At 56.4% G+C, this 112,382-nt stretch carries 112 protein-coding genes, 2 tRNA genes, 1 pseudogene and 1 riboswitch (2 of these 116 running past the window's edge); of the genes and pseudogenes, 70 read left to right on the top strand and 45 right to left on the bottom strand.

All coding sequences use genetic code 11. The annotated features are described in order from the left end of the window. Positions 1-780, bottom strand: the 5' portion of a protein-coding gene (locus IM267_RS05390; protein WP_107535081.1) for a magnesium transporter. 222 nt of this gene lie to the left of the window's left edge; only the first 780 of its 1,002 coding nucleotides appear in the window; the start codon lies at positions 778-780; its stop codon lies beyond the left edge, outside the window. A gap of 60 nt (positions 781-840) precedes the next feature. Beyond that, positions 841-1,010, bottom strand: a riboswitch (M-box (ykoK) riboswitch). A gap of 158 nt (positions 1,011-1,168) precedes the next feature. Between IM267_RS05390 and IM267_RS05385 the strand changes: the two genes are divergently transcribed. Continuing rightward, positions 1,169-1,669: a DedA family protein gene (locus IM267_RS05385; protein WP_193032958.1), complete on the top strand. Its 501-nt coding sequence runs from the start codon at positions 1,169-1,171 to the stop codon at positions 1,667-1,669. Between the two features lie 92 nt (positions 1,670-1,761). Next, positions 1,762-3,003, top strand: coding sequence for a bifunctional glucose-1-phosphatase/inositol phosphatase (agp, locus tag IM267_RS05380; protein WP_193032957.1), 1,242 nt, complete (start codon positions 1,762-1,764; stop codon positions 3,001-3,003). 32 nt (positions 3,004-3,035) lie between these two features. On the opposite strand, the gene IM267_RS05375 is transcribed toward agp, so the two are convergent. Together IM267_RS05375 and wrbA are read right to left on the bottom strand one after the other, a co-directional pair. After that, entirely contained in the window at positions 3,036-3,263 is a 228-nt protein-coding gene (locus IM267_RS05375; protein WP_028012649.1) for a YccJ family protein, read from the bottom strand. An 18-nt stretch (positions 3,264-3,281) separates the two neighbouring features. After that, on the bottom strand, positions 3,282-3,878 hold the full coding sequence (wrbA, locus tag IM267_RS05370) for an NAD(P)H:quinone oxidoreductase (RefSeq protein ID WP_006809323.1): 597 nt from the start codon (positions 3,876-3,878) through the stop codon (positions 3,282-3,284). 391 nt (positions 3,879-4,269) lie between these two features. Between wrbA and IM267_RS05365 the strand changes: the two genes are divergently transcribed. Then, positions 4,270-4,440 carry a general stress protein gene (locus tag IM267_RS05365; protein ID WP_001273664.1) on the top strand — a complete coding sequence of 57 codons (171 nt, stop codon included), beginning with the start codon at positions 4,270-4,272 and terminating at the stop codon, positions 4,438-4,440. A 116-nt stretch (positions 4,441-4,556) separates the two neighbouring features. Next, on the top strand, positions 4,557-5,477 hold the full coding sequence (locus IM267_RS05360) for a DMT family transporter (protein WP_063866317.1): 921 nt from the start codon (positions 4,557-4,559) through the stop codon (positions 5,475-5,477). A gap of 102 nt (positions 5,478-5,579) precedes the next feature. Here IM267_RS05360 and rutG read toward each other — a convergent pair whose 3' ends face one another. The 7 genes from rutG to rutA are packed head-to-tail and all read right to left on the bottom strand — an operon-like array spanning position 5,580 to position 11,007. Next, a complete protein-coding gene (gene rutG / locus IM267_RS05355) occupies positions 5,580-6,896 on the bottom strand; it encodes a pyrimidine utilization transport protein G (RefSeq protein ID WP_193032956.1) in 1,317 nt (438 codons plus the stop codon). Between the two features lie 20 nt (positions 6,897-6,916). Next, positions 6,917-7,411 carry an NADH-dependent FMN reductase RutF gene (gene rutF, locus IM267_RS05350; protein WP_102749649.1) on the bottom strand — a complete coding sequence of 165 codons (495 nt, stop codon included), beginning with the start codon at positions 7,409-7,411 and terminating at the stop codon, positions 6,917-6,919. A gap of 9 nt (positions 7,412-7,420) precedes the next feature. Beyond that, a complete protein-coding gene (locus tag IM267_RS05345) occupies positions 7,421-8,011 on the bottom strand; it encodes a malonic semialdehyde reductase (protein WP_063449118.1) in 591 nt (196 codons plus the stop codon). A gap of 9 nt (positions 8,012-8,020) precedes the next feature. Continuing rightward, positions 8,021-8,821, bottom strand: a complete 801-nt coding sequence (gene rutD, locus IM267_RS05340; protein ID WP_193032955.1) for a pyrimidine utilization protein D — start codon at positions 8,819-8,821, stop codon at positions 8,021-8,023. 7 nt (positions 8,822-8,828) lie between these two features. Next, complete coding sequence (gene rutC, locus IM267_RS05335) at positions 8,829-9,215, bottom strand: pyrimidine utilization protein C (protein ID WP_063449116.1); 387 nt, start codon at positions 9,213-9,215, stop codon at positions 8,829-8,831. Positions 9,216-9,226: 11 nt separating this feature from the next. Continuing rightward, positions 9,227-9,916 carry a pyrimidine utilization protein B gene (rutB, locus tag IM267_RS05330; protein ID WP_102749652.1) on the bottom strand — a complete coding sequence of 230 codons (690 nt, stop codon included), beginning with the start codon at positions 9,914-9,916 and terminating at the stop codon, positions 9,227-9,229. Continuing rightward, positions 9,916-11,007 (bottom strand): pyrimidine utilization protein A, encoded by a 1,092-nt coding sequence (gene rutA / locus IM267_RS05325; RefSeq protein WP_193032954.1) that lies wholly within the window; start codon positions 11,005-11,007, stop codon positions 9,916-9,918. Before rutA ends, rutB begins: the two co-directional genes overlap by 1 nt. Before the next feature lie 245 nt (positions 11,008-11,252). Here rutA and rutR point away from each other — a divergent pair, with 245 nt between their 5' ends. Continuing rightward, positions 11,253-11,891: an HTH-type transcriptional regulator RutR gene (rutR, locus tag IM267_RS05320; RefSeq protein WP_193032953.1), complete on the top strand. Its 639-nt coding sequence runs from the start codon at positions 11,253-11,255 to the stop codon at positions 11,889-11,891. On the opposite strand, the gene IM267_RS05315 is transcribed toward rutR, so the two are convergent. Both IM267_RS05315 and putA read right to left on the bottom strand, forming a co-directional pair. Next, positions 11,888-12,283: a lysozyme inhibitor LprI family protein gene (locus tag IM267_RS05315; RefSeq protein ID WP_063866323.1), complete on the bottom strand. Its 396-nt coding sequence runs from the start codon at positions 12,281-12,283 to the stop codon at positions 11,888-11,890. The genes rutR and IM267_RS05315 overlap by 4 nt on opposite strands. A 99-nt stretch (positions 12,284-12,382) precedes the next feature. Beyond that, complete coding sequence (putA, locus tag IM267_RS05310) at positions 12,383-16,345, bottom strand: trifunctional transcriptional regulator/proline dehydrogenase/L-glutamate gamma-semialdehyde dehydrogenase (RefSeq protein WP_193032952.1); 3,963 nt, start codon at positions 16,343-16,345, stop codon at positions 12,383-12,385. 422 nt (positions 16,346-16,767) lie between these two features. On the opposite strand from putA, the gene putP reads away from it, so the two are divergent. Both putP and IM267_RS05300 read left to right on the top strand, forming a co-directional pair. After that, positions 16,768-18,276 (top strand): sodium/proline symporter PutP, encoded by a 1,509-nt coding sequence (gene putP, locus IM267_RS05305; RefSeq protein WP_063866325.1) that lies wholly within the window; start codon positions 16,768-16,770, stop codon positions 18,274-18,276. A gap of 70 nt (positions 18,277-18,346) precedes the next feature. Continuing rightward, on the top strand, positions 18,347-18,766 hold the full coding sequence (locus tag IM267_RS05300; protein ID WP_193032951.1) for a DUF3574 domain-containing protein: 420 nt from the start codon (positions 18,347-18,349) through the stop codon (positions 18,764-18,766). A gap of 70 nt (positions 18,767-18,836) precedes the next feature. Here IM267_RS05300 and IM267_RS05295 read toward each other — a convergent pair whose 3' ends face one another. Beyond that, complete coding sequence (locus IM267_RS05295) at positions 18,837-20,021, bottom strand: NupC/NupG family nucleoside CNT transporter (RefSeq protein ID WP_063866327.1); 1,185 nt, start codon at positions 20,019-20,021, stop codon at positions 18,837-18,839. Positions 20,022-20,272: 251 nt separating this feature from the next. Here IM267_RS05295 and efeU point away from each other — a divergent pair, with 251 nt between their 5' ends. From efeU to IM267_RS05270, 5 genes are all read left to right on the top strand, one after another. Further along, positions 20,273-21,106 carry an iron uptake transporter permease EfeU gene (efeU, locus tag IM267_RS05290; protein WP_063866328.1) on the top strand — a complete coding sequence of 278 codons (834 nt, stop codon included), beginning with the start codon at positions 20,273-20,275 and terminating at the stop codon, positions 21,104-21,106. A gap of 40 nt (positions 21,107-21,146) precedes the next feature. Beyond that, a complete protein-coding gene (gene efeO, locus IM267_RS05285) occupies positions 21,147-22,274 on the top strand; it encodes an iron uptake system protein EfeO (protein WP_193032950.1) in 1,128 nt (375 codons plus the stop codon). 5 nt (positions 22,275-22,279) lie between these two features. After that, positions 22,280-23,563, top strand: a complete 1,284-nt coding sequence (gene efeB, locus IM267_RS05280) for an iron uptake transporter deferrochelatase/peroxidase subunit (protein WP_193032949.1) — start codon at positions 22,280-22,282, stop codon at positions 23,561-23,563. A gap of 499 nt (positions 23,564-24,062) precedes the next feature. Next, the gene (phoH, locus tag IM267_RS05275) at positions 24,063-24,854 is read left to right on the top strand and encodes a phosphate starvation-inducible protein PhoH (RefSeq protein ID WP_172807014.1); all 792 of its coding nucleotides are present in this window, start codon (positions 24,063-24,065) and stop codon (positions 24,852-24,854) included. A 416-nt stretch (positions 24,855-25,270) separates the two neighbouring features. Beyond that, entirely contained in the window at positions 25,271-26,776 is a 1,506-nt protein-coding gene (locus IM267_RS05270; protein ID WP_193032948.1) for a sodium:alanine symporter family protein, read from the top strand. A 210-nt stretch (positions 26,777-26,986) separates the two neighbouring features. On the opposite strand, the gene IM267_RS05265 is transcribed toward IM267_RS05270, so the two are convergent. From IM267_RS05265 to IM267_RS05255, 3 genes are all read right to left on the bottom strand, one after another. After that, a tRNA-Ser gene (locus tag IM267_RS05265) sits at positions 26,987-27,074 on the bottom strand. A gap of 137 nt (positions 27,075-27,211) precedes the next feature. Continuing rightward, positions 27,212-27,889, bottom strand: a complete 678-nt coding sequence (locus IM267_RS05260; protein ID WP_193032947.1) for an isochorismatase family protein — start codon at positions 27,887-27,889, stop codon at positions 27,212-27,214. Between the two features lie 20 nt (positions 27,890-27,909). Further along, a complete protein-coding gene (locus IM267_RS05255) occupies positions 27,910-28,770 on the bottom strand; it encodes a pirin family protein (RefSeq protein ID WP_193032946.1) in 861 nt (286 codons plus the stop codon). Positions 28,771-28,879: 109 nt separating this feature from the next. On the opposite strand from IM267_RS05255, the gene IM267_RS05250 reads away from it, so the two are divergent. Next, the gene (locus IM267_RS05250; RefSeq protein WP_131637200.1) at positions 28,880-29,785 is read left to right on the top strand and encodes a LysR family transcriptional regulator; all 906 of its coding nucleotides are present in this window, start codon (positions 28,880-28,882) and stop codon (positions 29,783-29,785) included. Positions 29,786-29,915: 130 nt separating this feature from the next. Here IM267_RS05250 and IM267_RS05245 read toward each other — a convergent pair. Continuing rightward, a tRNA-Ser gene (locus tag IM267_RS05245) sits at positions 29,916-30,003 on the bottom strand. Between the two features lie 232 nt (positions 30,004-30,235). Here IM267_RS05245 and ghrA point away from each other — a divergent pair. The 7 genes and pseudogenes from ghrA to ymdB all read left to right on the top strand — a co-directional run bounded on the left by ghrA (position 30,236) and on the right by ymdB (position 34,481). Next, complete coding sequence (gene ghrA, locus IM267_RS05240) at positions 30,236-31,174, top strand: glyoxylate/hydroxypyruvate reductase GhrA (RefSeq protein ID WP_193032945.1); 939 nt, start codon at positions 30,236-30,238, stop codon at positions 31,172-31,174. An 84-nt stretch (positions 31,175-31,258) separates the two neighbouring features. Further along, on the top strand, positions 31,259-31,996 hold the full coding sequence (locus tag IM267_RS05235) for a phosphatase (RefSeq protein WP_063866337.1): 738 nt from the start codon (positions 31,259-31,261) through the stop codon (positions 31,994-31,996). A gap of 19 nt (positions 31,997-32,015) precedes the next feature. Beyond that, complete coding sequence (locus IM267_RS05230; protein ID WP_063449098.1) at positions 32,016-32,570, top strand: molecular chaperone; 555 nt, start codon at positions 32,016-32,018, stop codon at positions 32,568-32,570. Between the two features lie 96 nt (positions 32,571-32,666). Then, complete coding sequence (locus tag IM267_RS05225; RefSeq protein WP_193032944.1) at positions 32,667-33,149, top strand: DUF1097 domain-containing protein; 483 nt, start codon at positions 32,667-32,669, stop codon at positions 33,147-33,149. Positions 33,150-33,218: 69 nt separating this feature from the next. Further along, positions 33,219-33,383 (top strand): annotated as a pseudogene (locus tag IM267_RS05220) (curli assembly protein CsgC); the annotation flags it as partial. A gap of 160 nt (positions 33,384-33,543) precedes the next feature. After that, the gene (locus IM267_RS05215; RefSeq protein WP_107535097.1) at positions 33,544-33,864 is read left to right on the top strand and encodes a type 1 fimbrial protein; all 321 of its coding nucleotides are present in this window, start codon (positions 33,544-33,546) and stop codon (positions 33,862-33,864) included. An 80-nt stretch (positions 33,865-33,944) separates the two neighbouring features. Next, positions 33,945-34,481 (top strand): O-acetyl-ADP-ribose deacetylase, encoded by a 537-nt coding sequence (gene ymdB, locus IM267_RS05210; RefSeq protein WP_193032943.1) that lies wholly within the window; start codon positions 33,945-33,947, stop codon positions 34,479-34,481. 41 nt (positions 34,482-34,522) lie between these two features. Here ymdB and mdoC read toward each other — a convergent pair whose 3' ends face one another. After that, positions 34,523-35,662, bottom strand: a complete 1,140-nt coding sequence (gene mdoC, locus IM267_RS05205) for a glucans biosynthesis protein MdoC (protein ID WP_193032942.1) — start codon at positions 35,660-35,662, stop codon at positions 34,523-34,525. 255 nt (positions 35,663-35,917) lie between these two features. Between mdoC and mdoG the strand changes: the two genes are divergently transcribed. From mdoG to IM267_RS05190, 3 genes are all read left to right on the top strand, one after another. Then, entirely contained in the window at positions 35,918-37,471 is a 1,554-nt protein-coding gene (gene mdoG, locus IM267_RS05200; RefSeq protein WP_063866342.1) for a glucans biosynthesis protein MdoG, read from the top strand. Then, a complete protein-coding gene (gene mdoH / locus IM267_RS05195; protein ID WP_063449092.1) occupies positions 37,464-39,992 on the top strand; it encodes a glucans biosynthesis glucosyltransferase MdoH in 2,529 nt (842 codons plus the stop codon). Before mdoG ends, mdoH begins: the two co-directional genes overlap by 8 nt. An 84-nt stretch (positions 39,993-40,076) precedes the next feature. Next, entirely contained in the window at positions 40,077-40,304 is a 228-nt protein-coding gene (locus IM267_RS05190; protein WP_063449091.1) for a YceK/YidQ family lipoprotein, read from the top strand. A 7-nt stretch (positions 40,305-40,311) separates the two neighbouring features. Here the strand turns inward: IM267_RS05190 and IM267_RS05185 are convergent, their stop codons facing one another. The 3 genes from IM267_RS05185 to IM267_RS05175 all read right to left on the bottom strand — a co-directional run bounded on the left by IM267_RS05185 (position 40,312) and on the right by IM267_RS05175 (position 43,068). Next, positions 40,312-40,686: a MysB family protein gene (locus IM267_RS05185; RefSeq protein WP_107535100.1), complete on the bottom strand. Its 375-nt coding sequence runs from the start codon at positions 40,684-40,686 to the stop codon at positions 40,312-40,314. Between the two features lie 79 nt (positions 40,687-40,765). After that, entirely contained in the window at positions 40,766-42,001 is a 1,236-nt protein-coding gene (gene mdtG, locus IM267_RS05180) for a multidrug efflux MFS transporter MdtG (protein ID WP_064910749.1), read from the bottom strand. A 140-nt stretch (positions 42,002-42,141) separates the two neighbouring features. After that, a complete protein-coding gene (locus tag IM267_RS05175) occupies positions 42,142-43,068 on the bottom strand; it encodes a Kdo(2)-lipid IV(A) acyltransferase (RefSeq protein ID WP_193032941.1) in 927 nt (308 codons plus the stop codon). Positions 43,069-43,286: 218 nt separating this feature from the next. Between IM267_RS05175 and IM267_RS05170 the strand changes: the two genes are divergently transcribed. Then, positions 43,287-44,336, top strand: a complete 1,050-nt coding sequence (locus IM267_RS05170; protein ID WP_063866346.1) for a rhodanese-related sulfurtransferase — start codon at positions 43,287-43,289, stop codon at positions 44,334-44,336. Between the two features lie 39 nt (positions 44,337-44,375). On the opposite strand, the gene IM267_RS05165 is transcribed toward IM267_RS05170, so the two are convergent. The 9 genes from IM267_RS05165 to mdtH form a co-directional block, all read right to left on the bottom strand. Next, positions 44,376-44,954 (bottom strand): YceI family protein, encoded by a 579-nt coding sequence (locus tag IM267_RS05165; protein ID WP_063449087.1) that lies wholly within the window; start codon positions 44,952-44,954, stop codon positions 44,376-44,378. A gap of 1 nt (position 44,955) precedes the next feature. Next, complete coding sequence (locus tag IM267_RS05160; protein WP_193032940.1) at positions 44,956-45,522, bottom strand: cytochrome b; 567 nt, start codon at positions 45,520-45,522, stop codon at positions 44,956-44,958. 226 nt (positions 45,523-45,748) lie between these two features. After that, on the bottom strand, positions 45,749-45,862 hold the full coding sequence (locus IM267_RS05155) for a YceO family protein (protein WP_063449457.1): 114 nt from the start codon (positions 45,860-45,862) through the stop codon (positions 45,749-45,751). A 53-nt stretch (positions 45,863-45,915) separates the two neighbouring features. Next, positions 45,916-47,031 (bottom strand): N-methyl-L-tryptophan oxidase, encoded by a 1,116-nt coding sequence (gene solA / locus IM267_RS05150; protein WP_193032939.1) that lies wholly within the window; start codon positions 47,029-47,031, stop codon positions 45,916-45,918. A 112-nt stretch (positions 47,032-47,143) separates the two neighbouring features. Further along, positions 47,144-47,398 carry a biofilm formation regulator BssS gene (gene bssS, locus IM267_RS05145; protein ID WP_015570838.1) on the bottom strand — a complete coding sequence of 85 codons (255 nt, stop codon included), beginning with the start codon at positions 47,396-47,398 and terminating at the stop codon, positions 47,144-47,146. Between the two features lie 274 nt (positions 47,399-47,672). After that, on the bottom strand, positions 47,673-47,918 hold the full coding sequence (dinI, locus tag IM267_RS05140) for a DNA damage-inducible protein I (RefSeq protein ID WP_063866349.1): 246 nt from the start codon (positions 47,916-47,918) through the stop codon (positions 47,673-47,675). Positions 47,919-47,992: 74 nt separating this feature from the next. After that, the gene (pyrC, locus tag IM267_RS05135) at positions 47,993-49,039 is read right to left on the bottom strand and encodes a dihydroorotase (RefSeq protein WP_107535106.1); all 1,047 of its coding nucleotides are present in this window, start codon (positions 49,037-49,039) and stop codon (positions 47,993-47,995) included. Between the two features lie 128 nt (positions 49,040-49,167). Beyond that, positions 49,168-49,728, bottom strand: a complete 561-nt coding sequence (locus IM267_RS05130) for a lipoprotein (protein ID WP_063866351.1) — start codon at positions 49,726-49,728, stop codon at positions 49,168-49,170. 121 nt (positions 49,729-49,849) lie between these two features. Continuing rightward, positions 49,850-51,058, bottom strand: coding sequence for a multidrug efflux MFS transporter MdtH (mdtH, locus tag IM267_RS05125; RefSeq protein WP_003858008.1), 1,209 nt, complete (start codon positions 51,056-51,058; stop codon positions 49,850-49,852). Between the two features lie 236 nt (positions 51,059-51,294). On the opposite strand from mdtH, the gene rimJ reads away from it, so the two are divergent. The 4 genes from rimJ (at position 51,295) to murJ (ending at position 55,130) form a co-directional block, all read left to right on the top strand. Next, positions 51,295-51,879 carry a ribosomal protein S5-alanine N-acetyltransferase gene (gene rimJ / locus IM267_RS05120; RefSeq protein ID WP_003858007.1) on the top strand — a complete coding sequence of 195 codons (585 nt, stop codon included), beginning with the start codon at positions 51,295-51,297 and terminating at the stop codon, positions 51,877-51,879. 9 nt (positions 51,880-51,888) lie between these two features. Further along, positions 51,889-52,539, top strand: a complete 651-nt coding sequence (locus tag IM267_RS05115) for a YceH family protein (RefSeq protein ID WP_193032938.1) — start codon at positions 51,889-51,891, stop codon at positions 52,537-52,539. Positions 52,540-52,541: 2 nt separating this feature from the next. Continuing rightward, on the top strand, positions 52,542-53,465 hold the full coding sequence (locus IM267_RS05110; RefSeq protein WP_193032937.1) for a Gfo/Idh/MocA family protein: 924 nt from the start codon (positions 52,542-52,544) through the stop codon (positions 53,463-53,465). Between the two features lie 129 nt (positions 53,466-53,594). Then, positions 53,595-55,130 carry a murein biosynthesis integral membrane protein MurJ gene (gene murJ, locus IM267_RS05105; RefSeq protein WP_063449079.1) on the top strand — a complete coding sequence of 512 codons (1,536 nt, stop codon included), beginning with the start codon at positions 53,595-53,597 and terminating at the stop codon, positions 55,128-55,130. A 58-nt stretch (positions 55,131-55,188) separates the two neighbouring features. Here the strand turns inward: murJ and flgN are convergent, their stop codons facing one another. From flgN to flgA, 3 genes are all read right to left on the bottom strand, one after another. Continuing rightward, a complete protein-coding gene (gene flgN / locus IM267_RS05100; RefSeq protein ID WP_112791708.1) occupies positions 55,189-55,614 on the bottom strand; it encodes a flagella biosynthesis chaperone FlgN in 426 nt (141 codons plus the stop codon). Positions 55,615-55,618: 4 nt separating this feature from the next. Continuing rightward, the gene (gene flgM, locus IM267_RS05095; RefSeq protein ID WP_063449077.1) at positions 55,619-55,912 is read right to left on the bottom strand and encodes a flagellar biosynthesis anti-sigma factor FlgM; all 294 of its coding nucleotides are present in this window, start codon (positions 55,910-55,912) and stop codon (positions 55,619-55,621) included. Positions 55,913-56,005: 93 nt separating this feature from the next. After that, positions 56,006-56,665: a flagellar basal body P-ring formation chaperone FlgA gene (gene flgA / locus IM267_RS05090; protein ID WP_063449076.1), complete on the bottom strand. Its 660-nt coding sequence runs from the start codon at positions 56,663-56,665 to the stop codon at positions 56,006-56,008. Between the two features lie 157 nt (positions 56,666-56,822). Here flgA and flgB point away from each other — a divergent pair, with 157 nt between their 5' ends. The 11 genes from flgB to flgL all read left to right on the top strand — a co-directional run bounded on the left by flgB (position 56,823) and on the right by flgL (position 66,722). Further along, positions 56,823-57,239 (top strand): flagellar basal body rod protein FlgB, encoded by a 417-nt coding sequence (gene flgB, locus IM267_RS05085; protein WP_006809266.1) that lies wholly within the window; start codon positions 56,823-56,825, stop codon positions 57,237-57,239. Between the two features lie 3 nt (positions 57,240-57,242). Continuing rightward, positions 57,243-57,647: a flagellar basal body rod protein FlgC gene (flgC, locus tag IM267_RS05080; RefSeq protein WP_003857997.1), complete on the top strand. Its 405-nt coding sequence runs from the start codon at positions 57,243-57,245 to the stop codon at positions 57,645-57,647. An 11-nt stretch (positions 57,648-57,658) separates the two neighbouring features. Then, positions 57,659-58,369 carry a flagellar hook assembly protein FlgD gene (flgD, locus tag IM267_RS05075; protein WP_193032936.1) on the top strand — a complete coding sequence of 237 codons (711 nt, stop codon included), beginning with the start codon at positions 57,659-57,661 and terminating at the stop codon, positions 58,367-58,369. Positions 58,370-58,395: 26 nt separating this feature from the next. Beyond that, a complete protein-coding gene (gene flgE, locus IM267_RS05070; RefSeq protein WP_107535112.1) occupies positions 58,396-59,646 on the top strand; it encodes a flagellar hook protein FlgE in 1,251 nt (416 codons plus the stop codon). A gap of 20 nt (positions 59,647-59,666) precedes the next feature. Next, positions 59,667-60,422, top strand: coding sequence for a flagellar basal body rod protein FlgF (locus IM267_RS05065; RefSeq protein ID WP_063449073.1), 756 nt, complete (start codon positions 59,667-59,669; stop codon positions 60,420-60,422). An 11-nt stretch (positions 60,423-60,433) separates the two neighbouring features. After that, the gene (flgG, locus tag IM267_RS05060) at positions 60,434-61,216 is read left to right on the top strand and encodes a flagellar basal-body rod protein FlgG (protein ID WP_000625853.1); all 783 of its coding nucleotides are present in this window, start codon (positions 60,434-60,436) and stop codon (positions 61,214-61,216) included. A gap of 57 nt (positions 61,217-61,273) precedes the next feature. Next, positions 61,274-61,972: a flagellar basal body L-ring protein FlgH gene (gene flgH, locus IM267_RS05055; protein ID WP_003857987.1), complete on the top strand. Its 699-nt coding sequence runs from the start codon at positions 61,274-61,276 to the stop codon at positions 61,970-61,972. A 12-nt stretch (positions 61,973-61,984) separates the two neighbouring features. After that, positions 61,985-63,082, top strand: a complete 1,098-nt coding sequence (locus IM267_RS05050) for a flagellar basal body P-ring protein FlgI (RefSeq protein ID WP_193032935.1) — start codon at positions 61,985-61,987, stop codon at positions 63,080-63,082. Further along, entirely contained in the window at positions 63,083-64,036 is a 954-nt protein-coding gene (gene flgJ, locus IM267_RS05045; RefSeq protein WP_193032934.1) for a flagellar assembly peptidoglycan hydrolase FlgJ, read from the top strand. Positions 64,037-64,111: 75 nt separating this feature from the next. After that, on the top strand, positions 64,112-65,752 hold the full coding sequence (gene flgK / locus IM267_RS05040; protein ID WP_193032933.1) for a flagellar hook-associated protein FlgK: 1,641 nt from the start codon (positions 64,112-64,114) through the stop codon (positions 65,750-65,752). Positions 65,753-65,768: 16 nt separating this feature from the next. Then, positions 65,769-66,722 (top strand): flagellar hook-associated protein FlgL, encoded by a 954-nt coding sequence (flgL, locus tag IM267_RS05035; RefSeq protein ID WP_063866359.1) that lies wholly within the window; start codon positions 65,769-65,771, stop codon positions 66,720-66,722. 76 nt (positions 66,723-66,798) lie between these two features. On the opposite strand, the gene IM267_RS05030 is transcribed toward flgL, so the two are convergent. Then, entirely contained in the window at positions 66,799-68,016 is a 1,218-nt protein-coding gene (locus IM267_RS05030; RefSeq protein ID WP_193032932.1) for an MFS transporter, read from the bottom strand. Positions 68,017-68,125: 109 nt separating this feature from the next. On the opposite strand from IM267_RS05030, the gene IM267_RS05025 reads away from it, so the two are divergent. Continuing rightward, positions 68,126-69,064 carry a LysR family transcriptional regulator gene (locus IM267_RS05025; RefSeq protein WP_193032931.1) on the top strand — a complete coding sequence of 313 codons (939 nt, stop codon included), beginning with the start codon at positions 68,126-68,128 and terminating at the stop codon, positions 69,062-69,064. A gap of 41 nt (positions 69,065-69,105) precedes the next feature. On the opposite strand, the gene rne is transcribed toward IM267_RS05025, so the two are convergent. Continuing rightward, entirely contained in the window at positions 69,106-72,237 is a 3,132-nt protein-coding gene (gene rne, locus IM267_RS05020) for a ribonuclease E (protein WP_193032930.1), read from the bottom strand. Between the two features lie 570 nt (positions 72,238-72,807). Between rne and rluC the strand changes: the two genes are divergently transcribed. Continuing rightward, positions 72,808-73,755 (top strand): 23S rRNA pseudouridine(955/2504/2580) synthase RluC, encoded by a 948-nt coding sequence (rluC, locus tag IM267_RS05015; protein WP_193032929.1) that lies wholly within the window; start codon positions 72,808-72,810, stop codon positions 73,753-73,755. Positions 73,756-73,850: 95 nt separating this feature from the next. On the opposite strand, the gene IM267_RS05010 is transcribed toward rluC, so the two are convergent. Beyond that, positions 73,851-74,435, bottom strand: a complete 585-nt coding sequence (locus tag IM267_RS05010) for a nucleoside triphosphate pyrophosphatase (protein ID WP_193032928.1) — start codon at positions 74,433-74,435, stop codon at positions 73,851-73,853. A gap of 140 nt (positions 74,436-74,575) precedes the next feature. On the opposite strand from IM267_RS05010, the gene yceD reads away from it, so the two are divergent. From yceD to ptsG, 14 genes are all read left to right on the top strand, one after another. After that, positions 74,576-75,097, top strand: a complete 522-nt coding sequence (yceD, locus tag IM267_RS05005) for a 23S rRNA accumulation protein YceD (RefSeq protein WP_003857966.1) — start codon at positions 74,576-74,578, stop codon at positions 75,095-75,097. A gap of 16 nt (positions 75,098-75,113) precedes the next feature. Then, on the top strand, positions 75,114-75,287 hold the full coding sequence (gene rpmF / locus IM267_RS05000) for a 50S ribosomal protein L32 (protein ID WP_003857964.1): 174 nt from the start codon (positions 75,114-75,116) through the stop codon (positions 75,285-75,287). An 81-nt stretch (positions 75,288-75,368) separates the two neighbouring features. Further along, entirely contained in the window at positions 75,369-76,403 is a 1,035-nt protein-coding gene (gene plsX, locus IM267_RS04995) for a phosphate acyltransferase PlsX (RefSeq protein WP_203464446.1), read from the top strand. A 6-nt stretch (positions 76,404-76,409) separates the two neighbouring features. Next, on the top strand, positions 76,410-77,363 hold the full coding sequence (locus tag IM267_RS04990; RefSeq protein WP_063866364.1) for a beta-ketoacyl-ACP synthase III: 954 nt from the start codon (positions 76,410-76,412) through the stop codon (positions 77,361-77,363). A 15-nt stretch (positions 77,364-77,378) separates the two neighbouring features. Further along, on the top strand, positions 77,379-78,308 hold the full coding sequence (gene fabD / locus IM267_RS04985; protein ID WP_193032927.1) for an ACP S-malonyltransferase: 930 nt from the start codon (positions 77,379-77,381) through the stop codon (positions 78,306-78,308). A 12-nt stretch (positions 78,309-78,320) separates the two neighbouring features. After that, complete coding sequence (fabG, locus tag IM267_RS04980; protein WP_023335278.1) at positions 78,321-79,055, top strand: 3-oxoacyl-ACP reductase FabG; 735 nt, start codon at positions 78,321-78,323, stop codon at positions 79,053-79,055. A 154-nt stretch (positions 79,056-79,209) separates the two neighbouring features. After that, positions 79,210-79,446, top strand: coding sequence for an acyl carrier protein (gene acpP, locus IM267_RS04975; RefSeq protein WP_003857954.1), 237 nt, complete (start codon positions 79,210-79,212; stop codon positions 79,444-79,446). A gap of 91 nt (positions 79,447-79,537) precedes the next feature. Next, complete coding sequence (gene fabF, locus IM267_RS04970; RefSeq protein ID WP_063866366.1) at positions 79,538-80,779, top strand: beta-ketoacyl-ACP synthase II; 1,242 nt, start codon at positions 79,538-79,540, stop codon at positions 80,777-80,779. Positions 80,780-80,899: 120 nt separating this feature from the next. Beyond that, on the top strand, positions 80,900-81,709 hold the full coding sequence (gene pabC / locus IM267_RS04965) for an aminodeoxychorismate lyase (protein ID WP_112791718.1): 810 nt from the start codon (positions 80,900-80,902) through the stop codon (positions 81,707-81,709). Positions 81,710-81,711: 2 nt separating this feature from the next. After that, entirely contained in the window at positions 81,712-82,734 is a 1,023-nt protein-coding gene (yceG, locus tag IM267_RS04960) for a cell division protein YceG (RefSeq protein WP_102749687.1), read from the top strand. Next, positions 82,724-83,365 (top strand): dTMP kinase, encoded by a 642-nt coding sequence (gene tmk, locus IM267_RS04955; protein WP_193032926.1) that lies wholly within the window; start codon positions 82,724-82,726, stop codon positions 83,363-83,365. The genes yceG and tmk overlap by 11 nt, the downstream gene beginning before the upstream one ends. Further along, positions 83,362-84,366 carry a DNA polymerase III subunit delta' gene (gene holB / locus IM267_RS04950; protein ID WP_063866370.1) on the top strand — a complete coding sequence of 335 codons (1,005 nt, stop codon included), beginning with the start codon at positions 83,362-83,364 and terminating at the stop codon, positions 84,364-84,366. The genes tmk and holB overlap by 4 nt, the downstream gene beginning before the upstream one ends. 10 nt (positions 84,367-84,376) lie before the next feature. Then, positions 84,377-85,171 carry a metal-dependent hydrolase gene (locus IM267_RS04945; RefSeq protein ID WP_063449058.1) on the top strand — a complete coding sequence of 265 codons (795 nt, stop codon included), beginning with the start codon at positions 84,377-84,379 and terminating at the stop codon, positions 85,169-85,171. A gap of 297 nt (positions 85,172-85,468) precedes the next feature. Next, on the top strand, positions 85,469-86,902 hold the full coding sequence (ptsG, locus tag IM267_RS04940; protein WP_003857942.1) for a PTS glucose transporter subunit IIBC: 1,434 nt from the start codon (positions 85,469-85,471) through the stop codon (positions 86,900-86,902). 126 nt (positions 86,903-87,028) lie between these two features. On the opposite strand, the gene fhuE is transcribed toward ptsG, so the two are convergent. Next, a complete protein-coding gene (gene fhuE / locus IM267_RS04935) occupies positions 87,029-89,215 on the bottom strand; it encodes a ferric-rhodotorulic acid/ferric-coprogen receptor FhuE (protein ID WP_193032975.1) in 2,187 nt (728 codons plus the stop codon). Positions 89,216-89,568: 353 nt separating this feature from the next. Between fhuE and hinT the strand changes: the two genes are divergently transcribed. The 8 genes from hinT to IM267_RS04895 all read left to right on the top strand — a co-directional run bounded on the left by hinT (position 89,569) and on the right by IM267_RS04895 (position 95,653). Then, entirely contained in the window at positions 89,569-89,928 is a 360-nt protein-coding gene (hinT, locus tag IM267_RS04930; protein WP_193032925.1) for a purine nucleoside phosphoramidase, read from the top strand. A gap of 1 nt (position 89,929) precedes the next feature. Beyond that, the gene (locus IM267_RS04925; protein ID WP_148385660.1) at positions 89,930-90,304 is read left to right on the top strand and encodes a YcfL family protein; all 375 of its coding nucleotides are present in this window, start codon (positions 89,930-89,932) and stop codon (positions 90,302-90,304) included. Positions 90,305-90,317: 13 nt separating this feature from the next. Further along, the gene (gene lpoB, locus IM267_RS04920) at positions 90,318-90,962 is read left to right on the top strand and encodes a penicillin-binding protein activator LpoB (protein WP_102749776.1); all 645 of its coding nucleotides are present in this window, start codon (positions 90,318-90,320) and stop codon (positions 90,960-90,962) included. Next, positions 90,943-91,767, top strand: a complete 825-nt coding sequence (gene thiK, locus IM267_RS04915) for a thiamine kinase (protein WP_193032924.1) — start codon at positions 90,943-90,945, stop codon at positions 91,765-91,767. Before lpoB ends, thiK begins: the two co-directional genes overlap by 20 nt. Before the next feature lie 11 nt (positions 91,768-91,778). Beyond that, positions 91,779-92,804 (top strand): beta-N-acetylhexosaminidase, encoded by a 1,026-nt coding sequence (gene nagZ, locus IM267_RS04910; RefSeq protein ID WP_193032923.1) that lies wholly within the window; start codon positions 91,779-91,781, stop codon positions 92,802-92,804. Positions 92,805-92,835: 31 nt separating this feature from the next. Next, positions 92,836-93,378 carry an alpha/beta hydrolase YcfP gene (gene ycfP / locus IM267_RS04905; protein ID WP_032624474.1) on the top strand — a complete coding sequence of 181 codons (543 nt, stop codon included), beginning with the start codon at positions 92,836-92,838 and terminating at the stop codon, positions 93,376-93,378. A gap of 236 nt (positions 93,379-93,614) precedes the next feature. After that, complete coding sequence (locus IM267_RS04900) at positions 93,615-94,919, top strand: NAD(P)/FAD-dependent oxidoreductase (RefSeq protein ID WP_193032922.1); 1,305 nt, start codon at positions 93,615-93,617, stop codon at positions 94,917-94,919. Positions 94,920-95,113: 194 nt separating this feature from the next. Then, positions 95,114-95,653 carry a glycine zipper 2TM domain-containing protein gene (locus IM267_RS04895; RefSeq protein WP_074160888.1) on the top strand — a complete coding sequence of 180 codons (540 nt, stop codon included), beginning with the start codon at positions 95,114-95,116 and terminating at the stop codon, positions 95,651-95,653. A gap of 60 nt (positions 95,654-95,713) precedes the next feature. On the opposite strand, the gene IM267_RS04890 is transcribed toward IM267_RS04895, so the two are convergent. Beyond that, on the bottom strand, positions 95,714-96,349 hold the full coding sequence (locus IM267_RS04890; RefSeq protein ID WP_063449050.1) for a TetR/AcrR family transcriptional regulator: 636 nt from the start codon (positions 96,347-96,349) through the stop codon (positions 95,714-95,716). Between the two features lie 244 nt (positions 96,350-96,593). Between IM267_RS04890 and bhsA the strand changes: the two genes are divergently transcribed. Beyond that, entirely contained in the window at positions 96,594-96,851 is a 258-nt protein-coding gene (bhsA, locus tag IM267_RS04885; protein WP_006809234.1) for a multiple stress resistance protein BhsA, read from the top strand. Positions 96,852-96,928: 77 nt separating this feature from the next. On the opposite strand, the gene IM267_RS04880 is transcribed toward bhsA, so the two are convergent. The 3 genes from IM267_RS04880 to IM267_RS04870 form a co-directional block, all read right to left on the bottom strand. After that, complete coding sequence (locus IM267_RS04880; protein ID WP_063866379.1) at positions 96,929-97,894, bottom strand: L,D-transpeptidase family protein; 966 nt, start codon at positions 97,892-97,894, stop codon at positions 96,929-96,931. A gap of 145 nt (positions 97,895-98,039) precedes the next feature. Beyond that, positions 98,040-101,486, bottom strand: a complete 3,447-nt coding sequence (mfd, locus tag IM267_RS04875) for a transcription-repair coupling factor (protein WP_102749694.1) — start codon at positions 101,484-101,486, stop codon at positions 98,040-98,042. 145 nt (positions 101,487-101,631) lie between these two features. Beyond that, positions 101,632-102,705: an acyltransferase family protein gene (locus tag IM267_RS04870; RefSeq protein ID WP_193032921.1), complete on the bottom strand. Its 1,074-nt coding sequence runs from the start codon at positions 102,703-102,705 to the stop codon at positions 101,632-101,634. A 256-nt stretch (positions 102,706-102,961) separates the two neighbouring features. Between IM267_RS04870 and lolC the strand changes: the two genes are divergently transcribed. Genes lolC through cobB form a run of 5 tightly spaced genes read left to right on the top strand, consistent with a single transcriptional unit; the run spans position 102,962 to position 107,901 of the window. After that, complete coding sequence (gene lolC, locus IM267_RS04865; protein WP_063449046.1) at positions 102,962-104,161, top strand: lipoprotein-releasing ABC transporter permease subunit LolC; 1,200 nt, start codon at positions 102,962-102,964, stop codon at positions 104,159-104,161. Beyond that, entirely contained in the window at positions 104,154-104,855 is a 702-nt protein-coding gene (gene lolD, locus IM267_RS04860) for a lipoprotein-releasing ABC transporter ATP-binding protein LolD (protein WP_032624471.1), read from the top strand. The genes lolC and lolD overlap by 8 nt, the downstream gene beginning before the upstream one ends. Then, a complete protein-coding gene (gene lolE / locus IM267_RS04855) occupies positions 104,855-106,099 on the top strand; it encodes a lipoprotein-releasing ABC transporter permease subunit LolE (protein ID WP_063449045.1) in 1,245 nt (414 codons plus the stop codon). Before lolD ends, lolE begins: the two co-directional genes overlap by 1 nt. A gap of 54 nt (positions 106,100-106,153) precedes the next feature. Further along, positions 106,154-107,065 (top strand): N-acetylglucosamine kinase, encoded by a 912-nt coding sequence (nagK, locus tag IM267_RS04850; protein WP_193032920.1) that lies wholly within the window; start codon positions 106,154-106,156, stop codon positions 107,063-107,065. Between the two features lie 14 nt (positions 107,066-107,079). Beyond that, entirely contained in the window at positions 107,080-107,901 is an 822-nt protein-coding gene (cobB, locus tag IM267_RS04845) for a Sir2 family NAD+-dependent deacetylase (RefSeq protein WP_063449043.1), read from the top strand. Between the two features lie 34 nt (positions 107,902-107,935). On the opposite strand, the gene potD is transcribed toward cobB, so the two are convergent. Genes potD through potA form a run of 4 tightly spaced genes read right to left on the bottom strand, consistent with a single transcriptional unit; the run spans position 107,936 to position 111,744 of the window. Continuing rightward, the gene (gene potD, locus IM267_RS04840) at positions 107,936-108,970 is read right to left on the bottom strand and encodes a spermidine/putrescine ABC transporter substrate-binding protein PotD (protein ID WP_193032919.1); all 1,035 of its coding nucleotides are present in this window, start codon (positions 108,968-108,970) and stop codon (positions 107,936-107,938) included. Continuing rightward, positions 108,967-109,758 carry a spermidine/putrescine ABC transporter permease PotC gene (gene potC, locus IM267_RS04835; RefSeq protein ID WP_015570805.1) on the bottom strand — a complete coding sequence of 264 codons (792 nt, stop codon included), beginning with the start codon at positions 109,756-109,758 and terminating at the stop codon, positions 108,967-108,969. Before potC ends, potD begins: the two co-directional genes overlap by 4 nt. Beyond that, entirely contained in the window at positions 109,755-110,612 is an 858-nt protein-coding gene (gene potB / locus IM267_RS04830) for a spermidine/putrescine ABC transporter permease PotB (RefSeq protein WP_063449041.1), read from the bottom strand. Before potB ends, potC begins: the two co-directional genes overlap by 4 nt. Beyond that, positions 110,596-111,744: a spermidine/putrescine ABC transporter ATP-binding protein PotA gene (gene potA / locus IM267_RS04825; protein WP_193032974.1), complete on the bottom strand. Its 1,149-nt coding sequence runs from the start codon at positions 111,742-111,744 to the stop codon at positions 110,596-110,598. Before potA ends, potB begins: the two co-directional genes overlap by 17 nt. Before the next feature lie 237 nt (positions 111,745-111,981). On the opposite strand from potA, the gene pepT reads away from it, so the two are divergent. Then, positions 111,982-112,382, top strand: partial view of a peptidase T gene (pepT, locus tag IM267_RS04820; RefSeq protein WP_063866386.1) — the beginning only. It continues 823 nt past the right edge of the window; the window shows 401 of its 1,224 coding nt (coding positions 1-401); the start codon lies at positions 111,982-111,984; its stop codon lies off the right edge, out of view.

Here is a 112,382-nt window from a genome sequence, read left to right as displayed (position 1 = left end):
GGCGCGAACGCAGCCCGCCAGACCCAGCGTGGCGGCAATCATCAACGACGTGCTCATCTCTTTGCGCAGTACGCGGCCCACATCGCGAAGGTGGACCTCACCCAGCGCCATGGCGCGCACCAGCGTGGAGGTGATCTGCGTTCCGCTGTTCCCGCCCGTGCCAATCAGCAGCGGAATAAAGAACGCCAGCGCAATGGCAGACTCCAGCGCCTCTTCAAAATGCTGGATCACCGAGCTGGTATATGCTTCCGCAACAAACAGCAGCAGCAGCCAGACGGAGCGCTTCTTCCACAGGCTGAAGGCGCTGGTTTCCAGGTAGGGTTTTTCCAGCGGCAGGGTCGCTCCCTGAAGCTGCGCATCTTCGGTGACGTCATCTTCCAGCAGGTGAGCGATTTCGCGCTCGGTGAGGCAGCCCACCAGCTTGCCGTGGGTGAGCACCGGCACGACATCCGCACCCGCGTGCGCCAGCACCCCGGCGACATCCGCCCGCTCATCTTCCGGTTTGAGCTGGATAAAATCCGATATCATCAGTCGCTTAACCGGCTGCACGGTATCTGTGGCCTGCAATAATTTGCGAACGGCAATCAAACCCGCGAGGCGACCGTTATCCTCGATAAAAATATGTGAAGGAATATCATCGTCTTTTAATTTTTCGAAAAACTGCTCGCGTGCCAGAGCCACGCATAATGAAATATCGATAACAATAAAATCGGTATTCATATATTGCGCGATGGCGCTGTCATTAAAAGCCGGGTTTTGGTTGTGAATAGCGTAAGACATAGTAAATTCCCTTTGAATAATAAAATCTCTCAGGGGCGAGCAAGACAGGGCATGTCGGAAAGGAGATCCCCACGTCCTGGGTTCAGCACTGTACACCGTATCCCGTAAGGGAAGTTATACTGACAAAGCCTTGATTCGACAGTGCCTGTTTTACCCTGTGCCGGTTCTCTCGAACCCACCAGAGCGATAACGTGTATTTGTACAGGAGCCTCGCCATAACGAGATCGTTGTAAAACGTGAGGGATAATACGCTTATTTAAAACCGCTGCTGAGGAATTTTAATAATGTTTAAGAACGGTTTAAATGAATAGTATTAAACGCATGTTGAGGTTTTATTTAACTGTTTTCTTTTTAAATGGAGAATTCATTTGTTACCGGAGAGAGTGAAATGGCATGGCTGGACACGCTGCTGGATCATTTTACGCATTATCCGACGCATCTGTTCGCGCTGCTCGTTGTTATGGCGTTGAGTAAATCGACGGTGCTGGTCTCCTCGGTGCTGCCGCCCGCATCGGTCATGCTGATGGCGGGGATCGCCGTCAGCCAGTCGAGTCTGCATCCCGGCATGACGTGGCTGGCGGTGGTGATGGGCGCTACGGCAGGTTCGGTGCTGAATTACCATATCGGCCAGCTAATGGGGCATACCCGGCTGGTGTCACGCCTCACCGCAAAACATGCCGATAAGTTTCTGCGGGTACAGCATCAGCTGCAAAAGAACGGCGTAGTCGCGCTGTTCACGTCGCGTTTCCTGGCGGTACTGCGCTATATCGTGCCGCTGGCGGCCGGCATGCTCAGGATGAGCGCGATGAAGGTTTACGTCGTTAGCCTGCTGTCAGCCTGCGCATGGGCGGCGCTGTACGTCGGCATCGTCACCGGCATCAGCGTCTGAACGTATTCATCAGTTTGAGAAATGCTTCCCGAAAAAACGGTCACCAGTCTGTCACACTCAGCGTAACGATAAAAACGCATGAGGAAAAAGGGATGAGAAAAGCACTACTCGCTGTCGCCGTGGCAGGAACGCTTTCAGTGACGTTTGGGGCGCAGGCACAGGACGCGCCGGAAGGTTATCAGTTACAACAGGTGCTCATCATGAGCCGCCATAACCTGCGCGCGCCGCTCGCCAATAACGGCAGCGTGCTGGAGCAGTCCACGCCGAAGCAGTGGCCGGAATGGGACGTACCCGGTGGACAGCTGACCACCAAAGGCGGCGTGCTGGAAGTGTATATGGGCCACTATATGCGCGAGTGGCTGGCAGAGCAGGGGATGGTGAAGACGGGAGAGTGCCCGCCAGCGGATACCGTCTATGCCTACGCAAATAGCCTTCAGCGCACCGTGGCGACCGCGCAGTTCTTTATCACCGGGGCGTTCCCGGGGTGCGACGTTCCTGTGCATCATCAGGATAAAATGGGCACCATGGACCCCACCTTCAATCCGGTCATTACCGATAACTCCCCTGAGTTTCGTGAGAAAGCGCTGAAGGCGATGGAGACGGAACGGCAGAAAATGCAGCTGGATGAAAGCTACAGGCTGCTGGAACAGCTGACAAACTACAGCGACTCGCCGTCCTGCAAGGAGAAAAACGTCTGCTCCCTGACGAAGGCAAAAGATACGTTCAGCGCCGACTATGAAAAAGAGCCGGGCGTATCGGGGCCGCTGAAGGTGGGTAACTCACTGGTGGATGCCTTCACCCTGCAATATTACGAAGGCTTCCCGGCCGATCGGGTAGCCTGGGGAGAGATCAAAACCGATCAGCAGTGGCGGGTGCTGTCGAAGCTGAAAAACGGCTATCAGGATTCGCTGTTTACCTCGACGGAGGTGGCGCAAAACGTGGCGAAACCGCTGGTGAAGTACATTGATAAAACGCTGGTGACCGAACAGGCAAACGCGCCCAGAATCACCCTGCTGGTGGGACATGACTCCAACATCGCCTCGCTGCTGACCGCGCTGGACTTCAGGCCGTATCAGCTGCACGACCAGCAGGAACGCACCCCGATTGGCGGCAAAATTGTTTTCCAGCGCTGGCATGACAAAAACAGCAACCAGGAGCTGATGAAAATTGAGTATGTCTACCAGAGTTCAGCCCAGTTGCGGAACGCCAGCGTACTGTCGCTGCAATCCCCTGCTCAGCGCGTAACGCTGGAGCTGAAAGGGTGTCCGGTTGACGGAAACGGCTTCTGTCCGATTGATAAATTCAATGCGGTGATGAATAACGCGGCGAAATAGAAGAGACCCCCCGCGCGAGCGGGGGGAAACGTTCAGACGTTTTTACGTTCGATGGTTTGCTCGCCCCAGAACAGCGAGTCTTTGTCGGTTTTTTCGAAGGCGCGAATAAGCACCTCATCGTTGCCTTCTTCCCAAATCTGCTCGGCCAGCTTTTCGTCATAATTGGCGACTTCAAAGATGGCTTCGGCAATCTCCGGAGAGGTATTGCGTAAACTTGCCCATTCGCCCACGTGATGAGCTTTGGATTCTTGCGTTGGCATACTTGTCCTCCTGTTGGGTTAGCCGTTCAGTTTTTTGGCAAGACCCGCGACGTATTCACCCTGGTAGCGGGCGATTGAAAGTTCTTCATTGCTTGGCTGACGTGAACCATCCCCACCGGCAATCGTTGTTGCGCCATAGGGCGTACCCCCACGGACCTGGGAGACATCAAACAGTTCCTGCGCGCCGTAGCCAATCGGCACAATGACCATCCCATGATGCGCAAGCGTTGTCCAGGTGGAAGTGATCGTCTGCTCCTGGCCGCCGCCCGTGCCGGTAGAGCTGAACACGCTGGCCAGCTTGCCGTACAGCGCGCCGGAGGCCCATAGCCCGCCAGTCTGGTCGAGGAAGGTGCGCATCTGGCCCGACATATTGCCGAAGCGGGTTGGGGTGCCGAAGATAATGGCATCATAGTCCGCGAGTTCCTGCGGGGTGGCCACCGGCGCATTTTGTGTTTTCCCGCCGGCTTTGGCGAAGGCTTCCGCCTGCATGGTTTCCGGTACGCGTTTAACCACGACCTCAACGCCGTCTACTCTGTTAGCGCCTTCTGCTACAGCGTGAGCCATGGTTTCAATGTGTCCATACATGGAATAATAGAGCACCAGAACTTTTGCCATTTTGCATCACTCCTCGTTGGTTTTTCTGACAGCGGATCGCTGCGTTACTTTAAAGATATGACATCACGGCCAGACTGCAAAAATGAACGGCATTTATTTGATATATAACAATATCTTCTGGATACGTGCTTTGTAGCAAAATGAAACAACTTTCGCAGCGCGGATTTTTCAAAATATAAGAACGGCTTATGAATAACCCGCGCAATATTTCATACGAAAGGCTGAGATCATGTTGCAGAATATTACCTCTCGCTTGCCGGATAGCCGCATTACACTAAGCTTAACTTCACGCGGCACAGATAAAGGCACTGCCCTTGAGCCGCGAGGTGAAAGAATCCTCTTTTACTGAATGCAATATGATGTCTAATGTTTCACACTCTGGAGGTTAGAGATGGCAAACCATCGTGGTGGTTCAGGTAATTTCGCTGAAGACCGTGAAAGAGCATCAGAAGCAGGTCGTAAAGGTGGCCAGTCCAGCGGGGGCAACTTCAAAAATGACCCTCAGCGCGCATCAGAGGCTGGTAAAAAAGGGGGTAAAAATAGCCACGGCAGCAACAAGTAGTACGCCGGGTTAACTCTCTGCCGCCGGGTTTCCCGGCGGTTTTTTTATGTCTGTCACATTGAACTGTCGCCAAAGGCATCGCACACTACAGGATTGAATCTTCGTGCTGGTGTCTCATGTCCGTTTCCCGTTTTACCTTCTCCATAAAGCCTCAGGAAGCCATCCTGATCCTGATCACCATGTTCTGGGGTGGAACCTTTCTCGCCGTTCAGTACGCGGTCACGCTCAGCGATCCCTTTTTCTTCGTTGGGCTGCGCTTTGCAACGGCGGCCATTGCCGTGGCGCTTATTTCGCTGAAAACCCTGCGCGGGTTGACCCTGCGGGAGCTTAAAGCCGGCGTGGCCATTGGCGTGGCAATTGCCATGGGCTACAGCCTGCAAACATGGGGACTACAGTCTATCTCCAGCAGCAAATCCGCCTTCATCACTGCCATGTACGTGCCGCTGGTGCCGCTATTGCAGTGGCTGTGCCTCGGCAGGATCCCGGGCCTGATGTCGTGCATCGGCATCGTGCTGGCGTTCATCGGTCTGATTTTATTAGCCGGGCCGGAAAATAATCTGCTGGCGCTGGGGCCGGGGGAGATCATCACCCTGGTGGGGGCCGTTGCCATTGCGGCAGAAATTATTCTGATTAGCGCCTGGGCAGGAAAAGTGGACGTCAAGCGTGTGACCGTTGTGCAGCTTGCCACCGCGTCGCTGGTGGCGTTCGCGACAATGGTACCGGCGGGGGAGTCTGTCCCGCCGATGTCCACCGGGCTGATCGTGGTGGCGCTGGGACTGGGCATTTTCAGCGCCATTATTCAGGTCACCATGAACTGGGCGCAGCGCAGCGTGTCGCCGACGCGGGCGACGGTGATTTACACCGGTGAACCGGTGTGGGCGGGGATATTCGGGCGTATTGCCGGGGAGCGTCTGCCGCTGCTGGCGCTGTTGGGCGCGGCGTTTATTATCGCCGGGGTGCTGGTGAGCGAGTTGAAGTTAAAAAAACGACGTAAGGCGACTGCCGGATTGAGCGCTGAACAAGGGGCAGATAGCTAACAATGCGCATTCTGCCCGTTTAGCCCGGCGGCGCTTCGCTTGCACGGGCCTACAATTGGCATGTAGGCCGGATAAGCGTAGCGTCACCCGGCTATTTCAGGTTCAGGGGGTGATGGCTTCCGCTTGCGGTACATCCCTTTTCCGGCGGCAAAGCAGGGCGTTGAGCAGGATCGCGCCGAACGTCGCCGTGCCAATCCCGCCAACCGTAAATCCGCCCAGCGTCAGGGCGAAATCCCCCGCACCCAGCACCAGCGTCACCGCCACCATGATCAGGTTACCGTTCTGGCTCAGGTCAACATGGTTCTGCACCCAGATGCGAGCTCCCGCGACGGCAATCAGACCAAAGACCACAATCGAGGCGCCGCCAATGACGGGGGCCGGAATGGTGTGGATCAGCGCGCCGAATTTCGGTGAGAAGCCGAGCAGCATCGCCATGACCGCTGCCGCCACGAAGACCAGCGTGGAGTAGACTTTGGTCACGGCCATGACGCCGATGTTTTCCGCGTAGGTCGTGACGCCGCTGCCGCCGACCGAGCCGGAGAGCATGGTCGCCAGACCGTCGCCCACAAACGCCCGTCCCATATACGGGTCCATATTGCGCCCGGTCATTCCCGCTACGGCTTTCAGGTGACCCAGGTTTTCAGCCACCAGAATCACCGCGACAGGCGCGATGAGCATCATCGCCTGAGCGTTAAAGGTGGGGGAGGTCAGCTGCGGCATGCCGAACCAGGCGGCCTGATGAATCAACGTGAAATCGACCGGCTTGCCAAAACCGAACGCGTTCGTCAGCAGCGCGTAGATCAGACAGGCGGCAATCAGCCCGACCAGGATCAGCAGCCGCTGGATCATCCCGCGCGTAAAGACCGCCACCACGCCGATGCACAGCACCGTCATCACCGCCATCCAGCTTTCAAACGGCGAGCCGGAAACGCTCTTAACTGCTATCGGCGCCAGGTTCAGGCCAATCGCCATCACCACCGCCCCGGTGACGACGGGGGGCATCATCCGCTCGATCCAGCGCGTGCCGACTTTCATTACCACCAGACCGATCAGGGTGTAGACCAGCCCGCAGGCGATAATGCCGCCGAGGGCCACGCTCAGGTTGGGGTTAATACCCTGGCCGTTAAACCCGGTCGCAGCAATAACCACCCCCACGAAGGCGGCGCTGGAGCCCAGATAGCTGGGCACGCGCCCGCCGGTGACAAAAAAGAACAGCAGGGTACCGATACCCGACATCAAAATGGCGAGGTTAGGATCCAGCCCCATCAGCATGGGCATCAGCACCGTCGCGCCAAACATCGCGACCGCATGCTGTACGCCCATCACCATCGTCTGCCCGAGCGGGAGCCTTTCATCCGGCGCGACCACGCCTGCGTCTGTGGAGGTCGATTTCAACTGCCAGTGGGGAAGTCCGAACATGATCTGTCTCCTCATACGGGTTAACAGGCGGGTCGCATAAGCGCGTGGTAGCCGCGGTCGAACCACACCAGCCCTTGCGGCGCAGGGTGGCGAACAATGGACACAATGTCGCAGAACAGAATGTCGTGGGTGCCGACGCTGACCACCTGACTGATGCGGCAGTCGAACGAGGCCAGCGCCGCCTCCAGACGCGGGCAGCCCGTCTCACCCGTCTCCCATTGCGCGGCGGCAAAGCGTTCCTCCATCGGGGTTTTGCCGCCAAAAAGAGTGGATAACGGCTCCTGCCCGGCGCTGAGCGTATTTACGCACAGGGTGCGGTTTTCGCTAAACGTCGGCCAGACGGACGCGCCGCGGTTGAGGCAAACCAGCAGCGTCGGCGGTGAATCGGTCACGCTGCATACCGCGCTGGCGGTAAAGCCCGCCATTCCCGCCGGGCCGTCGGTGGTGATGATATTGACCGCCGCACCGACGCAGGCCATGGCGTCGCGGAACGTTTGTTGGTCGGGTGTCGTCATGATGGCTCCTTACGCCAGCCCGCAGGCATCTTCGAAGGTCAGACGCGGTAAGCGTCCATAGACTTTGCTCATATCGCCGTAGCCAATGTTGATCAGCAGGTTGCTTTTCAGCAGCGTGCCGGTGAAAAAAGCATCGTCGACCTTTTGCCGGTCAAAGCCGGACATCGGCCCGGTGTCCAGCCCCAGCGCGCGGCAGGCGAAAATCAGGTAGGCGGCCTGCATTGCGCTGTTGCGAAAGGCCGTTTCTTCGGCGTGTGCGGGGCTGGAGGTAAACCAACGCTTTGCATCGGCGTGCGGAAACAGTTCGGGCAGGCGCTCATAGAATTCGCTATCCCAGGCGACAATCGCCGTGACCGGGGCAGTGAGCGTTTTTTCCAGGTTGCCGCTGGAGAGCGCCGGGCGCAGCTTCGCTTTTCCCTCAGCGCTTCGCACAAAGACAATGCGCGCCGGTGAGCAGTTAGCAGACGTTGGGCCCCATTTCATCAGGTCATATATCTCGCGCAGCGTCTCGTCGCTGACCGGTATATCCAGCCAGCCGTTATGGGTGCGTGCGCCGGTAAACAGCGTTTCCAGCGCGGCGGGCGTAATGGCTTCGCTCATTAAAACTCCTTACAAAGCGGGTTCAGGGCTGTGCAGCAGGCTGGCAAGCCCGTTCAGCAGCAGGGTGTTGAAGGTGTCCGGCTCGGTCACGTTGCAGGCATGCCCGCCCTGGCGCATAACCGTTTTACGGGCGTGCGGAAGGGCGGCGTGCAGTTCAGCGGAGCAGACGGACGGCACCAGCAGATCGTCGGTGGAACAGATAATCTGCACGGGGCAGCGAACGCGTGCAGCGTGGCGGCTAAAATCGGCCTGTTTCAGCGCATGCAGCCGGCGCAGCAGGTTGGCTTTGCCCTGAAAATGGGCCAGCGCCAGCGCTTCTTCAGCCTCCAGGCGCGGGGCGCGGGCGGCCATCCAGTCTGCCGGGTAGAGGAACAGCGGCTGCGCCTCGACCCACGCCTGCGCGCCACCCGCATGCAGCAGGCGTTCGCGGACGTCAAAACAGCGGCGGGTATGGGCATTGAGGGTCAGCCAGCCGTTGACGCAGACCAGCGCGGTAAGGGCATCGGGCTTATCGATGGCCAGCCGCAGGCCCACCAGCGCCCCCAGCGCGTGGCCCACCACGCAGTAACGGGCGAACCCGGCCCCGGTTAACGCCAGCGCAAGCTCGTCGGCCATCTGCGCCAGGGTACAGTCTTCCGGCAGGGTATCCGGGTTATTTCCCGTGCCCCGCTGGTCATAGCACACCACCTGATACTCTTGCTCCAGCACGGCGAGCTGGGGCAGCCAGTAGCTCCCGCTGCCGCCGAGCCCGGCAATCAGCACCACCACGGGCGCGCCCTCGAAGGGGGGCGGTGAAATGGACAGTTTCATGGCCGCCTCACTGTGCAATGTGCGCCACGGTGGCGATTTCAACCAGCGCGTCCGGCTTCACCAGCCCGCACTGAATGCAAAACCGCGCCGGTTTATCCCCGGGGAAAAACTCCGCGTAGATTTCGTTAATCGCGGCGTAGTTTTTCCAGTCGGTGATAAAGATGCTGTTGAAGGTCACGTCCTCCATGGTGCCACCCGCCGTTTCGATCACGGTTTTGATCGTCTCCAGCACGTGGCGGGTTTGCGCCTTTGGGTCGTTGATAAACACCACGTTGTTGTCTTTATCAAACGGCAGCGTGCCTGAGACATACACCACGCCGTCGGCGAGGGTGCCGGGAACGAACGGGGCAATCGGAGTGCTGGTGCCCGGCGGAATAATCACGGATTTCGGCATAGCGGTTCTCCTCAGGCGATACGGGCGAGCGGGGGATCCAGCGCGTCGCAGAAATCATTGACGTTACTGACCCAGCCAAAAAAGGTTTCGATATTGAACAGGGCGGCTTTCTGGGCGAAATCCGGCCCGGCCTGGTGGGTGGCGTCTTCCAGCACCACGCCAAAATACTCGAGGAAAAAGCCGTCGCGCAGGGTCGACTCCACGCACACGTTGGTGGCAATGCCTGTAAAGACCAGATGACGAATGCCCCGGCTGCGCAGCAGGCTGTCGAGCGGGGTATTGAAAAAGCCGCTGTAGCGCGGTTTCGGCAGCACGATATCGCCAGCTTCCGGTACCAGCTCATCCACCAGCTGATAATCCCAGCCGCCTTTTGCCAGCAGCGTGCCCTGGAGTTCGGGCCGTTTGCGCATGGTCTTCAGTGCGTTGGATTTGTGAAAGTTGGGTGAGCCGGGGCCGCCGGCTTCGACGTACTGGTCGTCCCAGCCGTTCTGGAACCAGACGATGAGCATGCCCGCAGCGCGCGCGGCGTGCACGGCGGTTTTGATGTTCTCGATCACCGGCCGCGTGGCGGAGACGTCAAACCCCGCCAGATCGAGATAACCGCCCTTGCTGGCGTAGGCGTTTTGCATGTCCACCACGATAAGCGCGCTCTGCTGCGGCGCAAAGGTGATGGCTTCCGGGCGAGCGTTTAACGTCGTCATTACGCCACCTCCTTCGTGACGGCAGGGATGTGGGCGCGGCACTGCATCAGCGGCTGAATGCGCTCGCCGAAGGTTTCCACGCCGCTAAGAAAATCATCGAAGGTCAGCAGCACGCCTTCCGCGCCGGGCACGGCAGCCACTTCGTCGAGCATTCTGGCGACGCTGGCATACGAGCCCACAAGGGTGCCCATATTGATATTGACGGCGGAGGTCGGGTCGGCCATCTGGCGCACGTTGGTGTCCGAACCGGAACGGGTGTCTTTCTGGCTCTGCTCGGTAAGCCAGCTCAGGGCGTCGTCGTCAGCGCCGTCCTTGTACCGCTCCCATTTGGCGCGTGCGGCATCGTCGGTTTCGTCGGCAATGACCATGAACAGCACGTAGGAGCCCACGTCGCGCCCGGTTTTGTCGGCGGCCTCTTTCATGCGCGCGGCTGTCGGGGCGAAGGCAGCAGGGGTGTTAACGCCTTTGCCGAAGCAGAAGTTGAAGTCAGCATATTTCGCGGAGAATTCCATCCCCGCGTCGCTCTGCCCGGCGCAGATCACCTTCATCGGCACCGACGGCTGCGGGCTGACGCGGCAGTCGTTCATGGTGAAGAAGTCGCCTTTGAAGTCGCTTTTGCCGGTGCCCCACAGGTCGCGCAGCACCTGTACGTATTCGGTCAGGTAGTCGTAGCGGCGGGAGAAGTAATCATCCCCCGGCCAGAGCCCCATCTGCTCGTACTCCGGCTTTTGCCAGCCGGTGACCAGGTTAACGCCAAAGCGTCCGCCGGAAATGGAGTCAATGGTGGAGGCCATCCGCGCCACGATCGCCGGGGGCAGGGTGAGGGTGGCGGCGGTGGCGTAAATCTGGATGCGGGAGGTTACCGCCGCCAGGCCCGCCATCAGGGTAAAGGACTCCAGGTTGTGGTCCCAGAATTCGGTCTTGCCGCCGAAACCGCGCAGCTTAATCATCGAGAGCGCAAAATCGAAATGGTAGTGTTCCGCCTTCTGCACGATAGCTTTGTTCAGCTCAAAGGTCGGCATGTACTGCGGGGCAGTGGTCGAGATAAGCCAGCCGTTGTTGCCGATCGGTACAAATACGCCAATTTTCATCACGAACCTCTCTTCATTACGTCGCAGGTGTAACGGCGTTTTTGCAAAGGGAGTGCCAGTTTTGAAATCTGCTTTGTTATTAATATGTTAACTATTGGTTGATTAACTGGGTGCTAAAAATGTGGACTGACTGGTCAAAAACATTGCACAGAAAACAGGCGCTCATGCGCGATGGGAGTGCAGAAGGTCGTGGCGAGGCGGGGGTTTTGCTATGCTGAGCGCAGGAAAGAAAATGGAGAGCGGAAATGGCACAAGGCGCAGTGAAAACACCCGGAAAACGTTCGCAGGCGGTGAGCGCCAAGAAACAGGCGATCCTCAGCGCCGCGCTGGAGACCTTTTCGCAGTTTGGTATTCACGGCACGCGCCTTGAGCAGGTGGCCGAGCAGGCCGGGGTCTCCAAGACCAATCTGCTCTACTACTACCCGTCGAAAGAGGCGCTGTATGTGGCGGTGATGCAGCAGATCCTCGATATCTGGCTCGCGCCGCTCAAGGCATTTCGCGAAGAGCTGGCCCCGCTGGTGGCGATCGAGGAGTACATACGCCTGAAGCTGGAGGTGTCGCGTGATTATCCGCAGGCTTCAAGGCTGTTCTGTCTGGAGATGTTACAGGGCGCGCCGCTGTTGCAGGCGGAGCTGACCGGCGATTTAAAGCAGCTGGTGGACGATAAGTCGGCCATTATTGCCGGATGGGTCGCCAGCGGAAAGCTGGCGCCGGTCGACCCGCAGCATCTGATCTTTATGATCTGGGCCGCTACCCAGCATTACGCTGACTTCGCGGCCCAGGTAGAGGCGGTAACCGGTAAAACGCTTCAGGACGAGGCATTTTTCCAGAGCACCCTCGAAAACGTGCAGCGGATGATTATCGAAGGGATCCGCGTGCGTTAATTGCCCGGCGGGAGAGGGCAGCTTAGGTCGCCCTCTTCACACTGCATGAGTGAGGCCAGAAACGCTTCACGCTCCACGGTTTTCTCCGCCAGGCACTGGTTTACAATCATTGGCTGAACGCTCCCGCCTTCCGTGCCCGAACCGATAAACGCGCAGTCCGCGTCGCGCAGGCTAATCCACGCCTGCTGCGCTTTTTTCAGCAGGTCGCGCTGGGGGGCTGCCGCCCGCTTGATGGCGGCCTGATACGTCTCGTTAAGCTTTTTATCGGCGGCCTGATACTGCTGCGCGCTACAGGTGTTCAGTTCAAGCTGCGTAGTGGCGTTGTCGCACTCGTTGGCCAGCGCGCTGGTGCTGAGCAGCAGTGCTGCCCCTGCGAGAAATACTCTTTTCATCATCCCCTCCATGTAAAAAAGCCGGATGCGCTGTGCTTATCCGGCCTGCGGTTATTGTGTAGCCCCGGTAAGCGTAGCGCCACCGGGGAGTTTACACGATTATCCGATTGTCATCAGGCTGGCGTTACCGCCCGCCGCCGCGGTGTTGACGCTGAGCGAGCGCTCCACGTACAGACGCTCCAGCAGCAGGTTGGTTTCCCCGCGGGCGAAGCCCTGCACCGAAACAATCGCACCGCTGCGGGCCGCGACCTGCTCACACAATTCGCGCAGCTGGTCGGAATCACCGTGGTAGATCACCGCGTCAAACGGCTGGGTCAGCAGGGCGTCAGCCTTGGCAAAGCGAATGCGCGCCGAGACCGCTTTTGGCAGCTGTTTGGCGAGGTCGCGATGCAGGTCATCTTCCGGCCACAGCACCTCACAGCCCGTTGCCGTCGCGGCAGCCAGCTGCACCAGCGCGTCCTGCTCGTTATCCGCCACGCACAGCACGCGCTCGCGCGGCATCAGCGTCCAGGTGTTGCGCTCGCCGGTAGGGCCCGGCAGCAGACGCTGCGTACCGGCCTGCGCCAGCTCGCCGTACTGCTGCGCAATTGCACGCAGTTCAGGACGGTTATCAGCCCACTTAATCAGCGCGTCCAGCGGCTGGGTCAGCACGGCTTTCACCTGCGCGTCCACCGGGTATTCAGCGTCCTGACGCGCCAGCGTCACGCCGAGCGCATTTTCCGGACGGTTCGCCAGCAGACGGTACAGATAGAGCGGACCGCCCGCTTTCGGACCCGTACCGGAAAGACCTTCGCCGCCGAACGGCTGTACGCCCACGACTGCGCCAACCATGTTACGGTTGACGTACAGGTTGCCCACTTTGGCATTGCCGGTTACCTGGGCAATGGTTTCGTCGATACGGGTATGCACGCCGAGCGTCAGGCCATAACCCGAAGCGTTAATCTGATCGATAAGCGCGTTGAGGTTGTTACGGCTGTAGCGCACCACGTGCAGCACCGGGCCGAAGACCTCTTTTTTCAGCTCGTCGAAGCTTGCCAGCTCGATAAGCGTTGGCGGCACGAAGGTGCCGGTCTGCCACTCGCGGGCATCTTCACCGTTCTCGCGCACCGCCTGGAACACCGGACGGCCTTTGGCACGCATGGTCTGAATGTGGTTTTCAATGTTGGCTTTGGCTTCCGCGTCGATCACCGGCCCGATGTCGGTGGTGAGACGGCCCGGGTTGCCCATACGGCATTCCGCCATTGCGCCGCGCAGCATCTTCAGGGTGTGGTCAGCCACGTCATCCTGTAAGCACAGCACGCGCAGGGCGGAACAGCGCTGGCCTGCGCTGTCGAAGGCGGAGGCCAGCACGTCAACAACCACCTGTTCGGTCAGCGCCGAGGAGTCCACGATCATGGCGTTCATGCCACCAGTTTCGGCGATCAGCGGGGTCGGACGGCCCTGTGCATCCAGACGGGTGGCGATGTTGCGTTGCAGCAGGGAGGCCACTTCGGTCGACCCGGTAAACATCACGCCGCGCACGCGGTTATCGGAGGTCAGTTTGGCACCCACCGTTTCACCGCGCCCTGGCAGCAGTTGCACCACGCCCGCCGGTACGCCGGCTTCCAGCAGAATGTTAATGCCCTGAGCGGCAATCAGCGGGGTTTGCTCCGCCGGTTTCGCCAGCACGCTGTTGCCTGCGGCAAGGGCCGCGGCAATCTGGCCGGTGAAGATCGCCAGCGGGAAGTTCCACGGGCTGATACAGACCACCGGACCGAGCGGGCGGTGCGTTTCGTTGTCGAAATCATCGCGCACCTGACCGGCGTAGTAGTGCAGGAAGTCGACCGCCTCACGCACTTCGGCGATGGCGTTGCTGAAGGTTTTCCCCGCCTCACGCACCAGAATGCCGATGAGCGACTGCATCTGATCTTCCATCAGCACCGCAGCACGTTCCAGAATGGCGGCACGCTCCTGCGGCGGGGTGGCAAACCAGATTGGCGCGTTATTCACCGCGCTCTCCAGTGCCTGATCCACTTCCGCTTCCGTGGCTTCGCGCGCGTAGCCGACGATATCCTTCGGCTCTGCCGGGTTGATCACCGGCTGCATTTCACCATCCTCAACGGACTGCTCAAGGATCGGTTTGGCCTGCCATTTCTGCAATGCGCTGTTGAGCAGGGCAGAAGAGAGCGACGCCAGGCGGTGTTCGTTCGCCAGATCCAGGCCCGCCGAGTTGACGCGGCCCGCGCCGTACAGCTCGCGCGGCAGGGCAATTTTCGGATGCGGCAGACCAATCTGGCCTTCCTGCGCCGCCAGCTTCTCTACGGCCTGTACCGGATCGGCCACCAGTTCGTCGAGCGGCAGCGTGGTGTCGGCAATCCGGTTAACGAAGGAGGTGTTCGCCCCGTTCTCCAGCAGACGACGCACCAGGTACGCCAGCAGGGTTTCGTGGGTGCCCACCGGGGCATAGATACGGCACGGACGGTTCAGCTTGCCGTCGGCCACTTTCCCGGTCACCTGTTCGTAGAGCGGCTCACCCATGCCGTGCAGGCACTGGAACTCGTACTGGCCCGGATAGTAGTTTTGTCCCGCCAGGCTGTAAATGGCCGCCAGGGTGTGGGCGTTGTGGGTGGCGAACTGCGGATAAATCAGGTTCGGCACGCCGAGCAGTTTTTTCGCACAGGCGAGGTAAGAGACGTCGGTGTACACCTTGCGGGTATAGACCGGATAACCTTCCAGCCCTTCCATCTGGGCGCGTTTGATTTCGCTGTCCCAGTAGGCGCCTTTCACCAGGCGGATCATCAGGCGACGACGGCTGCGGCTGGCCAGGTCAATCAGGTAATCAATGACGAACGGACAGCGTTTCTGGTAGGCCTGGATAACGAAACCAATCCCGTTCCAGCCCGCCAGCTCCGGCTCGAAGCACAGTTTTTCCAGCAGATCGAGGGAGATCTCCAGACGGTCAGCCTCTTCGGCGTCGATATTGATGCCGATGTCGTACTGACGCGCCAGCAGGGTCAGGGATTTCAGGCGCGGATAGAGTTCTTCCATCACCCGGTCATACTGCGCACGGCTGTAGCGCGGGTGCAGGGCAGAAAGCTTGATAGAGATGCCCGGACCTTCATAAATACCGCGGCCGTTAGACGCTTTACCGATGGCGTGGATCGCCTGCTGGTAAGAGACCATGTAGGCCTGCGCGTCGGCGGCGGTCAGCGCCGCTTCACCCAGCATGTCGTAGGAGTAGCGGAAACCTTTGTCCTCCAGCTTGCGGGCGTTCGCCAGCGCTTCAGCAATGGTCTCCCCGGTGACGAACTGCTCGCCCATCAGGCGCATCGCCATGTCCACGCCCTTGCGGATCAGCGGCTCGCCGCGCTTGCCGATAATGCGGTTCAGCGAGCGTGACAGGTTGGCTTCATTATGGGTAGAAACCAGCTTGCCGGTAAACAGCAGGCCCCAGGTGGCGGCGTTAACGAATAGCGACGGGCTGCGGCCAATGTGGGACTGCCAGTTGCCGTTGCTGATTTTGTCGCGGATCAGCGCGTCGCGGGTGGCTTTATCCGGAATACGCAGCAGCGCTTCTGCCAGACACATCAGCGCCACGCCTTCCTGAGAAGAGAGAGAGAACTCCTGCAACAGGCCCTGCACCATGCCGGCGCGTCCGCTGGCGGTTTTCTGGTTACGCAGCCTGTCGGCGAGCTGATACGCCAGGCTGTGCGCCTGAGCGGCCACGGCTTCCGGCAGGCGTGCCTGCTCCAGCAGCATTGGCACGGCGTCGGTTTCGGCACGGCGGTAGGCGCCGGTAATGGCGGCACGGCTGACGGACTGCGGCAGGATCTGCTCGGCGAAGTCGAGGAAGGGCTGGTGGTTCTCTTCAACGGCCGTTACGGCCTCTTCGCTTTCGTTCGCTGCGCCCGCCAGCAGGGCAGGCAGCTCCGGCAGATCTTCTTCACTCTCCAGTCTTTCCAGATAGTTAAAAATCGCCTGCTTGATTAACCAGTGCGGTGTGCGGTCGATGCGGGTCGCAGCGGTTTTAATCCGTTCGCGGGTAGCGTCATCCAGCTTAACCCCCATGGTGGTCATCCCCATGCCAAAACTCCTGTTGTTCTGTAATAGCGTTCTGTTGATAGCGTGAAATATCCACCATGTTGCAACTTTGTGCAACCGTGTTAAATGTGACCTGGGCTGCAAGCTGGAAAATGAATGGATTGTTAACGATTAGTTAGCTGAGAAAAAGAACGCGCAGAGGTTTACGAAGCCAGTTTTTATGCGGTGCTTAACACTTTTTAAAGGTGCAACCCGTAAAAGCGTGAGCGAGTGCAACCTATAGGAAAGACATATAAAACCAGGGATGAAATTCATGTAAATGCAGTGTTAAATCGTTTGTCAGTGGGAAGCGTATACGGCAGGATAGCGCGCCCAACGGAAACACATACACACATCACTACGTTCCGGTGATGACATAACAAGGCAACCCGGACGGTTGTCGCTCGACATTTTGGAGAATTTGAATGGCTATTAGCACACCGATGCTGGTGACATTTCTCGTTTATATTTTTGGCATGATCCTGATAGGGTTTTTGGCATGGCGTTCCACTAAAAACTTTGACGACTACATCCTTGGCGGGCGCAGCTTAGGCCCAATGGTTACCGCGCTCTCTGCGGGCGCATCCGACATGAGCGGCTGGCTGCTGATGGGGCTGCCGGGCGCGATTTTCATCTCCGGTATATCCGAAAGCTGGATCGCCATCGGCCTGACCGTTGGCGCGTGGATCAACTGGAAGCTGGTGGCAGGCCGTCTGCGCGTGCATACCGAAGCCAACAACAACGCCCTGACGCTGCCGGACTACTTCACCGGGCGCTTTGAGGATAACAGCCGCGTTCTGCGTATTATCTCTGCGGTGGTGATCCTGTTGTTCTTCACCATCTACTGCGCCTCCGGCATCGTGGCGGGCGCACGCCTGTTCGAAAGCACCTTCGGCATGAGCTACGAAACGGCGCTGTGGGCCGGTGCGGCGGCGACCATCCTTTATACCTTCGTGGGCGGGTTCCTGGCGGTAAGCTGGACCGACACCGTGCAGGCGAGCCTGATGATTTTCGCCCTGATCCTGACCCCGGTGATTGTCATTTTCACCGTCGGCGGCTTTGGCGAATCGCTGGAAGTGATCAAGCAGAAGAGCATTGAAAACGTCGATATGCTGAAAGGGCTGAACTTCGTGGCCATCGTCTCCCTGATGGGCTGGGGCCTGGGCTACTTCGGTCAGCCGCACATTCTGGCGCGCTTTATGGCGGCGGATTCTCACCACACCATCGTTCACGCGCGTCGCATCAGCATGACGTGGATGATCCTGTGTCTGGCGGGCGCCTGCGCGGTTGGCTTCTTCGGCATTGCGTACTTTAACAACAACCCGGCGCAGGCGGGCGCGGTGAACCAGAACGCCGAGCGCGTGTTCATCGAGCTGGCGCAGATCCTGTTCAACCCGTGGATTGCCGGTATCCTGCTCTCCGCGATCCTGGCGGCGGTGATGTCTACCCTGAGCTGCCAGCTGCTGGTGTGCTCCAGCGCCATTACGGAAGACCTGTACAAAGCATTCCTGCGTAAGGGCGCGAGCCAGAAAGAGCTGGTGTGGGTAGGGCGCTTTATGGTGCTGCTGGTGGCGCTGATTGCCATTGCGCTGGCGGCTAACCCGGAAAACCGCGTGCTGGGGCTGGTAAGCTACGCCTGGGCAGGCTTTGGCGCCGCGTTTGGTCCGGTAGTGCTGTTCTCCGTGCTGTGGTCACGCATGACCCGCAACGGCGCGCTGGCGGGGATGATCATCGGTGCGGTGACCGTCATCGTCTGGAAACAGTTCGCGTGGCTGGGCCTGTACGAAATCATCCCGGGCTTCATCTTCGGAAGCCTGGGTATCGTGGTGTTCAGCCTGCTGGGTAAAGCGCCGTCTGCCTCTATGCAGAAGCGCTTTGCGGAAGCGGATGCGCACTATCACTCTGCACCGCCAACGAAGCTTCAGGCTGAGTAATTTTCCCCTCACCCTAACCCTCTCCCCAAAGGGGAGAGGGGACAGACCGTTCACCCGTTCGAAATGATAAATGATGATTAAAACAGGGTTGATGATGGCAGCATTACTGCTGCTGGCGGGGTGTAACGCTCCCACGCAGCATGCGGCGGTGGAGACCTGCAAAGCGGATAACCAGATGCAGCAGACCACGCTCTATTTTGGCTTGAATCGCCCGGCAGGGGCGCAGATTACCGGCAGCGAGTGGCAGCAGTTTGTTGACCAGGACGTGACGCCGCGTTTTCGCGATGGCTTAACGGTGTTTGATGCCCGCGGGCAGTGGCTGGGGAACGACGGAAAAGTGGCGCGTGAACCCAGCAAAGCGTTAATGCTCATCCACGGTAAAGACGCGCAGAGCGAGAAGAACATCGAAGCGTTGCGCGGGATCTATAAGTCTCGTTTCGCGCAGGAATCGGTGATGCGGGTCGACCAGCCGGTGTGCGTGCAGTTTTAATGAAAACGGCGGGAATTCCCGCCGTTGTTGTTTTGTAGGCCGGGTAAGCGAAGCGCCACCCGGCATTGCATCAGAGCACCAACCCCGCAAAGCTCGCCGACAGCAGGCTCACCAGCGTCGCACCGTATACCAGGCGCAGACCAAACCGCGACACCACGTTACCCTGTTGCTCGTTCAGGCCTTTTATTGCCCCCGCTACAATGCCAATCGAGGCGAAGTTAGCGAACGACACCAGGAAAACGGACAAAATACCCAGACCACGCGGGGACATTTGATGGGCTATTTTTTGCAGCTCAATCATCGCCACAAATTCATTCGCCACCAGTTTCGTTGCCATAATACTCCCCGCGTTTAAGGCATCGCTCAGTGGAATACCGATAAGCCACGCCAGCGGATAAAATACGTAACCCAGGATCTGCTGGAAGCTCATGCCAAATACGCTGGAGAAAAGGGCGTTAACGGCGCTAATAAGAGCGATAAAGCCAATCAGCATCGCCAGAATAATCATCGCCACCTTAAAGCCCGCCAGAATATATTCGCCCAGCATTTCAAAGAAGCTCTGGGATTCATGCAGCTTTTCCAGTTTGATATCGGGTTCGGCTTCCGGGCGGGCCGGGTTAATGACCGAAAGAATAATAAAGGTGCTGAACATGTTCAGGATCAGCGCCGCGACGACAAATTTGGCGTCGAGCATGGTCATGTAGGCGCCAACAATCGACAGCGAAACCGTCGACATCGCCGTTGCGGCCATCGTAAACAGGCGACGCGAGGAGAGATCGCCCAGCACGCCCTTATACGCAATGAAGTTTTCAGACTGACCGAGGATCAGCGAGCTCACCGCGTTGAAGGATTCCAGCTTGCCCATGCCGTTGAGCTTTGACAGGAGCGTTCCGATAACCCGAATAAAAATCGGCAGAATGCGCCAGTGCTGAAGAATACCAATCAGTGCCGAGATAAAAATAATGGGGCAGAGTACACCCAGGAAAATGAACGCCAGCCCTTTTTCACCCATCCCGCCAAAGACAAAATTCGTCCCTTCGGCAGCGAATTTAAGCAGAGACTCAAAGAAACCTGAGACATATTTAATAATGAACAGGCCGCTTTGCGCATGCAAAAAAAAGAATGCCAGCACGATTTCAATCACGATCAGCTGCAAGACGAAACGAATACGAATTTTTCGGCGGTCGAAACTCACCAGCCAGGCAAGCGCAAGAATAATCACCAGCGCCAGCAGGAAATGAACAATTTTAAACATGGGTTATTTTCAGTTGGTTTTCGAGGCGGACATTTAGCCACAGCCCCGGTTAACCGTAAATGAGCATTTTTGTTATACCTTATAAACGTAACGGTTACTCAGGCAATTATTACTCCGCAATGCGTTTACATCTGGTCATCAAAACTCCACATATTTCGCTTGTTTTTCTTTGTGCTGTAATGATAATCACTATCACTATAATTTACGTTTCTTTGCATCAGTTGACCGCGATAAACATTTAAGGTGTCGGCATGTTTGTTCCTTTTCTCATTATGTTACGTGAAGGCCTTGAAGCGGCCCTGATCGTGAGCCTTATCGCCAGTTATCTGAAGCGTACCCAGCGCGGTCGCTGGATCGGCGTGATGTGGGTTGGCGTTTTCCTTGCCGCGGCGCTGTGCCTGGGGCTGGGTATTCTTATCAACGAAACCACCGGTGAATTTCCTCAGAAAGAACAAGAGCTTTTTGAAGGCATTGTCGCCGTAATAGCCGTGGTGATCCTCACCTGGATGGTGTTCTGGATGCGCAAAGTCTCCCGTAACGTGAAGGTGCAGCTGGAGCAGGCGGTGGATAACGCCCTGCAAAAAGGCAACCACCACGGCTGGGCGCTGATCCTGATGGTCTTTTTCGCCGTGGCGCGTGAGGGTCTGGAGTCCGTTTTCTTCCTGCTCGCGGCGTTTCAGCAGGACGTGGGCATCTGGCCGCCGTTGGGCGCGATGCTCGGGCTGGTTACGGCGGTTGTGCTTGGCTTCCTGCTCTACTGGGGCGGCATTCGGCTTAACCTGGGCGCGTTTTTCAAGTGGACCAGCCTGTTTATTCTGCTGGTGGCCGCGGGCCTGGCGGCAGGGGCGATCCGTGCCTTCCACGAGGCGGGCCTGTGGAACCATTTCCAGGACGTGGCGTTCGATCTCAGTAACGTTCTGTCCACCCATTCACTGACCGGCACCCTGCTTGAAGGGATCTTCGGCTACCAGGAAACGCCGACCGTCAGCGAAGTGGCAGTTTACTTTATCTATCTGGTTCCGGCGCTGATCCTGTTCGCTATGCCGCCGCGTACCGGCTCGCAGGCGTCGCGCGTTGCGCCGTAAGTGCTGTATTAGTTACAACATACTTTTTAAGGGAAGAGTCATGACCAGTCAGTTCCGTCGTAGTGCGTCAGGCGCAGGCATTGCCGCGCTGTTCGTGTCTGCCTTCGCCGCTCAGGCAGCAGATATCCCGCAGGTAAAAGTTACCGTCAACGATAAACAGTGCGAGCCGATGACCATCACGGTTAACAGCGGTAAAACCCAGTTTATTATTCAGAACCACAGCCAGAAGGCGCTGGAGTGGGAGATCCTGAAAGGCGTGATGGTGGTGGAAGAGCGCGAAAATATCGCGCCGGGCTTCAGCCAGAAGATGACCGCCAATCTACAGCCGGGCGAATATGATATGACCTGCGGCCTGCTGACGAACCCGAAAGGTAAGCTGATCGTCAAAGGCGCAGCGACGGCAGACGCGGCCAAAGGCACGGCGCTGTTAAGCCTTGGCGACGCCATTACCGCCTATAAAGCCTACGTCACTAAAGAGACGGCGGACCTGGTGGCGGGCACCCAAGCCTTTACCGACGCGGTGAAAGCGGGCGATATCGAAAAAGCGAAATCGCTGTATGCACCTACCCGTCAGCACTACGAGCGCATCGAGCCGATTGCCGAGCTGTTCTCCGATCTCGACGGCAGCATTGATGCCCGCGAAGACGACTACGAGCAGAAGGCCGCCGATCCGAAATTCACCGGCTTCCACCGTCTGGAAAAAGCGCTGTTTGGCGATAATTCCACCAAAGGAATGGAGAAATATGCCGCTCAGCTGAACACCGACGTGCTGGAGCTGCAAAAGCGCATCAGCGAGCTGGCCTTCCCGCCGTCGAAAGTGGTGGGCGGCGCGGCGGGCCTGATTGAAGAAGTGGCCGCAAGCAAAATCAGCGGTGAGGAAGATCGCTACAGCCACACCGACCTGTGGGACTTCCAGGCGAACGTTGACGGCGCGCAGAAAATTGTCGATCTGCTGCGGCCTCAGCTGCAAAAAGAGAACGGCGAGCTGCTGGCGAAAGTGGATGCCAACTTCAAAAAGGTCGATACCATCCTGGCGAAGTACCGCACCAAAGACAGGTTCGAAACCTACGACAAGCTGACCGAAGCCGACCGTAACGCGCTGAAAGGCCCGATTACAACGCTGGCGGAAGATCTCTCTCTGCTGCGCGGCGTTCTGGGTCTGGACTAAGCACGATGAACAAGCATGACGAGTACGACGTCGCTGAACCTTCACGGCGTCGGTTGTTAAAAGGGGTAGGGGCGCTGGGCGGCGCGTTTGCCCTGGCGGGAGGTTGCCCGGTGGCGCAGGCGGCGAAACCGCAGAGCGCGCCCGGCACGCTGTCGCCGGATGCGCGCAGGGAGACGCAGCCGTTTTATGGCGAGCACCAGGCAGGGATTTTGACGCCGCAGCAGGCCTCGATGATGCTGGTGGCTTTCGATTCGCTGGCGAGCGATAAGGCCGACCTGGAGCGTCTGTTCAGGCTGCTGACCACGCGCATTGCCTTCCTCACCGCGGGCGGTCCGGCGCCGGAAACACCAAATCCGCGCCTGCCACCGATGGATTCCGGGATCCTTGGGGCGTTTATTGCTCCCGATAACCTGACCATCACCGTGTCGGTGGGGGAATCGCTGTTTGATGACCGCTACGGCCTGGCAAAGCAGAAGCCGAAAGCGCTGCAAAAAATGACGCGTTTTCCCAATGACTCTCTCGACGCGGCGCTGTGCCACGGCGATGTGCTGTTGCAGATTTGCGCCAATACGCAGGATACGGTGATCCACGCCCTGCGCGATATCATCAAACACACGCCGGATCTGCTCAGCGTGCGCTGGAAGCGGGAAGGATTTATCTCTGACCACGCCGCGCGCAGTAAAGGGAAAGAGACGCCGGTGAACCTGCTGGGCTTCAAAGACGGCACCGCCAACCCGGACAGCAGCAATGCCGCGCTGATGAAAAACGTGGTCTGGGTGACGGCGGATCAGGGCGAACCGGCCTGGGCCGTGGGCGGCAGCTACCAGGCGGTGCGCATTATCCAGTTCCACGTGGAGTTCTGGGACCGCACGCCGCTGAAAGAGCAGCAGACAATTTTCGGTCGCGATAAGCAAACCGGGGCGCCGCTCGGCATGAAGCATGAGCACGATGAACCCGACTACACGCGCGATCCAAACGGCGATGTCATCGCCCTGGACAGCCATATTCGTCTCGCCAATCCTCGCACCCGGGAGACGCAATCCAGCCTGATGATGCGAAGGGGTTACAGCTACTCGCTGGGTGTGACCCACTCCGGTCAGCTTGATATGGGGCTGCTGTTTGTCTGCTATCAGCATGACCTGGAAAAAGGATTTCTCACCGTGCAGAAGCGGCTGAACGGCGAAGCGCTGGAGGAGTACATTAAGCCCATCGGCGGCGGCTATTTCTTTGCTCTGCCCGGAGCGCGCGACGCGAACGCCTGGCTCGCTCAGGGTCTGATAGAAGCCTGATAATCGTCCCTGCGACAGTTCGCGGGGACATTATTTTTTTCCTGGACTATCTTATTGTTATATTTCTGTAATATTTCTATATGAGACTGATTTTCCATGTAGGGGCAGTCTGAAAAGTTGCATTCAGGTAAAATAAATGTTGCATTTATGATAATCCCTGATGTACTTAAGATAAGACAGCGGTAGTTCCCGGCAGTGATGTTACTCACTATGGAGATCGCGAATGGTTGCGTCCTGTACTGGACAAGGTAAACACAACAACCGCAGTACCCGGCGCGGAGGCTCAGACTCCGGCAGCGATTTCCTCACCACTAAATTCTCTCCTTCACCTCAAGAACCTGTTTCGACCGACGTGCATAGCGGTGCGCGTAGCCGTTCTGTATCGTCATCCGGTAATGCAAGCAATGGCTTACAAGGAAGCCAACCCTCTGATGTTCGTGCGCATAATCGTGCCGATGCTGGCGCGTGTGATGAATACCAACAACTCAAGGTGCTATCCATGGGAAGACAAAAAGCAGTGATCAAAGCTCGTCGTGAAGCAAAACGTGTGCTGAGACGGGATTCACGTAGCCATAAACAGCGTGAAGAAGAATCGGTCACCTCGCTTGTGCAGATGAGCGGCGTAGAATCCATTGGCATGGCGCGGGACAGCCGCGACGCATCGCCAATTGTGGCGCGCAATGAGGCTCAGGCGCACTACCTGAATGCTATCGAGAGTAAACAGCTCATCTTTGCAACCGGTGAAGCCGGATGCGGGAAAACCTGGATCAGTGCCGCCAAAGCGGCGGAGGCGCTGATTCATAAGGACGTGGAAAGGATCATCGTTACCCGTCCGGTACTGCAAGCTGATGAAGATCTGGGCTTCCTGCCCGGCGATATTTCGGAGAAGTTTGCCCCATACTTCAGGCCCGTCTATGACGTGCTGGTGAAGCGGCTGGGCGCTTCCTTTATGCAGTACTGCCTGCGACCAGAGATTGGCAAGGTGGAAATCGCGCCGTTCGCCTATATGCGCGGACGTACATTTGAAAATGCGGTCGTTATTCTCGACGAGGCTCAGAATGTGACCGCTGCGCAAATGAAGATGTTTTTAACGCGCCTCGGGGAGAACGTGACGGTGATCGTCAACGGCGATATTACCCAGTGTGACCTGCCGTCGGGCGTGAAGTCCGGCCTCAGCGATGCCATGTCACGTTTTGCGGAAGATGAAATGATTGGGGTGGTCCGCTTCACAAAAGAAGACTGCGTCCGCTCAGCGCTGTGTCAACGCACGCTGGAAGTCTATTCCGATTAAGATCATTCTTTTTAAGCCATTTCTTCCCGGCGTCATGCCGGGAAGCTTCGTTTATTCCCACTGAAACAGTGACGTTTGTTTGAATCATATTTATTTCCTATAGCATTCAACGGGATTTAGAAATCGTTTTGCGGTATTAATAATATTACCGCCCATTACTTATGCGCGTTTTTTATACAAAAAGAAAAAGTGTGATATGTATTTATAATACCCACAAAATATCTATGAATATAATGATCGCGCTAATTGTTCGTTAAAATCAAACGTGAATGTTGTCACAGAACATGACTAAGCAGCAAAAATTAAGTTGGTGTCTTCTGGGTAATTATCTATGTTTCGTACTTGTTCAAACAAAATTCTAACAAGAAACACGCCGGGGGAGCGTTTCCTCTGGAACATCACGCTGAGGGTCATACATGAACGAACTGGTTAGTGCAATTAACGGTGTTATCTGGAGCCCGGCGTTAATATTTTTATGTCTGGGTGTCGGCCTCTATTTCTCACTACGTAGTCGCTTTCTGCAATTACGCCATATTAAACATATGATTACCCTGATGTTTGAGGGACGCCCTACCGAGGCAGGCGTATCATCGTTTCAGGCGCTGACGATGACGCTGGCCGGTCGCGTGGGGACGGGGAATATCGCGGGGGTAGCGACCGCTATTACTTTTGGTGGGCCGGGTGCGCTTTTCTGGATGTGGGTAGTGGCTTTTTTAGGGGCCAGTTCTGCTTTTGTCGAATCCACCTTAGGTCAGGTTTATAAAGAAAAAATTAACGGCGAATATCGTGGCGGCCCTGCCTTTTATATTGAAAAAGGGTTAGGCGTGAAGTGGTACGCATGGTTATTTGCTATCGTAACCATTTTCTCCTGCGGATTATTACTGCCAGGCGTGCAGGCAAACTCTATTGGTGCGAGTCTGGATATTGCCTTTGGCCTGAGTCCGAACGTCACGGCGGCATTACTTGCCCTGTTGTTAAGTTTTATTATTTTTGGTGGCGTGAAAAGGATCGCCAGTTTTAGCAGTATGGTGGTTCCGTTTATGGCGCTGGGCTATATTATTGTCGCCTGCGTGATTATCGCTATCAATATCGATCAGCTTCCCGCGGTTATTCTGCTGATCTGGAAAAGCGCTTTCGGGCTTGAAGCTGGCTTTGGCGCTATTCTGGGCCAGGCTATCATGTGGGGCGTGAAGCGCGGCGTCTATTCTAACGAAGCGGCGCAGGGTACCGGGCCGCATGCTTCATCCGCGGCGGCCGTAAGCCATCCGGTGAAGCAGGGGCTGGTTCAGGCGTTCTCCGTTTATATCGACACGCTGTTTGTCTGCTCCGCGACCGGCTTTATGCTGTTGATTACCGGGCTGTATAACGTCCAGGGTGTCGACGGTGCTGCCCTCTATACCGGTATTGCTGGCGTGGCGGCCGGTCCTGGCTATGTGCAGACGGCGATGGAAAGTATGATGCCTGGCTTTGGTAATTACTTTGTTGCCATCGCGCTGTTCTTCTTCGCCTTCACCACAATCATTGCCTACTACTACATCGCTGAAACCAATATCGCCTACATCAACCGTAAAATTCACCGCCCGTGGCTGACGTTCCTGCTGAAATTATGTCTGATGGCTTCCACCGTCTATGGCACCGTCCGCACTGCGGATCTGGCATGGGGATTAGGCGATATTGGGGTAGGGCTGATGGCATGGCTCAACATTATCGCCATTGTTCTGTTGCATAAAAAAGCGTTTGCCAGCCTGAAAGACTATGAAACCCAGAACGCGCAGGGGTTGGATCCCCAGTTTGACCCGGTTCGGCTTGGGTTAAAAAATGCCGATTACTGGCTGGAGGAGCGCAGGGATGAAGAGGGTTTGAATAGCGGCCAGAGTCCTGCTCCCGAGGGAAAGCAACCGGCTGGAAAGCTGAATAGCTGAGGAATGGTTAAGACGGGCCCGTACTTTGTACGGGCTTTCTTTTATAGGTGAGCCGGCTCAGTCTGCCCCGGGGGGGTTGACTCGCTTCGCTCTCAGTCTGTCCAACTGGCTGCGCCAGTTGTCTAACCCGGTCGGGGGTTCTCATCCCCCCCTTGCAGAGAATAGAAAAGAAAAAAGCCCGTACTTTCGTACGGGCTCTTATCTTGAATATGGCGGTGAGGGGGGGATTCGAACCCCCGATACGTTGCCGTATACACACTTTCCAGGCGTGCTCCTTCAGCCACTCGGACACCTCACCATATTGTTTTGCTGCCTGACCGCTTGGGGGGCAACGGGGCGCTACTATAGGGAGTTGCGCGAAAGCGGTCAAGCAGATTTTCTGCATTCGTGCCTGTTCGGTTAAGCCTTAATCAGCTTATGGCGCACCGCGCAGGATTAACGCTGCGAATCGAGCACTTCGCTGTTTTTCACCACCTCCTGCGCTTTGCCGTAGCTTTCGATCAGCAGCTGATAGGCCGGGAAGATATGGGTGTAGACTTCCGCCCACGCCGCCGCATCTTCACGATTCCATGTCCGCTGAATTTCGGAGGCAACGGCTGCCGTGTCCATCGGCACCACGCCTGCCTGTACCACGCGTGCCAGGGTGATTTCCTGCGCCATTTTGCTGTACGTGCCGGAGGCATCAATCACCGCAAACACTTTATATCCGTCCGCCACCGCGCTGATAGACGGAAATGCCATGCAGACGCTGGTGATCGTACCGGCGATAATCAACGTTTTACGCCCGGTGGCTTTTACCGCCGCCACAAACTCCGGGTTATCCCAGGCGTTGATCTCACCTTTGCGTGCAACGTACTGGGCGTTCGGCGCGTTGGCGTGGATCTCCGGAATAAGCGGGCCGTTCGGCCCCTGTGGAACCGACGCCGTGGTGATCACCGGGATCTCCGCCAGCGTGGCGATTTTTGCCAGCGCCGCCGCACGGGCGCGCAGCTCAGGCATCGGCATATCGCCAACGGTCTGGAACAGCCCGCTCTGGTGATCGATAAGCAGCATAACGGCATCATTAACGTCAATAACGGGACGCGCACCGTTGAAGTTAGCAGGTGTAGACATAATGCTCTCCTTTATCAGGTTTAGATCTGGCCAAAGCGGCCGGAGTTAAAATCGCGAATAGCTTCGGCGATCTCAGTTTTACTGTTCATCACAAACGGGCCGTAGCCCACAATCGGTTCATTCAGCGGCTCACCGGCCATCAGCAGCACTTTGGCATCGCTGCTGGCTTCGAGATGCAGTTTGTCACCGCTCTGACTCAACACGACCAGCTGCGCCTCACCGGCGGGCGTAGTGCCGTTCACCGTCACGCTCCCCTCAAGTACAACCAGCGCCGTGCTCCAGCCTTCGGGCTGATTGAGCGTCAGGTGGCTGCCCTGGTGCAGCGCGAGATCCCACACGTTCAGCGGTGAGAAGGTATGCGCCGGGCCGGTGACTTCGTCAAAGCGGCCAGCAATCACGCGCAATGTTCCGCTGTTATCCGGCAGGGAGATCACCGGGATATCCGCTTTAGTGATGCTCTGGTAGCCTGGCGTCGCCATTTTGTCCCTGGCGGGCAGGTTGACCCACAGCTGCATCATTTTCAGTTCACCGCCTTTCTGCGAGAACGCGCTGGAGTGGAACTCTTCGTGCAAAATGCCGGCGCCTGCCGTCATCCACTGCACGTCGCCCGGGCCGATTACGCCGCCTCTGCCGGTGGAATCACGGTGCTCCACTTCGCCCGAGTAAACGATGGTCACCGTTTCAAAACCGCGATGAGGATGCTCGCCCACCCCGCGTTTCGCGCCGTCCGCCGGAAAGGTGTACGGACCGGCATAGTCCAGCAGCAGGAACGGGCTCAGCGGTTCGCCGTGCGTCTGGTAAGAAAACATTGAACGAACCGGGAAACCGTCACCGACCCAGTGCGGACGAGGGGCGGTATAGACGCCTGTTACGTTTTTCATGATTAACTCCTGATGTTCTGTTGATGTAATTAGCTTATATTCACGGTTAATATCCCGGTAGATAGCGAAAATGACATTCACTGTTCCTGAAATGGAACAATGGAGGCGTATGCAGGATCTCAATGATTTCGTATGGTTTGTGAAGGTGGTGGAGCATGGCGGCTTTGCGGCGGCAGGTCGGGCGCTCGATCAGCCTAAGTCAAAACTAAGCCGTCGGATCGCGCAGCTGGAAGAACGCCTGGGCGTTCGGCTGATACAGCGAACCACGCGGCAGTTTACGGTGACAGAGGTGGGGCAAACGTTCTACCAGCACTGTAAAGCCATGCTGGTTGAGGCCGAAGCGGCGGAGGAGGCGGTAGCGGCTTTACAGGCTGAACCGCGCGGTATGGTCAGGATCACCTGCCCCGTGACCCTGCTGCACGTTCACGTGGGGCCGATGCTGGCGAGGTTTATGGCGCGCTATCCGGGGATCAACCTCCAGCTCGAAGCGACCAACCGCCGGGTGGATCTCGTGGCGGAGGGGGTGGACGTGGCGATCCGCGTTCGTCCGCGCCCGTTTGATGACAGCGATCTGGTATTAAGGGTACTGGCGGACAGGGGACACTGTCTGGTTGCCGGGCCGGCACTGCTGGAACGGATGGGCAACCCGACGGCGCCTTCTGAACTCAGCGCATGGCCGGGTTTAAGCATGGGCGCGGGTAAGCATCTGCATAAGTGGGAGTTAAGCGGGCCGGAAGGCGCGAAAGCAGAAGTTCACTTCACGCCGCGCCTGGTGACCACCGATATGCTGGCGCTGCGGGAAGCGGCGATGGCGGGGGTAGGCCTGGTGCAGCTGCCCATTTTGATGGTGAAGGATCAGCTGGCGTCAGGTGAACTTATACGAGTGCTAAATGCGTGGGAACCCAAACGGGAGGTGATCCATGCGGTGTATCCTTCCAGACGAGGTTTGCTGCCGTCGGTCAGGACGCTGGTGGATTTTCTCACCGAAGAGTACGCACGGATGGTGGAGGAGTAAAGTCCCTGTAGGGCGGGTAAGCGAAGCGCCACCCGACACATTCACCGCAGAGGAAGCAAAGTTCGAATCCCCTTGCGGAGAATATAAAAGAAAAAAGCCCGTACTTTCGTACGAGCTCTCATCTTAAATATGGCGGTGAGGGGGGGATTCGAACCCCCGATACGTTGCCGTATACACACTTTCCAGGCGTGCTCCTTCAGCCACTCGGACACCTCACCATATTGTCATCCCGTTATTGCCGGGACGGGCGCTAATGTAAGGAAAAGCCGTACTGCCGTCAACCCACTTTTTCAGTAATTTAGCGCGTTTATACAAACTTCAGGCAACCTGATTCCGAAATGTGCGAAAAGCGCCTCTTTTATCAGCAACGCGGTTCGCCGATAAATTTGTTATGCTGGCAATCCAGTTGAAAATGAAAATAAAACAGCGCAATAAAAGGCAGGAATGACTATGGATATTATCTTCTATCACCCCACTTTTGATACGGCTTACTGGATCAACGCGCTCACGGCGGCACTGCCTGGCGCACGCGTTCGCGAATGGAAGCGGGGCGATAATGAACATGCCGACTACGCGCTGGTCTGGCATCCCCCGGTCGAAATGCTACAGGGCCGCCGTTTGAAGGCGGTGTTTGCCCTCGGTGCGGGGGTAGACTCCATCCTGAGCAAGCTGAAGGCTCACCCTGAAATGCTGCCGGAAACTATTCCCCTGTTCCGACTGGAGGATACCGGTATGGGACAGCAGATGCAGGAATATGCCGTGAGTCAGGTGCTGCACTGGTTCCGCCGCTTCGACGATTATCAGGCCTTTAAGCAGCAGTCCCACTGGGAACCGCTCCCGGATTATCAGCGTGAAGATTTCACCATCGGCATCCTCGGTGCAGGCGTCCTGGGCTCGAAAGTCGCAGAAGCGCTCGCCCCGTGGGGCTTCCCGCTGCGCTGCTGGAGCCGCAGCCGTAAGGATTATCCGGGCGTCGAGAGCTTTGCGGGAATGGATGAACTTCCGGCGTTCCTGAAAGAGACACGGGTACTCATTAACCTGCTGCCGAATACCGCGGAAACGGTGGGCATAATCAATGGCGCGCTCCTCAACCAGCTGGCAGACGATAGCTACTTAATGAACCTGGCGCGCGGGGTGCACGTGGTGGAAGACGATCTGCTGAAAGCGCTGGACAGCGGTAAGCTGAAAGGCGCAATGCTCGATGTCTATAGCCGCGAACCGCTGCCGACAGAAAGCCCGCTCTGGGCTCACCCTCGCGTGGCGATGACGCCCCATATTGCGGCCGTGACGCGACCGGCGGAGGCCGTGGCGTACATCTCGCATACCATCAGCGAAATAGAGAAGGGCAACGCGGTGACCGGACAGGTCGACAGACAGCGAGGCTACTGAGATAAACCCGGCGTTCGCCGGGTTTTTGCTAATATTCGCCGCTGATAACTGCTATCCTTTGGAAAAACCGCAGAGGAGAGAAAGATGTATCCCGTTGACCTGCATATGCACACCGTCGCCAGTACTCACGCTTACAGTAACCTCCATGATTATATCGCTCAGGCGAAGCTGAAAGGCATCAAACTGTTTGCGATCACCGATCACGGCCCGGATATGGCGGATGCGCCGCACTACTGGCATTTTGTGAATATGCGTATCTGGCCACGTCTGGTGGACGGTATCGGGATACTGCGCGGCATCGAAGCGAACATCAAAAATACCGACGGTGAAATTGACTGCACCGGCCCGATGCTGACCTCGTTAGATCTGATCCTCGCCGGTTTCCATGAGCCGGTTTTTGCGCCGCAGGATAAAGAGACCAACACCGCAGCGATGATTGCCACCATCGCCAGCGGCAACGTGCACATTATCAGCCACCCGGGCAACCCTAAATACCCGATTGATATTCAGGCCGTGGCGCAGGCGGCGGCGAAGCACCGCGTGGCGCTGGAGATCAACAACTCTTCGTTCGTTCACTCGCGTAAGGGCAGTGAAGCCAACTGTCGGGACGTGGCGGCTGCCGTGCGTGACGCAGGCGGAATGGTGGCGCTGGGCTCTGATTCTCACACGGCCTTTACGCTGGGTGATTTCAGCGAATGCCTGAAAATATTGCAGGACGTGGATTTCCCGGAAGAACGCATCCTGAACGTCACGCCGCGTCGTATGCTCGACTTCCTTGAGTCGCGCGGCATGGCGCCGATTGATGAATTTGCCGATCTTTAATGACTAATGGAATAAAAACATGAATGAGTTTTCCATCCTTTGCCGCGTGCTGGGCACCTTATATTACCGCCAGCCGCAGGATCCGCTTCTGGTTCCACTGTTTACCCTGATCCGTGAAGGTAAGCTGGCGCAGAACTGGCCGCTGGAACAGGATGAGCTGCTGGAACGCTTGCAAAAAAGCTGCGATATGCAGCAGATTTCCACCGATTACAACGCGCTGTTCGTGGGAGAAGAGTGTCGCGTGTCGCCGTATCGTTCTGCCTGGCAGGAAGGGGCAACCGAAGCGGAAGTGCGGGCATTTCTCTCAGAACGCGGTATGCCGCTGACGGATATGCCAGCCGATCATATCGGTACGCTGCTGCTGGCGGCCTCATGGATTGAAGATAATGCTGGTGACGATGAGAACGAGGCGATTGAAACCCTGTTCGAAACGTATCTCCTGCCGTGGGTTGGAACCTTCCTGGGCAAAGTGGAAGCGCACGCAACGTCACCATTCTGGAGAACGCTGGCTCCGCTGACGCGTGACGCTATCGCTGCCATGTGGGATGAGCTGGAAGAAGAGAACGAAGAGTGATTTAGATCACAAAAATTCTGCAACGATACATTTCAACTTGCACGTAATGTGCTTCCGATCTCATTTCCCGGGTGCGCATCTGCTAAGATGCGCACCATGAATATATTACTTTGTATTGCACTCACGACTGGCATCCTTTCCGGCCTCTGGGGTTGGGTGGCGGTGTCGCTCGGTTTGTTGAGCTGGGCCGGTTTCCTTGGCTGCACGGCCTACTTCGCCTGCCCGCAGGGTGGTCTCAAAGGGCTGTTTATTTCAGGCTGCACGTTGCTAAGTGGCGTGGTCTGGGCGCTGGTCATTATGAAAGGCAGCGCGCTGGCACCGCATATGGAAATCCTGGGTTACGTCATGACCGGTATTGTGGCCTTCCTGATGTGCGTTCAGGCAAAACATCTGCTGCTATCCTTTGTGCCTGGCACGTTCATGGGCGCCTGCGCGACCTTTGCAGGGCAGGGGGACTGGAAGCTGGTGGTTCCTTCACTCATGCTGGGTTTACTGTTTGGCTATGCCATGAAGAACAGCGGCCTCTGGCTGGCAGCCCGACGCGAGAAGAGCCAGAACGTTTCGGCGGTAAGTGAATAAAAAAGGCGAGACGGAAATCTCGCCTTTTTGTTGCACTGTCGATCAACGTAAAACAGTTCGGCGGCGGCGCGGCAGAAAAATACCCTTCTTATACCCGTTAATCAGCCGATTGATTTAACGCGGATCGGTTTAAATATTTACTCAGGGGATGCGGTAAAAATGATTGTCACCGTTTCTGATGAAAATTCGCTCCATTTATCGCAGCAGTGGAATGCACCGGCCAGTACGCTTTAATCATTCATGAAATCAATCATTTATTAAAGTGGCGGCGCTGCGCAGGTAAGCTATGCTGATATCAAGAACCCGGTAATCGGGTTGCTTGAATTGATACTTCACAGGTCATAACGGAGCGTTTTTACCCCTCATGGACGAATTTCATTGAGGAGTACAAATAATGTTCAAATCCGCAGCGTGTATTATTTCTGGTCTGGGACTGATCCTGTCCTCTTTTCTTTCTCCGGCTTATTCCGCAACCATTGAAAATGGTGGGGTTATTCATTTTCGTGGCGCGGTGGTGGCCGATCCGTGCGAAGTCGCTCCTCAGCATCAGCAGTTTGCGATTTCCTGCCCGGAAAATAACCGTATGAAAACGCATACCATCAGTTATGACGAGGCGCTCCGGGGACATCATCCTCATTCAAACCTGGCCGCTGTCACCATGAAATACCTGAATGAAGAGAAAACGCTCGCGGTTGTTCAGGTGGACTACCGCTAGCAGCCGTTTCTTTCACGACGGTTTTTCTCACTCTCCCTCTGCGATACACTTAAGAAAAGGGCGGGTTGCAGAGGGTGTTTATGAGACCGCAAATCGACGTTATTCATGGCGATATCACGACGGTGCACGTTGACGTGATCGTCAACGCAGCCAATTCCTCCTTGCTGGGCGGAGGGGGAGTGGACGGCGCCATTCACCGGGCCGCAGGCCCACAGCTTCTGGAAGCATGCAAAACCGTGCGCCAGCAGCAGGGAGAGTGCCCCCCGGGGCATGCCGTCATTACGCTGGCGGGGGATCTCCCGGCCAAAGCGGTGATCCATACCGTTGGCCCCGTCTGGCACGGCGGCGAACATCATGAAGCTGAGATTCTGGAGCAGGCGTATCGTAACTGCCTGCGGCTTGCGGCCGATAACGGCTATAAGACCCTGGCGTTTCCCGCCATCAGCACGGGGGTTTACGGTTATCCAAAGGAAGCGGCAGCAACGATCGCCGTGAATACCGTTTATCACTACCTTTCCCTTAAGCCCATGCCGGAAAAGGTTATTTTTGTCTGTTTCGACGAGCACACCGCCGACCTCTATCAGCGGATTTTGACCGAGCGCAGCCAGCTATTTTGATGTTTGAGATGCAAAAACGGCGCCCTGATGGCGCCGTTTTGTTATCCCGCTTTAACCTGAGGTTTGCCTGAAAACAGGAAACGCAAAAGCGGGATCCGCAGGTGGATTTCATACAGCACGATGGCAATGCCAACCACAAAGACCAGACCGGCGAAGAAGCCCAGCGCATTCGAGGCAATATGCGGCGTAATGTATGCCCCGAAAAACAGCGTCAGCGGATGGTGAACCAGGTAGATAAACAGCGAAGCATTAACGAAATAGGTTACGCGGCTGGATTTAAAATTCAGCAGCCGATGGCCCAGCGCGAACACCACGTTCACCATCCACAGGCCCATCAGCATCGTTATTACGCTCTCGGTTTCATACATCCACGCGTCCCCGCTGCCGTAGCGCTGATTGAGAAGATAGGCTGCAAAGGCCAGCGCAGCACCCACTGCACACCAGGGGGAGGGGGTGGTAAACAGCGCTTTAAGCCGCGGATGAATAAACGCCAGCGCGCCAATCAGGAAGAAGGGAATGTAGAACAGCGTCTGCATCACCACGAAATTAAACAGCCCATCGCTCAGAACAGGGGGATAGACAATGAACAGGGTACGCCTGACGGCGGCATACGCAATCCCCAGCGCAAGAAACAGCAGCGACAGCTTGCCCAGAGTGATGTTGGCGAAAAAGGCAGAGGATGTTGAGCTCGCGCGCTGGCGCAGCCGGCTGAAGATCAGCACGCTCACCGTGGTTAACACCACCAGTACCAGCAGGAACCAGAGGTGGGAAATCAGCTCCCAGACCAGGGTGTTGTATTTCTCATAAAGGGAGAGATTCGACCAGGTTTCCGTCTTGCCTTTAACATACTGCAACATAATGAACTGCGGCAGCGTCAGCAGCGGGATGGCCGTCAACATCGGTATGCCCACGCGCTCCACGCGCACTTTCCACCAACGCTTCAGGGGATAGCGCAAAAAGAGCATGTAGGAGAAATATCCAGAAATGACAAAAAACACCTGCATGCGGAAGGCATGAATAAAATCATTAAACAGCGTAAGCCACCAGGAAGGCATCTGACTGTTCACGTGCCAGGTGTGGCTGGAATAAATCAGTGAAATATGAAAAGGGATCCCCAATAGCATGAGCCATGCGCGGATCGAGTCGAGGAAATATTCACGTTGTACAGGGGTTGTGCTCATATAACTTTGCGCATTCTCAGACTTTTCGCCTTATCCCTAAGGCTCATAATGGTTACATTCGGAGCCAACCCTACACCAAGACCGACACCCTGTCTCCAGGATAAGCACGCAAAGTGAAAAGCGGGTTCTTTCATTTGCTTAATCCATGAGCCAGCGAGCTGAACAAAGCAGTGATAATGTTGTCGGATTGCCTGAGTTTCCATTAAAATGGATCGGATCGATATAAGCACACAAAGGGGGAAGTGCTTACTTATTATGAAACATAAACCACAAATGATGAAAATGCGTTGGTTGGGTGTTGCAGTGCTGTTGTCACTGTATACCTCATCTGCACTGGCCTTTAACATCGATGATGTCGCAAAACAGGCAAAATCGATGGCGGGCAAGAGCTATGAAGCGCCAAAAAGTAACCTGCCCTCCGTTTTCCGCGACATGAAATACGCGGACTATCAGCAGATCCAGTTCAATCACGATAAAGCGTACTGGAACAATATTAAAACCCCGTTCAAGCTTGAATTTTACCACCAGGGTATGTACTTCGACACGCCGGTTGCCATCAATGAAGTGACGGCGACCGCGGTACGCAAAATCAAGTACAGCCCGGATTATTTCAATTTTGGCGATGTGCAACACGATAAAGACACGGTGAAAGACCTCGGCTTCGCAGGCTTCAAGGTGCTTTATCCGATTAACAGCAAAGATAAAAACGACGAAATCGTCAGCATGCTTGGCGCCAGCTACTTCCGCGTGATTGGCGCGGGGCAGGTGTACGGGCTTTCTGCGCGCGGTCTGGCGATTGATACCGCGCTGCCATCAGGTGAAGAATTCCCTCGTTTTCGCGAGTTCTGGATCGAACGTCCAAAACCAACCGACAAACGTCTGACAATTTATGCGCTGCTGGACTCCCCTCGTGCGACCGGCGCTTATCGCTTCGTGATCATGCCTGGGCGTGACACGGTGGTTGACGTGCAGTCTAAAGTTTACCTGCGCGATAAAGTGGGCAAGCTGGGCGTTGCGCCGCTGACCAGTATGTTCCTGTTTGGGCCGAATCAGCCGTCTCCGGCAACCAACTTCCGTCCTCAACTGCATGATTCTAATGGCCTCTCCATCCATGCCGGTAACGGCGAGTGGATCTGGCGTCCGCTGAACAACCCGAAACACCTCGCGGTCAGCAGCTTTGCGATGGAAAACCCGCAGGGCTTTGGTCTGCTGCAACGTGGCCGTCAGTTCTCCCGCTTCGAAGATCTGGATGACCGCTACGATCTGCGCCCAAGCGCCTGGGTTACGCCGAAAGGCGACTGGGGTAAAGGCAAGGTTGAGCTGGTTGAAATTCCAACCAACGATGAAACCAACGACAACATCGTGGCGTACTGGACACCGGATCAGCTGCCGGAAGCCGGTAAAGAGATGAACTTCAAGTATGCGATCACCTTCAGCCGTGACGAAGACAAACTGCACGCGCCGGATAACGCGTACGTGATGCAGACGCGTCGTTCGACGGGTGACGTGAAGCAGTCCAACCTGATTCGTCAGCCGGATGGCACGCTGGCGTTTATCGTGGACTTCACCGGGCAGGATATGAAAAAACTGGCGCCGGATACTGCCGTGACGTCACAGGCGAGCATTGGCGATAACGGTGAAATCGTTGAGAACGCCGTGCGCTACAATCCGGTGACCAAAGGGTGGCGTTTGACCCTGCGCGTGAAGGTGAAAGATCCGAAACAGACCACTGAAATGCGCGCCGCGCTGGTCAGTAACGATAAGCCGCTGAGTGAAACCTGGAGCTATCAGCTACCTGCCAATGAATAATACATCTGAATATATTGATGCTATGCCGCTGACGGACATTGAAAAAGCGGCACTCCCTGCGAGCGACATCCGCGCGGTTCACACCGCGCTGGATGGTGAACACCGTCACTTTTCCCGTGATGATGATACGCCGCTGGGGTCAGTGAAGGCACGTCTGGAGCAGGCATGGCCGGACTCGCTGGCTGAAGGGCAGTTGATCAAGGATGACGAAGGGCGTGACCAGCTACAGGCAATGCCGAAGGCCACGCGTTCCTCTATGTTCCCCGATCCGTGGCGCACCAACCCGGTGGGCCGCTTCTGGGATCGCCTGCGTGGGCGTGACGTAACGCCGCGCTATCTGTCACGTCTGACCAAAGAACAGCAGGCGTCCGAGCAGAAATGGCGTACCGTGGGAACGATTCGTCGTTACATTCTGCTGCTGCTGACGCTGGCGCAAACGGTCGTCGCCACCTGGTATATGAAAACCATTCTGCCGTATCAGGGCTGGGCGCTGATTAACCCTGCTGACATGATTGGCCAGGATATCTGGGTCTCCTTCATGCAGCTGCTGCCGTACATTTTACAGAGCGGCATCCTTCTGCTGTTCGCCGTGCTGTTCTGCTGGGTCTCCGCCGGGTTCTGGACCGCGCTGATGGGCTTCCTGCAACTGCTGATGGGACGTGACAAATACAGCATTTCCGCGTCAACGGTCGGGGATGAACCCCTGAATCCCGAGCACCGTACCGCGCTGATCATGCCTATCTGTAACGAAGACGTTGACCGCGTATTCGCAGGGCTGCGTGCAACCTGGGAGTCCGTGAAGGCGACCGGTAACGCGGCGCATTTCGACGTCTACATCCTGAGCGACAGCTACAACCCGGATATCTGTGTGGCAGAGCAAAAAGCCTGGATGGAGCTGATTGCCGAAGTGCAGGGCGAAGGGCAGATCTTCTACCGTCGTCGTCGCCGCCGCGTGAAGCGTAAAAGCGGGAACATCGATGACTTCTGTCGTCGTTGGGGTAACCAGTACAGCTATATGGTGGTACTGGATGCAGACTCCGTCATGAGCGGCGATTGCCTGAGCGGTCTGGTGCGTCTGATGGAAGCTAACCCAAACGCGGGTATCATTCAGTCCTCGCCAAAAGCCTCCGGTATGGACACGCTGTATGCGCGCTGCCAGCAGTTTGCGACCCGCGTCTACGGGCCGCTGTTTACCGCCGGCCTGCACTTCTGGCAGCTGGGCGAGTCTCACTACTGGGGCCACAACGCCATTATCCGCGTGAAGCCGTTCATCGAGCATTGTGCGCTGGCGCCGCTGCCGGGTGAAGGGTCATTTGCCGGGTCCATTCTGTCGCATGACTTTGTGGAAGCCGCGCTGATGCGCCGTGCAGGGTGGGGCGTCTGGATTGCCTACGATCTGCCGGGCTCGTATGAAGAGCTGCCGCCGAACCTGCTGGATGAGCTCAAGCGTGACCGCCGCTGGTGTCACGGTAACCTGATGAACTTCCGCCTGTTCCTGGTGAAGGGGATGCACCCTGTTCACCGGGCGGTGTTCCTGACGGGCGTGATGTCCTATCTCTCTGCACCGCTGTGGTTTATGTTCCTCGCGCTCTCGACCGCGTTGCAGGTCGTGCATGCCCTGACGGAGCCGCAGTACTTCCTGCAACCGCGCCAGCTGTTCCCGGTGTGGCCGCAGTGGCGTCCGGAGCTGGCGATTGCGCTGTTCGCGTCGACCATGGTGCTGCTGTTCCTGCCGAAGCTGCTCAGTATCGTTCTGATCTGGTGTAAAGGTTCAAAGGAGTACGGTGGTTTCTGCCGCGTAACCCTTTCACTGCTGCTGGAAGTGCTGTTCTCGGTCCTGCTGGCACCGGTGCGTATGCTGTTCCACACGGTATTCGTGGTGAGCGCGTTCCTGGGTTGGGAAGTGGTGTGGAATTCACCGCAGCGTGACGATGACTCCACGCCGTGGAGTGAAGCCTTTATGCGCCACGGCTCTCAGCTGCTGCTGGGGCTGGTGTGGGCCGTAGGGATGGCATGGCTGGATCTGCGTTTCCTGTTCTGGCTTGCGCCAATCGTCTTCTCGCTGATCCTGTCGCCGTTTGTGTCGGTGATCTCCAGCCGTTCCACGGTGGGCCTGCGTACCAAACGCTGGAAGCTGTTCCTGATCCCGGAAGAGTATTCTCCGCCGCAGGTGCTGGTGGATACCGATACCTACCTGGAGCAGAACCGCAAACGCACGCTGGATGATGGCTTTATGCACGCCGTGTTCAACCCGTCATTCAACGCCCTGGCAACCGCAATGGCGACCGCGCGTCACCGCGCCAGCCAGGTGCTGGAGATCGCCCGCGATCGCCACGTTGAGCAGGCGCTGAACGAGACGCCAGAAAAGCTTAACCGCGATCGTCGTCTGGTGCTGCTGAGCGATCCGGTGACGATGGCAAGGCTTCACTACCGCGTGTGGTCCGCGCCGGAGAGATACTCTTCGTGGGTGAACTACTATAAGGACGTGAAGCTGAACCCGCTGGCGCTGAAAGCGAAATAAGCTGTTAAGTAGGGCGGGTAAGCGAAGCGCCACCCGCCAAATAAAATACCGGCTTAATCGCCGGTATTTTTTTAGAGGTTACTCATGAGAATAATCATTGTCGTGATGATGGCATGCCTGCTCAGCGGCTGCGGCAGCATTATCAGCCGCACCATACCCGGACAGGGCCACGGAAATCAGTACTATCCCGGCGTACAGTGGGATGTGCGTGATTCCGCGTGGCGCTATCTCACCGTGCTCGATCTGCCGTTTTCGCTGATTTTCGATACGCTATTGCTGCCCATCGATGCCAGCCACGGCCCGTACGAGTAGCGGGAGCTTAACGCTCGTCCCATTCATCCGCTGCGGCCTGACCTTCTTCCGTATCCAGCGGCGGTTCGAGCTGAAACTCACCTTCGTCCCATTCGTGCAGCGTATTTTCTTCGAGCCACTCCTGACGTAACTCAATTTCGTCATAGTCGCCGTCGAATACGGCCTGCGCACCTTCACCACTCAGCATCGGCAGACATTCTCCGTCTTCACCTTCATCAGCAAAGAACTCGGCCTGCCACATAATATCGCCGTCCTGTAGGACATATTTTTGGATATTGAGTTGTTGCACGTCAGCATCTTCTTCCTCAATGCCGGGATTATCGGCGAGGAATTCTTCGCGAGCGGCATCAATTGCTTCTTCCAGCGTGGCGTACATGGTCATTAGTGTCTCCCTGTTTTTCGTGAAGGTATTCAGGGAAAGAATAGCTGATTATATGATTTTGCAAGTATGAATAAGAAAATTAGCCGTCACGATGTTGTGTTATGCGCGCCGGGCGTAGCGCCCGGGACAAGCTGAGCCAGGAATAGACGGCGTTGAACAGCACGACGCCTGCCGTCACGATAAAAACGGCCCGGAAACCGAAACTGGCCGAAACCCCCGCCCCGACCAGTGGCCCGGTGACGTTACCCAGATCGCGAAACGACTGGTTGTAGCTAAAGATACGCCCGGCAATCTGGTTGGTGGAGTTATAAACGAGCAGCGTCTGCACCGCCGGGAGCAACGCGCCGTCCGCAGCCCCCAGCAGGAAGCGCAGCACCCCGAGCTGCCACGGCGATTGCACCATCGACATGGGGATAAGCAGCAGAACGGAGACAATCAGGGCGCAGATGAGGATCTTCTCCGGGCCGATGCGGTCTCCCAGCTTGCCGAGCCGCGGCGCGCTCAGCAGCGCGGCCACGCCGGGCACGGAGGCGATCAGTCCGCTGATAAAGGCAATGTTTCCGACGTTTCCGGCCAGATCGCGCACATAAAGCGTCAAAATAGGCGCAATGGAGCCGGTAGCCACCTGGATAATCATGGTGGTCACAAACAGGCTCAGCACCAGCTTTGGGTTTTTCAGCGAGGCCAGCACGTCACGGGCGTGCAGCATCTCTTTTTTGGCCACGGGGGTGAAATTCTCGCGGATGCAGATAAGCGTCACGAGGAAGCAGAGGAACAACACGCTGGCGGTAATGAAGAAGACTGGCCGCAGTCCGTAGTGGTCGGCCAGCAGGCCGCCTGCCAGCGGACCCAGCAGCGCGCCGCTTACGCCGCCAGTGGAAAGCGTACCCAACGCCCAGCCGCTTTTCTGGCGCGGAATTTGGGTGGCAATCAGGGCGTTAGCATTCGGGATAAACCCTCCGAGCAGGCCCAGGAGCGCGCGTAATATCAGGAACTGCCAGACGTTCTGCGCCACGCCCATCAGCAGCATAATGATTGCCATCCCGAGCGCGGAGCGCAGCAGCATGATTTTGCGGCCTTTACGGTCGGCCAGGCCACCCCAGAACGGCGACGCAATGGCGGAGAACAGGAACGTAATGCTGAACACCAGCCCGGACCACATATTCAGCGCGCTGTGGCCGGTCACGCCGAGCTGTTCAACGTAAAGCGGCAGGAAGGGCATGACCAGGCTGAAGGCGGCGCCGGTAAGAAAACAGCCCAGCCACGCAACCGTCAGGTTACGTTTCCAGTTTATGGGAGCATCTGAGGGGGACATAACTATCCGCATTATGGGGTGCAGGGCACCGTGACCAGTGAGGTAATAAGCCTGCTAATTATGCGCCAGGGTTATGATTGCCGCAATGACGGGAGCTTTTAAAGCTAAAACAACATGCGACCCGGAAGGCCGCATGTCGATTAATAACGAGAAGGGACGCCCTGAGGCCGGGTTTTGAAGCGGCGATGCAGCCACATGTACTGCTCCGGGGCGAGCATAATGCATTTCTCGACAATGCCGTTCATCCAGCGCGCGGTGGTTTCCGCGTCGTCGAGCGGCGGAGCGAGTTCCGGCTCCAGCATGATGAGCTGATAGCCTGAACCGTCCGGCTTACGGCGCGGCACAAACGGCACGATAGCGGCTTTGGACATTCGCGCCAGCATCCAGGTCCCGGTAGTCGTCGCGGCCTCTTCCACCGCAAAGAACGGGACAAACACGCTGGATTGCGGGCCGTAGTCATGATCCGGGGCATACCAGACCACCTCACCTGATTTCAGGGCGCGGATCATCCCCTTCAGATCTTTGCGGTCGATCATGCTTTTGTTGGAGCGCATTCGTCCGTTGGTCTGGATCAAATCGATCACCGGATTGTCGTTAGGACGATAAACGCCAATACCTGGCGCCTGCATACCGAACATGCGTGCGCCAATTTCGAGGGTCAGGAAATGAACGCCTATCAGCAGGACGCCAGTCTGGTTGGCCTGGAGATGATGCACGGGTTCCATGCCGGTGCCGGCCACTTCCGTCCAGCGCGCCATGCGCTTATCCGACCAGAACCAGGCCATGCCGGTCTCCATCAGCCCCATACCGACCGATTCGAAGTTTTTCACCACCCTGTCGTGGCGCTCAGATTCACTCATCTGAGGAAAGCAAAGCTCAAGGTTGCGATACGCGATCCTGGCGCGACGCTTCATAAACTGTTGAGCAATGCGGCCCAGTCCTTTACCCATGCGGAAAATGATCGGATAAGGCAGCTGTACAATGAGCCACAACAAGCCAATGCCTGACCAGGTTAACCAATAGCGGGGGTGCAAAAGCGCGGCAGTAAATTTCGGTAACTGGGTCATGTCTGTCCTGTGTTCTTACGTCCTGAAGGGCTATTGTCTCATTTTTTAATGGATAGCCAAAATATCTGTCATCGAAACATGAAAGAGTCTGCAAGTGTTAAGTCTGATAAATCAGATTGACTGAAATGTAGCGTAAATTGTGTGGATGTAAATTGTCTTTGTTTGCTATATCATGCCGACCGATTTTTATTTCTCAACGATTGCAGGACTTGTACACCATGCCAGTGTTACACAACCGCGTTTCGAATGAGATGTTGAAAGCGCGCATGTTGGCCGAAACCGAACCGCGCACAACGATCTCTTTCTATAAATATTTCACCATCAACGATCCACAGGCGACCCGCGATGCGCTTTACCAGGCTTTCACCGCCCTGAACGTGTTTGGCCGCGTCTATCTGGCGCGAGAGGGGATTAACGCGCAGATCAGCGTGCCGGAAAGCAAGGTCAGCGCCTTCCGCGATCTCCTCTACGGGTTTGATCCCGCGCTTGATGGGGTGCGCCTGAACATTGCGCTGGATGATGACGGTAAATCATTCTGGGTGCTGCGCATGAAGGTGCGTGAGCGTATTGTGGCGGATGGTATTGACGATCCGAGCTTCAATGCCGGCAATGTGGGTGAGTACCTTAAGGCCGCTGAAGTGAATGCGATGCTCGACGATCCGGACGCGGTATTCATCGATATGCGTAACCACTATGAATATGAAGTGGGCCACTTTGAAAATGCGATGGAGATCCCTGCCGACACCTTCCGCGAGCAGCTGCCGAAAGCCGTAGAGATGATGCAGGAGCATAAAGACAAAAAGATCGTGATGTACTGCACCGGGGGGATCCGCTGCGAAAAAGCCAGTGCCTGGATGAAGCACAACGGTTTTAATAAAGTCTGGCACATTGAGGGCGGGATCATTGAGTATGCCCGCCGCGCCCGCGAGCAGGGTTTACCGGTGCGTTTTATCGGTAAGAACTTTGTGTTTGACGAGCGTATGGGCGAGCGAATTTCAGAGGATGTGATCGCGCACTGCCACCAGTGCGGTACGCCGTGCGATACGCATACCAACTGCAAAAACGACGGTTGTCATCTGCTGTTTATTCAGTGTCCTGCCTGTGCCGAGAAGTACAATGGCTGCTGTAGCGAGCTGTGCAGTGAAGAGAGTCTGCTGCCTGAAGAAGAGCAACGCCGCCGCCGTGCCGGCCGCGAGAACGGGAATAAGATTTTTAATAAATCCCGGGGTCGACTAAATACCAAACTGGGTATTCCGGACCCGGAGTAAAACGATGCCCGGCGGCGCAAAAGCCTGCCGGGCCTTTTTTTATGACTTCTGCTGAACGCCTTCCACCGAAATAATCAGCTCCACGTCCTGCGATGCCGGGCCTAAATCCGTGGTGATATTAAAATCTTTCAGATGAATTTTGCCTGCGGCTTCAAAACCAGCGCGTTTGCCGCCCCACGGGTCGTCGCCCTGGCCGATTAATTTCGCTTCCAGCGTTACCGGTTTTGTTACGCCGTTCAGCGTCAGATTACCGGTAATATTCAGCTCATCACCGTCTTTCTTCACCGCTGTCGACGCGAAGGTGGCTTGCGGGAATTTCGCCACGTTCAGGAATTCAGCGCTGCGCAGATGTTTATCACGCTCGGCGTGGTTAGTATCGACGCTGTTGGTATTAATGGTGACATTCACTTTATCGGCAGCAGGGTTTTTCTCGTCGAAAGTGAATGTGCCATCGAAATCATTGAACGTGCCATATAACCAGCTGTACCCCAGATGCTGAATACGGAAATTGACGAAGGCATGCTGACCCTCTTTATCAATTTTATAGTCAGCAGCGACAGCCGAACCGGTGGTGAATAACAGCGAACCTAATGCGATACCCAACAGGCGTTTTTTCATTTTATGCTCCAGAGTCAACTGACGAACGGCCAAGCATGCGCTTCAGCGTATCGTCTTTATCAATAAAGTGGTGTTTCAGGGCCGCAAGGCCGTGCAGAACCGATAAGATCACCACGCTCCATGCCAGCCACAGATGAACCACACCTGCGGTGTCAGCCTGTGAACCGGCGTCAGCCAGCGTGGCAGGGACGTCGAAAAGTCCAAACACGCTGATCGGCTTGCCGTCTGCGGTCGAAATGAGATAGCCGCTGATCAGAATGGCGAACAGCAGGGCATAGAGTGCGATATGTGCGCCTACAGCGCTGATGCGGGTAAAACGACCATGGCTCCTGGGGGCAGGTGGGGGGGGAGAGATATGTCGCCAGATCACGCGAATAACCAGACCCATCATCAGCAGAACCCCAATGCTTTTGTGCAATTCGGGAGCCTGATGATACCAACCGTCATAATAGCTTAATGTCACCATCCAGAGGCCGAGACCAAACATGGCATAGACGGCAAGCGCAAATAGCCAGTGTAAACACATGGATATTATTCCGTAGCGGCTGGAGGAGTTACGCCATTGCATATGAATTTCCGTTCTCAAATGTCTGAGCACTAAAAATGAACGGGTTAAATTAATAATGCAACTGAAAAAAAAGAATAATGATTTTTATTTAATTTATTTCAGCGAATTTGAATGTGTTTGCGCGATGTAATTCAATCGCTTCGTTCAATAAATTTGAGATGAGTTTTTATAAAAAACAGAAGTTAAATAAGCTTAAAGGAGTGTCAGTAAATGTCAGCGAGAATTCTCAAAAGAATACGATATAGATGACGTCAACGATCGCCAGCAGTGACCAGAGCACAATGTAAAGCATGAAATGCTCGCGAATGTTATTGATCAGATAATTCACCAGTCTGCGCATCATGCCCCTCTCGCTAAACAGGCTCCGGTTATTCGGAGCCTGTGGACGTATTATCAGTCAAAGCGCGAGAGCGCGAAGGGGGTGAGATCAAACGAAGGCGCGATCCCCTGCGCAAACTGGGCGGCGATTTCGCCTAGCACCGACGCAAATTTAAACCCGTGACCGCTGAGCCCGGTTACGATAAGGGTATTGTCGTGTCCGGGCAGCGTGTCGATGATGAAGTCTTCATCCGGCGTGTTGTCGTAGGTGCACGCTGCGCCGTAAAGCAATCCGCCTACGCCCGGCAGAATATTACGCAGGAACGTGAAGGCTTCGGAACCATCCTGCGGATAGGCTCCGTACGGCTTGCGCTCTTCCGCAGAGGAAATAACCTGCCCGCCGTTGTGTTTGCCTATCTTGAGCGCGTCTTTTTCCGAAGGGAAACCGTAGAACTGATCGCCATTGGGTAATTCGCCCGTAAACGCCGGGAATTTGTTCTGGCTGCTGTAACGCCCGTCAGACTGGAACCATGAGAAGACTTTGCGCACCGGCTGGATGGGCAGGTCCGGCAGCAGTTTTGTCACCCACGTTCCCGTACTGACCAGCAGGCGTGCGGCGGTATATTCACCCTCAGACGTGGTGACGGTTGAACCATCGGCATGGTGGGTGATGCCCGTGACCGGACAGTTGAACAACTGCGCGCAGCCCGCTTTGGCGGCGAGATCGATCCAGGTCTTAATGGCCGTTTCGCTGTGCAGCACGCCAGAGTTGGCTTCAAACAATCCAATGTAATCTTCAGGGACAGAAATTTCCGGCCAGCGCGCCATAATGCCGTTCGCATCCAGACGCTCAACGTCCAGGCGGTAGGCTTTCGCGCTCTCCTCAACGTTCGCCAGAAACGTGGAGTTGGCAGGCCCCAGGTTAATGACCCCGGTGCGCTCAAAAATGCGCTCCTCGGTGCGTGCCGCCAGCTCGTCCCACAGCGTCTGAGCCCGAAGCACCAGCGGTACATAGCGTTCACCTTCACCGTAAGCGTGACGGATCAAACGGGTATCGCCGTGATGGCTTCCTTCAGAATGGGGGGGAAGGTGGGCGTCAATCATCAGCACATTCAGACCCGCCTGCGTGGCGTAATAACCGGCGGCAGATCCTACGGAGCCGCTTCCGATAATGATCAAATCGTATTTCATAGGCTTCTCTTTACTAACGCTTTGTTAGCAGAGTAATTAACTATGTGGGCTTATACAAGAACGAAATAAATAAGGCACCGCGAGGGTGCCTGTTGAGTGAAGGGGCATAAGATTAATGCCGTTTATACTCATTTTCCTGATAGTCGCCAGATTCTATTTTTGCGATGCCTGCTTCCAAAATAGAGATAAACTGACGGGCGACGTCTGTTGTAAGCCACAGCGTCTGTCCAACTTCCGCTTCATCACGGTTTTGCTGATTTGGGGTCTGGTAGTGCAAACGCAGCATCAGCGCATCGTAGCTGTCTACGGTGCTGATATCCCAGCCAACAAGCGGATGGGTCTGGATCACTTCACTATTCTTTTCCATTATAACCCCCTTAATGCGTGTTAGAAGACAACGACTTTGAGGTTCAATGCATGTTTTTCTGAAAGCAATTTCAGTATATCAATTAATAAGGGTTCAGAAGGAAAAAATAAACGGGTAGCAACACATTTTTATGCTTTTTAGGATTGTTCGAGCAATAAAACACCATCTTGTTCACGATTTTCTAAGAAGATGCTGAAATATTTTGAACTTACAGGAGACGAAACGAAAAAAAGCCGGGGCGACCCGGCAAAAAAACACAATGAGGGAGCAAATTTTAATCTGTGATGAACCAGTCGTCGGCGCTTTCCCAGGTTTCCTGCAAAATTTCGCTGATGCGGTCTTTGTCTTCTTTCGCGCCGCCGATGACGGAAAGATGGTTTGCCGTTGCATAACGTACCGTTACGGCGCCATCGTTTTCAGGAAAAGTGCTGTTAATACGTCGGGATAGCTCACCCGCCAGCGCGTCGAGTGCGCCAGCAGGCAGGACGGTGGTTTTGGCAATGGTGACTTCAATACGCATAAATGCCCCCTGTGTAATATACTGTTTATTTATACAGTTATATTGTCGGTTTGACAACAGGGGGCGACAGTTTTTTAGCGTTTTACCGTCCAGCTTACGGTTTCACCGGCCAGGAACGGGATCAGCGTATCATCGGTGAGCGCAATCGACTCTTCAACCTGGCTTTCTTTACGCTCCAGCTCAATGAAGGTGTCATTGACCGGCAGACCGTAGAAACGTGGACCGTTGAGGGAGCAGAAGGCTTCGAAATGCTCTAGCGCGTTCATCTCTTCAAACACGGTTGCGTAACTTGCGAGTGCGGTCGGCGCGTTGAAGCAGCCTGCACAGCCGCAGCTCGCCTCTTTCCGGTGACGGGCATGCGGGGCGGAATCCGTGCCCAGAAAAGCGCGAGGGAAGCCGCTGGCCACCAGCTCACGCAGCGCCTGCTGGTGGATATTGCGCTTAAGGATCGGCAGACAGTACAGATGTGGACGAACCCCGCCCACCAGCATGTGGTTACGGTTAAACATCAGGTGCTGCGGGGTGATGGTGGCGGCAATCAGTTCGTTTCCATCCCGGACGTACTCTGCGGCATCTTTGGTCGTGATATGTTCAAACACCACCTTCAGCCCCGGAAGACGCTGGCGCAGCGGCTCCATTACCGTTTCAATAAACCGTGCTTCGCGATCGAAAATATCAATGTCAGCGTGGGTCACTTCCCCGTGCACCAGCAGCGGCATCCCCAGTTTTTGCATACGCTCCAGAACGGGCATGATGGCGTCAACGCTGGTCACCCCATGGCTGGAGTTGGTGGTGGCGTTTGCCGGGTAGAGCTTCGCGGCGGTGAACACACCTTCGTTAAACCCGCGCTCAACCTCATCGGGATCCAGCGAGTCCGTCAGGTAGCAGGTCATCAACGGGGTAAAATCGTGCCCGGCCGGAACGGCGTCAAGGATACGCTGGCGATAGGCGATCGCGGCCTCGACGGTGGTGACTGGTGGAACCAGGTTAGGCATTACAATCGCACGGCCATAAATTTCGCTGGTATATGGCACGACGGTTTTCAGCATATCGCCATCACGAAGATGGATATGCCAGTCGTCTGGGCGGCGGATTTTGAGAACCTGGGATTGTACAGTCATGGAAGCTCCGGCTTGAAAGAGATCAGTCATAAGATGGCTGTTTTTGCCGGACACAAATCATAAGCGGAAACGTTTTCGTTTGCACACACTTCCGTTAAAAAAAACGGGCGCCTGAGCGCCCGTAGTTTTTAGTCGGTGAAAGGAATGATGATTTCACCCGGCTTCACCTCAATCCCTTTGGCATATTTTTTCGCCAGAGATTCGCCCTTACTCTTGTCTTCGCTCAGAACGTAGGCGGGCTGCTGGTTAAAGTAGTTCTGCAACGACTGGTTGAGATAAGGCATCAGCGTTTGCAGTACCGGTTTCATTTTGTCCGGCGTCACAACCGCGTCCACAATTTCCATCTCTTGCAGGAAAATTGCCCCTTTCTCTTTATTAAAGACCGGCAGCGCCTTGAGCTTCAGCTTAATGTCCGCTTTCTGATTGCCGAACAGTGAGGTCATGTCCAGGCTGGCATCGCCGGAAAGGGTGACTTTGTTAGGCTCCTCGCGACCAATCTGGCTGGCGAGATTCGTCAGAACGATATGCGCATCCGCAAGGCCGGGTACGCCGATATCTTTTGAAAAGTTATTATGTTTTTCCAGCGCCTGATTAATTTCCTGCTCACTGACGGTGTACTGCGTAAGCTGGTTACATCCCACCAGCAGACCACTGACAACTAACGCAGCGGCAATAACGATCTTTTTCATGGCGTTCCTCAACATAAAATCGGCGCATCTGTCCTGATACGCCAGTATGTCAGGGTGATCCTACAGAAACCAGCAGAAAAAACTGATAGTGGAGGGCGGCAAATTTCCTCCCGCCAGAAGGTCAGGCGCCGGGCTCCAGCATCCCGCGCGTGCTGCGTTTATCGCTGAACTGCCACCAGAGGGCAATCAGCGTCATAAAGCCGACCATGCCGAGCATGACCCACGGCAGCTCCGGCTGATGGAGCGCTTTTCCGGCATCAAACAGCCAGCCGCCGCCGGTGTACCCCAGTGCGCCGCCAAGCGCCAGTCCAAGACGGCTGAACCCCATGTAGCTGCCCCGGGCGCGAGCGTCGGCAAGCGACGCGCTCAGCGTTTCACGGGCTGGCTCGGCAATGATGGAGCCAATATAGAAGGTGCAGATCAGCATAAACAGCTGCTGGAGTGAGCTCACCAGGCCGATGGGCATCATGCTCAGCGTCATCAGCAACAGCCCGGCCATCAGACGGTGCTCAAGCCGGAAACGGCGCTCGCTCCAGCGGGCAATCGGATAAAGCAGCGTCAAAGAGAGGCAGGCCTCAATGGCATACATCCATTTCACCGCCGCCGGCGTGCCGGCAATATCATTAACCATGATCGGCAGCATCAGCATGACCTGCACGGCAAGCATGTAGTAGCCGGTCAGGGTTAACACATACGTGACGAAGCGTTTATCGCTCAGCACGCGGTCAAGCCCTTCCCGCACTGGCGCTTTAACTGTCGACAGTTTCCACGCAGGCAGAAACAGACCGTTAAACAGCGCGCAGAGAATAAACAACACCGCGCCGGTGGCGCAGACCAGGCGGAAATCGTATTGCAGCAGCCAGCTTCCCAGCAGGGCGCCCACGACCGCGCCGGCGCTGTCCTGCATCATCAAAATTGAGAAGAAGCGACCCCGGTGTTGCGGGCGGATCAGCTTAACCACCAGCGCGGTACGCGGCGGGTCGAAAAGGGTGCCGCCAATGCCGGAAAGGAAACAGGAGAACCACAGCAGCCAGGGTTCATGCGCGATGGCCATCGTGGCGAAGCCCGCCGCACGTAACAACATGCCGGTGACAATCATCGGTTTTGCGCCGAAGCGGTCGGCAATGGCGCCGCCAAACACGCCCAGGCCCTGTTGGACAAACTGGCGTAAGCCCAGCGCGATCCCAACCATCAACGCCGCCCAGCCCATTTGATCGACAAAACGAATTGATATAAGCGGAAAAACGACAAAAAAGCCGAGCACGACCAGCATGTTATCGACGAGCAGGAAATATTTACCCAGGCTCCTGGCCTGTGATACGCGGGACATTTTCCCTCCAGGGAAAACAGAAGGTGAGCACGCTAACATTCTGCGATGCCGCCACGCTTTTTCCCATACCCGCTGGCGACAATATTTTTTTATCAAAAAGGTGCTTTGATAGAGAGTTCTCATCGAAAAATGTGAAAAGCGATCAAAATGGTATGTCACTGTTTTCACAGAAGGCACAGGCACAGGTATAGTAAAGCTAACTGGCAGAGCAGAATCGACGGGAAGGAGTGGTATCGATGTTTGGCTATCGCAGTAATGTGCCAAAAGTGCGTCTGACGACGGACAGGCTGGTCGTTCGTCTGGTGCATGAGCGTGATGCCTGGCGTCTGGCGGATTATTACGCCGAGAATCGCCAGTTTTTAAAACCCTGGGAACCCGTTCGGGACGAGAGCCACTGTTACCCCTCCGGCTGGCAGGCGCGCCTCAGTATGATTGCGGAATTTCACAAGCAGGGAAGCGCGTTTTATTTCGCGCTTCTCGATCCGGAAGAGAAAGAGATCGTGGGCATTGCCAATTTTTCAAACGTGGTGCGCGGGTCGTTTCACGCCTGTTACCTTGGGTATTCCATTGGCCAAAAATGGCAGGGGCAGGGGCTTATGTTTGAGGCGCTGACGGCGGCGATCCGCTACATGCAGCGCACGCAGCATATCCATCGCATTATGGCGAACTATATGCCGCACAATAAGCGCAGCGGCGATCTGCTGGCCCGTCTGGGGTTTGAAAAAGAGGGCTATGCCAAAGATTACCTGCTGATTGACGGCGAGTGGCGGGACCATGTCCTCACCGCGCTCACCACGCAGGAGTGGACCGCAGGTCGTTAAGGAGAAAAGATGAAATATCAGTTAAATGGCGCCGAGGCGCGCGTGATTGGCTGCCTGCTGGAAAAGCAGGTCACAACGCCGGAACAGTATCCCCTTTCAGTCAATGCCGTCACGATGGCCTGCAATCAGAAGACGAACCGTGAGCCGGTGATGAACCTGGGCGAACACGAGGTACAGGATATCCTCGACGAGCTGGTGAAACGCCACTACCTGCGTACCGTCAGCGGCTTCGGCAATCGCGTCACTAAATATGAACAGCGCTTTTGTAATTCTGAATTTGGCGATTTAAAACTCAGCGCTGCGGAAGTGGCTGTTATCACCACGCTGCTGCTGCGCGGGGCGCAGACGCCGGGGGAACTGCGTACGCGCGCCTCTCGCATGCATGAATTTCGTGATATGCAGGACGTTGAACAGACGCTGGAGGGGCTGGCGTCACGTGAGGACGGTCCTTACGTGGTGCGCTTACCCCGCGAGCCGGGCAAGCGCGAAAGCCGCTATATGCACCTGTTCAGCGGCGACGTGGATACCTCTGCGCTGGCCGCTGACTCCGACGCGCCAGCGTCAAACGACAGCCTGACCGCGCGCGTGGCAGCCCTGGAAGAAGAGGTTGCCGGGCTGAAGCAGCGTCTGGATGCTTTACTCGCACACCTGGGAGATTAAACGTGACAACATTACGCATTGGCGTTGTAGGCCTGGGCGGGATTGCGCAAAAAGCCTGGCTGCCCGTTTTAGGCGCAGCATCAGACTGGACGCTGCAAGGGGCGTGGTCGCCTACCCGTGAAAAAGCAGAGCGCATCTGCGAAACCTGGCGCATCCCTTATGCCGGTTCGCTACAGGATTTAGCCCGTGAATGTGATGCGGTATTTGTGCATACCTCTACGGCAACACACTACCAGGTGGTGAGCGAGCTGCTGAACGCGGGCGTTCACGTCTGCGTGGATAAGCCGCTGGCGGAAAATGTGCAGGATGCTGAACGTCTGATTGAGCTGGCTGCGCGTAAAAAGCTGACGCTGATGGTCGGTTTCAACCGCCGTTTCGCCCCGCTCTATCAGCAGCTCAAGGCTCAGTCCGGCTCGTTTGCCTCTCTGCGCATGGATAAGCACCGTACCGACAGCGTGGGGCCGCACGATCTGCGCTTCACGCTGCTGGATGATTATCTCCACGTTGTGGATACGGCGCTGTGGCTGAGTAACGGAAATGCACGCCTGCAAAGCGGCACGCTGCTGACTAACGAGCAGGGCGAGATGGTCTACGCCGAGCATCATTTTGCCGTTGAACATGTGCAGGTGACGACCAGCATGCACCGCCGGGCGGGCAGCCAGCGCGAGTCCGTGCAGGCCGTTACGGATGGGGCGCTGTATGACGTCACCGATATGCGTGAGTGGCGGGAAGAGAAGGGCAACGGCGTGGTCGCGTTACCCGTTCCCGGCTGGCAGAGCACGCTGGAGCAGCGCGGCTTTGTGGGCTGCGCGCGTCACTTCATCACCTGCGTGCAAAATCAGACGGTGCCTGAAACGTCCGGCGAGCAGGCAATTCTGGCGCAACGCATTGTGGAACGACTCTGGCGCGACGCGATGTCGGAATAACCCGCTGTAACATCTGCCGATAGTAATTCCTTAAAATCCGGTTAGACTAAGCGCCGCTTGTTGGCTTTGCCGGGTGGCGCTAACGCTTACCCGGCCTACAAATCCGTAGGGTTGTGGAACTTCACGTTAATGAACTTATTAAAATCGCTGGCGGCCGTCAGCTCGATGACCATGTTTTCCCGCGTGCTTGGCTTTGCGCGCGATGCCATTGTGGCAAGGGTTTTTGGCGCAGGGATGGCAACGGACGCCTTTTTCGTCGCGTTTAAGCTGCCGAACCTGCTGCGCCGTATTTTTGCCGAAGGGGCTTTTTCACAGGCATTTGTGCCGATCCTCGCGGAATATAAAAGCAAGCAGGGCGAAGATGCCACCCGTGTTTTTGTGGCCTACGTTTCCGGTTTACTGACCCTGGCGCTGGCGATCGTCACCGTGCTGGGGATGCTGGCAGCGCCCTGGGTAATCATGGTAACGGCACCGGGCTTTGCCGACACGGCGGATAAGTTTGCCCTGACGACGCAGCTGCTGCGTATCACCTTCCCCTATATCCTGCTGATTTCACTGGCGTCGCTGGTGGGTGCCATCCTGAATACCTGGAACCGCTTCTCCGTTCCGGCTTTTGCCCCCACGTTCCTCAACGTCAGCATGATTGGCTTTGCGCTGTTCGCCGCGCCGCATTTTAACCCGCCGGTGCTGGCGCTGGCCTGGGCCGTGACCGTCGGCGGCGTACTACAGCTAGCCTACCAGCTTCCGCACCTGAAAAAGATCGGCATGCTGGTTCTGCCGCGCATCAATTTCAAAGACGCGGGGGCAATGCGCGTTATCAAACAGATGGGACCGGCGATCCTCGGCGTCTCCGTCAGCCAGATCTCGCTCATCATCAATACCATCTTTGCCTCCTTCCTGGTGTCGGGCTCGGTCTCCTGGATGTATTACGCCGACCGCCTGATGGAGTTCCCGTCCGGGGTGCTGGGCGTGGCGCTGGGGACTATTCTGCTGCCGTCGCTGTCGAAAAGTTTTGCCAGCGGCAATCATGATGAATACTGCCGCCTGATGGACTGGGGCCTGCGCCTCTGTTTCCTGCTGGCGTTACCCAGCGCGGTGGCGCTGGGGATCCTGGCGAAACCGCTGACGGTGTCGCTGTTCCAGTATGGTAAATTCACCGCCTTTGATGCCGCCATGACGCAGCGTGCGCTTGTGGCCTATTCGGTGGGGCTGATGGGGCTGATTGTCGTGAAGGTGCTTGCGCCCGGCTTCTATTCACGTCAGGACATCAAAACGCCGGTTAAGATTGCCATTGTGACGCTGATCATGACTCAGCTGATGAACCTGGCGTTTATTGGTCCGCTAAAACACGCGGGTCTGTCACTGTCGATTGGTCTGGCGGCCTGTCTCAACGCCGGGCTGCTGTACTGGCAGCTGCGCAAGCAGGATATCTTCACCCCGCAGCCGGGCTGGGCAAGCTTCCTGCTGCGCCTGGTGATCGCGGTACTGGTGATGGCGGCAGCGCTGGTTGGCATGCTGTACGTGATGCCTGACTGGGCGCAGGGCACCATGCCTTATCGCCTGATGCGTCTGATGGCCGTGGTGGCCGTGGGCGTAGTGGCATATTTTGCCACGCTGGCGGTGCTTGGCTTCAAGGTGAAAGAGTTCACCCGCCGCACGGTATAAACGCCAAAAGGGGAGTCACCAGACGGTGCTCCCCGTTTCATGACGTGCCGCTACTGCGTCAAATCGAAATCTTTTTCCCGCCCGTAATACGTGCAGTAGACGTCTGACCATCCGCACCGTACAGTCCCGGCTCTTTATAGGGCTTCAACACCTCAAGCGCCTGCTGATTACGGATAATCTGACCTTCCAGCAGCCAGCCGTTATGCTGGTTGAGATCGCGAAGATGCTGGGTTTTTTCTGTAATGGTCTGCCAGCGTTCGTTGATCTCGTCATTGGCGCTGCGTTTCGCGTCTTGCTCAGCGCGTCGCTGTTTTTCCAGATAATCCAGGGTCGCCAGCAGCGAGCTTTTGTCTTCAGTAATGCGTTGCAACGCGCTGCCGTTGATTTGACCAGAAGAGAGGTGGTGCTGTTCTGCGTCCATCACCGTTTTCAGGTCGTTCAGGACCACCGTCATCTGATCCAGTATTTCTGACAGTCGACTCATACGGTTAGTTACTCTGGAGGAAACTCTGTGCGTCCTGAATCAGCGCATCAGCGATTTTGCTGGTATCCATTTTCAGTTCGCCGTTACGAATAGCCGTTTTCAGCGCTTCAACACGTTCCATGTTGATATCGCTGCTGCCCGGCTGCATCAGCTTCGACTGCGCATCGCTCAGCGTGACGCTGGTGCTGTTAGCGGTCGACGTTTTTTCCAGACGCGCTTTCTGCGGGGCAGCCTCGTTCGTTTCGCGAGGTTGTACAGTGCTAACCGGCTTCAGGGCTGATGTACGATCAATGCTCATAGTGTTGTCCTCATCGAGGGTTCGCGGCGTTTGCGCCTGACATCATCATTTGTTAGATATTTATCGGCAGTCGCCGCGAAATCTTTAAAAAGATTACAGGTTAATCAGAATATTCCCATCAGGACCGACCGTGCCGCTGACCACCTGGCCTGAGGACATTCTGACCCGGGCATTCTGCGCCACTGCGGCGTTATTCAGCGCCTTTCCTTCACTGTTGATGCTAAAGCCGTCGCCATTGGCGACCACCATCACCTGTTGTCCGGCTTTTACCCGCCATGCCTGCCGCAGCATAGAGAGCTGTATCGCCTGTCCAGGGGCAACATCTCGCAGGCTGACCGCTTCCTGAGCCTGGTTAATGTCCAGCATAGTCCGCGGAGGAAGCTGATCCAGCCGGCCACGCTTCAGCGTTACGCTGTCAGGTTGCAGCAGGCTGCCTCGCGGAATCGGAACGGCGGCGACGACATAATTGCCCGTCGCCTGTACCGCAACCTGTAAATACCGTTTTTCGTTGGCGCAACGCGCCAGCACGTTCACGTTGCCCCATAACTTTGTGCTGCCGGTCACGCTAAATGACGGGGCTTCGCAGGACGGGTAAAGGTTAGGCGGGGTGCGCACGGTCACGCGTACGTCATCGCTGAAGCCGGCCAGCTTCTGCGCAAAGAAAGCATTGAGCTGGTCCTCTAACCCCTCAGCCTGCACCAGAGGGCTTAAAAGCAACAGGGTCGCCGCCAGGCCACGTTTAAAAGTCCGCATCACACGTTCCACCATGTCCAGAATTAAGCAAATTCTACCCGCAGTGGTTTTGCATCAACGCAATAAATAGCGACGCATTTTGCGCTTATTCCGTCGATAGGGGAGACGGGGTGAGATTTAAGCTGTGAACTGAAATTTTCTCATCAGCGGAGGAGACATGCTCGATAAACTCGACGCCGCGTTACGTTTTCAGCAGGAAGCGCTCAACTTACGCGCCCAGCGGCAGGAGATTTTAGCCGCCAATATCGCCAACGCGGATACTCCCGGGTATCAGGCGCGCGATATTGATTTTTCCAGTGAACTTAAAAAAGTGATGGAGCGTGGACGTGCCGAAGGAACGGGTGTCTCACTTGCCCTGACATCCTCACGGCATATTCCCGCTCAGGCGATGACCGCGCCAGCAACCGACTTACTTTACCGTATTCCCGATCAACCTTCGCTTGATGGTAACACCGTCGACATGGACCGGGAGCGCACTCAGTTTGCCGATAACAGTCTGCAATACCAGACCGGCCTGACGCTTCTCGGCGGGCAAATCAAAGGCATGATGACCGTCCTACAGGGGGGCAATTAGTAAATGGCCTTGCTGAATATTTTTGATATCGCCGGTTCGGCATTAACAGCCCAGTCCAAACGACTGAACGTGGCGGCCAGTAACCTGGCCAACGCCGACAGTGTGACCGGCCCGGACGGACAACCGTATCGCGCTAAGCAGGTTGTCTTCCAGGTGGATGCTGCACCGGGTGCGGCAACGGGCGGCGTGAAGGTGGCGGATGTGGTTGAGAGCCAGGCACCTGACAAGCTGGTTTACGAGCCAGGCAATCCGCTCGCGGATGCCAGCGGTTACGTGAAAATGCCAAACGTGGACGTGGTCGGGGAGATGGTGAACTCCATGTCCGCGTCACGCAGCTACCAGGCAAACGTCGAAGTGCTTAATACCGTGAAGAGCATGATGCTCAAAACACTCACTCTCGGCCAGTAAAGGAGACACGCATGTCCATCGCCGTAAACGTGAATGACCCGACCAATACCGGCGTCAGCAGCACCAGCAATGCGACCGGTTCCAGTTCCCTTACCGGGAGCAATGCCTCCGATTTACAGAGCAGCTTTCTGACCCTGCTGGTGGCGCAGCTGAAAAATCAGGATCCAACCAACCCGATGCAGAACAACGAACTGACCACGCAGCTTGCGCAGATCAGCACCGTCAGCGGCATTGAGAAACTGAACACCACGCTGGGCTCTGTCTCCGGTCAAATCGATAACAGCCAGTCCTTACAGGCCGCCAACCTGATCGGTCATGGAGTGATGATCCCGGGGACCACGATCCTGGCGGGTACCAGCACCACCGAAGGCACATCCACCACAACCACGACGCCGTTTGGCGTTGAGTTGCAGCAGCCGGCCGACAAAGTCACCGCCACAATCAAAGACGCCAGCGGTAACGTGGTGCGCACGATTGAGATTGGCGAGCTTAAGGCGGGCGTTCATACCTTTACCTGGGATGGAAGCCTGACCGACGGCACCAAAGCCCCTAACGGCTCGTATCAGGTTGCGATTAGCGCCAGCAACGGCACCACTCAGCTGGTGGCGCAGCCGCTACAGTTTGCTCTGGTTCAGGGCGTCATCAAGGGTAGCGATGGCAACAAACTGGATTTGGGTACTTCCGGTACCACTACACTCGACGAAGTTCGGCAGATTATCTAAGCCTTCATACTTATCAGGAGTAAGTCATGGCCTTTTCTCAAGCGGTCAGCGGCCTGAATGCTGCGGCCACCAACCTGGACGTCATTGGCAACAACATCGCCAACTCCGCGACCTATGGTTTTAAATCCGGTTCTGCGTCTTTTGCAGATATGTTTGCAGGCTCTAAAGTGGGCCTGGGCGTGAAGGTTGCGGGTATCACACAGGACTTCACCGACGGCACGACCACCAACACCGGTCGCGGCCTGGACGTCGCCATCAGCCAGAACGGTTTCTTCCGCATGGTGGACGCTAACGGTTCCGTGTTCTACAGCCGTAACGGCCAGTTCAAGCTGGATGAAAACCGTAATCTGGTGAACATGCAGGGGCTTCAGTTAACCGGTTACCCGGTTGCAGGCACGCCTCCTACGGTGCAAACCGGTGCGAATCCGCAGGCGATCTCCATTCCCACGACGCTGATGGCGGCGAAGTCCACCACCACGGCCTCTCAGCAGATCAACCTGAACTCCACCGATACCGCGCCAACCGTCGCCTTCGATTCGACCAACCCTGACTCTTACAACAAGAAAGGCACCGTGACGGTGTTTGACAGCCAGGGTAATGCGCACAACATGAACCTGTTCTATGTCAAAACAACTGACAACAAATGGGATGTGTATACCCAGGATGGCAGCGTAGCGGGTTCTCCTGCAAAAAAAACGGCACAGATGAGCTTCGACAGCAACGGTAACCTGGCGGGTGTTTACAACTACAACGCTGCTGGCGTGATAAGCGCTACGCCAAACGCCACCCCCGCTATCAACATTACCACTGGCATCATTAGCGGTGCGGAGCCTGCCGAGTTCTCTCTGAGCTTCCAGAGCTCCATGCAGCAGAACACCGGTGCGAACAACATCGTGGCGACGAGCCAGAACGGCTATAAGCCGGGCGACCTGGTGAGCTACCAGATCAACGATGACGGCACCGTTGTCGGTAACTACTCGAACGAACAGACCCAGGTGCTGGGCCAGATCGTGCTGGCTAACTTCGCCAACAACGAAGGCCTGAAGTCCGAAGGGGATAACGTCTGGTCCGCCACGCAGTCTTCCGGTGTTGCCCTGCTGGGCACCGCGGGCTCCGGTAACTTCGGCACGCTGACCAACGGCGCGCTGGAAGCGTCCAACGTCGATCTGAGTAAAGAGCTGGTGAACATGATCGTCGCGCAACGTAACTACCAGTCGAACGCGCAGACCATCAAAACCCAGGATCAGATCCTCAATACGCTGGTTAACCTGCGTTAAGCAGCTGACGGGAAAGCGCAATGGATCACGCAATATATACAGCGATGGGCGCGGCAAGCCAGACGCTCAATCAGCAGGCTGTTACCGCCAGCAACCTGGCAAACGCCTCCACGCCAGGTTTTCGTGCGCAGCTCAACGCGCTGCGCGCGGTGCCGGTAGAAGGGCTGTCATTGCCTACGCGTACGCTGGTCACCGCCTCCACGCCGGGTGCCGACATGACGCCAGGCCAGATGGATTACACCGCGCGTCCGCTGGACGTGGCCCTTCAGCAGGACGGCTGGCTGGCGGTGCAAACGGCTGACGGCGCAGAAGGGTATACCCGCAACGGTAATATTCAGGTGAGCGCCACCGGACAGCTTACGATTCAGGGGCATCCGGTGATGGGCGAAGCCGGTCCGCTGACGGTGCCTGAAGGGTCAGAGCTGACCATTGCGGCAGACGGGACCATCTCGGCGTTGAATCCGGGCGACCCGGCCAACACCGTTGCGCCTGTCGGTCGTCTGAAGCTGGTGAAAGCGGAAGGCAATGAGGTGCAGCGTGGCGATGACGGGATGTTCCGTCTGACCCAGGCCGCGCAGGCCACTCGCGGCGCCACCTTACAGGCCGACCCGACCATCCGCGTGATGTCCGGCGTGCTGGAAGGCAGTAACGTCAAACCGGTCGAAGCCATGACCGACATGATCGCCAGCGCCCGCCGCTTCGAAATGCAGATGAAAATCATCAGCAGCGTCGATGAAAACGCGAGCAAGGCTAACCAACTTCTGGCTATGAGTTAACAGGACTCCCTATGATCAGTTCCTTATGGATCGCGAAAACCGGTCTGGACGCACAGCAAACCAATATGGATGTGATTGCCAACAACCTGGCAAACGTCAGCACCAACGGTTTCAAGCGCCAGCGTGCGGTTTTTGAAGATTTGCTTTATCAAACGATTCGTCAGCCGGGGGCGCAGTCTTCTGAGCAAACCACGCTGCCGTCCGGTCTGCAAATTGGTACCGGCGTGCGCCCTGTCGCCACCGAGCGTCTGCACAGCCAGGGCAACCTGTCCCAGACCAACAACAGTAAAGACGTTGCAATCAAAGGCCAGGGCTTCTTCCAGGTGCAGCTGCCGGACGGAACCTCTGCCTATACCCGCGACGGCTCGTTCCAGGTGGATCAGAACGGCCAGCTGGTGACGGCGGGCGGCTTCCAGGTGCAGCCTGCCATCACCATTCCGGCGAACGCGCTGAGCATTACCATTGGCCGTGACGGCATCGTCAGCGTTACCCAGCAGGGTCAGGCGGCGCCGGTTCAGGTTGGCCAGCTCAACCTGACGACCTTCATGAACGATACCGGACTGGAAAGCATCGGCGAGAATCTCTACACCGAAACGCAGTCTTCCGGTACGCCAAATGAGAGTACGCCGGGCCTGAACGGTGCGGGGCTGCTGTACCAGGGTTATGTGGAAACCTCGAACGTCAACGTGGCGGAAGAGCTGGTGAACATGATCCAGGTTCAGCGCGCGTATGAAATTAACAGTAAAGCAGTGTCGACGACCGACCAGATGCTGCAAAAACTGACGCAACTCTAAGGTGTAGCCCGGTGCGGTAATCGTCGCACCGGCTCCCTGTTTTCGAAGATGAAGGCAATGCAAAAAAACGCGGCGTTTCGTTATCCGATCCTGACTGTTCTGGCCGTCACCCTCAGCGGGTGTGCCTGGATCCCGTCTAAACCATTGGTACAGGGTGCGACTACCGCCCAACCCGTTCCCGGCCCCGCGCCGGTGGTGAACGGCTCCATTTTCCAGACCGCGCAGCCGATTAACTACGGTTATCAGCCGCTGTTTGAAGACCGTCGTCCGCGTAACGTCGGCGATACGCTGACCATCGTGTTGCAGGAAAACGTCAGCGCGAGCAAAAGCTCGTCGGCGAACGCCAGCCGCGACGGCAAAACCAATTTTGGCTTCGACACCGTACCGCGCTATCTGCAAGGGCTGTTCGGCAACGCCCGTGCGGATGTGGAAGCCTCTGGCGGCAACACCTTTAACGGCAAAGGCGGCGCGAACGCCAGCAACACCTTCAGCGGCACGCTGACGGTCACGGTTGACCAGGTTCTGGTGAACGGCAACCTGCACGTGGTGGGTGAAAAACAGATCGCCATTAACCAGGGCACGGAATTTATTCGCTTCTCCGGTGTGGTTAACCCTCGCACCATCAGCGGCACCAACACCGTACCGTCCACCCAGGTGGCGGATGCGCGCATTGAGTACGTCGGCAACGGCTATATCAACGAAGCGCAGAATATGGGCTGGCTGCAACGCTTCTTCCTTAACCTATCGCCGATGTAAGCGAGGTGACCTATGTATAAATTTCTCTTCGCCGTGGCGCTGTCGCTGGTGGCTACCGTTGCGCAGGCCGATCGCATTCGCGATCTCACCAGCGTGCAGGGCGTGCGTGAAAACTCCCTGATCGGCTACGGCCTGGTGGTGGGGCTGGACGGTACGGGTGACCAGACTACCCAGACGCCGTTCACCACCCAGAGCCTGAATAACATGCTCTCTCAGCTCGGTATTACCGTCCCGGCCGGGACCAATATGCAGCTGAAAAACGTGGCGGCGGTGATGGTGACCGCGTCGTACCCGGCGTTTGCGCGCCAGGGGCAGACCATTGACGTGGTTGTCTCGTCGATGGGTAACGCTAAAAGCCTGCGCGGCGGTACGCTGCTGATGACGCCGCTGAAAGGCGTCGACAGCCAGGTGTATGCGCTGGCGCAGGGCAACATTCTGGTTGGCGGGGCAGGCGCGTCGGCAGGCGGCAGCAGCGTGCAGGTGAACCAGCTGAACGGGGGACGTATCACCAACGGCGCCATCATTGAACGTGAACTGCCGACCCAGTTCGGCACCGGCAACACCATTAACCTGCAACTGAATAACGAAGACTTCACGATGGCGCAGCAGATTGCTGACACCATCAACCGCAGCCGGGGCTACGGCAGCGCCACCGCGCTGGATGCCCGCACCGTACAGATCCGCACTTCAAGCGGCAGTAGTAACCAGGTGCGAATGCTGGCCGAAATCCAGAATATGGACGTGAACGTGCCGCTTCAGGATGCGAAAGTCATTATCAACTCCCGTACCGGCTCGGTGGTCATGAACCGCGAAGTAACGCTGGACAGCTGCGCCGTGGCGCAGGGCAACCTCTCCGTGACGGTTAACCGTTCGGCCAACGTCAGCCAGCCGGATACGCCGTTTGGTGGCGGTCAGACGGTGGTGACGCCGCAAACGCAGATTGATTTGCGACAGAGCGGCGGATCGTTGCAGAGCGTGCGCTCCAGCGCCAACCTGAACAGCGTGGTGCGTGCCCTGAACGCGCTGGGCGCAACGCCGATGGATCTCATGTCCATTCTGCAATCCATGCAAAGTGCAGGCTGCCTGCGCGCCAAACTGGAAATCATCTAAATGCTGACCGATAGCAAGCTGTTGACCAGTGCCGCCTGGGATACCCAGTCGCTCAACGAGCTGAAAACCAGCGCGGGTAAGGATCCGGCGGCGAACATCCGCCCGGTTGCCCGCCAGGTGGAAGGCATGTTCGTGCAGATGATGTTGAAAAGCATGCGTGAAACGCTGCCAAAAGATGGCATGTTCAGCAGCGATTCCACGCGGCTTTACACCAGCATGTACGATCAGCAGATTGCCCAGCAAATGACCGCCGGAAAGGGGCTCGGCCTGGCGGACATGATTGTGAAACAGACCGCAGCCGCTCAGGGTCTGCCGCCTGAAGAGGCCCCGCAGCAGGTGCCAATGAAGTTTGATCTGGAAAAGGTGACCAGTTATCAAAATCAGGCGTTGACGCAGATGGTGCGTAAGGCGATGCCGAAGCCGGCAGAAACGCGTGACGAGCCGCTCTCCGGCGACAGCAAAGACTTCCTGGCGCAGCTCTCCCTGCCAGCGCGTCTTGCCAGTGAAGAGAGTGGCGTCCCGCACCATCTGATTCTGGCGCAGGCAGCGCTGGAGTCGGGCTGGGGGCAACGTCAAATCCGCAGGGAAAACGGCGAGCCGAGCTTCAACATCTTTGGCGTGAAGGCCACCTCCAGCTGGAAGGGGCCGACCACGGAAATTACCACGACGGAATATGAAAACGGTGCGGCAGTGAAGGTGAAAGCCAAATTCCGCGTCTACAGCTCCTATCTTGAAGCGTTATCGGATTATGTCGGGCTGCTGAGCCGGAACCCGCGCTACACCGCCGTGACCCAGGCCGCCACGCCAGAGCAGGGCGCTCAGGCGTTGCAGAATGCCGGCTACGCCACCGATCCAAACTATGCCCGCAAGCTGACCAGCATGATCCAGCAGCTGAAATCCATGTCTGAGAAGGTCAGCAAAGCCTATAGCACAGATCTCGAAAATCTGTTCTGAAAGTTCTCAAGTCCCGGTGGAGGTTGCCGATAACCTTCATCAGGACTTGTGTCTGAACGTATAAAAGGAACCCCCATGTCCAGTTTGATTAACAGCGCCATGAGTGGCCTCAGTGCTGCGCAGTCGGCACTCAATACCGTCAGTAATAATATTTCAAGCTACAACGTGGCAGGTTATACCCGCCAGACCACCATTCTGGGCGCATCAAACAGCACCCTGACCGGCGGCGGTTGGGTGGGTAACGGGGTCTATGTCTCCGGCGTTCAGCGTGAATATGATTCATTTATCACCAACCAGCTGCGCGCGGCGCAGAACCAGAGCAGCGGGCTGACCACGCGCTACCAGCAGATGTCAAAAATTGACGACGTGCTTTCGGATACCACTAACTCGCTCTCTGCCAACCTCCAGGATTTCTTTAAAAGTCTGCAAACGCTGGTGAGTAACGCAGAAGATCCGGCTGCACGCCAGACGGTACTCGGGAAGGCGGATGGTCTGGTAAACCAGTTCAAAACCAACGATCAGTATCTCCGCGATCAGGATGCGCAGGTTAATACGGCGATTTCTACCAGCGTCGATCAGATCAATAACTACGCGAAGCAGATTGCCAACCTTAACGACCAGATTTCCCGACTGACTGGCGTAGGGGCGGGCGCATCCCCGAACGAACTGCTCGATCAGCGCGATCAGCTGGTGAGTGAGCTGAACAAGATTGTCGGCGTGGACGTGACCGTGCAGGACAGCGGCACCTATAACATTTCAATCGCCAACGGTTACACCCTGGTACAGGGCAGCAACGCAAGCCAGCTTGCTGCGGTGAAATCCAGTGCGGATCCCGCGCGTACCACGATTGCCTATGTGGATGCCGCCGCGGGTAACGTGGAGATCTCGGAAAAACAGATCACCACGGGGTCGCTTGGCGGGCTGTTAACGTTCCGTTCTCAGGATTTGGATCAGGCGCGAAATACGCTTAACCAGATGGCGCTGGCGTTTGCCGATGCCATGAATACCCAGCACCAGGCGGGCTTTGATGCGAACGGGGACAAAGGCGGTAAGCTGTTTGATTTTGGCTCCCCGGCGGTGCTGAGTAACGGCAAAAACACCGGGAACGCGGCCGTTACGGCAACGATGACGGACAGTACGAAGGTGCAGGCGACAAACTACAAAGTTGAGTACAACGGTACCGACTGGACCATCACCCGTCTGTCAGACAACACCAGCTTCACGGCCAAGCCGGATACAGGCGGTAACCTGTCGTTCGATGGTCTCAACGTCAACATTAGCGGTTCGGCCAATAATAAAGACAGCTTTATCGTGAAGCCGGTGAATGACGTCATCGTAAATATGGACGTGGCGATCAGCGACGAGTCCAAACTGGCGATGGCTTCCGCGAAAGGAAGCGGCGAAAGCGACAATACCAACGGTCAAAAGCTTCTGGATTTGCAGAGCGCCAAGCTGGTCGGTGGGAACAAAACCTTTAACGACGCGTATGCCGCCCTGGTCAGTACGGTGGGCAGCACCACGGCGTCCCTGAAAACCAGCAGCGAAACCAAGGTGAACGTAGTGACGCAGCTGACCAAACAGCAGCAGTCAATCTCCGGGGTTAACCTGGATGAAGAGTATGGCAACCTGCAACGCTATCAGCAGTACTATCTGGCGAATGCGCAGGTGCTGCAAACGGCGAGCGCGCTGTTTGATGCATTGATCAATATCCGCTAAGGCTGAGGCATAAAAAATGCGTATTAGTACTCAAATGATGTATGAGCAAAGCATGCGCGGCGTGACGAACTCCCAAAGCCTCTGGCTCAGCTACGGCGAGCAGATGTCTACGGGTAAGCGCATTAACCGTCCGTCTGACGATCCGATTGCCGCTTCGCAGGCCGTTGTGCTCTCTCAGGCTCAAACGCAAAACAGCCAGTATGCGCTGGCGCGCTCCTTCGCTACGACGAAAGTCTCTCTGGAAGAGAACGTGTTATCGCAGGTGACAACCGCAATCCAGGCGGCTCAGGAAAAGATTGTCAATGCGGGCAACGGCACGTTAAGCGACGATGACCGCGCTTCGCTGGCAACGAACCTGCAAGGTATTCGCGATCAGCTGATGAACCTGGCTAACAGCACGGACGGTAACGGTCGCTATATCTTTTCAGGTTACAAAACCGAAGCGGCGGCGTTCGACCAGGCGACCGGAACGTATCAGGGCGGCGGTACGCCAATCAGCCAGCAGGTTGACTCCGCGCGGACGATGCAAATCAGCCATACGGGCGCTGAAGTTTTCGACAGCTTCACCAGCAATGCAAAGCCGGAGCCAGATGGTAGCGCTCAGGAAACGAATTTGTTCAAGATCCTCGACGCTGCCATCGGTGCGCTGAATACGCCGGTTGGCGATGACGAAACGAAGGCCGAAGCGTTTACCGCGGCAATTGATAAAGCCAACCGTGGCCTGAGCAACTCCCTCAACAACGTATTGACCGTGCGCGCGGACCTCGGCATCAAGCTGGACGAGCTGGGCAAGCTGGATTCTCTGGGTGAGGATCGCGCGCTGGGCCAGACCCAGCAGATGAGTGACCTGGTGGACGTGGACTGGAACTCGGTGATTTCGTCCTACACCATGCAGCAGGCGGCGTTACAGGCCTCGTATAAAGCCTTTAGCGATATGCAGGGTATGTCGTTGTTCCAGATGAACAGATAATACTCAGACCTTTTAGAACATGTCTTGAAACTGGGCATGTTTTGTCTGCCCAACCCATCCGGGTTGGGCATTTTTTTTACACGCTTTCTGCCTGTGCGGACAGCACCCGGGCGCTTTCAATCACTCTGATAGCCAGCGCAATGGCGCCACACAGGGTCGCCAGCCCAACCACGCCCGTCCAGCCCGCCAGCGTATAGATATTGCTGCCTAATGCCGAACCCAGCGCCATTCCAATGAAAATGACGGTAAACAGCAGGGCGTTAAGACGTCCGCGTGCCTGCGGCTCAAGGCCGTAGACCAGGTTCTGGTGCGCCACGAGGCTGGACTGCAAGCCGAGATCGAAACCCACCGCAGAGATCGCTATCAGGATCAGCTGACCGTGTACACCCAGCGCCGGCATCAGGAACATCAGGGCAAACGACACGGTGACCAGTGCGGCACCCAGCTGGGTCACTTTACCGGCGCCCAGCTTATCGGCCAGGCCACCCGCCAGCGGTGCGGCCAGCGCGCCTGCGGCACCGGCAATACCAAACCCACCCGCCACGGCGCTGCCAAGGTGATAACGTTCCAGCAGCATGACCGCCAGCGTCGACCAGAACGCGCTGAAGGCAATCGACAGAAAACCCTGAGCCAGCGCGGCCCGACGCAGCGCCGGGTAGCGACGCCACAGGTGTTCCATGGAGCGCATCAGCGCCGGGTAGCTGAGCGTGGAGTGAACAGCGAAGCGGGGAAGCACGGCCCACATGGCTACGCCGACAAGCGCAATACTTGCGGCGGCCAGCTGATACATCACCCGCCAGCCGAAGGCTTCACCCACCACGCCGCTTACGGTTCTGGAGAGCAAAATGCCCAGCAGCAGGCCGGTCATCACCGTGCCGACAGTTTTACCCTGTTTCCCTTCCGGTGCCAGGATCGCTGCCGCCGGGACGATATCCTGAGCCATGGTAGCGGCCATGCCAATCAGCAGGCTGGTGAGCAGCAGGGAGTGCAGTTGTCCGGTCAGGCTACAGCCCAGCAAGAACAGCGCCAGGGCCGCACTTTTTATCAGGATCAAGGTCCTGCGGTCATGACGATCGCCGAGCGGGAGCAGAAACAGGATGCCTAAGGCGTAACCCGCCTGGGTGAGCGTCGGGACCATACCCATGCCTTCGATACTCAGGTGCAGGTCTGAGCCCATCAGCGGCAGCAGAGGCTGGGCATAATAGATGGATGCCACGCTGAAGCCAGCGCCAAGCGCCAGCATAACGATTACCCAGCGGCTCACGGCCTGGGTGGTGGTTGTGGTGGTGTTCATAAGATGTTCCTCATTCGTCGTGTGCGGCTATTTTTTATCAGGACGGCTTGCGACGGTAGCGGGCGCAGTGGTAAAACGCTTATACGTTGAACGTATGATAATAAAACCTATGAAAAGAGCTGAGCGTATAGACAGGGTAGAGCTGATGCGCACGTTCGTTCGCATCGTTGAGGCAGGGTCACTCTCTGCGGCGGCTCGCCAGCTGGCAACAACCCAGGCGACGGTAAGCCGACGGTTGCAGTCGCTTGAGACCATGCTGGGCGTGCGCCTGATGCTGCGTACAACTCATACAGCCCGTCTTACCGATGACGGCGAACGCTGCTATCAGCATGCCCGACGGGTGATTGACAGCTGGCTGGCGCTGGAAGACGAGGTGGGGCAGAAAGAGGAGGAGCCGGTCGGTGTTCTGCGGGTGAGGGCTCCCCACGCGTTTGGCCAGGATCAGCTTCTGAAGCCGTTAACCGAATTTTTGCAGCGCTATCCGCTGCTCTCAATCGAATGGATGCTCAACGATAGGTCAGTTGATTTCCTCGGCGACAACCTGGACTGTGCTATCCGGGTAGGCGCTGAAGTCGATCCGGCGACCGTGTCCGTGCTGCTGGCTGAAGTGCCGCGCTCGGTGGTGGCGTCGCCGGCGCTGCTGGCCCGTTTTCCCGCAGTTAACACGCCGGACGATCTGCAACACCTCCCCTGGATTGCCATCAGCTCTTTTTACCAACGTCATGTGGAGCTTTTTCATGAGGCATCACCAGCCACGGCGCGTGTGACCATTACGCCACGTCTGAGTACCGACAGCCTGTATGTGGCCCGCAATACGGCGCTCACCGGCCTTGGCGTGGCGGTGGTATCCAGCTGGACGGTGCAGGATGATATTCAGGAAGGGCGGCTGGTGCACTTGCTGCCGGAGTGGCAGCCGGCAGCGTTACCGGTGCATCTGGTTTACCCCTGGTCCCGCTACTATCCGGCGCGCTTGCGGCGTTTTCTGGAAATGATGCGGCAGATCATGCCGGAGGTCACCGGAATGAGAAAGCCCGTGCAGCAGCCATAAAAAAAGCCGACCCGAAGGTCGGCTTTCAGTCTTAGGGTGTGTTATTCCACAGACTGCGGACGGGTAGCAGGCGCAGTAGCCATGTGCGTTGCACTGTGACCACCGGCAGCACCTTTACCTTCGAAGTTGAATTCCGGACGTACCCAGTCGCTATGGCGCGGCGCTTCAGGCACATACTCTGGTGCCGGGGCGCGGGTCATAGGTGCTGTAGCAACGTGCGCAGGGGCTGGTGCGGCAACTGCCTCAACCGGCGCAGGCTTCACTTCAGGCGCTTTGACTTCTTCGACAACAGGTTTAACCTGAATCTCGACGTCCTGAACCACCTCTTCGGTAACCGTTTCGACGGCAACGTCTGCGGTTTCTTCCACTGCTGGTGCAGGTTCAGCGTGTTCCACGACCTCTTCAGCCACTACGGCATCTTCTTCGGCGATAATCTGCGGGGCGGCATCAACCGGTGCAGCAATCACTTCAGGATGGGTCGTTTCCACTTCCACAGCCTGTGGTGCCGCCGTTTCAACAGCCTGAGGCTCAACAACCTGCGGCTCTGCCACGGTTGCCGCTTCAGTCACGACGTTTTCTGCCGCGGCTACCGGTGCAATCACCTCTTCGGTTACAGCCTGCTCTTCAACAGCCTGCTCAGGGCGAGCAACCGGATAGCGGATCCAGACTTTACCGGAGGCCATCTCTGGTGACGCGCACGCCACGGTCAGCGGCATTGGCGACTGAGTCGGGTAACGCTCGTCACGGTAGCGACGACGACGCTGGCCGCTCACGCGCAGGTGACGTGGAGAACGGCGGGAGCGACGCGGCATGCCTGCGTTGTCACGGTTTTCGCTGCTCTCGTCCTGCTCAACCTGATTTTCCACCACGGCTGGCAGATCAACTTTCGCAACCTGTGTACCCGTTGTGCTTTCTGGCGCTTCGACCGCGATGACTTCGCTTTCTTCCGCCTGAGCAGCACCGACACGTACTTTCTGGGTCAGCTGACGCTGCTTGCGACGCGGCATAACCTGGGTGCGCTCTTCCTGCTCAGCGTCCTGCTGTTCTACAGGCGCTTCGCGATTCAGGTTTTTGACTTCCTGCTGAGCCTGGCGCTTCTCGTCGTTACGACGACGGCTACGCTCGCGGCGAGGCTGCTGCTCGTCTCGCTGTTTGCTCTTCTCGGACTCATCGCCCGCCTGCTGGCGAATTTCACGATCGTCAACGTTCTGCTGTTGCTTCTCGCGACGGTTGCGACGGTTGTCCTCGCGTTGCTCACGACCTTCGTTGTTCTCGGAACGATTATCACGGCGCTCATTACGATCGCCACGCTCGTTGCGGTCGTTACGATCGCGACGATTGTTCTGACGCTTACGACGGTCCTGCTGACGCTCTGGTTTCGCTTCTTTTGGCGCTTCTTTCGGCTGCTCAGGCTGAACTTCTTCGCCGGCAAACATTTTTTTCAGCGCACCGATGATGCGGCTCAGGAGACCCGGTTGCTCAGGCTGCGTTTTTGGCGCGGCAGGGGCGGCTTTCTGCACGGCAGGTTTTTCCGCTGGTTTTTCCAGCGTCGCTTCCGGCGGTGCTTCCGGCATGATGAAGGTTGCTAAAGCTGGCTGCTCAGGCAGTTTACGCTCGGCAGGCTCTTCGTCAGACGGCAGCGCCATTTCTTCTTCATGCAGCTTCGGCAGCAGGTAGCTGAGGGTGCTTGTCTCTTCGCCTTTACGGACGCGCAGCACGTGATAGTGCGGGGTTTGCATCTCGTCGTTTGGCACGATGATGCAGCGAACGCCACCCTGACGCGCTTCGATTGCGCTGACCGCTGCACGTTTTTCGTTCAGCAGGTAGGAGGCAATTGGCACCGGCACAATGGCGTGAACCTCTTTGGTGTTCTCTTTCAGCGCTTCTTCTTCAATCAGGCGCAGAATGGAGAGGGAGAGAGATTCATTGTCACGCACGGTACCCGTACCGGAACAGCGTGGACACACATGATGGCTGGACTCGCCCAGTGACGGGCTGAGGCGCTGACGGGACATCTCCAGCAGGCCAAAGCGAGAAATATGGCTGATCTGGATACGGGCACGATCCTGACGCACCGCTTCACGCAGGCGGTTTTCAACCGCGCGCTGGTGGCGAACCGGGGTCATGTCGATGAAGTCGATAACAATCAGACCGCCCAGGTCGCGCAGGCGGAGCTGGCGGGCGATTTCATCAGCGGCTTCAAGGTTGGTGTTGAAGGCTGTCTCTTCGATATCGCCGCCGCGGGTTGCTCGCGCGGAGTTGATGTCGATGGCGGTCAGCGCTTCGGTGGTATCGATAACGATAGAACCGCCGGACGGCAGACGCACTTCACGCTGGAAGGCAGACTCGATCTGGGATTCGATCTGATAGTGGCTGAACAGCGGGATTTCACCGGTGTACAGTTTAATTTTGCTGGTAAAATCCGGGCGACCCAGTGCGGCGATGTGCTGGCGAGCCAGCTCAAGCACTTTCGGGTTATCAATCAGAATTTCACCGATGTCCTGACGCAGGTAGTCACGGAAGGCACGCACGATGACGTTGCTTTCCTGGTGGATCAGGAACGGCGCTGGACGGCTTTCTGCCGCTTTCTTGATGGCTTCCCAGTGCTTCAGGCGGAAGCTCAAGTCCCACTGCAAGGCTTCGGCAGATTTGCCGACGCCCGCGGTGCGCACGATGAGACCCATGCCGTCTGGCAGCTCAAGACTTGCCAGCGCTTCTTTCAGCTCGGTACGGTCATCACCTTCGATACGGCGAGAGATACCCCCGGCACGCGGGTTGTTTGGCATCAATACCAGATAGCTTCCTGCCAGACTGATAAAGGTGGTCAGTGCGGCACCTTTGTTGCCACGCTCTTCTTTATCGATCTGAACGATAACTTCCTGACCTTCACGCAGAACATCTTTAATGTTCGGACGGCCATGGGAGTTGTAGTTGGCAGGAAAATATTCGCGGGCGATCTCTTTGAGAGGAAGGAAACCGTGACGCTCAGCACCGTAATCGACAAATGCAGCTTCAAGGCTTGGTTCAATGCGGGTGATTTTGCCTTTGTAAATGTTCGCTTTTTTCTGTTCGTGTCCAGGACTTTCGATATCCAGATCGTACAGGCGCTGCCCATCCACAAGGGCGACACGCAACTCTTCTTGCTGAGTTGCGTTGATTAACATTCTTTTCATCGTAACTTACTCGTTATTCTTACATTGACGACAAAGCTGCGGGCAAGGTGACGCTTTCCGGGGTATGAACCGATGGCCTCGTGTCTATTCACGTCGCCAACCTCACGGTTGTCGCTCGCTTAAGAGGCGCAGAGTGTCGGTTGCCTGTATTTCATACGGAAACACAGCGCAATTATCAGGGGAATTGCCTGGGAAAACTCTCCAGAGAACAATCCTTATACCGGGAAGTACTGCAACCCGCAGCCCGCTAACTGCCTGAAAGATCAATACGTCTTACGCCATTGCTGCGTGGATGATCGGTCAGACAAAATTGGTCATTCCGTCGAGATCCTTACAAAACCCGGATTTAACGCGGAAAACGGATTCATTATTCCACTGCTCGCCGGGTTATAGCAAGATGACTTTTACCAATTATCACCCGGTTACTCACAGTTTCTTCACTTCAACGGGGTGATTGGTTTAATAACCACCAAATCGATTGCGCGAAAGCGGAGTGTTCCGGATAAAAGTAAATATAAGCATAGAAAAATGAGTGGCGCTATTGCCTGACGCTATTTAGAATCGCCAACCATGAAAACAGAGACTCCAGCCGTAAAAATGGTTGCCATCGCCGACGATGACGCGGGGCAACGTATCGATAATTTTTTGCGCACCCAGCTGAAGGGCGTGCCAAAAAGTATGATTTATCGCATCCTGCGTAAGGGCGAGGTGCGGGTGAATAAAAAACGCGTGAAGCCTGAGTATAAACTCGAGGCGGGCGATGAAGTCCGCATTCCACCGGTACGCGTAGCAGAGCGTGAAGAAGAGGGCGTTTCTCCGAAGCTGCAAAAAGTCGCGGCCCTGAGCGAGGTTATCCTTTATGAGGACGACCACATTCTGGTGCTGAATAAACCGTCCGGAACGGCGGTACACGGGGGGAGCGGTCTGAGCTTCGGGGTGATCGAAGGTTTACGCGCGCTGCGCCCGGAAGCGCGTTTCCTTGAGCTGGTTCACCGTCTTGATCGTGATACCTCCGGCGTGCTGCTGGTAGCGAAAAAGCGTTCTGCCCTGCGTTCCCTGCATGAACAGCTTCGCGAAAAAGGGATGCAAAAAGATTACCTGGCGCTGGTGCGCGGCCAGTGGCAGTCCCACGTGAAGGTGGTGCAGGCACCGCTGCTGAAAAACATTCTGCAAAGCGGCGAGCGCATTGTTCGTGTTAATCAGGAAGGGAAACCGTCTGAGACGCGCTTTAAAGTAGAAGAGCGCTACGAATTCGCCACGCTGGTGCGCTGTAGCCCGGTGACGGGGCGTACGCACCAGATTCGCGTGCATACCCAGTTTGCGGGCCATCCGATTGCGTTTGACGACCGCTATGGCGATCGCGAATTTGATAAACAGCTGGCGGGTACGGGGCTGTCGCGTCTGTTCCTGCATGCGGCAGCGCTGAAGTTTACCCATCCTAATACCGGGGAAGTTATCCGTATTGAAGCGCCGCTGGATGAGCAGCTCAAACGCTGTCTGAAAGTTCTGCGTGGCTGATTTTGTGCCGGGTGGCGCTGCGCTTACCCGGCCTACATGTATTTCTCCCTCTTCCTGTGGGAGAGGGCCGGGGTGAGGGCATCAGGCCGCAACGGTCACATCGTCAGCGGATTACACTCTTCACGTCTTAACATCTGGCACAGCGCTATCAGCGGCAGACCCACCAGCGTGTTGGGATCCCTACCGTCCAGTTTGTCGAACAGCGCAATCCCCAGCCCCTCACTTTTGAAACTGCCTGCGCAGTTCAGAGGACGTTCCCGGCGCACGTAATCCATAATCTCCTGCTCGCTAAGATGACGAAAGTGCACGTCGAACGGCTCGCATTCGCTTTGCAGATGACCGGTGGCCGAATTATAAAGCGCCAGGCCCGTATAAAAGGTCACAATACTGCCTCGCGCACGCAGAAGCTGCTGGCAGGCGTTTTCTTCCGTATGCGGTTTGCCGGTGATTTCGCCGTCCAGCACGCAAACCTGATCGGAGCCTATAATCAGATGAGCAGGGTAGCGTTCGGCCAACGATTGCGCTTTCTCCTTTGCGAGACGGGTCACCAGATGACGTGGCGACTCTCCCGGCTGTGGCGTCTCATCAACGTTGGGTGCGGCGCATTCAAACGGGATCCCGAGCTTTTCCAGCAGCATTCGGCGATAGGGTGAAGTGGAAGCAAGTACGAGATTTGGCATATTTTTATCACCAGATATAGCGTATCGATGCCAGCCATTTTAAACTACAGGCCGCAATGTGTGCGAATAATTGGCAAAAGGCAGCTCTGGTTGCCTTTTTCTTTGACTCTATGACGTTACAAAGTTAATATGCGCGCCCTATGCAAAAGGTAAAATTACCCCTGACTCTTGATCCGGTTCGTACGGCTCAAAAACGCCTCGATTACGAAGGAATTTATTCTTCCGATCAGGCCGAGCGTATTGCCGAGTCTGTAGTCAGTGTGGACAGTGATGTAGAATGCTCCATGTCGTTCGCTATCGATAACCAGCGTCTCGCCGTCTTAACCGGTGATGCAAAGGTAACGGTAACGCTCGAATGTCAGCGTTGCGGGAAACCGTTCGTACAGCATGTTCACACAACGTATTGTTTTAGTCCGGTTCGTTCTGACGAACAGGCTGAAGCACTCCCGGAAGCGTATGAGCCGATTGAGGTTAACGAATTCGGTGAAATCGATCTTCTGGCTCTGGTTGAAGATGAAGTCATCCTCTCCTTGCCAGTGGTTCCGGTGCATGATTCTGAACACTGTGAAGTGTCCGAGGCGGACATGGTCTTTGGGGAACTGCCTGATGAAGCGCAAAAACCAAACCCATTTGCCGTATTAGCCAGCTTAAAGCGTAAGTAATTGAGGAGTAAGGTCCATGGCCGTACAACAGAATAAACCAACCCGTTCCAAACGTGGCATGCGTCGTTCCCATGACGCGCTGACCGCAGTTACCAGCCTGTCTGTAGACAAGACTTCTGGTGAGAAACACCTGCGTCACCACATCACCGCTGACGGTTTCTACCGCGGCCGCAAGGTTATCACTAAGTAATCACGCGTCAGCGTGATTAGGCTTAGTGAGGAACTTCCCCGTGCAAACGGGGAGTTTACCGAACCAGGCTGCGACGATACCTTGACACGTCTAACCCTGGCGTTAGATGTCATGGGGGGCGATTTTGGCCCTACCGTGACAGTGCCTGCAGCATTGCAGGCACTGAATTCTAATTCGCAACTCACACTTCTATTAGTCGGTAATCCCGACACAATCACGCCATTACTTGCAAAAGCTGACTTTGAACAACGTTCGCGTCTGCAGATTATTCCTGCGCAGTCAGTTATTGCCAGTGATGCCCGGCCATCGCAGGCTATTCGTAATAGCCGTGGCAGCTCTATGCGCATGGCGCTGGAGCTGGTGAAAGAAGGGCGAGCGCAGGCTTGCGTCAGCGCGGGAAATACCGGCGCGCTGATGGGGCTGTCGAAATTATTGCTCAAGCCGATTGAGGGCATTGAGCGTCCGGCGCTGGTGACGGTGTTACCGCACCAGCAGAAGGGCAAAACGGTGGTGCTCGATCTGGGCGCTAACGTAGATTGTGATAGTACAATGCTGGCTCAGTTTGCCGTGATGGGGTCGGTGCTGGCAGAAGACGTGGTCGGGATTAACAACCCCCGCGTTGCGTTATTGAATATTGGTGAAGAAGAAACCAAAGGCCTGGACAGTATCCGCGACGCTGCGGAAATACTCAAACAGGTTCCCTCCATCAACTATATTGGTTATCTCGAAGCCAATGAGTTGCTGACGGGCAAAACGGACGTATTAGTGTGTGATGGCTTCACCGGAAACGTAACGTTGAAGACCATGGAAGGGGTCGTACGAATGTTCCTTTCCCTGCTGAAATCGCAGGGAGACGGTAAAAAAAGGTCTTGGTGGCTGATTTTATTAAAGCGTTGGTTACAAAAAAGCCTGACGCGGCGATTCAGTCACCTCAACCCCGACCAGTATAATGGCGCCTGTCTGTTAGGATTGCGCGGCATCGTGATTAAGAGTCATGGCGCCGCCAATCAGCGAGCCTTTACCGTCGCGATTGAACAGGCAGTGCAGGCGGTGCAGCGACAAGTTCCTCAGAGGATTGCCGCTCGCCTGGGATCTGTATTAGCTAAAAGTGACTGAGCGTACATGTATACGAAGATTTTAGGTACCGGCAGCTACCTGCCAAAACAAGTGCGTACCAACGCCGATCTTGAAAAAATGGTAGATACGTCTGACGAGTGGATTGTCACGCGCACAGGTATCCGTGAACGTCGTATCGCCGCGCCAGACGAAACTGTGTCCACCATGGGCTACGAAGCCGCTCAGCGCGCGCTTGAGATGGCAGGCATTGATAAAGAACAGATCGGGCTTATTGTGGTGGCGACAACGTCTGCCACGCATGCCTTCCCAAGCGCGGCGTGCCAGGTGCAGAACATGCTCGGCATTAAAGGCTGCCCGGCGTTTGACGTTGCCGCAGCGTGTGCGGGCTTCACCTATGCGCTGAGCATCGCCGATCAGTACGTGAAATCGGGCGCGGTAAAATATGCGCTGGTGATCGGCGCTGACGTGCTGGCGCGTACCTGCGATCCAACCGATCGCGGCACGATCATTATTTTTGGCGACGGTGCGGGCGCGGTACTGCTGGGGCAGTCCGACGAGCCGGGCATCATCTCCACGCATCTGCATGCTGACGGTCGCTACGGCGAACTGTTAACGCTGCCTAACGCCGATCGCGTTAACCCGGACAGCGCGATCTACCTGACGATGGCGGGTAACGAGGTGTTTAAGGTGGCCGTCACTGAACTGGCCCACATCGTTGACGAGACGCTGGAAGCAAATAATCTGGACCGCGCCGCGCTCGACTGGCTGGTGCCACACCAGGCTAACCTGCGTATTATCAGCGCGACGGCGAAGAAGCTGGGCATGTCAATGGATAACGTTGTGGTGACGCTCGATCGCCACGGCAATACCTCTGCGGCATCGGTACCGTGCGCATTTGACGAAGCGGTACGCGATGGACGAATTAAACGGGGCCAACTGGTCTTGCTTGAAGCCTTCGGTGGTGGGTTCACCTGGGGTTCCGCGCTGGTTCGTTTCTAGGATAAGGATTAAAAAATGACGCAATTTGCTTTTGTGTTCCCGGGACAGGGCTCGCAATCCGTTGGGATGTTGTCTGAAATGGCGGCAAACTACCCGGTTATCGAAGAGACTTTCCGTGAAGCTTCTGACGCGCTGGGTTATGATCTGTGGGCGCTGACCCAGCAGGGTCCGGCCGAAGAGCTGAACAAAACCTGGCAGACCCAACCGGCACTGCTGGCTGCCTCCGTCGCGCTGTGGCGCGTATGGCAGCAGCAGGGCGGCAAAGCGCCAGCGTTGATGGCGGGCCACAGCCTCGGCGAATATTCTGCGCTGGTCTGTGCGGGCGTTATTGCCTTTGCTGATGCGGTTCGTCTGGTTGAATTGCGTGGTAAATTCATGCAGGAAGCGGTGCCAGAAGGCACGGGCGGCATGTCTGCCATCATCGGTCTTGATGATGCTTCTATTGCGAAAGCGTGTGAAGAATCTGCTGAAGGTCAGGTGGTTTCTCCGGTAAACTTCAACTCGCCGGGCCAGGTAGTTATTGCCGGTCATAAAGAAGCGGTTGAACGTGCCGGTGCCGCCTGTAAAGCTGCGGGCGCGAAGCGCGCGCTGCCGCTGCCGGTGAGCGTGCCGTCTCACTGTGCTCTGATGAAGCCTGCTGCCGATAAGCTGGCGGTTGAGCTGGAAAAAATGACCTTTAACGCACCGACGATTTCCGTTGTGAATAACGTCGATGTGAAATGCGAAACCGCACCCGACGCTATCCGTAACGCGCTGGTTCGCCAGCTTTACAGCCCGGTGCAGTGGACCAAAACCGTTGAGTTTATGGCGTCTCAGGGCGTTGAGCATCTGTACGAAGTCGGCCCTGGTAAAGTTCTCACCGGCCTGACGAAGCGTATTGTTGACACCCTGACGGCCTCGGCGATTAACGAGCCGGAAGCAATGAAAGCGGCACTCTCGCAATAAAAGAGGAATACCATGAGTTTTGAAGGAAAAATTGCCCTGGTGACCGGCGCAAGCCGCGGTATCGGGCGTGCTATTGCTGAAACACTGGTTGCGCGCGGCGCGAAAGTGATCGGGACTGCGACCAGTGAGAAGGGCGCAGAGGCCATCAGCGAGTATCTGGGTGCGAACGGTAAAGGTCTGGTACTGAATGTGACTGAGCCAGCATCTATCGAATCTGTTCTGGAAAATATTCGCGCAGAGTTTGGCGAAGTGGATATTCTGGTCAATAATGCCGGGATCACTCGCGACAACCTGCTGATGCGAATGAAAGATGATGAGTGGAACGATATTATCGAAACCAACCTGTCATCTGTATTCCGTCTGTCAAAAGCGGTAATGCGCGCTATGATGAAAAAGCGTCATGGTCGTATTATCACTGTGGGTTCTGTGGTTGGTACCATGGGAAATGCTGGTCAGGCTAACTACGCTGCGGCGAAAGCAGGTCTGATCGGTTTCAGTAAGTCGCTGGCGCGTGAAGTCGCGTCCCGCGGAATTACTGTAAACGTTGTTGCTCCGGGCTTTATTGAAACGGACATGACGCGTGCGCTGACGGATGATCAGCGTGCGGGTACGCTGGCGGCAGTTCCGGCGGGTCGTCTTGGCGACCCTAAAGAAATCGCCAGCGCGGTTGCATTTTTAGCCTCTGACGAAGCGGGTTACATCACTGGTGAAACCCTCCACGTCAACGGCGGGATGTACATGGTTTAATCACGATCGAAAATATTTGCGTTATTTGGGCAAATGGCCTCAAAATAACGTAAAATCGTGGTAAGACCTGCCGGGATTTAGTTGCAAATTTTTCAACATTTTATACACTACGAAAACCATCGCGAAAGCGAGTTTTGATAGGAAATTTAAGAGTATGAGCACTATCGAAGAACGCGTTAAGAAAATTATCGGCGAACAGCTGGGCGTTAAGCAGGAAGAAGTTGTGAACTCCGCTTCCTTTGTTGAAGACCTGGGCGCAGATTCTCTTGACACCGTTGAGCTGGTAATGGCTCTGGAAGAAGAGTTTGATACTGAGATTCCGGACGAAGAAGCTGAGAAAATCACCACCGTTCAGGCTGCCATTGATTACATCAACGGTCACCAGGCGTAAGTGAACATCTCCAGGCGGTCATTCGACCGCCTGAGTTTTATCTTTTGTAGTCCCACGAATCTCTTTTTTTATCCCTCCCTGGAGGACAAACGTGTCTAAGCGTCGTGTAGTTGTGACCGGACTTGGCATGTTGTCTCCTGTCGGCAATACCGTAGAGTCCACCTGGAAAGCTCTCCTTGCCGGTCAGAGCGGCATCAGCCTAATCGACCATTTCGATACTAGCGCCTATGCAACGAAATTTGCTGGCTTAGTAAAGGATTTTAACTGTGAAGAGATCATCTCGCGCAAAGAACAGCGCAAGATGGATGCCTTCATTCAATATGGAATTGTCGCTGGCGTTCAGGCCATGCAGGATTCTGGCCTTGAGATTACGGAAGAGAACGCTACCCGTATCGGCGCTGCTATCGGCTCCGGGATTGGCGGTCTTGGCCTGATTGAGGAAAACCATACGTCTCTGATGAATGGCGGCCCGCGTAAAATCAGCCCGTTCTTCGTTCCGTCTACGATTGTAAACATGGTGGCAGGTCACCTGACCATTATGTTCGGCCTGCGTGGCCCAAGCATCTCAATCGCGACAGCCTGTACGTCTGGCGTGCATAACATCGGCCAGGCCGCGCGTATTATCGCGTACGGCGATGCAGATGCTATGGTTGCGGGCGGTGCTGAAAAAGCCAGTACCCCGCTGGGTGTCGGTGGCTTCGGTGCAGCGCGTGCGCTCTCAACCCGTAACGATAACCCGCAGGCGGCAAGCCGTCCGTGGGATAAAGACCGTGACGGTTTCGTGCTGGGTGACGGTGCGGGCATGATCGTACTGGAAGAGTACGAACACGCGAAAAAACGTGGCGCGAAAATTTATGCTGAAATCGTTGGCTTTGGCATGAGCAGCGATGCGTATCACATGACGTCACCACCAGAAAATGGTGCGGGCGCCGCGCTGGCTATGGCTAACGCGATCCGTGATGCGGGCATTACTCCGGCACAGATTGGCTACGTTAACGCACACGGGACGTCTACTCCTGCGGGCGATAAAGCAGAAGCGCAGGCTGTTAAGTCTATCTTCGGCGAATCTGCCAGCCGTGTACTGGTGAGCTCCACGAAATCCATGACCGGCCACCTGCTGGGTGCGGCGGGCGCGGTAGAGTCAATCTACTCTATCCTGGCGCTGCGCGATCAGGCTGTACCGCCAACCATCAACCTGGATAATCCGGATGAAGGTTGCGATCTGGACTTCGTTCCTCACGAGGCACGCCAGGTGAGCGGTATGGAGTACACCCTGTGTAACTCCTTCGGTTTCGGTGGAACTAACGGTTCTCTGATCTTCAAAAAGGTCTGAGTCTGATTAGTCACTGACGTTAAAAAAGGTCCGCTTGCCGGGCCTTTTTTATTAGGTGAAATCCACTTGTCCGGCTATCAACATCCTGCCAGACTGTGCCTCAACGCATAAGGAGCCACCATGTTTTTAATCAATGGCCTTGAGCAAGAAACGCTGCCGGCAAGCGACAGGGCGACCCAGTTTGGTGATGGCTGTTTCACGACCGCGCGTATTCTCGACGGTGGCGTGTGCCTGCTCGAAGCCCATATCCTTCGTTTACAAAAAGCCTGCGAAACGTTACTGATCCCCTTCTCAGCGTGGGGCATTCTCGAAAGCGAGATGCGTCGGCTGGCATCAGCGAAAACGAGCGGCGTATTGAAGGTGATCATAAGCCGCGGCAGCGGCGGGCGAGGGTACAGCGGCTCTGCCTGCCTGCATCCTACGCGGATCCTTTCCGTTTCAGATTATCCTTCCCACTACGCGCACTGGCGTGAAGAGGGCGTAGCCCTGGCGCTGAGCCCGGTACGCCTGGGACGAAACCCGATGCTTGCCGGAATAAAACATCTTAACCGCCTTGAACAGGTGCTTATTCGTACTCATCTTGAGCAGACGGAGGCCGGGGAGGCGCTGGTTCTTGACAGCGAAGGGTACATTACGGAATGCTGTGCGGCTAATTTACTCTGGCGGAAGGGCAGTGACGTATTCACGCCTTCGCTGGAGCAGGCCGGCGTCAACGGCATAATGCGACAGTTTTGTTTGCAACAGCTGGCACGCGCTGACGTTCGCGTTGTCGAAGTTAACGCAAAGGAAGAGGCGCTGCTGGCCGCGGATGAAGTTGTTATCTGCAATGCGCTAATGCCCGTTGTCCCCGTTCGCGCTTATGGCCACACGTGCTGGTCATCCCGCGAGCTGTTCCAGTTTCTGGCCCCGTTATGTGAGCAAACCAGGTAGTCATGAAGAAAATGTTACGCTTTGTCCTCCTTCTTATCGTTGCGTTCGGTATTGCCGGCGGAGCGGGAGTGTGGAAAGTCCGTCAGCTGGCGGACAGCAAGATCCTGATTAAAGACGAGACGATTTTTACCCTGAAAGCGGGTACCGGGCGGCAGGCGCTTGGTCAGCAGCTGTATGGTGACAAAATCATCAACCGCCCACGTGTCTTCCAGTGGCTGCTGCGTATTGAGCCTGAACTGTCCCACTTTAAGGCCGGGACCTATCGCTTTACCCCTGGCATGACCGTGCGCGAGATGCTGCAACTGCTGGAGAGTGGTAAAGAAGCCCAGTTCCCGCTGCGTTTTGTTGAGGGTATGCGTCTGAGCGATTACCTCAGGCAGCTGCGCGACGCGCCGTATATCAAGCATACGCTCAAGGATGATCGCTACCAGACGGTTGCGGAAGCCTTAAAATTCGACCATCCCGAGTGGATCGAAGGCTGGTTCTGGCCCGACACCTGGATGTACACGGCAGGCACGACGGACGTGGCAATCCTGAAGCGCGCGCACAACAAAATGGTCGCGGCGGTAGAGTCTGCCTGGAAAGGGCGAGCTGAAGGCCTGCCGTATAAAGATCAAAACCAGTTCATGACGATGGCCTCTATCATCGAGAAAGAGACGGCCGTCGCTGCCGAACGCGATCAGGTTGCCTCGGTGTTTATTAACCGTCTGCGCATCGGCATGCGTTTGCAGACCGATCCTACCGTTATCTACGGCATGGGCGAAAACTACAGCGGCAAGATTTCCAGAAAAGATCTGGAGACGCCAACGGCGTATAATACCTACGTCATTAGCGGCTTGCCGCCTGGACCGATCGCAACACCAGGAGAAGCCTCGTTGAAGGCTGCCGCGCACCCGGCCAGGACACCGTATCTCTATTTTGTGGCTGATGGAAAAGGGGGGCATACCTTTAACACCAACCTGGCCAGCCACAATCGCTCTGTTCAGGACTATCTGAAGGCACTTAAGGAAAAAAATGCGCAGTAAATACATTGTCATTGAGGGACTCGAAGGGGCGGGAAAAACCACCGCCCGTAACGTGGTGGTTGATACGCTGACATCGCTTGGCGTCGCCGACATGGTCTTCACCCGCGAGCCGGGCGGTACGCAGCTGGCGGAAAAACTGCGCAGTCTGGTTCTGGATATCAAATCCGTCGGCGATGAAGTTATTACCGACAAAGCGGAAGTGCTGATGTTCTATGCAGCGCGCGTTCAGCTGGTGGAGACGGTGATCAAGCCCGCGCTGGCAGAAGGGAAATGGGTAATTGGCGATCGCCACGATCTCTCAACCCAGGCGTATCAGGGCGGTGGCCGAGGTATCGATCAGGCCATGCTGGCTACGCTTCGCGACGCGGTTCTGGGCGATTTCCGTCCTGACCTGACGCTGTATCTCGACGTGACCCCTGAGGTGGGCCTGAAGCGCGCCCGGGCGCGCGGCGAACTGGACCGAATTGAACAGGAGTCTTTTGACTTCTTTAACCGCACCCGCGCGCGTTATCTGGAACTGGCCGGACAGGACAGTACCATTCGTACCATCGACGCGACGCAATCCCTGGATAACGTGACGCGTGATATTCAGCAGACCGTTACGCAGTGGGTACAGGAGCAGCAGGCATGAAATGGTATCCATGGTTGCGCCCGCACTTTGAACAGCTGATCAACAGCTATCAGGTTGGTCGGGGGCATCATGCGTTACTGATCCAGACCCTGCCGGGCATGGGCGATGATGCGTTGATCTACGCCATCACGCGCTTTCTGATGTGCCAACAGCCGGAAGGGCATAAAAGCTGCGGCAAGTGCCGGGGCTGCCAGCTCATGCAGGCGGGCACGCATCCTGACTATTACACCCTCGAACCCGAGAAGGGCAAAAATACGCTCGGCATCGACGCGGTGCGTGAGGTCAGTGAGAAACTGTACGAATATGCGCGTCTGGGAGGGGCGAAAGTGGTGTGGCTGAAGGACGCCGCGCTGCTCACGGAAGCCGCCGCCAACGCGCTGTTAAAAACGCTGGAAGAGCCGCCAGAAAATACCTGGTTTTTCCTCTCCTGCCGCGAGCCGGGCCGACTGCTGGCGACGCTGCGTAGCCGCTGCCGTCTTCACCACCTTGCAGCCCCCCAGGAGTCGTGGGCGCTCGCCTGGCTGGAGCGTGAAGTGACGGTGTCACAGGATGCGGCGCTCTCGGCGTTGCGTCTGTGCAGCGGTGCGCCTGCGGCTGCGCTGGCCTTATTGCAGCCGGAGGTGTGGTCCCAGCGTGAAACGCTTTGTCGTGCGGTTGAATCAGCCCTCGATAACCATGACTGGCTGAGCGTCCTGCCAGCGCTGAACAGCGATCAGGCTCCGGAACGGCTCCACTGGCTGGCCGCACTGCTGCTGGATGCGCTCAAAATCCAGCAAGGGGCGACGCTTCTGACTAACCCTGACGTGTGGACGCTGGTCACCACGCTGGCGAATCGCCTGTCCGGGTCGTCGCTGCACGCTATCCTTCATGATATCTGCCAGAGTCGTGAACAACTTTTGACGGTAACCGGTCTTAATCGCGAGCTTTTACTGACCGACCAGTTACTGCGTATCGAACACTACCTGCAACCGGGTGTCATACCGCCGGTTTCCCACCTCTGAGAGAGACATTATGTTTTTAGTCGACTCACACTGCCATCTTGATGGCCTGGATTATCAATCCCTGCATAAAAATGTGGACGACGTGCTGGCGAAAGCCGCCGAGCGCGATGTGAAATTTTGCCTGGCCGTGGCGACCACGCTGCCGGGCTACCGCACCATGCGTGAACTGGTTGGCGAGCGTAACAACGTTGTCTTCTCCTGCGGCGTGCATCCGCTGAATCAGGATGAAGCGTACGAGGTTGAGGATTTACGCCGCCTTGCCGCAGAAGAGGGCGTCGTGGCGATGGGCGAGACCGGCCTCGACTACTTCTACACGCCAGAGACGAAACCTCGGCAGCAGGAATCCTTCCGCAACCATATCCGTATTGGCCGTGAACTGAATAAGCCGGTTATCGTTCATACCCGCGACGCACGCGCCGACACGCTGGAGATCCTGCGGGAAGAAAAGGTGACGGATTGCGGTGGCGTACTACACTGTTTCACAGAAGACAGAGAAACGGCGGGTAAGCTGCTTGATTTAGGCTTTTATATCTCGTTTTCGGGGATCGTTACGTTCCGTAATGCTGAACAGCTGCGTGATGCCGCGCGCTATGTTCCCCTGGATCGTATTCTGGTGGAAACCGATTCCCCGTACCTGGCACCGGTGCCTCATCGCGGGAAAGAGAACCAGCCGGCGATGACCCGTGACGTTGCTGAGTATATGGCCGTTCTGAAAGGTGTCAGTATTGACGAGCTGGCTCGCGTGACCACGGAAAACTTTGCCAGCCTGTTCCATATCGACCCCGCCCGCCTGCAATCTGTCTGATACGCCTGTTTTTTTTAGGCTCGTAATTAATAAGCAAAACGAGTAAAGTTCACCGCCTCATTCAGGGCGGTGATGGCGTTTTTAGACACATCCAGACATGCTTTATGTAAATATCTGCAAGTTTTTTGGTCGTCTTGAACTGAAACGTGATAGCCGTCAAACAAACTCAGAGGGAATTATTTTACTCTGTGTAATAAATAAAGGGCGCTTAGATGTCCTGTCCACGGCGCGGTACTCCCCCCGGGCCAATGCGTGAAAGCGTAAAAAAAGCACAAATACTCAGGAGCACTCTCAATTATGTTTAAGAATGCATTTGCTAACCTGCAAAAGGTCGGTAAATCGCTGATGCTGCCAGTATCCGTACTGCCTATCGCAGGTATTCTGCTGGGCGTCGGTTCTGCAAACTTCAGCTGGCTGCCAGCCGTAGTTTCCCACGTGATGGCCGAAGCAGGCGGTTCTGTTTTTGCTAACATGCCGCTGATCTTCGCTATCGGTGTTGCGCTGGGCTTCACCAATAACGACGGTGTATCCGCTCTGGCGTCCGTTGTTGCTTACGGCATCATGGTGAAAACCATGGCTGTGGTTGCGCCGCTGGTCCTGCATTTACCTGCTGAAGAGATTGCCGCTAAGCACCTGGCAGACACCGGTGTTCTCGGTGGTATCATCTCCGGTGCGATTGCAGCGTACATGTTTAACCGCTTCTATCGCATCAAGCTGCCTGAGTATCTGGGCTTCTTCGCGGGTAAACGTTTTGTGCCGATCATTTCTGGTCTGGCCGCGATTTTCACCGGTGTGGTCCTGTCCTTCATCTGGCCACCTATCGGTACGGCTATCCAGACCTTCTCTCAGTGGGCGGCTTACCAGAACCCGGTTGTGGCGTTCGGTATCTACGGCTTCATTGAGCGCTGCCTGGTACCATTTGGTCTGCACCACATCTGGAACGTTCCATTCCAGATGCAGATTGGTGAATACACCAACGCAGCAGGTCAGGTGTTCCACGGTGACATCCCACGCTACATGGCGGGCGACCCAACGGCTGGTAAACTGTCTGGTGGCTTCCTGTTCAAAATGTATGGTCTGCCAGCCGCTGCGATTGCTATCTGGCACTCTGCTAAACCAGAGAACCGTGCAAAAGTGGGCGGTATCATGATCTCCGCAGCGCTGACCTCGTTCCTGACCGGTATCACCGAGCCGATCGAGTTCTCCTTCATGTTCGTTGCGCCGATCCTGTACATCATCCACGCGGTACTGGCAGGTCTGGCATTCCCAATCTGTATCCTGCTGGGTATGCGTGACGGTACGTCCTTCTCTCACGGCCTGATCGACTTCATCGTTCTGTCCGGTAACAGCAGCAAGCTGTGGCTGTTCCCAATCGTGGGTGCGGGCTACGCAGTGGTGTACTACACCGTCTTCCGCGTGCTGATCAAAGCACTGGACCTGAAAACTCCGGGTCGTGAAGATGCAACTGAAGACAGCAAAGCCGGTGCGACCAGCGAAATGGCACCTGCACTGGTTGCGGCCTTCGGGGGTAAAGAAAACATCACTAACCTGGACGCGTGTATCACTCGTCTGCGTGTGAGCGTTGCCGACGTGGCGAAAGTAGACCAGCCGGGTCTGAAAAAACTGGGCGCAGCGGGCGTCGTTGTTGCAGGTTCTGGTGTTCAGGCAATCTTCGGAACAAAATCCGATAACCTGAAAACCGAAATGGATGAGTACATCCGCAACAACTAAGCTGTGACCTGGGGAGACTAAGGCAGCCGAATGGCTGCCTTTTTTATTGGTGCGGGGTGGCGGCTATGCCTTACCCGTCCTGGATGAGGGGTAGGCCCGGTAAGCGTAGCGCCACCGGGCTTAAACTCAGAAGTCGTAGCTCGCGCTCACCGAAACGTTCAGCGGTGCGCCATACACCACATACGATCCGACGTAGTCGTAATACTCTTTGTCGAACAGGTTGTTGACGTTAGCCTGAACGGCAAAGTCTTTGGTGACCTGATAGCGGCTGAACAGGTTCACCAGCCCATAGCTGCCTTGCTCCGCGCGGGAACGTCCTGCCGGACCGCCTTCCACGTCCGTCCATACCTTGTTCTGCCAGTTTACACCACCGCCCACGGTCAGCGCCGGCACCATGGGCAGCTGATAACGGGTGAACAGCTTCATGGTCGTGCGCGGCTGATCGGAACTGACGGCGTTACCATTTTTATCTTCAGCAATATAACGCGTCGCGCCGAAGGTCAGCTGCCAGTTATCGGTCAGGGCACCGTTGAGCTCGAATTCAACGCCTTTGCTGACCACGCCGTCCAGCGATTCATAAATCGACTCACCGCTCGGCATGTAGGTATAGGTGTTGCTTGCGACGTTATCCTGCTCAATGCGGAAAATCGCCAGCGAGGTGGTGAGGCGGGTATTAAACCAGTCGGCCTTCACGCCCGCTTCATAGCTTTTGCCCGTGGTAGGGTCGAGATAACGTCCGCTGGCGTCGCGCTTATCCTGCGGCTGGAAGATGGAGGTATAGCTGACGTAGGTCGACCAGTCCTCATTGATGTCATACACCAGGCCCGCGTACGGCGTTACGTCATCTTCGGTACTTTCCAGACGGGTGTTTGGGGAACCTGCCGGATTATAGCGAATGTTATAGCTGGTGTAGCGCGCGCCCAGAATCAGGTGCAGCGGGTCGGCCAGCGAGAAACGCGCGGAGGAATAGGCTGAAGACTGACGAATATCATCTTTGCTGTAGAGCTTCCACGGGGTCCACTGCGGATCGGCAATGTTCCCGTTCCAGTTCTTAAAGTTGCCGACGTCAACCATGCCGTATACCGCATCCGGCATGGTATTGTCGTAATGGTTACGCTGACGGCTGAAGCTGCCGCCGAACATCATTTCATGCTGACGACCAAAGAGATCGAAGCCGCCGCGCAGGAAGGCGTCGACTGCATCCTGTTTACGTTCCCCGCGGTTCCAGCCGCCGTAACCCACCAGGCCCGCGCCGGTCTCTTTATCAGGATAACCGGACATATACATCAGCTTAGAGTCAAAGTTGGTTTCAGCATGCATGCCATTGATGTGCGCTTCCCAGCCATTATCGAAACGCTGGGTCAGGTTAGCGAAGATGCGGGTGCTGTCTTTATCCGAATAGGCCCAGTCAGGCGCGACGGTCTGGCTGCGATTGTAGTTGGTCTTACTTCCGTCGCTGTACCAGGTCGGCAGGCCACCCCAGGTTGGGTCGGCGGTATGGCTTTCCTGATACTCATACCCTACCGAGAGGGTCGTGCTGTCGGTGACATCCGCGTCCATCACGCCGTAGAGGAATTTCTTCCGGTAGTGGTAGTTATCCACGAAGCTGTCGTTGTCCTGATAACCGGTGATAAGACGGCCCCGCACCTTACCTGACTCCACCAGCGGCGCCTGGAGATCCAGCACGTAGCGCTGCTTGTCCCAGCTGCCGTAGCTGGCGGAGACGTTGCCTTTAAATTCCGGGCTGTCCGCATGCTTGCGCACCATATTAACGTACGCCGCCGGGTTGCCCGTTCCGGACATCAGGCCGGTGGCGCCGCGGACCACTTCAATGCGGTCATAAATTGCGGTGTCGGCGGCGGTATCACCAAAGTTCCACACTTCACTGATGGACGTCGGCAGGTCGTCATAGGCGTAGTTGCTGACGAAAAATCCGCGTGAGTAAAACACGGTACGGTCGCTATCCTGCACCTGCGCCGTAATGCCCGTGGTGTTCGTCAGCACCTGGCCGATAGATTGTAGATTCTGATCAGCCATACGCTGCTGGCTAATGACGCTGACGGACTGCGGGATATCACGAGGGACCAGCAACAGTTTGGTGCCGGTAGTGGTGGTTTTTACGCTGTAATCCTGATCCTGGCTGGCAGACAGATCCTGTGTGTTGTCAAAACCTCCGTCGACGACGACGGTATCTTCGGTTGAAGCAGCGAAAGCGGCGGTTGGCGTCAATGCCATAGCAATGCAGGCTGCCAGCAACGAAGGTGTTGCGACAGGCTGGCGTTGCCCATCCCTGGTGTGATTAATGAAAGACATCATCAAACCCTTAGTGAATGGTGAAGGTGGTGCGCGACAGCTCCGCTAGCACGGGCTGACGTCGTTTTCTATGTTAAAAATGCGCATGAAAATGCAAATGCGAAATATACGCATTGTGATTAACGCTGTAAACAGATGTTTCGGGATGAACTGAAATCAGGTTTCAGAAAAGAAATGTCCTAAAGCGATGCCTCTTCAGCCAGATGGCGGACAATCAGGAAAGAAATCACGGGAGAAGGTTGAAAGGACAGGAGAAAGTCGCTCATACTCTTGTGTTGTGTCATGCAGTAAAACAGACAATGTGTGTTAACAACGGACGCACGACGCCAGATTAAATTTAAAAGGAAAAGGTCATGGCTGAAGAAACGATTTTCAGTAAAATTATCCGCCGCGAAATTCCGTCGGATATTGTCTATCAGGATGAACTGGTCACGGCTTTCCGCGACATTTCTCCCCAGGCGCCGACGCACATCCTTATTATTCCCAATATTCTCATCCCGACCGTCAATGACGTTAAAACCGAGCACGAAGTGGCGCTAGGCCGTATGCTTACGGTGGCCGCGAAAATCGCTAAGCAGGAAGGGATTGCTGAAGACGGATACCGTTTGATCATGAACTGCAATCGCCATGGCGGGCAGGAAGTCTATCATATTCATATGCATCTGCTGGGTGGACGTCCACTGGGACCGATGCTGGCACATAAAGGTCTTTAATATGTTAACTGGGCGTATTGCAGCGCTGATTGTGACGCTGGTAATGGTAGGGTGCAGCGCGCGTCCTGCCATCCCGGTCAGTGAAGAACAGACGCTGGTGATGGAGTCTTCAGTGCTTGCTGCGGGCATCACGGCCGAGCAGCCTTCACTGACCATTAGCGAAATCCAGTCTTCTGCCTCCTCTACGCTCTATAACGAAAGGCAAGAGCCAGTGACGGTGCATTATCGCTTCTACTGGTATGACGTGAGAGGTCTTGAGATGCATCCGCTTGAGGCGCCGCGCAGCGTGACCATTCCGGCAAGATCGTCGGTCACGCTCTACGGCAGCGCCAGCTATCTGGGTGCACATAAGGTGAGACTTTATCTTTATTTGTAAGGGGTGAACCTTGATTAAAACGATGAGCCGTTATGCGCTCCTGAGTGCCTTCGCACTCTTTCTGGCAGGCTGTGTGACGCGAACTGAAGAACCTGCACCGGTGGATCAGGCGAAGCCGGGGACGGAACAGCCCACAACGCCGGCGGAACCTGTGCCAACCGTGCCGTCTGTACCGACCATTCCGGCGCAGCCTGGCCCGATCGAACATCAGGACGATACCGCACAGCCTGCGCCGCGCGTGCGCCACTATGACTGGAACGGCGCGATGCAGCCGATGGTCGGCAAAATGTTGCAGGCACAGGGCGTTACGCCCGGCAGCGTGCTGCTGGTGGACAGCGTGAACAACCGTACAAATGGTTCCCTGAATGCGGGCGAAGCGACGGAAACGCTGCGCAATGCGCTGGCGAACAACGGTAAATTTACGCTGGTCTCAGCCCAGCAGCTCGCGGTCGCTAAGCAACAGCTTGGTCTGTCGCCTCAGGACAGCCTGGGTTCGCGCAGTAAAGCCATTGGTATTGCCCGCAACGTTGGCGCGCAGTATGTCCTTTATTCTAACGCGACGGGTAACGTGAACACGCCGTCGTTGCAGATGCAGTTAATGCTGGTTCAGACCGGCGAAATTATCTGGTCAGGTAAAGGTGCCGTTACGCAACAATAAGCGCACGCGTCATGATGTCCTGACGCGCTATTTCCCACAGTACCGTGTTATCGCGCCGCAAGCCCCCGTCGGGCTTGGCGGCGCGAGTTGCATTATTGAGCATGGTGAACATCGGCTGGTTTTACGCCAGCATCACGATGCCGCCGCGCCTGCCTCCCATTTTCGTCGTCAGTTCCGCGCCCTGAAGCGCCTGCCCGCCGACCTTGCGCCGCAGCCCCATCTCTTTATCAGGGACTGGATGGCGGTGACGTTTATTGCGGGTGAGATCAAACGCGAGCTACCCGATCCCCCGACGCTGGCAGCCATGCTGTATCATCTGCATCGCCAGCCGCGTCTGGGCTGGCGGGTAACGTTGCTCCCCTTGCTGGAACGCTACTGGCAGCAGGCTGCGCCGGGACGACGCACGCCATACTGGCTGGCGCAGCTGAAGCGGCTGCGTAAAGCAGGAGAGCCGCAGGCGTTACGCCTGGCACCGCTGCATATGGACGTCCACGCGGGGAATATCGTTCATACGGCGGCAGGCGAGAAACTTATCGACTGGGAATATGCCGGGGACGGTGACGTGGCGCTCGAACTTGCCGCGGTCTGGATGCCCGACGAGGCCTCGCGCGGACAGCTGATAGCCGCTTATGCCCGAAACGCCAACATGAATGCGCTCGCCCTTGCGCGGCAGGTTGCGCGCTGGCGGCCATGGGTAATCATGCTCATGGCGGGCTGGTTTGAAATGCGCTTTCAGCAAACAGATGACGAACAATTTATTGCGCTGGCAGATGATGCCTGGCGCCAGTTACAAACGAAAGGATAAGAGAGGTTGGTGTGGGTCCAGTAATGTTGGATGTTGAAGGTTTTGAGCTGGATGCGGAAGAGCGCGAAATCCTGGCGCACCCGCTGGTAGGGGGGCTGATTCTTTTCACCCGCAATTATCACGATCCGGCGCAGCTGCGTGAGCTGGTTCGTCAGATCCGCGCGGCTTCGCGCAATCACCTGGTGGTCGCGGTTGATCAGGAAGGTGGCCGCGTACAGCGTTTCCGGGAAGGGTTTACCCGTTTACCTGCCGCGCAATCTTTCGCAGCGCTGCTGGGAACCGAAGAGGGCGGTCAACTGGCGCAGGACGCTGGCTGGCTGATGGCCAGCGAGATGATCGCCATGGATATCGACATCAGCTTCGCTCCGGTGCTGGACGTGGGCCACATTAGCGCGGCAATTGGTGAGCGTTCGTATCATGACGATCCGCGTATCGCGCTGGCAATGGCGGCGCGCTTCATTGACGGAATGCATGACGCGGGCATGAAAACCACCGGCAAACACTTCCCGGGGCACGGGGCGGTGACGGCGGATTCCCATAAGGAAACGCCGCGCGATCCGCGCCCGGAAGCAGAAATTCGTGCTAAAGATATGTCTGTTTTCCGCTCGCTGATTACCGATAACAAGCTGGACGCGATCATGCCTGCGCACGTCATTTACAGTGATGTCGATCCGCGCCCGGCCAGCGGCTCTCCGCACTGGCTGAAAACCGTGCTGCGTCAGGAGTTAGGCTTCAACGGCGTGATTTTCTCCGACGATTTATCCATGGAAGGAGCGGCGATCATGGGCAGCTATGCTGAACGTGGACAGGCATCTCTGGATGCGGGTTGCGATATGATCCTCGTCTGCAATAATCGTAAAGGTGCGGTGAGCGTGCTGGATAACCTGTCGCCGATCAATGCTGAGCGTGTTACACAATTGTATCATAAAGGTTCATTTAGTCGTCAGGAGCTGATGGACTCGGCACGCTGGAAAGCGGTAAACGCCCGGCTCGAAGCCCTGAACGAGCGCTGGCAGGCACATAAAGCAGCCCTTTAATTCATCCCGGAAGGCGTAGCGTGGTGAGACGATGATCATCTATTTACACGGTTTTGACTCAAACAGTCCTGGTAATCATGAGAAAGTGCTGCAATTGCAGTTTATCGATCCGGATGTTCGGCTGATTAGCTACAGCACGCGTCATCCGAAGCATGACATGCAGCATCTGCTGAAAGAAGTGGATAAAATGTTGCAGCTTAATATCGACGATCGCCCGCTGATTTGCGGCGTAGGGTTGGGGGGATACTGGGCAGAGCGCATCGGTTTTTTGTGCGATATGCGTCAGGTCATTTTCAATCCTAACCTGTTCCCGAACGAGAACATGGAAGGCAAGATTGACCGTCCGGAAGAGTACGCCGATATCGCAACCAAATGCGTGAGCAATTTCCGTGAAAAGAACCGCGATCGCTGTCTGGTGATCCTCTCCCGCAATGATGAAGCGCTGAACAGCTCCCGCGCCGCCGAACTTCTGCATCATTACTACGAAATTGTCTGGGACGAAGAGCAGACCCACAAGTTCAAAAACATCTCGCCGCATTTGCAGCGTATTAAGGCCTTCAAAACGCTGGGCTGATTTCCCTGAACCTGATAGAGGCCCGGTACGCGAAAGCGTGCCGGGCCTCTTTTTTGTCGGTATTGTCTACTTTTAAACCATCAAAACTTGATACATATCAATTTTGGTATGACCAATGCGCCTGACGTGCTATTCTCAATGAATCTGAATGGTTTCAGCGCAGTAACCTGTTGTTAATTAAGGGTTATTCCTATAACTTTTAATTAACAATTGGTTAATAATTTGAGGGGGTCACGTTGACTACGCCATTGAAAAAGATAGTGATTGTCGGCGGTGGTGCTGGCGGACTGGAGCTGGCGACACAACTGGGTAAGAAGCTGGGGCGCGGTAAGAAAGCCAAAATTACGCTGGTGGATCGTAACCACAGCCACCTGTGGAAGCCGCTCCTGCACGAAGTGGCGACCGGGTCGCTGGATGAGGGCGTGGATGCGCTGAGCTATCTGGCGCATGCGCGTAACCACCATTTCCAGTTCCAGCTGGGCTCCGTGGTGGATATCAACCGTGAAAATAAAACCATCACGCTGGCCGAGCTGCGGGATGACAAAGGCGAGCTGCTGGTCCCTGAGCGCAAGCTGGCTTATGACACGCTGGTGATGGCGCTGGGCAGTACGTCCAATGACTTCAACACGCCAGGCGTGAAAGAGCACTGCATCTTCCTGGATAACCCGCATCAGGCGCGTCGTTTCCATCAGGAAATGCTTAACCTGTTCCTGAAGTACACCAATAACATGGGTGCCAACGGCAAGGTTAACATTGCTATCGTGGGCGGCGGGGCAACGGGCGTGGAGTTATCGGCGGAGTTGCACAATGCGGTTAAGCAGCTGCACAGCTACGGCTACAAGGGGCTGACTAACGAAGCGCTGAACGTGACGCTGGTGGAAGCAGGTGAACGCATTCTGCCGGCGCTGCCGCCGCGAATCTCCGGCGCTGCCCATAACGAGCTGACCAAGCTGGGCGTGCGCGTGCTGACCCAGACCATGGTGACCAGCGCGGATGAGGGCGGTCTGCATACCAAAGACGGCGAGTACATCAAGGCCGACCTGATGGTCTGGGCCGCTGGTATCAAAGCGCCTGATTTCATGAAAGATATCGGTGGGCTGGAGACGAACCGCATTAACCAGCTGGTGACCGAGCCGACGCTGCAAACCACGCGCGATCCGGACATCTTCGCCATCGGTGACTGTGCCTCCTGCGCGCGTCCGGAAGGCGGGTTTGTGCCTCCTCGCGCTCAGGCAGCGCACCAGATGGCAAGCCTCGTGCTGCACAACATCCTGGCGCAGGCGAAAGGCAAACCGATGAAAGCCTATGTCTACAAAGACCATGGCTCTCTGGTGTCGCTCTCCAACTTCTCCACCGTAGGCAGCCTGATGGGTAACCTGATGCGCGGCTCCATGATGGTTGAAGGGCGTATCGCCCGCTTCGTGTACATCTCTCTGTACCGTATGCACCAGATTGCGCTGCACGGCTACTTCAAAACCGGCTTAATGATGCTGGTCGGCCGTATCAACCGCGTGATCCGCCCGCGCCTGAAGCTGCACTAATTTCTCCCTCCCTCCGGGCCCGCCGGAGGGAGTTTTTAGCACATCATGCTGTTCATCCCGCTCCTGACGCTTAAGAGTTCTCCTAAACACGCCTTATGCCAGGTCAATGCCCCATTTTTTGATCCTTTGTCTTATTGGCGAAGCGCTTAGCGCGCTGCAAAATTGCTACCAATTGCAACAAAGGAGGAAGTCCCGTGAATAAATCAATGTTGGCGGGTATAGGGATTGGCGTCGCAGCTGCGCTGGGTGTGGCTGCCGTTGCCAGTCTGAACGTACTTGATCGTGGCCCGCAGTATGCGCAGGTGGTTTCCGCTACACCGATTAAAGAGACGGTCAAGACGCCTCGTCAGGAGTGCCGTAATGTTTCTGTCACCCATCGTCGTCCGGTTCAGGACGAAAACCGTATCGCGGGCTCCGTGCTGGGTGCGGTTGCCGGTGGGGTGATTGGTCATCAGTTTGGTGGTGGCCGTGGTAAGGATGTCGCGACGGTTGTCGGTGCGCTGGGTGGCGGTTATGCCGGTAACCAGGTGCAGGGCGCGATGCAGGAAAACGACACCTACACCACAACGCAGCAGCGCTGTAAAACCGTGTATGACAAGTCTGAAAAAATGTTGGGTTACGACGTAACCTACAAAATTGGCGACCAGCAGGGGAAAATCCGCATGGATAAAGATCCTGGCACGCAAATTCCGCTCGACGGTAATGGTCAGCTGATACTGAATAACAAAGCGTAAAAAAGATGTTCTCTGAACTTAGCTCCTCATGCGCTCAGGCTGAGGAGCTTTTTTTTTGCTTCAGAGCTTAAGCAGTTCTGGCCACAGGCGCAGCGTTGTTTGCGTAATACCCTGCAACTTTTCCAGCGTCGCGCCTTCACGGGCGCTGATTGACATCCCCTGCAAAATACAGCTCAGATACTGGGCCAGCTCCTGCGGACGGCAGTGCGCCGGAATTTCGCCGCGCTGCTGGCGCTGAGTCAGAAACGTACTGAGCGTCTCCTCCTGCATCGCATGACGTGATTTAACCGTGTTGGCTATCTCCTTCGACGATGCGGCGAGGGTGGCGGAGGTGTTGATCATAAAACAGCCCGCGGGCGTGTCTTTACTGGTGAAGCAGGTTGCAACCGCGCAGAAATAATCCCGCAATGCCTGCTCAACGGTTTTATCTTCACAGAACAGTTGCGCTTCATGTTTTGCCGCGAAGCGCGAGATGTATCTATCCAGAACGGCCCGGAATAAGCCTTCTTTGTTGGTGAACTCTGCATAGAGGGTAGGGGCTTTCGCGCCGGTTGCTTCCACCAGATCGGAAAGCGACGTGGCTTCATACCCATGCTGCCAGAAGAGCGTCATGGCCTTATCGAGCGCCGCATCCCTGTCGAACACTTTTGGTCGGCCACGGCTTTTCTTTGCGCAACTCGTGACGTCGGTTGTCATATGCCGTTGGTCCTCTGTTGATTTGTTGAATAATCATTATAAAAATAAATGCCTGCTACGACCAGCAGTGATTTCTGAAAAATAATTTTAATTTATCTTTATGAAATATAAGGCAAAACAAATTAATTTAATGGTCATTATAAAAATGGGTTGACGTGTGACCTGGATCACATCTATCATTTACCTATCGATCGTTAATTAAATAACTAACGACCACACCATCATCTGCTAAAGGTAAAAAATTATGAAAAACGTTAAAACCCTCATCGCTGCCGCCGTTCTGAGTTCACTCTCTTTCGCAAGCTTCGCTGCTGTTGAAGTTCAGTCTACTCCAGCAGACCAGCAGAAAGTCGGTACCATCTCTGCCACCGCCGGGACTAACCTGGGCTCTCTGGAAGATCAGCTGGCGCAAAAAGCTGACGAAATGGGTGCGAAATCATTCCGCATCACCTCTGTGACCGGTCCTAACACCCTGCACGGTACCGCAGTTATCTACAAATAAGCGTAACGCAACCCTCCGTTATGCCACTGCAATAAAAAACGCCCTGCTCATGCAGGGCGTTTGTCGTTATGACTGATTTACATCGACTGTTGAGCAACCTCATGATGCCGCGTGACGTTGGTCGGCATTCCCGAGCGCGCTTCCATCGCCCGCTCCATCACCGCGCCGTCGGTGTTGGCGTTTGTTTTAAAGCTCACCATAGCCGCATTCAGATTAATAGGCAGCGTCTGCGGATCGTCATTGATGTTTTTCGACAGCGGCTGGTGGATCTCAACCAGACGGACGCCACCCGGCTCTTCAGACACCTTAATCGGCGTGTTGATGATATTCACTTTCGTGCCAGGGGTAATCACGTTGTACAGCGTCTTGATGTCGTCATCGCGCAGGCGAATACAGCCGGAGCTGACGCGCATCCCGATCCCGAAATCCGCATTCGTGCCGTGCAGAAGATACACCCCACCGTAGGCCGCCAGGCGGATCGCGTGGTGCCCCATCGGGTTGTCCGGGCCAGCGGGAACCACAGCGGGCAGATCGATACCTTGTGCTTTATAGCGGGCGCGAATGTTTGCCGTCGGCGTCCAGGTAGGATTGGCGCGCTTATCAGAGACGGTGGTGACCATGGTCGGGGTAAGCGTATCGCCCCCCAGCTGGCCGATACCGATAGGGTAGACGGTGACTTCATTCTTGCCCGGCGGGTAGTAATACAGACGCAGCTCGGCGAGATTAATCACAATGCCCTGACGCGGCGCGTCCGGGAGAATGGTTTGCAGTGGAATCGTCAGCACGCTGCCGGCCCGGGGCACATAGGGGTCAACGCCCGGGTTGGCCTGCAACAGCGCCAGGAACCCGACATTATATTTTTTGGCAATTGCTTCCAGCGAGCCGCCATCATTTTCAACGACATGGAAGCGGTTCTGGCCCACAACGTTGCTGCCAGCAGGCGGAAGAGGCCAGGTATTAGCGCGCGCGGGCAGCGCAACGGCAACCGCTGCGGCCAGCGCAAACAGCGTGATCCAGCGGGTAAAACGCGATGAGGTCATCATTATCATAATCCATACAAATGATAAGGTTATTGTTTTATAAGGCGTTAATGATAAGTATGGCGAATGTATAGTCGGGAAGATTGGGCGAAGTGCAAAGAGTTTGTAAATTGTCCCCCACCAGCCGAACGCTGGCGGGGGCAATCATTTAAGCGATAGCGTTCTCTTCCAGCTGGCGCATAAAGTTACGCACCCAGTCCATGCGCGTTTTACGCTCTGTCAGATCCTGGGTGAATTTCAGACGCGTCGGGCCATCAAGACGGAAATGCTGCGGCTGTTTTTGCAGCAGGCCAATCAGCCACATCGGGTCGACGTGGTTCTTCTCGGCAAATTCAATCATGCCGCCTTTCTCGTTGCCTTCGAGCTTGCGGATCCCCAGCTTCTGCGCCTGCTGACGCAGCCGGGCGATATCCAGCAGGTTGCGCGCCGCGTCCGGCAGAATGCCGAAACGGTCAATCAGCTCAACCTTGATCTCCTCGAGCTCGCCTTCGCTTTTCGCGCTGGCAATGCGCTTGTAGAACGACAGTCGCGTGTTGACGTCAGGGATGAAGTCGTCCGGCAGCAGGGAAGGCATGCGCAGCTCCACTTCGGTCTGCTGGCTGGTGAGATCTTCCAGAGACGGTTCACGTCCGGCTTTAAGCGCGTCGACGGCATTTTCCAGAAGCTCCATATACAGCGAGAAACCGATGGTCTCCATGGAGCCGCTCTGGTCTTCACCCAGCAGCTCACCGGCGCCGCGGATCTCCAGGTCGTGCGTCGCCAGCGCAAAGCCCGCGCCCAGATCTTCCAGCGAGGCGATGGCTTCCAGACGCTTTTGCGCGTCGGTGGTCATCGCCTTCGGATGCGGCGTCAGCAGCCACGCGTAGGCCTGATGGTGCGAACGCCCGACGCGGCCGCGCAGCTGGTGCAGCTGGGCGAGACCGAAGTGATCCGCGCGCTCGATGATGATCGTGTTTGCCGTCGGAATGTCGATCCCGGTTTCAATGATGGTGGTACACACCAGCACGTTAAAGCGCTGATGGTGGAAGTCGTTCATCACCCGCTCCAGCTCGCGCTCGCGCATCTGGCCGTGACCGATGGCGATGCGCGCTTCCGGCACCAGCTCTGCCAGCCTGTCGGCGGCTTTCTGGATATTTTCGACGTCATTGTAGAGATAGTAAACCTGGCCGCCGCGCAGCACTTCGCGCAGGATCGCCTCGCGCACCACCAGATTGTCATACTCGCGCACGAAGGTTTTCACCGCCAGACGGCGCGCCGGCGGGGTGGCGATAATCGACAGATCGCGCATGCCGCTCATCGCCATGTTCAGGGTGCGCGGGATCGGCGTTGCGGTGAGGGTCAGGATATCGACATCGGCGCGCATCGCTTTGATGCGCTCTTTATGGCGCACCCCAAAGCGGTGCTCCTCGTCGACAATCAACAGGCCCAGATCTTTCCACTTCACGTCGCTTTGCAGCAGCTTGTGGGTACCGATCAGGATATCAATTTTGCCTTCGGTTGCCTGCTCCAGGATCTGCGTCTGCTCTTTGGCGCTGCGGAAGCGGGACAACATTTCGATACGCACCGGCCAGTTGGCGAAGCGGTCGCGGAAGTTGTCGAAGTGCTGCTGGGCAAGAAGGGTGGTCGGCACCAGCACCGCCACCTGCTTGTTGTTCTCAACCGCCAGGAAAGCGGCGCGCATCGCCACCTCGGTTTTACCGAAGCCCACGTCGCCGCAAACTAAACGGTCCATCGCCAGCGGCTGGCACATGTCGCTCAGCACCGCGTTAATGGCCTGAGCCTGATCCGGCGTAGTTTCAAACGGGAAGCTGTCGCAGAACAGCTGGTATTGCTCTTTATCATGCTTAAACGCATAACCCTCTTTGGCCGCACGCTGGGCGTAAATGTCCAGCAGCTCGGCGGCCACGTCGCGCACTTTTTCCGCGGCTTTCTGCCGCGCGCGTGACCAGGCGTCGCCGCCCAGCTTATGCAGCGGCGCGTTATCTTCGGCACCGCCCGCGTAGCGGCTGATCAGGTGCAGAGACGACACCGGCACGTACAGTTTGGCGTCGTTGGCGTAGGTCAGCATCAGGTATTCACCTTTGATGCCACCGGCTTCGAGGGTGGTCATACCCTGATAGCGACCCACACCGTGTTCCAGGTGCACGATCGGCTGGCCGGGATGCAGCTCGGCCAGGTTGCGGATCAGGGTATCCGGGTTGATGGTGCGACGGCTGTCCTGACGACGGCGCGCCACGCGTTCGCCCAGCAAATCGCTTTCACAAATCAACGCCAGGTTATTGAGCGTATCAATGAATCCGTGCTCGGCGGCGCCGATCATCAGATAGCGACCGTTACCGGTCGCCTCGCTCAGCCGCAGAATGCGTTTTGGTGCGACCTTAATCCGTCCCAGCAGTTCACCCAGCGCTTCCCGGCGACCTTCGCTCTCAACGGAAAACACCACCGGTCCGGTAAAAGATTCAAGAAACTTGCGCAGATTATCCAGCGGGGATTTCTGCTGCGCCTGGACGGCCAGATCGGGCAGCGTCCGGAACGCGAGATTGGTGTTCGCCGCCTTATCGGCAAGCGAGTCGGTTTTGAGCTGCATGCGCGGCCAGCGTTTCAGCTCGGCGTTGAGCTCATCGGTACGCAGCCACAGCATTTCCGGCGGCAACAGCGGACGCATCGGGTCCACGCCCCGGTTTTCAAAGCGGGCGCGCGTCTCGCTTTCAAAGCGGCTGGCGCTGGCGTCGATGTCGCCGGTATTCACAATCAGCGTGTTTGCCGGGAAGTAGCTGAACAGCGCCGGCAGCGGCTCGTTAAAGAACAGCGGCTGCCAGTATTCGATCCCGGCCGGCAGGGTGCCCTTGCTGACCTGCTGATAAATATGTTCAGCATCGCGCTTCACGTCGAACCTGTCGCGCCACTGGCTGCGGAACAGTTCGATGGCGGTTTTATCCGTCGGGAACTCATGGGCGGGCAGCAGGTTAATGGATTCCACCTCTTCCAGCGTGCGCTGGGTGTCGGCGTCGAACACGCGAAGGCTGTCGATCTCGTCGTCGAAGAAATCCAGACGATACGGCTGATCGCTGCCCATCGGATAGAGATCCAGCAGCGCGCCGCGCGTCGCGTACTCGCCGTGCTCCATCACCTGGTCGACATGACGATAGCCAGCGCCGTCCAGCTGCACGCGCAGGGCATCGCGCGACAGGCGCTGGCCTTTTTTCATCACCAGCGCGTGGCCGTGCAGGTAGCTGTGCGGGCAAACGCGCTGCATCAGGGTATTCACCGGCACAATCAGTACGCCGCGCTGCATGGTGGGAAGCTGATACAGCGTCGACAGGCGCGAGGAGATAATCTCCTGATGCGGAGAGAAACTGTCGTAGGGAAGCGTTTCCCAGTCGGCCAGGCTGAAGACCAGGCTGTCGGTGAACTGGCGGATCTCATCGTGCAGGCGCAGGGCGTTTTGCATGTCCGGGGCAACCAGCACCACCGGCCCTGGATGCCGCTCGGCAATTTCCGCCACCAGCGTGGCGCAGGCCGCGCCCGTCAGTTCGCCGAGCTGGCGTTGATCGCCTGGTTTAACAGGCAGGGAATAACGATAGTGTTCAGGCATGGCTATGTCAGAGTCTCTTGGGGATATACCAACAGTATTGGGGCATATCACTGATACGCAATGTCTTTATTATCCTCGATCGTTTTGCATTAGCAAATCGTAACCGCACAAGAGGAAAAGAGCCCCCGGATGGGGGCGGGGCAGGTTAGCGGGTAGCGGGCACGGGTGAAACACGCGCGGGTGGGGAGAAGAAAAAATCGCCAAAGAGAGCGGTGGAGAGCTTACGGGCCCCCAGCCCGACCAGCGTGCAGACGAGCAGGCTGATAAACGGATAGACCAGAATCAGCGCGAGTTCAGCCCAGACCGGCCAGTACGCCGCATCCATTTCGCCAATCAGGATCAGGCTAAACGCCTCAATTAAAATGCGGTGGGTGGTGTAAATCGCGATAGTGTTCGACCCGATGACGTTCAGCAGATTATTGGGGTGAACGGCATAAAGCTGCTCAATGCTGTAGAAAAGTTTCATGATGACCACGATCGACAGCAGAGAGAGCGGCAGAGGGACGTTAGCGAACCACAGCACCACGGACAGCGCGGCAGAGGCAACGAGTGCCAGCCAGCTGCGGCGCAGATCCAACCCTTTCATCCACGCCATCAGCTGCGCGCCGTACCATGCGCCGAGGCTGTAGTAGATCATATTGCGCACGACGCTGTTCATTCCCCACCACGGCAGCGGCAGGAAGTTAATGGCGACGCTTGCCAGCGCCAGAATCCCCAGCATCGGCAGTTTCCAGCGGCTCAGCAGTTTACAGAGCGTGAAGTAGACCACTAACGCGTACAGATACCACAGGCTGGTGCTGGCCGTGAGCATTCCCAGCACAAACCCTGAAACGGAATCGGCGTAGGCCGCATTGGATGAGGTTGCCAGTTCACGCTCGGGGGCGAGCCAGGCGTTCAGATGGGTCAGCGCCTGCCATTGCAGTACGCCCCACAGCGCCAGCACCCAGACGATGCTCCAGATGCGCTTGTCGAGACTGGTGCGCCAGTTCACCTCGTCAATGTATCGGCGGATCAAATAGCCGGAGATGAAGAAAAATACCGGCATACGGAACGGGGCGAGGTAAAGGTTAAAGTAGACCCAGCATTTGGCGAGAAGGCCTGATAGCGGATGCTGTAGCCCGTCCAGGTGAGGATAAAAGGTGATCACCGAGTGGTAAATTACCACCAGGCAGATGCACAGGCCTTTTATCTGGTTAATCCATAATGCTTTTTGTTTCATGGTGCGTGACGACCTTGTTGCCATAAACGAAACGCCGATTGTTGTAAAATGAAGCCCTGATGTAACGGGTAACAGTCTGTATCAGGACGATTTTCGGAAAAGGTGGAGGCTGTCTGGCGGAAGTTCGGTCAGTAGCATGATGATTTATCTGAATTTTTCGGAAAAATGATTACCGAATCTTACGGTTTCAGTCATTTACGCTTAACGGATTCGCTTATATACTCGTGGGTCTGCTATCAGCAAACAGACGGATTTCATGTATCAACCTGTCGCACTCTTCATAGGCTTACGTTACATGCGTGGGCGCGCCGCGGACCGCTTCGGTCGCTTTGTCTCCTGGCTTTCGACTATTGGCATTACGCTTGGCGTGATGGCACTGGTGACGGTGCTTTCCGTCATGAATGGCTTCGAGCGCGAGCTGCAAAACAATATCCTGGGGCTGATGCCGCAGGCCGTTCTCTCTTCCACTCAGGGTTCCGTTAACCCGCAACAGCTGCCGGAAAGCGCGGTGAAGTTACAGGGTGTCACCCGCGTTGCGCCCCTTACAACGGGCGATGTGGTGCTGCAAAGCGCCCGCAGCGTGGCGGTCGGGGTGATGCTCGGTATCGATCCGGCACAAAAAGATCCGCTGACGCCGTACCTGGTTAACGTGAAGCAAACCGATCTCGAGCCGGGTAAATATAACGTCATCCTCGGCGAGCAGCTGGCCGGGCAGCTTGGCGTTAACCGTGGCGATCGGCTGCGCGTGATGGTGCCCTCAGCCAGCCAGTTTACGCCGATGGGGCGTCTGCCAAGCCAGCGCCTGTTCAACGTGATTGGCACGTTTGCGGCGAACAGCGAAGTCGATGGTTACCAGATGCTGGTGAACATTCAGGACGCCTCGCGTCTGATGCGCTACCCGGCGGGCAATATTACCGGCTGGCGTCTGTGGCTTGACGCGCCGCTGAAGGTAGACACCCTCAGCCAGCAGGCGTTACCGGAAGGGACGAAATGGCAGGACTGGCGCGACCGTAAAGGCGAGCTGTTCCAGGCCGTGCGCATGGAGAAAAACATGATGGGGCTGCTGTTAAGCCTGATCGTGGCCGTTGCCGCGTTTAACATCATCACCTCGCTGGGGCTGATGGTGATGGAGAAGCAGGGCGAAGTCGCCATTCTGCAAACCCAGGGCCTGACCCCGCGCCAGATCATGGCGGTATTTATGGTTCAGGGCGCCAGCGCCGGCATCATCGGTGCGCTGCTCGGGGCGGCGCTGGGCGCGCTGCTCGCCAGCCAGCTCAACAATCTGATGCCGATCATCGGCGCGCTGCTCGATGGCGCGGCGCTGCCGGTGGCTATCGAGCCGCTACAGGTGGTTGGTATTGCGCTGGCCGCGATGGCCATTGCGCTGCTTTCTACGCTTTATCCTTCCTGGCGGGCTGCCGCCACTCAACCCGCTGAGGCTTTACGTTATGAATAAGATCCTGTTGCAGTGCGACAACCTGTCCAAACGCTATCAGGAAGGCGCTGTGCAGACCGACGTGCTGCACAATGTGAGCTTTAGCGTGGGTGAAGGCGAGATGATGGCGATTGTCGGCAGCTCCGGCTCCGGCAAAAGTACGCTGCTGCACCTGCTGGGCGGGCTGGACACCCCAACCGAAGGTGATGTGATCTTCTCCGGACAGCCGCTGAGTAAAATGTCGTCAACGGCGAAAGCCGAACTGCGTAACCGCGAGCTGGGCTTTATCTATCAGTTCCACCATCTGCTGCCGGACTTCACGGCGCTGGAAAACGTGGCGATGCCGCTGCTGATTGGTAAAAAGAAACCGGCGGAAATTAATGCCCGCGCCAGCGACATGCTAAACGCGGTAGGGCTGGGACATCGCGGTAATCACCGTCCGTCCGAGCTTTCCGGCGGTGAGCGTCAGCGTGTGGCGATTGCCCGCGCGCTGGTCAACAACCCGCGTCTGGTGCTGGCGGATGAACCGACAGGTAACCTCGATGCGCGTAACGCAGACAGCATTTTCCAGCTTCTCGGCGAACTGAACGCCGCGCAGGGTACCGCGTTTCTGGTGGTGACCCACGATTTGCAGCTGGCTAAGCGGATGGGCCGTCAGCTGGAAATGCGCGACGGTCGTCTGAACGCAGAACTGACGCTGATGGGAGCGGAGTAATGGCTTCACCGTTATCGTTACTCATCGGGTTACGCTTTAGCCGCGGTCGTCGCCGGAGCGGGATGGTATCCCTTATCTCCGTGATCTCCACCATCGGCATTGCCCTGGGCGTGGCGGTGCTGATCGTCGGCTTAAGCGCCATGAATGGCTTTGAGCGTGAACTGAATAACCGCATTCTGGCCGTTGTTCCTCACGGTGAAATCGAGCCGGTTAACCAGCCGTGGTCCAACTGGCAGGATGCCCTGAACAAAGTGGAAAAAGTGCCGGGCATCGCGGCGGCTGCACCTTACATCAACTTTACCGGGCTGGTGGAGAGCGGGGTAAACCTGCGCGCCATCCAGGTGAAAGGGGTAAATCCTCGTCAGGAAGCGCGTCTGAGCGCGCTGCCGCGCTACGTGCAAAATGGCGCATGGGCAAACTTTAAGGCCGGCGAGCAGCAGATCATCATGGGTAAAGGCGTTGCCGACGCGCTGAAGGTGAAGCAGGGCGACTGGGTATCGATCATGATCCCGAACGCCAGCGCCGACCACAAATTGCAGCAGCCTAAGCGCGTGCGTCTGCACGTGACCGGTATTTTGCAGCTAAGCGGCCAGCTCGACCATAGCTTCGCCATGGTGCCGCTGGAAGATGCCCGTCAGTACCTGGACATGAGCGACAGCGTGACGGGGATTGCCATTAAGGTTAACGACGTTTTCAACGCTAATAAGCTGGTGCGTGATGCCGGCAGCGTGACCAATAGCTACGTCTACATCAAAAGCTGGATCGGTACTTACGGCTACATGTACCGCGATATCCAGATGATCCGCGCGATTATGTATCTGGCGATGGTGCTGGTGATTGGGGTGGCGTGCTTTAATATCGTCTCGACGCTGGTCATGGCCGTTAAGGATAAGAGCGGCGACATCGCCGTGCTGCGTACCTTAGGGGCAAAAGACGGTCTTATTCGCGCCATTTTCGTCTGGTACGGTTTGCTGGCGGGGCTGTTTGGCAGCCTCTGCGGCGTGGTCATCGGCGTGGTGGTGTCCCTTCAGCTGACGCCGATTATCAACGGGATTGAAACGCTTATCGGCCATCAGTTCCTGTCCGGCGATATCTATTTTATTGACTTCCTGCCGTCTGAACTGCACTGGCTGGACGTTATTTATGTGCTTGTTACAGCACTTTTACTGAGTCTGCTGGCAAGCTGGTATCCGGCGCGTCGCGCAAGCCGTATCGATCCGGCGAGGGTATTAAGTGGCCAGTAATTTCGTCATGGTTTAGCGGTCTTTGGGCCGCTGAATCAAGCAGAGGAATGCATCATGTATTACGGATTTGATATTGGCGGCACCAAGATTGCGCTCGGCGTGTTTGATACCGATCTCACACTCCAGTGGGAAACGCGCGTGCCCACGCCGCGTGAAAGCTACGATGAATTTTTAACCGCTATCGCCGCGCTGGTAGCGCAGGCGGATGAGCGGTTTGGCGTCAAGGGCAGCGTTGGCATTGGAATTCCGGGTATGCCCGAAACCGACGACGGCACGCTGTATGCCGCCAACGTTCCCGCTGCCAGCGGCAAGCCGCTGCGCGCCGATCTCTCAGCCCTCCTTGAACGCGACGTGCGTTTAGACAACGATGCCAACTGCTTTGCCCTTTCCGAAGCCTGGGACGACGAGTTTCGTCGCTATCCGCTGGTGATGGGGCTGATCCTCGGGACGGGCGTCGGCGGCGGGATTGTCATTAACGGCAAGCCCATTACCGGACGCAGCTACATCACCGGCGAATTTGGCCACATTCGTCTGCCGGTGGACGCGCTGGACGTGGTCGGGCGCGATTTCCCGCTTACCCGCTGCGGCTGTGGTCAGCACGGCTGCATTGAAAACTATCTGTCGGGACGGGGGTTTGCATGGCTGTATGAACACTTCTATCATCAGAAACTTGAGGCCCCCCAAATCATTACCTTGTGGGAACAAGGGGATGCACAGGCGCGAGAGCACGTTGAACGCTATCTCGACCTGCTGGCGGTGTGTCTGGGTAACATCCTGACCATCGTCGACCCGGATCTGCTGGTGATCGGGGGAGGGCTGTCAAACTTCACTGCGATTACGGAACAGTTGTCCGGGCGTCTGCCCCGACATTTATTGCCGGTCGCCCGCGTGCCGCGCATTGAGCGTGCGCGACACGGGGACGCAGGAGGCATGCGCGGAGCCGCATTCCTTCATCTCACCGATTAGTTTACGAGGTTACTATGCTGTCGCGTCGCCAGGGTCGACTCAGCCGTTTTCGCAAAAATAAACGCCGCTTACGTGAACGCCTGCGTCAGCGGATCTTTTTCAGAGACAGGATGATGCCAGAAGCGATGGATAAACCCAGAGTGGTGGTGTTGACCGGGGCGGGGATCTCCGCCGAGTCCGGTATTCAGACCTTCCGCGCGGCGGACGGGCTGTGGGAAGAACACCGAGTTGAAGATGTGGCGACGCCGGAAGGTTTCGCCCGCGATCCGGCGCTGGTTCAGGCGTTCTACAACGCCCGCCGTCGCCAGCTTCAGCAGCCGGAGATTGCGCCAAACGCGGCGCACCTGGCGCTGGCAAAGCTGGAGGAGGCGCTGGGAGATCGTTTTCTGCTGGTGACGCAAAACATCGACAATCTTCACGAAAGAGCCGGTAACCGCAACGTCATTCACATGCACGGCGAACTGCTCAAGGTGCGGTGCGCATGGAGTGGTCAGGTGCTGGACTGGAAAGAGGACGTGCTGGACGAAGACCGCTGCCACTGCTGCCAGTTTCCTTCGCGTCTGCGTCCGCACGTGGTCTGGTTTGGCGAAATGCCGCTGGGAATGGATGAGATCTACAGTGCCCTGGCCATGGCGGACGTCTTTATCGCCATTGGTACCTCAGGCCATGTCTATCCGGCGGCGGGATTTGTGCACGAAGCGCGGCTGCAAGGTGCCCATACGGTGGAGCTCAATCTGGAGCCAAGCCAGGTCGGAAGCGAGTTTGAAGAGAAGCATTACGGTCTGGCAAGCGAGGTGGTGCCAGCCTTTGTGGATAAACTCCTGAAGGGGCTGTAAGGGTAACGGGCGACCTTGCGTCGCCCGTTATGCATTAACGACCGGCTTTCAGCTTCTGATAATACTCTTCATAAAGGCGGCTCGCGTCACCGACGTCGTTCTGCCATTCCCCTTTGCTGATGGTTTCAGCGTCCGGATAAAGCGATTTATCATTCGCCACTTCAGGGCTTAGCAGCTTCCGCGCGGCCAGGTTCGGCGTCGGATAGCCGATGGTTTCCGCCACCTGTTTTGCCACGTCCGGGCGCAGCAGGAAGTTAATCAGCTTCAGGGCACCATCCACGTTTTTCGCATTAGCCGGAATTGAGAGGCTGTCCATCCAGAAGATCCCGCCTTCTTTCGGCCAGACCACCTCCAGCGGTGTCCCGGCCTGACGCGCAACGAACGCCGAGCCGTTCCAGACCATCCCCAGGTTCACTTCACCTTCCATATACGGGTTAGCCGGGTTATCGGAGTTGAACGCCGCCACGTTTGGCATCAGCTTTTTCAGTTCGTTATACGCCGCTTCGATCTCTTTCGGATCGGTGGTGTTGCCGGAATAGCCAAGTTTACGCAGCGCAATCTGGAACACTTCGCGCGCATCGTCGGTTAGCAGCAGGCTGCTTTTGTATTCCGGCTTCCACAGGTCGGCCCACGAGGAAACCGTTTTTGGATCGACGGCGTCGCTGTTGACGCCAATTGCCGTCGCGCCCCAGATGTAGGGAATGGAGTAGTCGTTGTTGGGATCGAACGGTTTGTTCAGCATCTCAGGATCGAGGTTTGAAAAATGGGATAGCTTCGTTTTGTCGATCTTCTGGATCATGCCCTCTTTACGCATTTTGTCGACGAAATAGGTCGACGGCACCACCAGGTCATACGCGCCATCTTTGTAGGTTTTAAGCTTGGCATACATAGTCTCATTCGACTCATAGGTGGAATAGATCACCTTGATGCCCGTCTCTTTGGTGAACTGCTCCAGCAGGCCCGGCGGCACATACTCGGTCCAGTTGTAGAAATAGAGCGTTTTACTGTCATCAGCGTGCGCGGCACCCATACCAAGCACCAGCGCCGCAGCGGCAAGCATTTTTTTCATTTCTGTGTCCCCTGAGATTTTGTTTTATCACGAGCAATAACCTGGCTGGCAATGACCAGAACCAGCGATAACACCAACAGAATAGTCGCCAGCGCGTTCACTTCGGGTGAAACACCGACTTTAACCATTGAGTAGATCTTCAACGGCAGAATTTCATAGCTCGGCCCGGTGACGAAGGAGGATACGACCACATCGTCCATCGACAGGGTAAAGCTGAGCAACCACCCGGCTGCAACGGCAGGCATCGCCAGCGGCAGGATGATTTTGCGCAGAATAGTCATCTCGCTGGCACCCAGATCTTTCGCCGCTTCCAGCATGCGCACGTCGAACCCTTTCAGACGCGCGTAGACGGTCACCACCACAAACGGCAGGCAGAAGGTGATGTGCGAGAACAGCAGCGACCAGAAACCGAGCTGGACGCCCAGCAGCATAAACAGCACCAGCAGTGAAATGGCCATCACGATGTCCGGGGACATCATCACCACAAACAGCATGCCGCTGACGAACGGCTTACCGCGAAAACGGTAGCGGTACAGCGCCACGGCGGTCAGCGAACCAATCAGCGTCGCGAAGGTGGCAGAGAACACCGCCATCGTGAGCGAGTGCTGCGCGGCCTGGAGCAGGCTGTCATTGTTCATCAGCAGGCCATACCATTTGGTGGTAAACCCTTGCCAGTTGATCCCGAAGCGTGAACTGTTAAACGAGTTCACGATCAAAATGATTATCGGAATATAGAGATATGCATAAATGGCGGTCATAAAACCACCGCGAAGCAGTCGACCGATCATTCCAGCTCCACCTTCTTATTCAGCAAGCGCGAGGCACGCCAGTAGACCAGCAGCATCAGCCCCATCACCACCGTCAGCGTAATGCTGGTGGCCGAGCCGAACGGCCAGTCGCGGATGTTCAGGAACTGGCTCTTGATCACGTTGCCGATCAGCAGGTTTTTCGCCCCGCCCATCAGGTCCGACACGTAGAACAGGCCCATCGCCGGCAGCATGACCAGCAGACAGCCGGCGATAATGCCCGGCATGGTCAGCGGAATAATGATGCGGATAAAGGTTTGCAGCTTGCTGGCCCCCAGGTCTCTGGCGGCTTCCAGCAACGGTTTATCAAGCTTTTCAATGCTGGAGTAGAGCGGCATCACCATAAACGGCAGCAGGATATAGACCAGGCCGACGATCACCGCGCTCGGGGTGAACATAATGCGGATCGGCGTATCGATAATCCCCAGCCACAGCAGAAACTCGTTCAGATAACCTTTGGTGCTGAGGAAGATCTTCAGCCCGTAGATGCGGATTAACGAGTTGGTCCAGAAGGGCACAATCAGTAAAAACAGCAGCAGCGGACGCACTTTTTGCGGCAGGCGAGCCAGGAACCACGCGAACGGATACCCCAGCACCAGACAGGCAACGGTGGCAATCAGCGCCATGTTGAGCGAGTGCAGCAGCACGTCAAAGTAGAGCGGATCGAGCAGACGCGCGTAGTTGTCCAGCGTAAAGACCATCGCGACGAAGTTCGCGTCGTCGCGGGTCAGGAAGCTGGTTACGATGATCATCAGGTTGGGTAGAAAGACAAACAACACAAGCCAACCGACGATCGTGGCAATCACCACATTCTGGAACTTACTTGTGTTCTTCATCAGCCAGTACAACCTCCCAGCTTTCTACCCAGTTGATGACCATCTTCTGATCCAGCGAGTGGTCGAAGTCCGGATCGTCCTCGTTGAAGAACTCGCTGACCATCACCATTTTGCCGTTTTCCAGTTCGACCACGGATTCGAGGGTCATGCCTTTATAGTTGCGTTCGCGAACGTAACCGATCAGACCTTCGGCGTCAGCCGTGTCGTGGATCTCATCGACGCGGAGATCTTCCGGGCGCAGCAGGACGTTGAGCCTTTGCCCCTTTTCCACGGCAAAGTTCACCGTGATGTTGCATTCGCGGCCTTCCACGTTGGCGCGCACGCGCTGCTCGTCAAGACGCTCAATCACCGTGGCGTTGAAAATATTGATTTCACCAATGAAGCTGGCGACGAACAGGTTTTTCGGCTCTTCATAAATTTCACGCGGCGTGCCGTCCTGCTCGATCTTGCCGTCGCGCATCACCACGATACGGTCCGACATGGTCAGGGCTTCTTCCTGATCGTGAGTAACAAACACGAACGTGATGCCGAGCTTACGCTGAAGTGCTTTCAGCTCGTTCTGCATCTGCTTGCGCAGCTTGTAGTCCAGCGCAGAGAGGGATTCATCCAGCAGGAGCAGGCGCGGTTTGTTGACCACGGCGCGGGCAATGGCCACGCGCTGCTGCTGTCCGCCGGATAGCTGATGCGGCTTTCGCTGGGCAAACTCTTCCAGCTGCACCATGCGCAGGGCTTCGGTGACGCGGGGCGGGATCTCGCTGGCCGCTGTTTTTTGCATCCGCAGGCCAAACGCCACGTTCTCAAACACGGTCATGTGCGGGAACAGGGCATAGCTCTGAAAGACGGTATTGACGTGGCGATCTTCGACAGGAACCTGGGTAATGTCCTGGTTCTCAAGATGGATGTGGCCGTTATCGACGCTTTCCAGCCCGGCGATAAGGCGCAGGACGGTGGTTTTGCCGCAGCCGGAGGGGCCAAGCAGCGTGAGAAACTCACCGTCATTGATGGTCAGATTCAGGTCGGAAATGACGTCTTTGCCATCAAAACTTTTACGAATTCGTTCCAGTTGCACCAGCGGTGAAAGGGAACGGGGTTGTGTATTCAATTTTCGCGCTGTCCCATATAGACGCCTCAGGCAGCAGACTGAAGCGGGGTTTGTGTGTAACCACCTTGGTGACTCGTAATGAGGGCGGACATTCTACGGCAAACCCATTGAATCGCCAATCCTTCTCACTTATTCATAAGCTACATTTATTAACGCAGAACGATATAAACGTAAAAAGTTCTCGTTTGCGGGATAAAAGTGACCTGACGCAATATTTGCGTTTTGCTGCTTACTGATAATGTTGTCACAAAAAGTGAGGGTGACTGCATGGATAAACTACTTGAGCGTTTTTTACATTACGTTTCGCTGGATACCCAATCTAAGCCGGGTGTCCGACAGGTGCCAAGCACCGAAGGCCAGTGGAAGCTGCTCAACCTGCTGAAAGAGCAGCTTGAGGCCATGGGGCTGGTCAACGTCACGCTGAGCGAAAAAGGTACCGTGATGGGAACGCTGCCGGCCAACGTTGAGGGGGATATCCCGGCGATTGGCTTTATTTCTCATGTCGATACCTCACCTGATTTTAGCGGTAAACACGTTAATCCGCAGATTGTTGAAAACTACCGCGGCGGTGATATCGCGCTGGGGATTGGTGACGAAGTCCTGTCGCCGGTGATGTTCCCGGTGCTGCACCAGCTGCTGGGGCAGACGTTAATTACCACCGATGGCAA

The sequence above is a fragment of the Enterobacter cloacae complex sp. P15RS genome (assembly GCF_014895905.1).
GTDB classification, from domain to species: domain Bacteria; phylum Pseudomonadota; class Gammaproteobacteria; order Enterobacterales; family Enterobacteriaceae; genus Enterobacter; species Enterobacter quasihormaechei.
This window is presented reverse-complemented; position numbering and strand designations above follow the sequence as displayed.

What these genes read in the sequence shown, in the direction of transcription:
- IM267_RS05315 (WP_063866323.1), bottom strand. Translation starts at nt 12,283, where the DNA reads ATGAAAAGAGTATTTCTCGCAGGGGCAGCACTGCTGCTCAGCACCAGC.
- putP (WP_063866325.1), top strand. Translation starts at nt 16,768, where the DNA reads ATGGCTATTAGCACACCGATGCTGGTGACATTTCTCGTTTATATTTTT.
- flgH (WP_003857987.1), top strand. Translation starts at nt 61,274, where the DNA reads ATGCAAAAAAACGCGGCGTTTCGTTATCCGATCCTGACTGTTCTGGCC.
- mdoG (WP_063866342.1), top strand. Translation starts at nt 35,918, where the DNA reads ATGAAACATAAACCACAAATGATGAAAATGCGTTGGTTGGGTGTTGCA.
- putA (WP_193032952.1), bottom strand. Translation starts at nt 16,345, where the DNA reads ATGGGGATGACCACCATGGGGGTTAAGCTGGATGACGCTACCCGCGAA.
- IM267_RS05010 (WP_193032928.1), bottom strand. Translation starts at nt 74,435, where the DNA reads ATGCCAAATCTCGTACTTGCTTCCACTTCACCCTATCGCCGAATGCTG.
- IM267_RS05235 (WP_063866337.1), top strand. Translation starts at nt 31,259, where the DNA reads ATGTATCCCGTTGACCTGCATATGCACACCGTCGCCAGTACTCACGCT.
- IM267_RS05295 (WP_063866327.1), bottom strand. Translation starts at nt 20,021, where the DNA reads ATGTTTAAAATTGTTCATTTCCTGCTGGCGCTGGTGATTATTCTTGCG.
- rutB (WP_102749652.1), bottom strand. Translation starts at nt 9,916, where the DNA reads ATGACGACGTTAAACGCTCGCCCGGAAGCCATCACCTTTGCGCCGCAG.
- dinI (WP_063866349.1), bottom strand. Translation starts at nt 47,918, where the DNA reads ATGCGTATTGAAGTCACCATTGCCAAAACCACCGTCCTGCCTGCTGGC.
- yceD (WP_003857966.1), top strand. Translation starts at nt 74,576, where the DNA reads ATGCAAAAGGTAAAATTACCCCTGACTCTTGATCCGGTTCGTACGGCT.
- IM267_RS04990 (WP_063866364.1), top strand. Translation starts at nt 76,410, where the DNA reads ATGTATACGAAGATTTTAGGTACCGGCAGCTACCTGCCAAAACAAGTG.
- fhuE (WP_193032975.1), bottom strand. Translation starts at nt 89,215, where the DNA reads ATGTCTTTCATTAATCACACCAGGGATGGGCAACGCCAGCCTGTCGCA.
- flgB (WP_006809266.1), top strand. Translation starts at nt 56,823, where the DNA reads ATGCTCGATAAACTCGACGCCGCGTTACGTTTTCAGCAGGAAGCGCTC.
- IM267_RS04925 (WP_148385660.1), top strand. Translation starts at nt 89,930, where the DNA reads ATGTTAACTGGGCGTATTGCAGCGCTGATTGTGACGCTGGTAATGGTA.
- efeB (WP_193032949.1), top strand. Translation starts at nt 22,280, where the DNA reads ATGAACAAGCATGACGAGTACGACGTCGCTGAACCTTCACGGCGTCGG.
- fabD (WP_193032927.1), top strand. Translation starts at nt 77,379, where the DNA reads ATGACGCAATTTGCTTTTGTGTTCCCGGGACAGGGCTCGCAATCCGTT.
- IM267_RS05190 (WP_063449091.1), top strand. Translation starts at nt 40,077, where the DNA reads ATGAGAATAATCATTGTCGTGATGATGGCATGCCTGCTCAGCGGCTGC.
- flgM (WP_063449077.1), bottom strand. Translation starts at nt 55,912, where the DNA reads ATGAGCATTGATCGTACATCAGCCCTGAAGCCGGTTAGCACTGTACAA.
- mdoH (WP_063449092.1), top strand. Translation starts at nt 37,464, where the DNA reads ATGAATAATACATCTGAATATATTGATGCTATGCCGCTGACGGACATT.
- mdoC (WP_193032942.1), bottom strand. Translation starts at nt 35,662, where the DNA reads ATGAGCACAACCCCTGTACAACGTGAATATTTCCTCGACTCGATCCGC.
- IM267_RS05160 (WP_193032940.1), bottom strand. Translation starts at nt 45,522, where the DNA reads ATGCAATGGCGTAACTCCTCCAGCCGCTACGGAATAATATCCATGTGT.
- pyrC (WP_107535106.1), bottom strand. Translation starts at nt 49,039, where the DNA reads ATGACTGTACAATCCCAGGTTCTCAAAATCCGCCGCCCAGACGACTGG.
- murJ (WP_063449079.1), top strand. Translation starts at nt 53,595, where the DNA reads ATGAACTTATTAAAATCGCTGGCGGCCGTCAGCTCGATGACCATGTTT.
- IM267_RS05065 (WP_063449073.1), top strand. Translation starts at nt 59,667, where the DNA reads ATGGATCACGCAATATATACAGCGATGGGCGCGGCAAGCCAGACGCTC.
- efeO (WP_193032950.1), top strand. Translation starts at nt 21,147, where the DNA reads ATGACCAGTCAGTTCCGTCGTAGTGCGTCAGGCGCAGGCATTGCCGCG.
- lolC (WP_063449046.1), top strand. Translation starts at nt 102,962, where the DNA reads ATGTATCAACCTGTCGCACTCTTCATAGGCTTACGTTACATGCGTGGG.
- ymdB (WP_193032943.1), top strand. Translation starts at nt 33,945, where the DNA reads ATGAGACCGCAAATCGACGTTATTCATGGCGATATCACGACGGTGCAC.
- solA (WP_193032939.1), bottom strand. Translation starts at nt 47,031, where the DNA reads ATGAAATACGATTTGATCATTATCGGAAGCGGCTCCGTAGGATCTGCC.
- cobB (WP_063449043.1), top strand. Translation starts at nt 107,080, where the DNA reads ATGCTGTCGCGTCGCCAGGGTCGACTCAGCCGTTTTCGCAAAAATAAA.
- IM267_RS05270 (WP_193032948.1), top strand. Translation starts at nt 25,271, where the DNA reads ATGAACGAACTGGTTAGTGCAATTAACGGTGTTATCTGGAGCCCGGCG.
- rutG (WP_193032956.1), bottom strand. Translation starts at nt 6,896, where the DNA reads ATGTTCGGACTTCCCCACTGGCAGTTGAAATCGACCTCCACAGACGCA.
- flgD (WP_193032936.1), top strand. Translation starts at nt 57,659, where the DNA reads ATGTCCATCGCCGTAAACGTGAATGACCCGACCAATACCGGCGTCAGC.
- potB (WP_063449041.1), bottom strand. Translation starts at nt 110,612, where the DNA reads ATGAAGAACACAAGTAAGTTCCAGAATGTGGTGATTGCCACGATCGTC.
- rutR (WP_193032953.1), top strand. Translation starts at nt 11,253, where the DNA reads ATGGCACAAGGCGCAGTGAAAACACCCGGAAAACGTTCGCAGGCGGTG.
- acpP (WP_003857954.1), top strand. Translation starts at nt 79,210, where the DNA reads ATGAGCACTATCGAAGAACGCGTTAAGAAAATTATCGGCGAACAGCTG.
- potD (WP_193032919.1), bottom strand. Translation starts at nt 108,970, where the DNA reads ATGAAAAAAATGCTTGCCGCTGCGGCGCTGGTGCTTGGTATGGGTGCC.
- rutD (WP_193032955.1), bottom strand. Translation starts at nt 8,821, where the DNA reads ATGAAACTGTCCATTTCACCGCCCCCCTTCGAGGGCGCGCCCGTGGTG.
- lolE (WP_063449045.1), top strand. Translation starts at nt 104,855, where the DNA reads ATGGCTTCACCGTTATCGTTACTCATCGGGTTACGCTTTAGCCGCGGT.
- flgG (WP_000625853.1), top strand. Translation starts at nt 60,434, where the DNA reads ATGATCAGTTCCTTATGGATCGCGAAAACCGGTCTGGACGCACAGCAA.
- IM267_RS05155 (WP_063449457.1), bottom strand. Translation starts at nt 45,862, where the DNA reads ATGCGCAGACTGGTGAATTATCTGATCAATAACATTCGCGAGCATTTC.
- IM267_RS05375 (WP_028012649.1), bottom strand. Translation starts at nt 3,263, where the DNA reads ATGCCAACGCAAGAATCCAAAGCTCATCACGTGGGCGAATGGGCAAGT.
- IM267_RS05185 (WP_107535100.1), bottom strand. Translation starts at nt 40,686, where the DNA reads ATGACCATGTACGCCACGCTGGAAGAAGCAATTGATGCCGCTCGCGAA.
- IM267_RS05250 (WP_131637200.1), top strand. Translation starts at nt 28,880, where the DNA reads ATGCAGGATCTCAATGATTTCGTATGGTTTGTGAAGGTGGTGGAGCAT.
- mfd (WP_102749694.1), bottom strand. Translation starts at nt 101,486, where the DNA reads ATGCCTGAACACTATCGTTATTCCCTGCCTGTTAAACCAGGCGATCAA.
- IM267_RS05030 (WP_193032932.1), bottom strand. Translation starts at nt 68,016, where the DNA reads ATGAACACCACCACAACCACCACCCAGGCCGTGAGCCGCTGGGTAATC.
- flgN (WP_112791708.1), bottom strand. Translation starts at nt 55,614, where the DNA reads ATGAGTCGACTGTCAGAAATACTGGATCAGATGACGGTGGTCCTGAAC.
- IM267_RS05255 (WP_193032946.1), bottom strand. Translation starts at nt 28,770, where the DNA reads ATGAAAAACGTAACAGGCGTCTATACCGCCCCTCGTCCGCACTGGGTC.
- IM267_RS04945 (WP_063449058.1), top strand. Translation starts at nt 84,377, where the DNA reads ATGTTTTTAGTCGACTCACACTGCCATCTTGATGGCCTGGATTATCAA.
- holB (WP_063866370.1), top strand. Translation starts at nt 83,362, where the DNA reads ATGAAATGGTATCCATGGTTGCGCCCGCACTTTGAACAGCTGATCAAC.
- IM267_RS05365 (WP_001273664.1), top strand. Translation starts at nt 4,270, where the DNA reads ATGGCAAACCATCGTGGTGGTTCAGGTAATTTCGCTGAAGACCGTGAA.
- mdtH (WP_003858008.1), bottom strand. Translation starts at nt 51,058, where the DNA reads ATGTCCCGCGTATCACAGGCCAGGAGCCTGGGTAAATATTTCCTGCTC.
- bhsA (WP_006809234.1), top strand. Translation starts at nt 96,594, where the DNA reads ATGAAAAACGTTAAAACCCTCATCGCTGCCGCCGTTCTGAGTTCACTC.
- ghrA (WP_193032945.1), top strand. Translation starts at nt 30,236, where the DNA reads ATGGATATTATCTTCTATCACCCCACTTTTGATACGGCTTACTGGATC.
- nagK (WP_193032920.1), top strand. Translation starts at nt 106,154, where the DNA reads ATGTATTACGGATTTGATATTGGCGGCACCAAGATTGCGCTCGGCGTG.
- IM267_RS05130 (WP_063866351.1), bottom strand. Translation starts at nt 49,728, where the DNA reads ATGAAAAAGATCGTTATTGCCGCTGCGTTAGTTGTCAGTGGTCTGCTG.
- fabG (WP_023335278.1), top strand. Translation starts at nt 78,321, where the DNA reads ATGAGTTTTGAAGGAAAAATTGCCCTGGTGACCGGCGCAAGCCGCGGT.
- pabC (WP_112791718.1), top strand. Translation starts at nt 80,900, where the DNA reads ATGTTTTTAATCAATGGCCTTGAGCAAGAAACGCTGCCGGCAAGCGAC.
- yceG (WP_102749687.1), top strand. Translation starts at nt 81,712, where the DNA reads ATGAAGAAAATGTTACGCTTTGTCCTCCTTCTTATCGTTGCGTTCGGT.
- IM267_RS05050 (WP_193032935.1), top strand. Translation starts at nt 61,985, where the DNA reads ATGTATAAATTTCTCTTCGCCGTGGCGCTGTCGCTGGTGGCTACCGTT.
- rutF (WP_102749649.1), bottom strand. Translation starts at nt 7,411, where the DNA reads ATGACGACACCCGACCAACAAACGTTCCGCGACGCCATGGCCTGCGTC.
- rluC (WP_193032929.1), top strand. Translation starts at nt 72,808, where the DNA reads ATGAAAACAGAGACTCCAGCCGTAAAAATGGTTGCCATCGCCGACGAT.
- IM267_RS05115 (WP_193032938.1), top strand. Translation starts at nt 51,889, where the DNA reads ATGAAATATCAGTTAAATGGCGCCGAGGCGCGCGTGATTGGCTGCCTG.
- agp (WP_193032957.1), top strand. Translation starts at nt 1,762, where the DNA reads ATGAGAAAAGCACTACTCGCTGTCGCCGTGGCAGGAACGCTTTCAGTG.
- IM267_RS05260 (WP_193032947.1), bottom strand. Translation starts at nt 27,889, where the DNA reads ATGTCTACACCTGCTAACTTCAACGGTGCGCGTCCCGTTATTGACGTT.
- flgJ (WP_193032934.1), top strand. Translation starts at nt 63,083, where the DNA reads ATGCTGACCGATAGCAAGCTGTTGACCAGTGCCGCCTGGGATACCCAG.
- ptsG (WP_003857942.1), top strand. Translation starts at nt 85,469, where the DNA reads ATGTTTAAGAATGCATTTGCTAACCTGCAAAAGGTCGGTAAATCGCTG.
- hinT (WP_193032925.1), top strand. Translation starts at nt 89,569, where the DNA reads ATGGCTGAAGAAACGATTTTCAGTAAAATTATCCGCCGCGAAATTCCG.
- potC (WP_015570805.1), bottom strand. Translation starts at nt 109,758, where the DNA reads ATGATCGGTCGACTGCTTCGCGGTGGTTTTATGACCGCCATTTATGCA.
- flgE (WP_107535112.1), top strand. Translation starts at nt 58,396, where the DNA reads ATGGCCTTTTCTCAAGCGGTCAGCGGCCTGAATGCTGCGGCCACCAAC.
- IM267_RS05385 (WP_193032958.1), top strand. Translation starts at nt 1,169, where the DNA reads ATGGCATGGCTGGACACGCTGCTGGATCATTTTACGCATTATCCGACG.
- efeU (WP_063866328.1), top strand. Translation starts at nt 20,273, where the DNA reads ATGTTTGTTCCTTTTCTCATTATGTTACGTGAAGGCCTTGAAGCGGCC.
- rne (WP_193032930.1), bottom strand. Translation starts at nt 72,237, where the DNA reads ATGAAAAGAATGTTAATCAACGCAACTCAGCAAGAAGAGTTGCGTGTC.
- IM267_RS05175 (WP_193032941.1), bottom strand. Translation starts at nt 43,068, where the DNA reads ATGACCCAGTTACCGAAATTTACTGCCGCGCTTTTGCACCCCCGCTAT.
- IM267_RS05215 (WP_107535097.1), top strand. Translation starts at nt 33,544, where the DNA reads ATGTTCAAATCCGCAGCGTGTATTATTTCTGGTCTGGGACTGATCCTG.
- IM267_RS05345 (WP_063449118.1), bottom strand. Translation starts at nt 8,011, where the DNA reads ATGAGCGAAGCCATTACGCCCGCCGCGCTGGAAACGCTGTTTACCGGC.
- IM267_RS05165 (WP_063449087.1), bottom strand. Translation starts at nt 44,954, where the DNA reads ATGAAAAAACGCCTGTTGGGTATCGCATTAGGTTCGCTGTTATTCACC.
- tmk (WP_193032926.1), top strand. Translation starts at nt 82,724, where the DNA reads ATGCGCAGTAAATACATTGTCATTGAGGGACTCGAAGGGGCGGGAAAA.
- IM267_RS05230 (WP_063449098.1), top strand. Translation starts at nt 32,016, where the DNA reads ATGAATGAGTTTTCCATCCTTTGCCGCGTGCTGGGCACCTTATATTAC.
- IM267_RS05360 (WP_063866317.1), top strand. Translation starts at nt 4,557, where the DNA reads ATGTCCGTTTCCCGTTTTACCTTCTCCATAAAGCCTCAGGAAGCCATC.
- IM267_RS05300 (WP_193032951.1), top strand. Translation starts at nt 18,347, where the DNA reads ATGATGATTAAAACAGGGTTGATGATGGCAGCATTACTGCTGCTGGCG.
- mdtG (WP_064910749.1), bottom strand. Translation starts at nt 42,001, where the DNA reads ATGTCCCCCTCAGATGCTCCCATAAACTGGAAACGTAACCTGACGGTT.
- ycfP (WP_032624474.1), top strand. Translation starts at nt 92,836, where the DNA reads ATGATCATCTATTTACACGGTTTTGACTCAAACAGTCCTGGTAATCAT.
- bssS (WP_015570838.1), bottom strand. Translation starts at nt 47,398, where the DNA reads ATGGAAAAGAATAGTGAAGTGATCCAGACCCATCCGCTTGTTGGCTGG.
- rutA (WP_193032954.1), bottom strand. Translation starts at nt 11,007, where the DNA reads ATGAAAATTGGCGTATTTGTACCGATCGGCAACAACGGCTGGCTTATC.
- rimJ (WP_003858007.1), top strand. Translation starts at nt 51,295, where the DNA reads ATGTTTGGCTATCGCAGTAATGTGCCAAAAGTGCGTCTGACGACGGAC.
- rpmF (WP_003857964.1), top strand. Translation starts at nt 75,114, where the DNA reads ATGGCCGTACAACAGAATAAACCAACCCGTTCCAAACGTGGCATGCGT.
- IM267_RS04880 (WP_063866379.1), bottom strand. Translation starts at nt 97,894, where the DNA reads ATGATGACCTCATCGCGTTTTACCCGCTGGATCACGCTGTTTGCGCTG.
- flgA (WP_063449076.1), bottom strand. Translation starts at nt 56,665, where the DNA reads ATGCGGACTTTTAAACGTGGCCTGGCGGCGACCCTGTTGCTTTTAAGC.
- flgC (WP_003857997.1), top strand. Translation starts at nt 57,243, where the DNA reads ATGGCCTTGCTGAATATTTTTGATATCGCCGGTTCGGCATTAACAGCC.
- IM267_RS04870 (WP_193032921.1), bottom strand. Translation starts at nt 102,705, where the DNA reads ATGAAACAAAAAGCATTATGGATTAACCAGATAAAAGGCCTGTGCATC.
- wrbA (WP_006809323.1), bottom strand. Translation starts at nt 3,878, where the DNA reads ATGGCAAAAGTTCTGGTGCTCTATTATTCCATGTATGGACACATTGAA.
- flgK (WP_193032933.1), top strand. Translation starts at nt 64,112, where the DNA reads ATGTCCAGTTTGATTAACAGCGCCATGAGTGGCCTCAGTGCTGCGCAG.
- IM267_RS05170 (WP_063866346.1), top strand. Translation starts at nt 43,287, where the DNA reads ATGCCAGTGTTACACAACCGCGTTTCGAATGAGATGTTGAAAGCGCGC.
- rutC (WP_063449116.1), bottom strand. Translation starts at nt 9,215, where the DNA reads ATGCCGAAATCCGTGATTATTCCGCCGGGCACCAGCACTCCGATTGCC.
- flgL (WP_063866359.1), top strand. Translation starts at nt 65,769, where the DNA reads ATGCGTATTAGTACTCAAATGATGTATGAGCAAAGCATGCGCGGCGTG.
- IM267_RS04890 (WP_063449050.1), bottom strand. Translation starts at nt 96,349, where the DNA reads ATGACAACCGACGTCACGAGTTGCGCAAAGAAAAGCCGTGGCCGACCA.
- IM267_RS05225 (WP_193032944.1), top strand. Translation starts at nt 32,667, where the DNA reads ATGAATATATTACTTTGTATTGCACTCACGACTGGCATCCTTTCCGGC.
- phoH (WP_172807014.1), top strand. Translation starts at nt 24,063, where the DNA reads ATGGGAAGACAAAAAGCAGTGATCAAAGCTCGTCGTGAAGCAAAACGT.
- IM267_RS05025 (WP_193032931.1), top strand. Translation starts at nt 68,126, where the DNA reads ATGAAAAGAGCTGAGCGTATAGACAGGGTAGAGCTGATGCGCACGTTC.
- lolD (WP_032624471.1), top strand. Translation starts at nt 104,154, where the DNA reads ATGAATAAGATCCTGTTGCAGTGCGACAACCTGTCCAAACGCTATCAG.